The sequence below is a fragment of the Shewanella sp. MBTL60-112-B2 genome (assembly GCF_019655055.1).
Classification (GTDB): Bacteria; Pseudomonadota; Gammaproteobacteria; order Enterobacterales; family Shewanellaceae; genus Shewanella.
Genome location: NZ_BPFA01000021.1, coordinates 1 through 83,001, shown reverse-complemented (window position 1 = coordinate 83,001; position 83,001 = coordinate 1). Strand labels below are relative to the sequence as shown.

The 83,001-nt window shown below is 42.4% G+C and carries 80 protein-coding genes; 52 read left to right on the top strand and 28 right to left on the bottom strand.

The features are described from left to right. Positions 1-323 precede the first annotated feature (323 nt). Together rluC and K5Q73_RS13880 are read left to right on the top strand one after the other, a co-directional pair. Positions 324-1,283: a 23S rRNA pseudouridine(955/2504/2580) synthase RluC gene (rluC, locus tag K5Q73_RS13885; RefSeq protein WP_220761456.1), complete on the top strand. Its 960-nt coding sequence runs from the start codon at positions 324-326 to the stop codon at positions 1,281-1,283. Then, on the top strand, positions 1,280-1,927 hold the full coding sequence (locus K5Q73_RS13880; protein WP_220761454.1) for an HAD-IA family hydrolase: 648 nt from the start codon (positions 1,280-1,282) through the stop codon (positions 1,925-1,927). Before rluC ends, K5Q73_RS13880 begins: the two co-directional genes overlap by 4 nt. 158 nt (positions 1,928-2,085) lie before the next feature. On the opposite strand, the gene K5Q73_RS13875 is transcribed toward K5Q73_RS13880, so the two are convergent. Further along, complete coding sequence (locus K5Q73_RS13875) at positions 2,086-3,489, bottom strand: GGDEF domain-containing protein (RefSeq protein WP_259650753.1); 1,404 nt, start codon at positions 3,487-3,489, stop codon at positions 2,086-2,088. Between the two features lie 243 nt (positions 3,490-3,732). Next, positions 3,733-4,314 carry a nucleoside triphosphate pyrophosphatase gene (locus tag K5Q73_RS13870; protein WP_220761444.1) on the bottom strand — a complete coding sequence of 194 codons (582 nt, stop codon included), beginning with the start codon at positions 4,312-4,314 and terminating at the stop codon, positions 3,733-3,735. 253 nt (positions 4,315-4,567) lie between these two features. On the opposite strand from K5Q73_RS13870, the gene K5Q73_RS13865 reads away from it, so the two are divergent. The 12 genes from K5Q73_RS13865 to K5Q73_RS13810 all read left to right on the top strand — a co-directional run bounded on the left by K5Q73_RS13865 (position 4,568) and on the right by K5Q73_RS13810 (position 13,740). Then, the gene (locus K5Q73_RS13865; protein WP_220761443.1) at positions 4,568-4,768 is read left to right on the top strand and encodes a hypothetical protein; all 201 of its coding nucleotides are present in this window, start codon (positions 4,568-4,570) and stop codon (positions 4,766-4,768) included. Between the two features lie 411 nt (positions 4,769-5,179). Beyond that, entirely contained in the window at positions 5,180-5,704 is a 525-nt protein-coding gene (gene yceD / locus K5Q73_RS13860; protein ID WP_220761441.1) for a 23S rRNA accumulation protein YceD, read from the top strand. Positions 5,705-5,721: 17 nt separating this feature from the next. Continuing rightward, positions 5,722-5,892, top strand: coding sequence for a 50S ribosomal protein L32 (gene rpmF / locus K5Q73_RS13855; protein ID WP_020913118.1), 171 nt, complete (start codon positions 5,722-5,724; stop codon positions 5,890-5,892). A 15-nt stretch (positions 5,893-5,907) separates the two neighbouring features. Further along, a complete protein-coding gene (gene plsX / locus K5Q73_RS13850; RefSeq protein WP_220761439.1) occupies positions 5,908-6,936 on the top strand; it encodes a phosphate acyltransferase PlsX in 1,029 nt (342 codons plus the stop codon). A 10-nt stretch (positions 6,937-6,946) separates the two neighbouring features. Further along, a complete protein-coding gene (locus tag K5Q73_RS13845) occupies positions 6,947-7,906 on the top strand; it encodes a beta-ketoacyl-ACP synthase III (protein WP_012155724.1) in 960 nt (319 codons plus the stop codon). A gap of 83 nt (positions 7,907-7,989) precedes the next feature. Then, a complete protein-coding gene (gene fabD / locus K5Q73_RS13840; RefSeq protein WP_220761437.1) occupies positions 7,990-8,916 on the top strand; it encodes an ACP S-malonyltransferase in 927 nt (308 codons plus the stop codon). Positions 8,917-8,925: 9 nt separating this feature from the next. Then, positions 8,926-9,672, top strand: a complete 747-nt coding sequence (gene fabG / locus K5Q73_RS13835) for a 3-oxoacyl-ACP reductase FabG (RefSeq protein ID WP_220761435.1) — start codon at positions 8,926-8,928, stop codon at positions 9,670-9,672. A gap of 156 nt (positions 9,673-9,828) precedes the next feature. After that, positions 9,829-10,062 carry an acyl carrier protein gene (acpP, locus tag K5Q73_RS13830; RefSeq protein ID WP_011496723.1) on the top strand — a complete coding sequence of 78 codons (234 nt, stop codon included), beginning with the start codon at positions 9,829-9,831 and terminating at the stop codon, positions 10,060-10,062. Positions 10,063-10,316: 254 nt separating this feature from the next. Next, complete coding sequence (gene fabF / locus K5Q73_RS13825) at positions 10,317-11,555, top strand: beta-ketoacyl-ACP synthase II (RefSeq protein WP_220761425.1); 1,239 nt, start codon at positions 10,317-10,319, stop codon at positions 11,553-11,555. A 239-nt stretch (positions 11,556-11,794) separates the two neighbouring features. Continuing rightward, positions 11,795-12,163 carry a hypothetical protein gene (locus K5Q73_RS13820; protein ID WP_220761423.1) on the top strand — a complete coding sequence of 123 codons (369 nt, stop codon included), beginning with the start codon at positions 11,795-11,797 and terminating at the stop codon, positions 12,161-12,163. A 65-nt stretch (positions 12,164-12,228) separates the two neighbouring features. Next, positions 12,229-12,729 (top strand): acyl-CoA thioesterase, encoded by a 501-nt coding sequence (locus tag K5Q73_RS13815; protein WP_012155719.1) that lies wholly within the window; start codon positions 12,229-12,231, stop codon positions 12,727-12,729. A gap of 135 nt (positions 12,730-12,864) precedes the next feature. Next, positions 12,865-13,740: an NAD(P)-dependent oxidoreductase gene (locus K5Q73_RS13810; protein WP_220761422.1), complete on the top strand. Its 876-nt coding sequence runs from the start codon at positions 12,865-12,867 to the stop codon at positions 13,738-13,740. Positions 13,741-13,810: 70 nt separating this feature from the next. Here the strand turns inward: K5Q73_RS13810 and cdd are convergent, their stop codons facing one another. Beyond that, positions 13,811-14,701, bottom strand: a complete 891-nt coding sequence (gene cdd / locus K5Q73_RS13805) for a cytidine deaminase (RefSeq protein WP_220761420.1) — start codon at positions 14,699-14,701, stop codon at positions 13,811-13,813. A gap of 96 nt (positions 14,702-14,797) precedes the next feature. Further along, positions 14,798-16,210, bottom strand: a complete 1,413-nt coding sequence (sbcB, locus tag K5Q73_RS13800; protein ID WP_220761418.1) for an exodeoxyribonuclease I — start codon at positions 16,208-16,210, stop codon at positions 14,798-14,800. A 405-nt stretch (positions 16,211-16,615) separates the two neighbouring features. Between sbcB and rlmA the strand changes: the two genes are divergently transcribed. Together rlmA and K5Q73_RS13790 are read left to right on the top strand one after the other, a co-directional pair. Beyond that, complete coding sequence (rlmA, locus tag K5Q73_RS13795; RefSeq protein ID WP_220761416.1) at positions 16,616-17,422, top strand: 23S rRNA (guanine(745)-N(1))-methyltransferase; 807 nt, start codon at positions 16,616-16,618, stop codon at positions 17,420-17,422. A 302-nt stretch (positions 17,423-17,724) separates the two neighbouring features. Further along, positions 17,725-17,931, top strand: coding sequence for a cold-shock protein (locus K5Q73_RS13790; protein WP_012155714.1), 207 nt, complete (start codon positions 17,725-17,727; stop codon positions 17,929-17,931). Between the two features lie 694 nt (positions 17,932-18,625). Here K5Q73_RS13790 and K5Q73_RS13785 read toward each other — a convergent pair. The 4 genes from K5Q73_RS13785 to K5Q73_RS13770 form a co-directional block, all read right to left on the bottom strand. Continuing rightward, positions 18,626-19,531: an ABC transporter ATP-binding protein gene (locus K5Q73_RS13785; protein ID WP_220761414.1), complete on the bottom strand. Its 906-nt coding sequence runs from the start codon at positions 19,529-19,531 to the stop codon at positions 18,626-18,628. Next, positions 19,528-20,337 carry an ABC transporter gene (locus tag K5Q73_RS13780; RefSeq protein ID WP_220761586.1) on the bottom strand — a complete coding sequence of 270 codons (810 nt, stop codon included), beginning with the start codon at positions 20,335-20,337 and terminating at the stop codon, positions 19,528-19,530. The genes K5Q73_RS13785 and K5Q73_RS13780 overlap by 4 nt, the downstream gene beginning before the upstream one ends. Before the next feature lie 125 nt (positions 20,338-20,462). Further along, positions 20,463-21,119, bottom strand: a complete 657-nt coding sequence (locus K5Q73_RS13775; protein ID WP_220761412.1) for a YceH family protein — start codon at positions 21,117-21,119, stop codon at positions 20,463-20,465. A gap of 118 nt (positions 21,120-21,237) precedes the next feature. Beyond that, positions 21,238-22,071, bottom strand: a complete 834-nt coding sequence (locus K5Q73_RS13770; RefSeq protein ID WP_220761410.1) for a S1 RNA-binding domain-containing protein — start codon at positions 22,069-22,071, stop codon at positions 21,238-21,240. A 623-nt stretch (positions 22,072-22,694) separates the two neighbouring features. Here K5Q73_RS13770 and speA point away from each other — a divergent pair. The 7 genes from speA to K5Q73_RS13735 all read left to right on the top strand — a co-directional run bounded on the left by speA (position 22,695) and on the right by K5Q73_RS13735 (position 30,491). Continuing rightward, entirely contained in the window at positions 22,695-24,608 is a 1,914-nt protein-coding gene (speA, locus tag K5Q73_RS13765) for a biosynthetic arginine decarboxylase (protein WP_220761408.1), read from the top strand. Between the two features lie 262 nt (positions 24,609-24,870). Then, a complete protein-coding gene (locus K5Q73_RS13760; protein WP_220761406.1) occupies positions 24,871-25,791 on the top strand; it encodes an adenosylmethionine decarboxylase in 921 nt (306 codons plus the stop codon). Between the two features lie 24 nt (positions 25,792-25,815). Beyond that, positions 25,816-26,745: an agmatinase gene (gene speB / locus K5Q73_RS13755; RefSeq protein WP_220761404.1), complete on the top strand. Its 930-nt coding sequence runs from the start codon at positions 25,816-25,818 to the stop codon at positions 26,743-26,745. 141 nt (positions 26,746-26,886) lie between these two features. After that, positions 26,887-27,525, top strand: coding sequence for a pyridoxamine 5'-phosphate oxidase (gene pdxH, locus K5Q73_RS13750; protein ID WP_220761402.1), 639 nt, complete (start codon positions 26,887-26,889; stop codon positions 27,523-27,525). A 197-nt stretch (positions 27,526-27,722) separates the two neighbouring features. Continuing rightward, on the top strand, positions 27,723-28,298 hold the full coding sequence (locus tag K5Q73_RS13745; protein WP_220761400.1) for a YceI family protein: 576 nt from the start codon (positions 27,723-27,725) through the stop codon (positions 28,296-28,298). A 422-nt stretch (positions 28,299-28,720) separates the two neighbouring features. Next, the gene (locus K5Q73_RS13740; RefSeq protein WP_220761398.1) at positions 28,721-29,074 is read left to right on the top strand and encodes a DUF3802 family protein; all 354 of its coding nucleotides are present in this window, start codon (positions 28,721-28,723) and stop codon (positions 29,072-29,074) included. Between the two features lie 541 nt (positions 29,075-29,615). Beyond that, positions 29,616-30,491, top strand: a complete 876-nt coding sequence (locus K5Q73_RS13735) for a RimK/LysX family protein (RefSeq protein ID WP_220761396.1) — start codon at positions 29,616-29,618, stop codon at positions 30,489-30,491. An 83-nt stretch (positions 30,492-30,574) separates the two neighbouring features. Here the strand turns inward: K5Q73_RS13735 and K5Q73_RS13730 are convergent, their stop codons facing one another. Beyond that, positions 30,575-33,175: a PAS domain S-box protein gene (locus K5Q73_RS13730; protein WP_220761394.1), complete on the bottom strand. Its 2,601-nt coding sequence runs from the start codon at positions 33,173-33,175 to the stop codon at positions 30,575-30,577. A gap of 185 nt (positions 33,176-33,360) precedes the next feature. Continuing rightward, positions 33,361-34,857 carry a methyl-accepting chemotaxis protein gene (locus K5Q73_RS13725; RefSeq protein ID WP_220761392.1) on the bottom strand — a complete coding sequence of 499 codons (1,497 nt, stop codon included), beginning with the start codon at positions 34,855-34,857 and terminating at the stop codon, positions 33,361-33,363. Between the two features lie 445 nt (positions 34,858-35,302). On the opposite strand from K5Q73_RS13725, the gene pheS reads away from it, so the two are divergent. From pheS to lpxM, 4 genes are all read left to right on the top strand, one after another. Then, entirely contained in the window at positions 35,303-36,286 is a 984-nt protein-coding gene (pheS, locus tag K5Q73_RS13720; RefSeq protein ID WP_220761390.1) for a phenylalanine--tRNA ligase subunit alpha, read from the top strand. A gap of 16 nt (positions 36,287-36,302) precedes the next feature. Continuing rightward, positions 36,303-38,690, top strand: coding sequence for a phenylalanine--tRNA ligase subunit beta (gene pheT, locus K5Q73_RS13715; RefSeq protein WP_220761387.1), 2,388 nt, complete (start codon positions 36,303-36,305; stop codon positions 38,688-38,690). A 4-nt stretch (positions 38,691-38,694) separates the two neighbouring features. Then, positions 38,695-38,991 (top strand): integration host factor subunit alpha, encoded by a 297-nt coding sequence (ihfA, locus tag K5Q73_RS13710; RefSeq protein WP_012142935.1) that lies wholly within the window; start codon positions 38,695-38,697, stop codon positions 38,989-38,991. A gap of 78 nt (positions 38,992-39,069) precedes the next feature. Further along, positions 39,070-40,008: a lauroyl-Kdo(2)-lipid IV(A) myristoyltransferase gene (gene lpxM / locus K5Q73_RS13705; RefSeq protein ID WP_220761385.1), complete on the top strand. Its 939-nt coding sequence runs from the start codon at positions 39,070-39,072 to the stop codon at positions 40,006-40,008. A gap of 135 nt (positions 40,009-40,143) precedes the next feature. Here lpxM and K5Q73_RS13700 read toward each other — a convergent pair whose 3' ends face one another. The 9 genes from K5Q73_RS13700 to hisG form a co-directional block, all read right to left on the bottom strand. After that, complete coding sequence (locus tag K5Q73_RS13700; RefSeq protein ID WP_220761383.1) at positions 40,144-41,247, bottom strand: phosphoribosylaminoimidazolesuccinocarboxamide synthase; 1,104 nt, start codon at positions 41,245-41,247, stop codon at positions 40,144-40,146. A gap of 241 nt (positions 41,248-41,488) precedes the next feature. Continuing rightward, on the bottom strand, positions 41,489-42,130 hold the full coding sequence (gene hisIE / locus K5Q73_RS13695) for a bifunctional phosphoribosyl-AMP cyclohydrolase/phosphoribosyl-ATP diphosphatase HisIE (protein WP_220761381.1): 642 nt from the start codon (positions 42,128-42,130) through the stop codon (positions 41,489-41,491). 50 nt (positions 42,131-42,180) lie between these two features. Continuing rightward, complete coding sequence (hisF, locus tag K5Q73_RS13690; RefSeq protein WP_220761379.1) at positions 42,181-42,954, bottom strand: imidazole glycerol phosphate synthase subunit HisF; 774 nt, start codon at positions 42,952-42,954, stop codon at positions 42,181-42,183. Continuing rightward, on the bottom strand, positions 42,936-43,673 hold the full coding sequence (gene hisA / locus K5Q73_RS13685) for a 1-(5-phosphoribosyl)-5-[(5-phosphoribosylamino)methylideneamino]imidazole-4-carboxamide isomerase (RefSeq protein ID WP_220761371.1): 738 nt from the start codon (positions 43,671-43,673) through the stop codon (positions 42,936-42,938). The genes hisF and hisA overlap by 19 nt, the downstream gene beginning before the upstream one ends. Positions 43,674-43,675: 2 nt before the next feature. Next, positions 43,676-44,449 carry an imidazole glycerol phosphate synthase subunit HisH gene (gene hisH / locus K5Q73_RS13680; RefSeq protein WP_220761350.1) on the bottom strand — a complete coding sequence of 258 codons (774 nt, stop codon included), beginning with the start codon at positions 44,447-44,449 and terminating at the stop codon, positions 43,676-43,678. Then, on the bottom strand, positions 44,446-45,525 hold the full coding sequence (gene hisB, locus K5Q73_RS13675) for a bifunctional histidinol-phosphatase/imidazoleglycerol-phosphate dehydratase HisB (protein WP_220761348.1): 1,080 nt from the start codon (positions 45,523-45,525) through the stop codon (positions 44,446-44,448). The genes hisH and hisB overlap by 4 nt, the downstream gene beginning before the upstream one ends. A gap of 88 nt (positions 45,526-45,613) precedes the next feature. Next, positions 45,614-46,666: a histidinol-phosphate transaminase gene (gene hisC, locus K5Q73_RS13670; protein ID WP_220761346.1), complete on the bottom strand. Its 1,053-nt coding sequence runs from the start codon at positions 46,664-46,666 to the stop codon at positions 45,614-45,616. Beyond that, the gene (gene hisD, locus K5Q73_RS13665; RefSeq protein ID WP_220761344.1) at positions 46,666-47,994 is read right to left on the bottom strand and encodes a histidinol dehydrogenase; all 1,329 of its coding nucleotides are present in this window, start codon (positions 47,992-47,994) and stop codon (positions 46,666-46,668) included. The genes hisC and hisD overlap by 1 nt, the downstream gene beginning before the upstream one ends. A 4-nt stretch (positions 47,995-47,998) precedes the next feature. Continuing rightward, entirely contained in the window at positions 47,999-48,898 is a 900-nt protein-coding gene (hisG, locus tag K5Q73_RS13660; protein ID WP_220761342.1) for an ATP phosphoribosyltransferase, read from the bottom strand. Between the two features lie 563 nt (positions 48,899-49,461). Between hisG and K5Q73_RS13655 the strand changes: the two genes are divergently transcribed. Then, positions 49,462-51,387: an ATP-dependent DNA helicase gene (locus K5Q73_RS13655; RefSeq protein WP_220761340.1), complete on the top strand. Its 1,926-nt coding sequence runs from the start codon at positions 49,462-49,464 to the stop codon at positions 51,385-51,387. Here the strand turns inward: K5Q73_RS13655 and K5Q73_RS13650 are convergent. Beyond that, on the bottom strand, positions 51,380-51,805 hold the full coding sequence (locus tag K5Q73_RS13650) for a hypothetical protein (protein ID WP_220761338.1): 426 nt from the start codon (positions 51,803-51,805) through the stop codon (positions 51,380-51,382). The genes K5Q73_RS13655 and K5Q73_RS13650 overlap by 8 nt on opposite strands. A gap of 343 nt (positions 51,806-52,148) precedes the next feature. Here K5Q73_RS13650 and tsaB point away from each other — a divergent pair, with 343 nt between their 5' ends. The 7 genes from tsaB to rnd all read left to right on the top strand — a co-directional run bounded on the left by tsaB (position 52,149) and on the right by rnd (position 58,780). Beyond that, a complete protein-coding gene (gene tsaB / locus K5Q73_RS13645; RefSeq protein ID WP_220761336.1) occupies positions 52,149-52,865 on the top strand; it encodes a tRNA (adenosine(37)-N6)-threonylcarbamoyltransferase complex dimerization subunit type 1 TsaB in 717 nt (238 codons plus the stop codon). A 48-nt stretch (positions 52,866-52,913) separates the two neighbouring features. Beyond that, entirely contained in the window at positions 52,914-53,222 is a 309-nt protein-coding gene (locus K5Q73_RS13640) for a hypothetical protein (RefSeq protein ID WP_220761334.1), read from the top strand. Continuing rightward, positions 53,215-53,931, top strand: coding sequence for a M50 family metallopeptidase (locus K5Q73_RS13635; protein ID WP_220761332.1), 717 nt, complete (start codon positions 53,215-53,217; stop codon positions 53,929-53,931). Before K5Q73_RS13640 ends, K5Q73_RS13635 begins: the two co-directional genes overlap by 8 nt. Before the next feature lie 76 nt (positions 53,932-54,007). Further along, positions 54,008-54,838, top strand: a complete 831-nt coding sequence (locus K5Q73_RS13630) for a class I SAM-dependent methyltransferase (protein ID WP_220761330.1) — start codon at positions 54,008-54,010, stop codon at positions 54,836-54,838. 8 nt (positions 54,839-54,846) lie between these two features. Beyond that, complete coding sequence (locus K5Q73_RS13625; protein ID WP_220761328.1) at positions 54,847-55,722, top strand: alpha/beta hydrolase; 876 nt, start codon at positions 54,847-54,849, stop codon at positions 55,720-55,722. A 186-nt stretch (positions 55,723-55,908) separates the two neighbouring features. Continuing rightward, on the top strand, positions 55,909-57,576 hold the full coding sequence (gene fadD / locus K5Q73_RS13620) for a long-chain-fatty-acid--CoA ligase FadD (RefSeq protein WP_220761327.1): 1,668 nt from the start codon (positions 55,909-55,911) through the stop codon (positions 57,574-57,576). A gap of 94 nt (positions 57,577-57,670) precedes the next feature. Beyond that, positions 57,671-58,780 (top strand): ribonuclease D, encoded by a 1,110-nt coding sequence (gene rnd / locus K5Q73_RS13615; RefSeq protein WP_220761326.1) that lies wholly within the window; start codon positions 57,671-57,673, stop codon positions 58,778-58,780. Positions 58,781-58,849: 69 nt separating this feature from the next. Here rnd and minE read toward each other — a convergent pair whose 3' ends face one another. The 3 genes from minE to minC are packed head-to-tail and all read right to left on the bottom strand — an operon-like array spanning position 58,850 to position 60,619. Beyond that, positions 58,850-59,110 carry a cell division topological specificity factor MinE gene (gene minE / locus K5Q73_RS13610; protein WP_220761325.1) on the bottom strand — a complete coding sequence of 87 codons (261 nt, stop codon included), beginning with the start codon at positions 59,108-59,110 and terminating at the stop codon, positions 58,850-58,852. A 3-nt stretch (positions 59,111-59,113) separates the two neighbouring features. Then, on the bottom strand, positions 59,114-59,923 hold the full coding sequence (gene minD / locus K5Q73_RS13605; RefSeq protein ID WP_220761324.1) for a septum site-determining protein MinD: 810 nt from the start codon (positions 59,921-59,923) through the stop codon (positions 59,114-59,116). A 30-nt stretch (positions 59,924-59,953) separates the two neighbouring features. After that, positions 59,954-60,619, bottom strand: a complete 666-nt coding sequence (gene minC / locus K5Q73_RS13600) for a septum site-determining protein MinC (protein WP_220761322.1) — start codon at positions 60,617-60,619, stop codon at positions 59,954-59,956. 120 nt (positions 60,620-60,739) lie between these two features. On the opposite strand from minC, the gene K5Q73_RS13595 reads away from it, so the two are divergent. The 3 genes from K5Q73_RS13595 (at position 60,740) to K5Q73_RS13585 (ending at position 62,822) form a co-directional block, all read left to right on the top strand. Continuing rightward, entirely contained in the window at positions 60,740-61,021 is a 282-nt protein-coding gene (locus K5Q73_RS13595) for a YcgL domain-containing protein (protein ID WP_220761584.1), read from the top strand. 40 nt (positions 61,022-61,061) lie between these two features. Further along, positions 61,062-62,054, top strand: coding sequence for a lytic transglycosylase domain-containing protein (locus K5Q73_RS13590; protein ID WP_220761320.1), 993 nt, complete (start codon positions 61,062-61,064; stop codon positions 62,052-62,054). A gap of 327 nt (positions 62,055-62,381) precedes the next feature. Further along, positions 62,382-62,822: a YcgN family cysteine cluster protein gene (locus K5Q73_RS13585; protein ID WP_220761318.1), complete on the top strand. Its 441-nt coding sequence runs from the start codon at positions 62,382-62,384 to the stop codon at positions 62,820-62,822. Between the two features lie 66 nt (positions 62,823-62,888). On the opposite strand, the gene dsbB is transcribed toward K5Q73_RS13585, so the two are convergent. Both dsbB and nhaB read right to left on the bottom strand, forming a co-directional pair. Then, a complete protein-coding gene (dsbB, locus tag K5Q73_RS13580) occupies positions 62,889-63,392 on the bottom strand; it encodes a disulfide bond formation protein DsbB (RefSeq protein WP_220761316.1) in 504 nt (167 codons plus the stop codon). 93 nt (positions 63,393-63,485) lie between these two features. Further along, positions 63,486-65,072 carry a sodium/proton antiporter NhaB gene (nhaB, locus tag K5Q73_RS13575; protein WP_220761314.1) on the bottom strand — a complete coding sequence of 529 codons (1,587 nt, stop codon included), beginning with the start codon at positions 65,070-65,072 and terminating at the stop codon, positions 63,486-63,488. 305 nt (positions 65,073-65,377) lie between these two features. On the opposite strand from nhaB, the gene fadR reads away from it, so the two are divergent. Then, positions 65,378-66,097, top strand: coding sequence for a fatty acid metabolism transcriptional regulator FadR (fadR, locus tag K5Q73_RS13570; protein WP_220761312.1), 720 nt, complete (start codon positions 65,378-65,380; stop codon positions 66,095-66,097). Positions 66,098-66,619: 522 nt separating this feature from the next. On the opposite strand, the gene K5Q73_RS13565 is transcribed toward fadR, so the two are convergent. Both K5Q73_RS13565 and K5Q73_RS13560 read right to left on the bottom strand, forming a co-directional pair. Next, positions 66,620-70,669, bottom strand: a complete 4,050-nt coding sequence (locus K5Q73_RS13565) for a translocation/assembly module TamB domain-containing protein (RefSeq protein WP_220761310.1) — start codon at positions 70,667-70,669, stop codon at positions 66,620-66,622. Continuing rightward, complete coding sequence (locus K5Q73_RS13560; RefSeq protein ID WP_374706852.1) at positions 70,666-72,513, bottom strand: autotransporter assembly complex family protein; 1,848 nt, start codon at positions 72,511-72,513, stop codon at positions 70,666-70,668. The genes K5Q73_RS13565 and K5Q73_RS13560 overlap by 4 nt, the downstream gene beginning before the upstream one ends. A 147-nt stretch (positions 72,514-72,660) precedes the next feature. Here K5Q73_RS13560 and K5Q73_RS13555 point away from each other — a divergent pair, with 147 nt between their 5' ends. From K5Q73_RS13555 to gpt, 3 genes are all read left to right on the top strand, one after another. After that, complete coding sequence (locus tag K5Q73_RS13555; RefSeq protein ID WP_220761580.1) at positions 72,661-73,722, top strand: isoaspartyl peptidase/L-asparaginase family protein; 1,062 nt, start codon at positions 72,661-72,663, stop codon at positions 73,720-73,722. A gap of 228 nt (positions 73,723-73,950) precedes the next feature. Beyond that, positions 73,951-74,277: a hypothetical protein gene (locus K5Q73_RS13550; RefSeq protein WP_220761308.1), complete on the top strand. Its 327-nt coding sequence runs from the start codon at positions 73,951-73,953 to the stop codon at positions 74,275-74,277. Between the two features lie 341 nt (positions 74,278-74,618). Then, positions 74,619-75,074 (top strand): xanthine phosphoribosyltransferase, encoded by a 456-nt coding sequence (gene gpt, locus K5Q73_RS13545; RefSeq protein WP_220761306.1) that lies wholly within the window; start codon positions 74,619-74,621, stop codon positions 75,072-75,074. A 188-nt stretch (positions 75,075-75,262) separates the two neighbouring features. Here gpt and K5Q73_RS13540 read toward each other — a convergent pair whose 3' ends face one another. After that, positions 75,263-76,222 carry an integron integrase gene (locus tag K5Q73_RS13540; RefSeq protein WP_220761305.1) on the bottom strand — a complete coding sequence of 320 codons (960 nt, stop codon included), beginning with the start codon at positions 76,220-76,222 and terminating at the stop codon, positions 75,263-75,265. A gap of 349 nt (positions 76,223-76,571) precedes the next feature. Here K5Q73_RS13540 and K5Q73_RS13535 point away from each other — a divergent pair, with 349 nt between their 5' ends. The 10 genes from K5Q73_RS13535 to K5Q73_RS13490 all read left to right on the top strand — a co-directional run. Then, complete coding sequence (locus tag K5Q73_RS13535) at positions 76,572-76,904, top strand: hypothetical protein (RefSeq protein ID WP_220761303.1); 333 nt, start codon at positions 76,572-76,574, stop codon at positions 76,902-76,904. Positions 76,905-77,024: 120 nt separating this feature from the next. Further along, positions 77,025-77,645 (top strand): DUF2185 domain-containing protein, encoded by a 621-nt coding sequence (locus tag K5Q73_RS13530; RefSeq protein ID WP_220761301.1) that lies wholly within the window; start codon positions 77,025-77,027, stop codon positions 77,643-77,645. Between the two features lie 111 nt (positions 77,646-77,756). Continuing rightward, positions 77,757-78,389 (top strand): NAD(P)H-dependent oxidoreductase, encoded by a 633-nt coding sequence (locus tag K5Q73_RS13525; RefSeq protein WP_220761299.1) that lies wholly within the window; start codon positions 77,757-77,759, stop codon positions 78,387-78,389. Between the two features lie 119 nt (positions 78,390-78,508). Then, positions 78,509-78,991, top strand: coding sequence for a hypothetical protein (locus K5Q73_RS13520; protein ID WP_220761297.1), 483 nt, complete (start codon positions 78,509-78,511; stop codon positions 78,989-78,991). 111 nt (positions 78,992-79,102) lie between these two features. Continuing rightward, positions 79,103-79,678: a hypothetical protein gene (locus tag K5Q73_RS13515; protein ID WP_220761295.1), complete on the top strand. Its 576-nt coding sequence runs from the start codon at positions 79,103-79,105 to the stop codon at positions 79,676-79,678. Between the two features lie 157 nt (positions 79,679-79,835). Beyond that, a complete protein-coding gene (locus K5Q73_RS13510) occupies positions 79,836-80,816 on the top strand; it encodes a transposase (RefSeq protein WP_220761293.1) in 981 nt (326 codons plus the stop codon). A 194-nt stretch (positions 80,817-81,010) separates the two neighbouring features. Continuing rightward, entirely contained in the window at positions 81,011-81,472 is a 462-nt protein-coding gene (locus K5Q73_RS13505) for a hypothetical protein (protein ID WP_220761290.1), read from the top strand. Positions 81,473-81,588: 116 nt separating this feature from the next. Next, positions 81,589-81,924 carry a DUF6559 family protein gene (locus K5Q73_RS13500; protein ID WP_220766152.1) on the top strand — a complete coding sequence of 112 codons (336 nt, stop codon included), beginning with the start codon at positions 81,589-81,591 and terminating at the stop codon, positions 81,922-81,924. A gap of 124 nt (positions 81,925-82,048) precedes the next feature. Beyond that, positions 82,049-82,402, top strand: coding sequence for a hypothetical protein (locus K5Q73_RS13495; RefSeq protein ID WP_220765756.1), 354 nt, complete (start codon positions 82,049-82,051; stop codon positions 82,400-82,402). A gap of 118 nt (positions 82,403-82,520) precedes the next feature. Further along, a partial coding sequence (locus K5Q73_RS13490; RefSeq protein ID WP_220766151.1) for a DUF1294 domain-containing protein occupies positions 82,521-83,001 on the top strand: 481 nt, incomplete at its 3' end.

The window sequence follows — 83,001 nt, the reverse complement described above, 5'->3', positions numbered from 1 at the left end:
AAAATTATTCTTCGAAATTGGGGCGTTTCAGTCGAGAAACCAGTTGTAAGTTGGGTTTGCGTTTTGATTTAGTCGTGAAGGTGTATGTTCTTGCCTTTTTATTGATACAACGACCCGTAAATCAATGATTTACTATCAAACTTTAAACGTTTTTAGTCTCGTTCTGAACCGTCATGTAAGGCTGACTTAAGGATGTTTTATCCAGTAGTAGTCAGCAATAGCGAGGGAAATATAGCAATAATAGATAAAATCAGCAAATGGAAAGGCACAATTCTTTTCAGTTGTTGTACAATGCGTCGCAACGAAATACATAACGGCGCAGTATGAATACTCCATCTCCAAAAGCACAAGTTCAAATGGTTACTATTGACGAGGACCACGTTGGACAACGTATAGACAATTTTCTTCTGACAAAACTTAAAGGCGTGCCTAAAAGTATGATCTATCGGATTGTGCGCAAAGGCGAGGTTCGAGTAAATAAAAAGCGCATAAAGCCTGAATATAAATTGGCCGATGGTGATGTGGTACGCATTCCGCCTGTTAGAGTGTCAGAGAGCGAAGGGCGTCCGGGTCCTTCTGCTAAATTGACCAAAGTGTCTCAATTAGAAGATCGCATATTATTCGAAGATAAGTACCTTATTGTACTCAATAAACCGTCTGGTATTGCCGTGCATGGTGGTAGTGGTGTTGAATTTGGCGTTATTGAAGCGATGCGTTCACTGCGCACTCAACAGAAATTCCTAGAGTTAGTGCACCGCTTAGATAAAGAAACTTCTGGTGTATTGTTAATTGCTAAAAAGCGCAGCGCGTTAAGACATCTGCATGATCAACTTAGATATAAGAAGATGCAGAAAGACTATGTGGCGCTGGTTAGAGGTGAATGGCAAGCCCATGATAAAGTCATTAAAGCACCTTTGCTTAAATTGACACTCAAGTCTGGTGAACGGATCGTACGTGTTAATAAAGAGGGCAAAGAGTCTGAAACTCGCTTTAAGATCCTACAGCGTTACCAAGATTCTACGCTAGTGCAAGCTAGCCCTGTGACTGGTCGTACTCATCAAATTCGTGTCCATTGTCAATTTGCAGGTCACCCTATTGCGTGTGACGAGAAGTACAGCGAGCAAAAGTTTGATGACTCTATGCGTGCTCAAGGTTTAAACAGATTGTTCCTGCATGCCGCGCAATTAAAGTTCACCCATCCAGAAACAGAAGAAGTGATGCAGGTTAAAGCACCACTAGACTCTATACTCGAATCAACCTTAAAGAAGTTAAAGAAAGTATGAAGCCTTACGAATTAGTCATATTTGATTGGGATGGAACCTTAATGGATTCCATCAGTAAAATTGTTACTTGTATGCAGCAGATGGCGAATTCACTATCTATTGTATGTCCATCAGAGTTAGCGGTGCGAGATGTGATTGGGTTATCAATGGAAGAGGCACTCAAAACCTTATATCCATCTTTACCGACAATCGATTTCGAACCCATGATTAATTCGTATAAAGAGCATTATTTAACGCTTAATACCACACCAAGCCCATTGTTTGAAGGTAGTGAAATGCTACTCAATGAGCTAAGTGCAAGAGATTACCGTTTGGCGGTTGCTACTGGTAAAGGGCGTAATGGTTTGAATCGCGTGCTAAGTGAAACCGGATTAGCAAGGCATTTCGAGTCGAGCAGGTGCGCCGATGAGTCAAAGAGTAAACCAAACCCCGACATGATCCACGAATTATTAGAAGAGCTTAAAGTTAAGCCTGAACGTGCGATCATGATTGGAGACTCTCTTCATGATCTTAATATGGCAAACAATGCAGGGGTTGATTCAGTTGGCGTGAGTTATGGCGCTCATAGTGAGTCAAAGCTTTTGTTAGCTAAGCCAAAAGCTATTATTCATAGACCGATAGAGTTACTTAACGTATTAGGATAGCTTTCGCTGTTTTATCACGCGAACACTTAAGCATACTCTACTTATAGGGCTCAATAGCTGAAACATTCTTTAGCCGCTAATACTTAGGTTAAGCCTCGGTGCCAAGCGTTTATGTTGGTAGTTGTTTAGGTGGCTGTGTAGGTATTAGTTTTGAGTGTTCATTGACGATGAGGCACGCCTTGTTTGTTTTTGAACATTTCATTATCGGCTTGATTGATGAGCGATGCTAATTCTGCAGAAGTGTCATCGACTAAGTGAAGTCCGATACTCGCGCTGATTTTTATTTTATGACCATCAATGGCAACGTCAGTGCATAATGCATGCTGCAGTTGTATGCGTAAGTTGTCGAGCAGGGCTTGTTCGTTTAATGGCGCGGGCTCATGTTCAAACGTTTTGATTATAATAAATTCGTCCCCACCAATTCTAGCAACCGTATCACCTTGCAAGCTTGCGCGAGTAAGAATTTCAGCTACTTCTATAAGCACTAGATCGCCGACTTGGTGACCATAGTTGTCATTGATCGATTTAAAATGGTCAATATCTAAATAGGCTATAGCGACTTTAGGCTTAGCATTTTCTTCTGCTTTCAGTAACTGCTCAAATTGATAAAATAGTGAGCGCCTGTTGGCTAGCCCAGTTAGACTATCGTGATTTGCGATATACTCAATTCTGCTTTTAGCTTGTTCAAGTTCGGTAATATCATGGGCGGAAATAATAGTGCCTGTGATGTGGCCATTGGCATCGAAATAAGGATTGTGGTGAACATCTAAGAAAATCGGCCTTTTATGGTGAGGAGGGTGCACCCACACTTGGGTCTTTATTTGTTCTCCGTTAAAGCAACGATCTAGCAATGGTTTTATTTGATTTTCAAAAACGTTTCTTCCATGAAGCTCGAAAACACTTTTACCTATTATCTGCTCTTGAGTTAGGTTAAACAGTGACTCATAACCTTTCGATACCACGCGGTATATATAGTTGGTGTCGACGAAAGACATATATTGTTCGGATAAAGCGATCATCTTCTGTCGCTGCTCAAGCTCTTGGCTGATTATAAGACGCTGATATTCAACCCCTATTCGTTGCGCAATTAGCCTGAAAAACTCGTTTGATTTGCTATCTTCTTTTTGTGGACTCGGATCAAGAACGAAAATATGACCGACCATTTCGCCTTTTTCATTGACTATTTGCTCCGCCTGATAACTATCGGCGCCAAGGGTTTTGAGCAAATCAAAATTGGGAAAGAGTTTCTGTAGGTTGCTTTTGAAGAGTAAGTGACATTGTTCATTCTGGTAAACCTGCTCGCAAGGTGAACCTTTTAACTCAAATTCAAAGCTTGGTAAATTTTTCTCACCATCGAAAAAAGCAATTATTTCCCCGAACCCCTCCTCAGTAGAGGGGCGGCCAAATCCAGCCCAGCGGCATCCAGTTACTAAAGTTAATGCTTTGAGGGCTCGAGCAAAGAAGTGTTCATCTGTATACGGTGCAGCGAGCAGAGTGAGCGCTTGTTCTATGTTGGTCATATCCCTATTCCAGACACATATGCAGTGAGTTAATCCATTCATTCAGCACTAAGTAAATAGAAGTCTCAGCGACGCTCTTCTTAAGTAATACTTGGGTATAAACAAGATTAGGCGACTTAATTACTCGCCATCTAGTAAAGCGTTTCCCATAGAAGTTAATGTTATTACTCGCTTATTTAAGAACTTTAACGAGCAAGCACGATTTACTAGCACTAATTTTAGTTGAACAGCGCAGGGCTTGCTGTTTATTTGTTCTGGCTAACCGTGACACTTTAGTCGTTAGGGTTAGAGAACATTAATTCCTTGAGCTTCTAGCAGATCGATGAGGGAAATTAATGGTAGGCCGATCAGAGTGTTTGGGTCTTTACCTTCTAATCGTTCAAATAAGGCGATACCTAATCCTTCACTCTTAAAGCTACCTGCACAGTAAAAAGGCTGCTCGATGTCGACATAGTTACAGATCTGCTTTGACGTTAATGAGCGAAAGTGAACGGTGAAGGGTTCGACAATAGCTTCAACCGAGCCAGTATTGGCATTATGAACGGCAAGGCCTGTATAAAAGGTAATAGGCTGACCACTGGCTGCAGTTAGTTGTGCAATAGCGGTTTCACGGTTTAGCGGCTTACCAATAATTTGGTTATCTATTACTGCGACTTGATCTGAGCCAATGACAATTGCGTTAGGGTGTTGCTTAGCACCAGCCTCGGCCTTTAGTTTGGCTAAACGCAATACCAGTTCGGTAGGGGACTCATCATCAAGTGGCGTTTCGTCAACATCAGGAGAGCAGCAGCTAAACTCCAGCTCAAGCTTTTTAAGAAGTTGCTGTCTAAAAGTCGATGTTGAAGCTAAAACAATTGGTGTGGACATAGTGATGCCTTGTAAATAGTCGCGAACTCCTGAACTACTCGTTAAATTCGCAAGAAACAAATCGTGTATTGTCACTAAAGTTGCCATCAGGCCGCAAGTAATATCCACAACATTTAGTTTTTTTGCCTAAGGGGGGGTTACGCTTGCTTGGTGATTGAATCGCGCAGCGTATACATGAAGAAAGCGCATTCAGCTTGTGTACAGGCCTTAAACCGTATCCTGTGTTGTAACTTAGACGATGAGGAACAAGGTTATGCTTAAATTATGGATTGCGATTTTAATAATGTTGTCTGTAGTCGTTCACTTAAGTGGCGATGTGAGTCGTCCATTTTATCCGACTATTCTATTTGCGATGGTATTAGGGGCTCTTGCTCGTGAGGGCATTGCGCGGCTTGACGATGTCGTCGTTCACTGGGCTTCTGGTACAGAACATATCAATAAGGCCGAAAAATAGCCTATAGTCTGTGTAGTGAAATTGACTTGCTAGGCTCAAGAGTTGAACTGAGACTGATAAAGGTTAGGTGAAATCCCAGCTTATTGAGTGAATAGAAGTGAAATTTAAAATATTCAACTGCTTAAGTTACTGGGCCATCGCTGTATTTAAGTGACGCATCTGTGCAGAAAGCAGGCTCAATGGTGGGTATTTAAAGAGCCGCTTTATTAACAGCATCACAAAAATAGAATTAGCCGATGGAATTACGAACACTTAAACACATTTATAGGCGAAATATAATGTATTGGCGGCTTTGTTTCTTGTACAATGCTGTTACCTAACAACTCACTTAGCTGAATTAAACAGGGGTTATTCATCTTGAACGTACAAGAGTATTGACTTCTGCTAAAATTCACCTAAAATGCGCGCCTTATGCAAACAGTAAAGATACCGGTTTCAATTGATCCCGTTCGCGCTGCCAGTAGCCAGATTTCCTATGAAGGCTTGGTGCCTGGTAAGCAGTTAAAGCGATTAAATGAATTATGTGCCGGCGACTGTTCTGATGTGGCAGTGTCGCTTGAATGTGGCGTCGATATACAGGGGATAGTCTACCTTAACGGGAAGGCTGTGACGGAGCTCACTCTGGATTGTCAACGTTGTATGACACTATTTACCACTGAGGTTACGGTCGAGTTTAGTTTTGGACTTTGTAAGACTGAAGCTGAAATCGATGAGCTCCCGGATGCGTATGAGCCTATTGAGTGCAATGAAATTGGCGAAATTCGTCTGCATCAATTGATCGAAGATGAATTGATAGTCGCTATGCCTTTGATTGCCATGCATGAGAATGAAGATTGTCATCTTGGTAAGCAAGATATAGTCGTAGGCGAGATCGAACCCGCTCAAGAGGAGCGTCCAAATCCGTTTGCAGTGTTAGAAAAACTGAAGAGCAAGTAATCTAGGAGACAGGGCCAATGGCTGTACAACAGAATAAAAAATCTCGTTCTAAGCGCGGTATGCGCCGTTCACACGATTCTTTGAGCACAGCTCAATTATCAGTGGATGCAACGAGTGGTGAACTTCACCGTCGTCACAACGTGACTGCGGACGGTTTCTACCGTGGTCAAAAGGTTATCAACAAGTAATTTGTTGAGACCCTTATGACAAATCTGACGCTTGCGTTAGATGCGATGGGGGGCGACTTTGGTCCCCGCATCACAGTGCCTGCATCCTTGCAGGCACTTCGCTTAAACCCCCTCCTTAAAATCGTACTAGTGGGTGATAAAACCCAGATAGACGAATATATAGCATCTGCCGAACCAGCGATAAAACGTCGCATTGAGATTAAACATACGACCGAAGTGGTCGCCATGTCCGATCGGCCTGTTCATGCCTTAAGAAACCGTAAGCAAAGTTCGATGCGTCTAGCAATTGAATTAGTGCGTGACGGTAAAGCGCAAGCATGCTTAAGCGCAGGTAATACTGGCGCGCTAATGGCTATGTCTAAAGTGTTACTTAAGACTTTGCCTGGTATCGATCGTCCAGCGCTTGTTAGCTGTTTACCAGCAGTGAATAACACGCCTGTTTATTTACTCGATTTAGGTGCAAATATTTCCTGTGACTCCGAAACTTTGTTCCAATTTGCGGTGATGGGTTCGGTGCTCTGTGAAACAGTCAATAAGACCGTGGCACCTAAAGTTGCGTTACTCAATGTAGGCATCGAAGAAATTAAAGGTAATGATCAAGTCCAACAGGCTGGTCAGTTACTACAACAAATTCCTCAAATAAACTATACCGGTTTTATTGAGGGTGATGAGATTTACTCTGGTAATGTAGACGTGATTGTTTGTGATGGCTTTGTGGGTAATATCACTTTGAAAACTTCAGAGGGTATTGCGCGCTTGTTGATCCATCAGCTTAAAAAGAGTCTAAGTGACGGATTTTTCGTCAAGATCCTCGCTAAAATCATCGCTCCACGTATACGTTCTTTGTTAAATCAGATGAACCCCGACCACTATAATGGCGCAAGTCTGATAGGATTGCGCGGAATTGTAGTAAAAAGTCATGGGTGCGCAGATGAAGCTGCTTTTTTACAAGCAATTAATTTGGCAGTGACCGAAGCGCAACGTCGACTCCCGCAGATGATCGAAGATCGTCTAGAGTCGATTCTTTTAGACATTAATAGCTGATAAATTCCTTATGCATACAAAAATTCTTGGTACTGGTAGCTATCTACCGGTGCAGGTGCGTAGTAATCTCGATCTCGAAAAAATGGTCGAAACCACAGACCAATGGATCGTGGAACGCACAGGTATTTCAGAACGTAGAATCGCTGCAGCGGATGAAACCGTTGCAACCATGGGCTATCAAGCCGGGTTAAAAGCCATTGAAATGGCTGGTATCGAAGCTTCTGAAATTGACATGATCATTTGCGGTACAACTAGTGCTAGCAACGCATTTCCGGCGGCTGCATGTGAAATACAGGCCATGCTAGGTATTCACACTGTTCCTGCATTTGATATCGCTGCGGCTTGTTCTGGTTTCGTGTATGCATTATCTGTAGCTGATCAGTTTGTGAAAACAGGTGCTGCTAAAAATGTACTTGTTATTGGTGCCGATGTGCTTTCACGTTTGTGTGAGCCAGAAGATCGCTCGACGATTATTCTATTTGGTGACGGTGCGGGTGCCGCTGTCATCGGCCGTTCTGACGAGCCAGGCATAATTTCAACGCATATCTTTGCCGATGGTCGTCAAGGTGACTTGCTAAAATGTTCTATTCCACCGCGCAAAGGTGAAACCTCTGAAGCTGTGGGTTATATGACAATGAAAGGTAATGATGTATTTAAAGTTGCCGTGACTCAGTTGTCTCATGTTGTGACAGAAACACTGCGTCATAACAATGTCGACAAGTCAGAAATCGACTGGCTAGTGCCGCATCAGGCTAACTTCAGAATTATTAAAGCTACTGCTAAAAAACTCGATATGAGTTTAGATAAAGTGGTGCTTACACTTGCTAAACACGGTAACACTTCTGCGGCTTCGGTACCTATTGCACTCGATGAAGCGGTCAGAGACGGCCGTATTCAGCGTGGTCAACTATTATTGCTTGAAGCCTTCGGCGCAGGGTTTGCCTGGGGAAGTGCTTTAGTTCGTTTTTAAGATCCTTGTTACGTTAGGCAATGCCGCAACGTGTTAGCCTGATTGATAGCAGTACAAAGACGTCGATTTAAAAGGTAAAAATAATGGAAAATACAGCTTTTGTATTCCCGGGGCAGGGCTCGCAAGCATTAGGTATGCTAGCAGAGCTTGCTGATACTCATGCAGTTGTTGCAGACACGTTTGCACAAGCAAGCGCTGTTTTAGGGTACGATTTATGGGAATTAGCTCAGCAAGGACCGGTTGAAACACTTAATGAAACCGATAAGACACAGCCTGCGTTATTGGCTGCAAGTGTTGCTATTTACCGTGCTTATGTTGCGTCAGGTAAAGCATTACCTAAGGTAATGGCTGGCCACAGTCTAGGTGAATACTCGGCGCTTGTTTGCGCGGGCGTAATTGATTTTGAAGCGGCGATCAAACTTGTCGAGCTACGTGGTCAATTAATGCAACAAGCTGTTCCGGCTGGAACGGGTGCAATGTTTGCTATTATCGGCTTAGATAACGATGCAATTGCTAAAGCCTGTGAAGAAGCTTCTGAAGGTGCGGTTGTAAGTCCTGTGAACTATAACAGCCCAGGTCAAGTGGTTATTGCTGGTGAGAAGGCGGCTGTTGAGCGCGCTGCAGCACTATGCAAAGCCAACGGCGCTAAAATGGCGGTTTCACTGCCTGTAAGCGTGCCGTCGCACTGCCAATTGATGAAGCCTGCAGCTGATAAACTTGCTGTAGCGCTTGAAGCGATTGAGTTTAATGAGCCAGCGGTTACTGTCATTAACAATGTTGATGTAGCTAGCCCTAATTGCGCAGGTGACATTAAAGATGCCTTGGTTCGTCAACTTTATTGCCCGGTTCGTTGGTCTGAGACTGTTGAGCTGATGGCTATCAATGGGATCACTAATCTGTTTGAAATGGGACCTGGTAAAGTATTAACAGGTCTAACAAAACGCATTAATCGTTCGCTTTCAGCGCAAGCTGTAAACGATGTGGCTTCATTAATGGCGTTGACCGAATAAGGAAATCTGATGAGTATAAGTTTTGATCTGACTGGTAAAGTAGCCTTAGTAACAGGCGCCAGCCGTGGTATTGGACGCGCAGTTGCTGAAACATTAGTTTCAGCTGGCGCTGTCGTTATCGGTACTGCCACCAGTGAACGTGGCGCTGAAGCGATTCAAGCCTATTTAGGTGATAAGGGCCACGGTCTTGTTTTAAACGTTACTGACGCCGACTCTGTAAAAGCTTTGTTTGAAACGATTAAAGAAAGAGCGGGTGATGTTGATATTTTAGTCAACAATGCCGGGATCACGCGTGACAATTTGTTAATGCGAATGAAAGATGACGAATGGAATGATATCCTAGATACTAACCTAACATCTATCTTCCGCACGTCAAAAGCGGTGATGAGACCAATGATGAAAAAGCGTAATGGCCGTATCATCAATATTGGTTCAGTTGTAGGCACAATGGGCAATGCGGGGCAGACTAACTACTCAGCAGCTAAAGCGGGTCTGATTGGATTTACAAAATCTCTTGCAAGAGAGGTTGCATCTCGTCAAATTACGGTTAATGCTATTGCCCCTGGATTTATCCAGACTGATATGACGGATGAGCTGACGGAAGAGCAGCAACAAGCTATTATGTCTCAAGTACCAATGGAAAGACTTGGTCAGGCGCAGGAAATTGCTCACGCAGTCCTCTTTTTAGCGTCGGACTCAGCTGCTTACATTACGGGAGAGACTCTCCACGTGAATGGTGGCATGTACATGGTTTAAAGGGAACGGCAGACTGTTATCACCCTAGGGTGATCTGCATCAACTGCAGGCTTGATTGTGGTTAGACCACGAAATTTGAGCTTGCAATGTCTGCCAAATTCAATAAACTACTCGCAATCTTGCGCAAGTGCGTAATTTGAATAGGAAAGAAAACTAATGAGCAACATCGAAGAACGTGTAAAGAAAATCATCATCGAGCAACTAGGTGTTAAAGAAGAAGACGTTAAATCAGCAGCATCTTTCGTTGACGATTTAGGTGCAGATTCTCTAGACACTGTTGAGTTGGTTATGGCTCTAGAAGAAGAGTTTGACACCGAGATCCCTGATGAAGAAGCTGAAAAGATCACTACTGTTCAAGCAGCGATCGATTACGTTTCTAAGAATCAGTAATCTAGAATTCTTGAAAACAGGCGGCATTTTTGCCGCCTGTTTTTGTTTCTAGACGCCGCTGGTTGAAGTTCATTTTTTGTGTTTGAATCATTCGATTTACCCTAAATACTTATTACCTAGATAAGTATTATTCCAACCAGAACTGGCACATACCCTTTGAAACCATGTTTTCAAATACGGGGTATAGGTATTGGTAGTTCAACCTCTTTGCAGCTATCATCATTATTCATTTTTAAAGTAAAAAAGGTGACCGCGTGTCTAAACGTCGAGTAGTCATAACTGGCTTAGGCTTAGTCAGCCCTGTGGGAAATACAGTTGACTCTTCTTGGAAAGCTTTGGTTTCAGGTAAGAGTGGTATCGCGCCAATAACTAAATTTGATGCTAGCGAGTTTACGACTCGTATTAGTGGTTCTGTAAAAGACTTTGATGTCGAACAGTACATGTCTCGTAAAGACGCGCGTAAGATGGACTTGTTTATTCAGTACGGTATGGCTGCAGGCATTCAAGCTGTAGAAGACTCAGGCTTAGAGATGGATAAGCTTGATCCTGCGCGTGTAGGAACTGCAATCGGCGCCGGAATGGGCGGTATGCCGCTTATTGAACAAAATCATGCCGCTCTACTAAAAGGCGGCCCACGTAAAGTTTCACCATTTTTTGTTCCAAGCACTATTATCAACATGATTGCTGGGCACCTTTCGATTAAATACGGCATGACAGGCCCGAATTTCGCCGTAACGACAGCTTGTACTACCGGTGTACACAATATCGGTTTTGCGGCGCGTACTATTGCATATGGCGATGCTGACGTAATGGTTGCAGGCGGTGCAGAAGATGTGACTTGCCCATTAGCTGTAGCTGGCTTTGGTTCAGCAAAGGCACTTTCAACCCGTAACGACGATCCTGAAGCGGCAAGTCGCCCTTGGGATAAAGACCGTGACGGATTTGTTATTGGTGACGGCGCCGGTGTGATGGTTGTTGAAGAGTACGAGCACGCTAAAGCGCGTGGGGCGACTATCTATGCTGAGTTAGTCGGTTTCGGCATGAGCGGTGATGCGTTCCATATGACTTCACCACCAAGTGATGGAGCAGGTGCTGCCGCAGCGATGGTGAATGCCATTAACGATGCGAGAATTGCCCGTGAAGATATTGGTTATATCAATGCGCATGGCACATCTACTCCAGCTGGTGATAAAGCAGAAGCCGCGGCAGTTAAGTCAGTATTTGGCGATCATGCCTATGACTTACTGGTGAGCTCTACCAAATCAATGACCGGTCACTTATTAGGTGCAGCGGGCTCAGTTGAAGCCATTATCACGATACTGGCACTGAAAGATCAGGTTATCCCACCAACGCTTAACTTAGACAATCCTGATGAAGGCTGTGATTTAGATTTTGTTGCTCACACTGCTCGTGATTATAAGTTTGAGTACGGTTTATGTAATTCGTTCGGCTTTGGTGGCACGAACGGTTCGCTACTTTTCAAGAAAGTATAATTAACTCAGTTAGCTACACTAATATAAAGCGCCGAAAGGCGCTTTTTTATTGGCTATTGCAAAGTAAACTTATGAACAGGTTCACATAATTTACGGCAAATATTAAAACATTATAACGTTAAGATTAACCTTAGTTAATCTGTTAAGAAGGCGCTAGAAAATATGGTTCTTTAGGCAGATACTGCAGGCGTTAGCTCAAGCGATGGGCTCAATGCAGATCTTACCGAAGGGACACTAAAGTGCTTAATCCAATTGTTATTCCTATCATGCCAGTTCTAGGCATTATTACAGCTAATATTAATGAGCTTATTCGCGGCGAATCTGCAGCACGCTTGCCTCAAATGGAGTTAGGTGTAAAAACATTTAATATGGCGGTTGCAGCTTTTAGTATCGTTTGGTTTGCACTCTTGATTACCGCAATTGATGTGAGTAATGCTAATAGTGTTATCGCTGGTATTGAGGTCATGGGGCTATTTTTAGCAGGTATCGCTGCATACACCTTATTTAATGGTGGTAAATATTTTGGCGCAACAACACAACTATGGGTTTATCGCTTAGCTTTACCTGTTGTGCTAAGTGGTAGCTTTTTAGTCGGTCAGTTTGGCTAAAAGGTGCTGATGTAAAGAATTTGGCGTAAGATACTCAATAGTTAGTAAACGCATTGAGGTCCAGTATGGCCGGATTAGAAAGACAGTTAACATTAAGATTCCTTGCAGAACCTGCAGATGTTAACTTTGGCGGTAAAGTACACGGCGGCGCCGTAATGAAATGGATTGACCTCGCGGGTTATGCGTGTGCTGCAGGCTGGAGTGGTAAATATTGTATTACTGCCTATGCTGGCGGCATTCGGTTCGTTAAGCCAATTCATGTGGGCAATATCGTTGAGGTTACGGCTAAAGTGATCTACACGGGCAGAACTTCGATGCATTTAGGTGTTGACGTAAAAGCGGGCGACCCTAAGTTTCAAGATAGGCATCTAACTACACACTGTGTGTTAGTCATGGTTGCTGTTGATGATGACGGTCAACCGACTGAAGTTCCAGATTGGAAGCCTGTACTACCTGCGGATATTGAGCTAAGAGAATCTGCAATTCGTTTGATGGATATGCGTAAAAAGATTGGTGCAGAGATGCAAGCGCATGTGGATCTACAGCCGTCTTTACAAGACTCTTAATCTTAGTTGTAAAAACGAAATCAAAGCTAGCCTATCGGCTGGCTTTTTTATTGGCTATTTTTGCTGTTTTATTTATCAGCCAGCCATTAGAATGGCTGAAAACATAAAAAATCTCACTCTACAATAGGAAGTAAAATGGCTAAAGTCGCATTTATTGGTTTGGGCGTGATGGGTTATCCAATGGCCGGGCACCTTGTTAAACATGGGCATCAAGTCACGGTATATAACCGTACAGAGGCTAAGGCACAAGCTTGGGCCAAAGAACATGGCGGCAATTACCAAGTGACTCCAAGAGCGGCAGCCGAAGGCCAAGAGTTTGTATTTGTTTGTGTTGGTAATGATGACGATTTACGCCTGGTTACTCTGGGTGATAACGGAGCGCTGGCTGGGATGAGCGCTGGCAGTATTTTAGTCGATCATACGACAGCTTCTGCTGATGTCGCTCGTGAAATTGCCGCAGTAGCGCAATCTTTAAGTATTGGTTTTATGGACGCTCCGGTATCTGGCGGCCAAGCAGGCGCCGAAAATGGTGTATTGACCGTGATGGTTGGCGGCGAGCAATCAATATTCGATAGCGCAAAACCAATCATCGACGCTTATGCTCGCTGTGTGGAGTTGCTAGGCGAAGTAGGTGCTGGACAACTAACTAAAATGGTCAATCAAATCTGTATCGCTGGTGTGGTACAAGGTTTGGCTGAAGGGCTTCATTTCGCCCGCAGTGCAGGGTTAGATGGCGAAAAAGTGGTAGAGGTGATCAGCAAAGGCGCGGCGCAGTCCTGGCAGATGGAAAACCGTTATCAGACCATGTGGCAGGGCGAGTATAACCTAGGTTTTGCGGTTGATTGGATGCGTAAAGACTTAGGGATTGCGCTCACTGAGGCGCGTCGCAATGGTTCACACTTACCGCTAACGGCTTTGGTGGATCAGTTTTACTCAGAAGTGCAAGCAATTGGCGGAGCGCGCTGGGATACATCGAGCTTATTAGCAAAACTTGAAAAGAATCGTGGCTAGTTTGTTAAGTTTCTCTCATTAAAAAGGACCTCTAAAGGTCCTTTTGTTTGATGTAACCAGTAAATAGCGGTTATTCTGGCTCAACCACAATATGTTCCAGTTCAACAGCTGCAACGCTGTGAAGGGCGTCCATGGCAGCTCCTACTAACGATATCACCCCTTTAGAAGACTCTATCAATACAGCGCGGTTTATCTCGCTAAAGTCACGGTTATGACGCGCCATAGTCGATAAGGCCATCTGCATGGGTTGCATTGACGGATTAAATGCTGCGTTCTCGGCATAGCGTCCGCAGTAAGTCGCACCGTCTTTAGTTTCTAACACTACAGCTGCGAAGTTTTTAGTGTATGGCGCGTAACTCAGTCCGGCATGATCTAATCCTTCGATGATCATGGGATCGTTAGAATCTAATGAAAGCGTTTGCTGCTGCTTAGAAAGCAAAGGCTCAGTGACATCAAGATCGCTTGGACCAAAGGCATAAGGCAAGTAATGAGACAGCGGTGCAGTGGCTTGGTCTGGTAAGTGGATTTTGACCTTACTTCCCTCGACGAGTTCGTTAATAAATTGACGACAATGACCACATGGTGAAGCATTAACAATGATGTCTTCAATAGCCATTTCACCGCTTAACCAAGCGTGGCTAATGGCGCTTTGTTCTGCGTGTACAGAGTGAAATAGCGCTTCACCGGGGAGCTCAATGTTGGCCCCCATATAGATATCACCGCTTTTTCCTTTAGCTATGGCGCCTACATAAAACTGGCTAATTGGCGGCCTTGCTAAAGCAGCAGCGATAGGAAGAAGCGCCAAAAGCAGTTCATTAAGTTCCATTTTGCTTTGAGTTTGTAGTTCAGCTAATTGCTGGGCATCAATATGACCGGCAAAGTCTTTATCGAGTAACGGCACGATTGCCGTGGCTAGTGACTCAGGTAACTTAGCTATGCTTTTTAAGAAACGGTCTTGCATTCGCTATTTCCTTTTTATTAACGCTAATGAAATATCATTCTAGTAATCTTGTTACAACTAGAATGCGATAGAGGTCTCATTTATTGCCTCTAGAGTTTATAAGCTTCTAAGATAATGACACAAAGCCTGTAATAATTTTTGTTTAGATTCATCTTGCTCGGTTTCTTCGAGTAAGTTTTCTAAACGTATAATATACTCAGGATCGTTAAGTCTGCTTTGACAGAACTCGCGCCAACGATATTGCTCTGAGTCACTTAAGGTTTCTGGGTAATTACGTGCGCGGTATCGGTAGAGCATCTCAGCAAGGCGCTCATCGTCAAAATCAAGCTCTAGTGCTGCTAAGTTACTTGGTTGTGTATTACGAATGATTTCAATCTTGGCTTTGTCAGCAGAGCTGAAAAAACCACCGCTATATAAAGCTTGGTCGGCATCGACGGCTCGGCCTTCATGCTCAACATCAAATACAGCAACTAATTTTTCTCTAAGCTCTGGATGTTGCTTTAGTTTCTTATACTGTGCTCTGGCAAATGCTTTATCAAAATCCAGTCTGGCTGCATTTTCATCGGTTAAAGTATTTGCAGGGGCAATAAAAGGACTCTTGTTAATATGGATTTGCTTTAAGCCAATAGGTAACTCGTCTAGGGCTAAGTCACTACGGCGGGTATACATGCGCTCGCGGATCTCTTCCACACTCAATTCTAAAAGCGGCGAGATATCCATTGCTAGGTTCACACAAATGACAGCATTTTTATTGGTCGAGTGATATGCAACAGGGGCGATAATGGTTGTACATCCATTTAGCGCGCTGATCTTAGAGCTAACATGCACTAATGGTTTCATGTCTAGTACGTCAATTAACTTAGATACCGCTTGTTTCTGTCTGAGGCTAAAGTAATACTCAAATAGCTTAGGTTGCACAGACTTAATCAGTTTCGCCATATCGATGGTGGCATAAACATCCGACATAGCATCATGGGCTTTTTCATGGCTTAAGCCATTGGCAACGGTAAGTTGCTCTAGCTTAAAACTTGGCGAACCATCTTCTTTTTCTGGCCAATTAATGCCTTCAGGTCTAAAAGCGTAGCAGGCACGTACTAGATCGATAATATCCCAACGAGTGTTACCGTTTTGCCATTCACGGGCGTAAGGGTCGATAAAGTTACGATAAAAGCCATAGCGCGAAACTTCATCATCAAATCGCAGCGAGTTGTAACCAACCACACAAGTCTTAGGCTGACTAAAGAGCCCATTAATCTTGTTCATAAACTCAGCTTCGGGTATGCCTTTTAAGTTAGCAAGCTGCGGAGTTATTCCGGTAATTAGAATGGCTTCTGGAGACGGTAGATAGTCATTGGCTACTTTGCAATAAAAGGTTTCAGGCTCACCGATGATATTAAGATCCATATCTGTGCGAACGCCAGCAAACTGAGAAGGCCTGTCTTTAGCAGGGTTAGCCCCGAAAGTTTCATAATCGTGCCAGAAGAGGGTGGGTTGGTTATTCATGGACATAAATTTAGTGGCTATCACAAACAATAATTGTGTTTATCATAGCACTGCCTATGAGCTCATGTCCTAGTTTCCTTAATACAACTCAGGTACTTTGCTGGAGTTTGCAGCAGTTTTATCCGCTGGATCCAAATAGGTTGACGCAGTAGAATAGCCGGCCTTTTTAATGCCGATTTACGATATTCGTAATTCTGCGTTAATGAGTTATTTAGGGGGCTTTTGGCGGTTGATGGTTCGAGCCTTATACTCTTTAAAGTAACCTGCTAGCTATATAGGTTTAAATAAAACCTTATAACTTTACCTGCAAGCCATGGTCTTGGCTTAATTGTACGACAATTTATTATCCGGCTATTTTTAAGAAAGATGCTAATACAAACATATTAGATGTAGCCTTTTGGAGATGTATACATGATTTACCGTTGCCCTTTATGTCAGCAAGCATTATCTAAAGAAGATAAAACTTGGTGTTGCCCTGCCAATCATAGGTTTGATTGCGCCAAAGAGGGCTACGTTAATCTGTTACCAGTACAAAAAAAGAAGTCTAACGATCCTGGTGACAACAAAGAGATGATGCTGGCAAGACGGGAATTTCTTAATAAAGGTTACTACCAGGTATTAAGTGATAAAGTAAATCTGTTAGCGAATGAATATTCTGCTGATGCTAAATGTGGTTTAGATATTGGTTGCGGGGAAGGTTACTATTCAAACCGTTTAGTTGAAAGCTTGCCTCCTGAGTTTGCACTTTATGGTGTCGATATCAGTAAATCGGCTCTTAAATATGCAGCAAAGCGTTATCCTAAGATTGCTTTTAGTGTCGCTAGTGCCTTTGATATGCCGTTCCCTGATAATAGCTTCGACTTTATGCTGCGGATCTATGCGCCGTCTTTAGATGTAGAACTTAAGCGGGTGATAAAACAGGGCGGGATTTTAATTACAGTTTGCGCAGGGCCAAGACATCACTTTGCGCTTAAAGAGCTGATTTATGATAATCCTAAAGAGCATACTCAAGAAGCTTCGCAGATAGAGGGCTTTGAACTAATCCATCAGGAACGGATTGAGCAGTTGTTAACACTTAGCGATTCTGATGACATTGGTCACTTCTTAAAGATGACACCTTATAACTGGAAATTAACAGAAGAACAAAAATTAGCATTGGCTAATTCAGGTTTGAGCTGTGAGTTAGATTTTAAAGTGGAAGTCTTTAGAGCCTTATAAATCAAAGGTTGTAGCTTGGTGGTTGTTTTTTAAGCGGTTGTTGTGGTTTAAGTTTGAACGGATAGAAATTATTTTTTGTTCTATTTAGCAAGCTGCAGAAATATAAGTAAAAAGACTCAAAATAACGATACGAATGAGTGTTGACTTATGATGAGAATGGTTTATAGTGGTTGCAGCTTGAAGGTTAGGCTTATTTTTATGTGTTCAATACGACATGTTCGTCCTGTTAACATTAAGTAAACCGGCATTTTCCAGCTCTACTGCCGTTAAGGCTTTAATTTATATTTACAGGATTCAATATTATGTCTCAAGTTACTGGCGTTGTTAAGTGGTTCAACTCTGATAAAGGTTTCGGATTTATCGAGCAAGAGTCTGGTCCAGACGTATTCGTACACTTCCGCGCTATCAACTCTGACGGTTTCAAAACTCTTGACGAAGGTCAAAAAGTTCAGTTTACTGTTACTCAAGGTCAAAAAGGCCCACAAGCTGAGAACGTAACTGTAGTTTAAGTTACCAGCTTGATTAGCACTAGCTAATCACACAGAATTTTGAAGAGCCGTGGTTTACCACGGCTCTTTTTTCGTTTCTAATCTTGGAAAACTAATCCTAGATACTTTCAATCCCTTAGACTTTCGATTAAGTCTTACCATTTCAAGCTATTACTTCTAATAGACTTCCGCATTTCTTAGTTAGTTTTATCATTCAGTATAAAGGTTTGCTTGTTTAGCGAGAGTTTGTTTAGCGAGAGTTTAGCGATTCAGAGGCAAGGTCATTTATAGCTCTTTGTTAATTGCTCTTTGGTAACTGCTCCTGGTTTACCCAAGATAATCGTTCCTGCATTATTCTATCTTCTCCTCCGTGAACTCGTAACTTCTATATTCATATAGTCGTGCATTAATGACATTCACCGCATCTGATCTTCAAGGTATTAAGCGTTCCATATGCTTTGAACGCATTTCCCATATTCCTATGGGTCAGTAGAGAAAATGTCTTATGTATGCCAGGAACATACAAAACCACGTGGCTTACTACGTGTGAAGAGTATAGTTGAATTAGGGAGGAGCTCGTTAACACAAGATCAGAGCCGCTAAAATACGTGATTTTTGAGTTTTTTTGGTAGCCTACTTCTACGTTGAATAGCCTTTATAAGAGGATAAAAAAGGCGCTAAACGGCGCCTTTTGAGGATTAGGCAGACAATTAAATTAAGGCTGAGAGAAGAGTTGCTCTTCTAAGGTTCGACCTTTCAATATGGCCTTATATTGCCAATTATGCTGTTTAAATAAGTTGAGTAAAGCCATCTCGATAGCATAGGTTTCTTCGCTATTATGCTTAATCAAAAATTGGTTGGCTTGACGTTCATCGATTGAGCTAATATCGGCAAGCTCCATAACCGCTGAGATCAGTGCGTTTGCATCACATTGCTGCATGGTGACTGTCAAGTAATCTTCATGCTGCGACTCTTTCATTGATACAGACTGGCTTAATTGACCTTGCTCAAGGTAGAGCACTTGGTCACATAACTTTTCTAGTTCGTCCAAATTATGTGAGCTGATGATAAAGGTCGTTTTGTCAGAAAGTGTCTTAACTAAGTCTCGGATCTTCTTGGCATTAGCGGGGTCTAAGCCAGCAGTTGGCTCATCGAGTAATACTAACTCTGGCGAGCCGATAAGAGCCTGAGCGATGGAAACTCGCTTAGACATACCATGGCTTAATGATTTCGGCTTTTGCTGTGCACTGTCGGCTAAGTCGACCAGAGCAAGCACTCTTAGTCCCTCAGCTTTCGCAGCTTTAGCTGAAAACCCTTGTAAGCTGGCAAACAGCGTTAGCTGAGTGATGATATCAAGATTAGGATCTAGCGCAGCATCTTGGGGGAGAGAGGCGACTCGACCTAGCAATGCCGGGCTGCCTGGTTTTTCTCCCAGTAAAGATACTTCCCCTGATGATGGGGCAATAAATCCACACAGCAAACTAAATAGCGTGGTTTTACCTGCTCCATTTGGCCCAACTAATGCGATTGGACTACCGGCTTCAAGAGTAATGCTCACCTGTTTTAAGGCGTGTTTACTGCCGTAGGACTTAGATAAGCCTTTGCAACTCACTAAGCTCATAATGCGCTCCTATTGATATAAATTTTGCCTAATAACAGCAATGCAATGGCTTGTAATAACGGTACTGGAGCGTAGATAAAGCTGCCTAAACCTTGGGTATTTATCATCAAGGAGATTTGAGAGCCTGGTAAGATCCACTTCAATTCGCTGATAATAGGTAAATAGTTGTTGATGATAGCGATGCTTATCGACATTAATGCCCAAACTAAGATTGCGTAAATAGTGGCTTGACGAGCCGAATTGGCATAAAGCGACAATAACGCCATCAAAGCGGTATAAGGCAGTAACACTATGACGAGGTTCACCGTAACGACAAGACCTGAAAATAGGGCAGGTATTAATAGCGTTGCATCTCGACTTACGGCAAGCACAATCGTGGCGATGACGGTTAATAGGAGTAGCAGACTTTGGAGCGCCATATGCCCTAGGTAGCGACCGAAAAACAGGCTGTCTCGCCCAGTTCTCAGAGTGTAGAAGCGGAAGGTACCCCGAGACTTATCGGTTGCAAATTGATCGGCGGACACAAAGATACTAAATAGCGGGAAAATATAAAGCGCAGCAATCCAATAGACTGCCATTTCGGCCACAGGCCATTTAAACAGTTCGTTTACCGCTTGTGGGCCGAAGATCCCTTCGATTAACCCTCTAAAATCCGGGTTGAGTAAGAAGCTTGATGCACCACTAATAGGGTAGAGCAAAATGAGTAGCCAGACGAGCGAAAATGCGATGAGTGCAATTAGCCCTCTTGGGTTAAAGAGCATTTTTTTTAGCTCAAACTGTGCGAGTAATAGCGTATTTTTAAGCATGCTATTTTTTGGGGAGCTGTTTTGCAAACTAATCCCTTAATCGTTGGAAGTTGATAGAAATACCAGATTAACACCTATTGCGCCTAGGCGTTAATCTTAAGCTTGTAAATGGATGTGAATGCGCCTTAGCGACCAATCAACTCTTCAAGCTGTGCCTTTAACTCAGCCATTTCTTGCTCAAGAGTTGTGACTCTGGCTTCGAGGGCTGTGGTGTCCTGCGCCGTTAAGCTATCAGTGCCATAACTAGAGGGGGCCTGCAAAGATGGCTGTTGACTGGCATCGACTTCAGTGAATAGTTGGCGATAGCGCGCTTCACGTTTACCTGGCTCTTTAGCTAATAGCATGACAAGTGGTGCTTCTCGTCTTTGTAGCTCGTTTAGAGTAGCCTCGACTTCACTTACATCGTGAAAATCATGTAATCGATTACTGCGAGTCCTGAGCTCTCCAGGCGTTTGTGGTCCGCGAAGCAGTAAAAGGCAGATAACAGCCAGTTCGGAAGATTTAAGTTGTAGGTCGCTAAATTCAGTATTGCAGAAACGATGTTTGTATTTTACCACTCGGCTACCAAAGCCTGATTGTTCTGAGATCAATCGCTTTTTAGTGAGTGCGTCTAAAGTATTTTGTACCTCTGATTCACTGAGGCTTAGGACGGGTTCTCGGCTGGTTTTTTGATTACAGCCTGAGGTTAAACTGTTTAAAGAAAGCGGATATTGCTCTGGGGTTGTGATCTCTTTTTCGAGTAAAACACCAATGACGCGAGCTTCGTGTAAAGTCAGTTCCATATTAACCTCTTAATAAAAAAGCATGACTTTGTTATAACAGAGCCATGCTTTAATGCAAGAGAGTATCTAAGCTTTAGCTAGGTAATTGCTTGTTTTACAAGCATTACAGCTAAATAACTTAATCTTCGAGACGGATCCCATCTGGTGAGATAGTGATCTGCTTATTCTTATATAGGCCACCAATACTCTTTTTAAACGCTTTCTTACTCATAGATAGTTGTGAGTAGATTACTTCTGCATCGGTTTTGTCATTTAGCGGTAAGAAACCACCGGCTTGCTTAAGCTTGATCATAATCGTCACAGAGTGCTTATCAAGCTCTTCTTTTGCACCTTTTTGTAAGATAAGATCAATCTTACCATCACTTCTCATGCGCTTGATAAAGCCTTTAAGCTTTTGGCCGAAGCTTAAACGAGTATAAACTTCATTTTTGTACAATACACCCCAATGGGTATTGTTGATGATGGCTTTGTAGCCAAGATCGGTTGAGCCACCAATAATGAGATTAACTTCTTCATCATTGCGGAATTTTGGCTCTGTTAAGTCAAGAAATTTATCGACTTTAGCAGACGCGACGATACGGTCATCGACATGGCTGGTATAGATGTAAACCAAGTAGGATTTACCCACCTCGATTTCTCTGTGTTGCTCACCAAAAGGTAATAACAGGTCTTTTTCTAAGCCCCAATCTAAAAAGGCGCCATATGGGCCGTTTTCTTTTGCTTCTAAATAAGCAAATTGACCGACTTGCGCATAAGGACGCTTAGTCGTTGCAATGATCATGTCTTCTGAGTCTAAATAGAGAAACACATTGACCATATCTCCAACATGGCAATCCTTTGGTACAGCTTTGCGAGGAAGAAGTACCTGGCCCATCTCTTTAGCGTCTAAATAGACACCAAAATCAACTTGTTTGACGACTTCTAACTTACAGGTTTTGCCTATCTGGATCATGATGTTCTCTACTTTAAAAACAGTAACGATTAAATTCAGCTGGGATTATAGTGGAAAACATTCCAATATGCTTTAGCCTCTTGAAACTAATACCCTAAAGAGCGGAGATACTGTAATTAAAGTAGGGCATTTATCACGAATAGAGGCATAAATGGTACGTTATGTTATCGCGCTATTATAAGGTGATAATAAATTAGCACTAAATGCGCATATGAGTCTTGCATTATCACCTGTCTCAAGGTTTAATTGCGCCGCAAAAATTCTGTGAGAAAAGTGCGTTGTTCGTGCTCACACTTTTTGAATGAAAAATACCGAACTGCGGTTAGGTAATATTGAAAGTCACAAATAGTTTTTTACGGATTAGATTTTACATCTTTGCTCTAAGGGCATACATTCATTAGTAACCGTAAAAGTAGTGAATCGACCTAATTTTAACAGGCGATTTTACTGGGTATAGTTAATACTTATTGTGGGTAGCGCTTACGATGTTACTGAGTGTTAATCCAAACAATTTGTACTTTGTAGATGAATCGGGATGTTACTGATTTAAATAATCGCAAGTTGATTGAAATGACAAAGGTTCGATCAGCTTATTTAAGTTAAATAGACAGGTTAGGACAAATATGAGCAATTGGTCTATTGATGATGCACGCGCAAGTTATAACGTAAATCACTGGAGCCAAGGACTATACGGCATTAGCGATGATGGAGAGGTGACTGTTTCACCAGATCCAAGCCGCCCAGATTGTAAAATTGGTTTGAATGAAATGGCAAAAGATATGGTTAAGTCAGGTGTGGCTTTACCGGTTTTGGTGCGTTTCCCACAAATTTTACATCATAGAGTAAACAGTGTTTGTCAGGCATTTAATCAGGCAATTAAAAAGTATCAATATGAAAATGATTACTTGCTTGTTTACCCGATTAAAGTAAACCAACAGCAAACAGTTGTTGAAGAGATCCTTGCCAGCCAAGTAGCAAAAGAAGTACCGCAGCTAGGGTTAGAGGCGGGCAGTAAGCCTGAGCTAATGGCTGTGCTCGCGATGGCACAAAAAGCCAGCTCGGTGATCATTTGTAACGGTTATAAAGATAAAGAATATATCCGACTTGCCTTAATCGGCGAGAAGCTAGGCCACAAGGTGTATATCGTCCTTGAGAAGATGTCTGAGCTTAAAGTCGTGCTTGAGCAAGCTAAAGAGCTAGGCGTTACACCGCGTCTTGGCTTACGTGTTCGTTTGGCATTCCAAGGTAAAGGCAAGTGGCAGGCTAGTGGTGGCGAGAAGTCAAAGTTTGGTTTGAGTGCTGCTCAGGTGTTGCAAGTGATCAACTCACTTAAGCAGGAAAACATGCTTGAGTCATTAGAGTTGTTGCACTTCCACTTAGGTTCGCAAATCGCCAACATTCGTGATATTCGACAGGGTGTAAGCGAAGCTGGCCGTTTCTACTGTGAGTTGATGAAGCTTGGCGCTAGCGTTAAGTGTTTCGACGTAGGTGGCGGTTTAGCGGTTGATTACGATGGCACACGCAGCCAAAGTAGCCATTCAATGAATTACGGCTTAACTGAGTATGCTAACAACATCGTGAGTGTGCTAACCGATATGTGTAAAGAGTATGAGCAGCCGATGCCGAGAATTATCTCTGAATCGGGCCGTTACTTGACAGCACATCATGCGGTATTGCTAACAGATGTGATCGGTACTGAAGCTTATAAGCCTGAAGATATTCAGCCCCCAGCAGAAGACGCACCTCAATTACTGCACAACATGTGGCAGTCTTGGATTGAAGTTAGTGGTAAAGCCGATCAGCGTGCCTTGATTGAGATTTACCATGATTGTCAGAGTGACTTAACAGAAGTGCACTCACTGTTTGCCGTTGGTCAGTTAGGGTTAGCTGAACGTGCATGGGCTGAGCAGGTTAACTTACGCGTTTGCTACGAATTACAAGGTAGCATGAGTGCTAAGTACCGTTTCCACAGACCCGTTATCGATGAGTTAAACGAGAAGTTAGCGGATAAGTTCTTTGTTAACTTCTCATTATTCCAGTCGCTACCTGATGCATGGGGTATCGATCAGGTGTTCCCTGTGATGCCATTATCTGGACTAGATAAAGCGCCAGAGAGCAGAGCGGTTATGCTGGACATTACCTGTGACTCTGACGGTACTGTGGATCAGTATGTAGAAGGTCAAGGTATTGAAACTACGTTGCCAGTACCAGCTTGGACACAAGAGAGCCCGTATTTAATCGGTTTCTTCTTAGTCGGTGCATATCAAGAGATTTTAGGTGATATGCATAACCTGTTTGGTGACACTAACTCAGCAGTTGTGCGTTTGGATGAAGATGCGCGCACTAATGTTGAGTCTGTATTAGCCGGTGATACGGTTGCCGACGTGCTTAGATACGTTAACTTGGATGCGGTTTCATTTATGAGAACCTATGAAGAGTTAGTCAACAAGCATATCGCAGAAGACGAGCGTGCTAACATTCTTGAAGAGTTACAGTTGGGTCTTAAAGGTTACACTTACCTAGAAGATTTCTCATAATCGGATGCCTAGTCGCGTGAGGTTAGTAGCTTAAGTATTTTTACAAAGGCCAATAACTGCTCTCGAGCTACATAACCAGCTTTAAGTTCGCTTGAAGCTGGTTTTGTTTTAAGCCTGACATAGACCAACAACAGCATCCAATGCATTTGACTTAGATCCCATCTAAGCTTGTAAAGGAACTTTAATGCGAGTTTTGCGTTCAAACTACTTACGTTAGATGAGAGCTTTATTGCTGACAGATATTTGAAGGAATTACGATAAGATGTTTTTTGAAGGGTCGGAGAAGAAAATAGAGCTACACATGAGTCGTAGTACTGTTTCATTACGATCTTTACCGAACGACTTTTGGCAGCAAGCACTTGCAGAGGCCGGAGCGGAGATCTTATCGGTACTTTCAAATCAACATTGCGATGCATATGTGCTGAGCGAATCGAGTTTATTTGTTTGGGAACATAAACTTCTATTAATCACATGTGGCAATACGCGCTTAGTCGATGCGGTGATTTACCTGATTGAACAGCTTGGTACAAGGTGTATCTCAAGTTTAAGTTATCAACGTAAGAGTGAGTTTTTATCCCATCTCCAAGCAAGCCGTTTTGAGGATGATATAGAGCAACTTAAAGCTCATATTCCTGGCATTGCATATCGAGTAGGGCATTTAGATAACCACCACCATTATCTATTTTGTAGTCAAGCAAACCAAGATAGTAACAGTGGTGCGAGTTTGTTGATGTATCACATCAAAGGTGAAGCGGCTGAGTATTTGCGTAGCGATAAACAATCGAGTGCACAGATCCGCAGTTTATTGCAACTAGAGTGGTTATTACCTCAGTTTCAGTTTGATGATCACCTATTTAAACCATGCGGTTATTCAGTCAATGGCCTGTTTGAAGATAGGTTTATAACCATACATATCACACCTCAAGAGCGAAGCTCTTATGTGAGTATTGAAACAAACTTGAATTTTTCGCAATATCCGTTCAATATTTTCTCTGAACTGTTGAAAATATTGAACCCCAGCAGTTGGGACATCATTGGGATGAATATGCAGATCCACAACCAAGACTTTCCTTCGCATCGAAGGCTAGCGAGTTGTGTTCTACAGTTAAATCAGCTTAATGAATTTAATTACAATCACTATATACAAGCTGACAGTGAAATCCTGTGCGCTGAAGTATTGTGACTCTAGACATTTTATGGAGTATTTATGACCACTATTGCAGATAAGCCTGATTATTCGCTTTATTCAAATGCATTTGGTTACTTAAGACAGCCGTTAGACTTCAAACCATTAGAAGGCGATGCGGATGTTGTAGTGTTAGGCTTACCTTTTGATATGGCTACAACGGGTCGTTCTGGCGGACGTATGGGGCCTGGTGCAATTCGAAATGCTTCAGTTAACTTGGCTTGGGAAGAAACTCGCTGGCCTTACCAGTTTAAACTTAGTGAGCACGTTAAAATCGTTGATGCGGGTGACCTAGTTTATAACTGTGGTGATTCAGCTGACTTTACTCAGCGAGTTGAGGACTTCGCGACAAAAATCTTAGAATCTGATAAAGCTATGCTAAGTTTTGGTGGCGATCACTTTGTGACTTTGCCTCTGTTACGTGCTCATTATAAGAAGCACGGTAAGATGGCGTTATTGCACTTTGATGCACATACCGACACTTATAGCCAAGGTAGCAAGTATGATCATGGCACTATGTTCTATCATGCGCCAATTGAGGGGATTATCGCTGCAGAGAACTCAATTCAAGTCGGTATTCGTACCGAGTATGATACTGCTAATCATCTTTTCGAAGTTATCGATGCTGCAGCAGCTAATGAAATGACTGCAGATGAGATTGTTGTACAAATTCGTGAGCGTGTTGGCGACATGCCACTATACGTGACTTTCGATATTGACTGTTTAGACCCAGCTTTTGCACCAGGCACTGGTACCCCAGTTTGTGGCGGCCTGACTAGTGACAAGGCGATGAAAATTATTCGTGGTCTAAAAGGCATGAAGATTGTGGGCATGGACGTGGTTGAAGTGGCTCCTGCTTACGACAGCGCTGAGATCACTGCTTTAGCTGGTGCGACTTTAGGCCTAGAGATGTTGCATGTTTGGGCTGAGTCTAACGGTAAGATCAAATAAATTATCCTAGCTAACATGTTAGATGAAAATATCTAGTTAGGGAGTTTATTAAAAGGCTCCCGCCAAACGGCTAAGATTGTTATGATTAAAGAAGCGCTCAATGAGCGCTTCTTTTTTTATGTGTTTTGAAAGGATTTTAACATGTCAGAGATCAGTGGTATCAGACGCGAATACACATTAGGTGAATTACACAATGAAGAGGTGCCTAGTGAACCTATGGACCTGTTTAATGCGTGGTTGGAAGTCATACGTGATTCTGACATCAAAGATCCAACGGCAATGTCGGTAGCGACAGTTGATGAGAATGGGCAACCTTTTCAAAGAATTGTATTACTCAAGCGTTTTGATAACGATGGGTTTGTATTTTTTACTAATCTAGAGAGTCGTAAGGCTCAGCATATAGCGAATAATGCACAGGTTAGCATTCTATTCCCTTGGCACAGTTTAGATAAGCAGGTTGCCGTTACTGGTGTTGCGGAGCCGCTGTCTAAAACTGAGGTGCTTAAGTACTTTATGAGCCGCCCTAAAGAGAGCCAAATTGCCGCTTGGGTGTCTAAACAATCGAGCCCTATTAGTGCAAGAAAAGCGCTTGAGAGTAAATTTGTCGAGATGAAAGCTAAGTTCTCTAAAGGTGACGTGCCTTTACCTAAATTTTGGGGGGGGTATCTGGTTAGGCCAAAAAGTATTGAGTTCTGGCAAGGAGGGGAGCATCGTTTACATGACAGGTTTATTTATACCAAGACCGAAGATAGCTGGGAGCACAGTCGTTTAGCCCCATAACCATAGTGATTCGAAAAGCCGCATTGTTTGCGGCTTTTGTGCTTCTGGCAATCCATTCTAATATAAAGAGTGAATATAGGTATAAATAATCGTTATATAAATACGGTTTAAAAATAAGCGCTTGAGAATGGAAAATGATTGAATTAGGTTAAGCTTAACTTTCAAGGTGAATCACTAAATTTCAAGAGGATGTGAAAATGAAAAGTATAATCATAGGCATATTATTACTGCCTTTGTCGCTGGTGGCTTCAGCAGGCACCTGGACTGTTGAAAACGACAGCTCAAATGTAAACTTTATATCCATTAAAAAGGGAGATATTGCTGAGGTTCATCATTTTAAATCTGTTGCAGGAACCTTGAATGATAAAGGGCAGTTTGATTTTTTGATTGCTTTGGCAAGCGTGGCAACAAATATCGACATTCGTGATGAACGTATGGATTCTCTACTGTTTGAAGTGGATAAATATCCGCAACTGACTTTAAAAGCCCAAGTTGACCCTAAGTTGCTTGCAAGTTTAGCCATAGGTTCGGTAACGGTAGCTACAATTGATGCTGAGGTAGCGCTACATGGTAACAAGCAGAAGATGGCTTTTACTGTGAGTATCGCTAAGCTCTCAGATTCTCATATACTGGTTGCTAGTGTGGCACCTGTCATAGTGAATGCTAGCAGTTTTGGCCTGACAGCAGGAGTTGAAAAACTGCGCGAAGTTGCTGGATTATCTGCAATAAGTAAAGCTGTGCCAGTCTCTTTTATGCTGAATCTAAAACAATAGTGACAAAACGCGTTTAGCGTGATTGCAAAAAGGCTGTACCGTCTGTAAACCGACGATACGGCCTTTTTGTTAGTGGTTACCATGGTTTGCGTTTAACTTTTATTACATAGGCTTAGTAGCGAGTACTTGCTATCAGCACTCGATATTAGAGGAGGGGGGAATAATATTTACCTAATCCTAAGCGGGCACAGGCTTTGATTTTTTGATGCTTTAATGAAGCAGGTTTCGCGACTAGGGGCTGAACAACGTGTTGAGCATTGCGCGAGCCATAGTAAAAGTGACGCGGTTCAAATTGGGAGGATTTCATTTAGAAAGAAACTCAGATAGTATCCTGCTTAGAACATAAATAATAAAATGGTTACGCATCTTACACTATAGAGAAAACCCTCAGAGTGTTTAGATTTGTGTATTTTGAGTTGAGTATGGTTACCGATAAAGACGGATATGTGCACCTGATCCAGTATTTAACTGAGCACTTAGGAATATTTGAAAACTCACAGCAACATAACGCCTGTGATGAAACTGTGATGGAGCTGTTTGAAGAACAACTTGCTGCTCAAATCATCATGGTTTGTGGCCAAAACCCTTCACTGACTTTCTCCCAGAGAAACCTAGTGATCCGAGAGGTCGATGCAATTGTTTACGATCTTGAGGAGATCTTGGCGCGAGTCGCTAGCCATAAGGCTAACGCGGAACAAACTCGGTTTATTTGCGAGTTTTCCTGTTTGATTAAGAACTTGTTCGACCAAGAAATTGCTAGATTAACCGCTGAATGATTTTAAGCATTTTATATTTAGTTACAGTTCTCTTTCGCTATCTGCTTGTTGCTCTTGGGCTAAAGGCCTAATGTTGCAGTATCTATGTGGGAGAGCTGTATGCTGAGTAATATAAGAAAATCCATGAATAGACAGCATATGTTTGTATATGCCTGTTTACTCGTGTTTTGGTTTTTTCTGAGACTGTTCAGTGAAAATGCGTTTGATCTTGGCTGGGGCTTTTTTCCCCTAGTGGTGTCTTTGCCATTTGTTCCCTTTGTCTTAGTCTGGTTGGCTGTGCAGTTTTATCGGCATTTAAGATTGTTTAACACCAGTTTTAATCGAAAATGGCATGCCTGCCATTGCACCTGTACATCGGCCTTGTTTAGCTTGTTTATATTTCAGTTTATTTATTAATATTAATCAATAAACCTAGTATTTTTTGCTAAAGTGCCAGTATTCATACAGCTTTGCTGTGTAATAGTGCCTACCTCTTCAATCAGCTTTATTTCTTGCTATCATAAAGCCAAGTAAGTCTATATTAACCATTTAAGGAATCACGATGCTTAAAAAAGTAGGATTGTGTTTATTACTACTGACGTCGTCTTTGTCTGTGACAGCAAATGAGAAAGCTGTCATCGGCTCTACCGCCAAAATGTCTGTGGCCCATGCTGGTCTTTCTTATGTTGCGCGCATCGACACCGGAGCAGTTAATACTTCGCTGCATGCCTATGACATAGAAGTTGAAGGTGGTAGCGCAAAGAAGATGAAAGATAACATTGGCAAGATGGTTTCTTTTACAACCGAGAATAATATTGGTGAGAAAAAGCGATTAAAAGCTAAGATAGTTAAGACTTCAACAGTCAGTAATTCTCAAGGGACTGAGACTCGCTACATGGTCGACCTCGATGTTGGTTTTAAGGGCAAAGAGCGTAAAGTAAGAGTTAACCTTAGAGACCGTAGCCATATGGACTACAAGTTGTTAATCGGCCGAAACTGGCTTAAAGATCGTTATGTAGTCGATGTGTCTGAGAAGAAGCGAATTGGTCCGACGGCACCGATTAGTATCGTAGAATCAGGGTTAGTGTTTAAAACCCGTATCGATACTGGTGCGGTAGAAAACTCATTGCATGCTTTTGATCTTAAAATTGAAAATGAAGATCCTGACATGGAGAAAAATGTTGGTAAGGTGATTCACTTTACCACTGAAAATGAAAAGGGCGAGTCCCATGTGGTTAAGTCTCGCATCGTGGAGACTTCTTTGATTCGAAACGCACAAGGAAGTGAGATCCGCTATATGGTTGAGCTCAAAATTGGTCAGCTTGGTCAAGAATATAAAGTGAAGGTTAACCTAAGAGACAGAAGTAAAATGTCTTATAAATTATTAATTGGCCGTAACTGGCTACAGGGACACTATATTGTCGATGTGTCGCTTTAGGTGCGTCGCTTACGTCAATAAATAGCTCGCTAGAAAAGACACCTGCACACTGAGTGCTGTGCTTAAGGTGTCTTTTCGTGTCATTAAGTAGATAAGCTGTAGCTTACCAAAGTATTAAATCCCGACTCTGTTGGTAAAGGTGTCACGTTAATTTTGCCGTTAAACTCACTCTTTAACCAAACCGATAGTGCCGATAGTGTCCCTTTGACTTCTGCGTGATCAAGCGCCTTCTGCAGCTCTGCTAGTTGCGCCTCCTCAAAGCCTTTTCCATTGTCATATATCGTCATCATTATCTGCTGATTATCTTTGCTTAGCACGATCTTCATATTCTGAGTCGTACCTTGCTGATAAAACGCATCGGTAATGGTGTTGCTGATAGCTCGATAGAAAATGAGTAGAAAATGCCAATGGACGCCCTCGACAATTAGCCTGTTTTCGCTATCGATTTCTAGAGCAATATTCTTTTCAACTAATTTGGGTTGTAACAACGCGACAATATGTTCAAGCAGCGAGACTAAGTCTATAGGCTTAGCGATATAATCTTGAGCAGAAAAAAGATATTCAAGATGTCTTAATCGTGCAGTTTGTTCGTCAAGTTTGTTGTTAAAATCTGCCACATTAATTTCGTTATTTGCCAACCTGTAGGCACTGGCCGCTAATTCGTCTTGTTTTCTGAATATGGGTTTTACAATACTTGAGACAAGAGAAGGGTATAGGGTTTGATTTTCAAGTTTTACTCTCTCGAAGTTATGTTGACGATTATTCTCAAACTTAGCTTGCTGACTCTCACTCTGTAAGCGTTTATTAGTTAGCTCAAGTTTTTCAATGAAGCGAATGTTATCCGATTTTTCCTGCCTAAGGATCTCAAATTGGGCCCGTTTCTTTAGTTCAATCTCCTTGCTGGCACTGATATCAAATGCAATTGTACCTACTGAAGTTAGCTGTTTTTTCTCATTGAAAATAGGGAACTTAGTGACGAGGTAGATATGTTGTTTACCGTCAAGTGGGAAACTTTGCTCGTAACTCAGTTCAAGCTGTTCATTGAACACGATCAGATCTTTTTGCTGATTAACCTTGGCTATTTCTTTAGGCATTATCAGGTGATCCTTTACTCCTAAAATCTTGCCACGCTCAAGCGACAGCACATTGCAGAACTGGTCGTTGACTAAGGTAAATTCACCTTTGGTATTCTTAATGAAAATTAAGTTATGCGCAGAGTTGAGTACTGAGTTTAGCTGCTCTTTTTTCTCTTCTAACTCACTTTTAGATTGTTGTTGCACATCTAATTGCTGCTCTAATGCAAGGTTAGTGGCATCTAAGCTAGCAAGTGCAATTTCTAACTGTCGAGTCCGAGAACTAAAAGCCTTGGCGAGCATACCAATTTCATCATTTCGTGTTGTCGCTTCAAGCTCAATTTTTGCGGGGTTTGAGTCATTTAAAGCGCGAACCATACGGCTAATCGGTGTGATAAATAATTTATTTTGCACGATGAAAAGCAGGATAAGTGCAAATATTTGTATACTGACTAAGTAGATCCCAACAGAGCTGGCTAATGACTCAGCGTTATAGGCGATGCTAGAAATAGGGGTTACTAAGACAATCTTCCAGTAAGTTCCCGGCATTAAGAACACGGTGACAATGACGGGCTCCTTGAGCCGTGGGTCGCTATCAAGTTGAAGGCTTGCCACAAGTTCTACCTGCTGGAGTTTGTTATTAGCATTTTGATTTATCAATGCCACAAGCTTAGCACGTTGGTTTTTTGGGACATTTTGAACGACATTGGCTAGCTGTGTTTCTTCATAAGCCTTATTTAGATTCGCTCGCTGAATAAACTCGGTATCAATCTGCTTGATAGTCTTATGAAGAGGTAAAAAAGAGGGATGCTTTTGGGTAAATGTACTGAATGCTTGAAACAGTGCCTGCTCATCGATGCTGTCGTTATTGTCAAGATCCGGATAGGATAATAAACGGTTTTGTTGGTCAAGCGCGAACACATAGCCGCCTTGACTCGGAGTCGCGGTGTTAAAAAAATTATCTAGACTCGATAGCGCAACATCTACCGTGGAGACGCCGATAAACTCATGTTGTTGCCACATAGGAACGGATGCTGTCAGCATTGCCTTTTGGGTAAAAGGGTCAATATAAGACTTAGACCAATAGGTCGTATCTCTAGGGTAAAACTTTGCTGGAACATACCAATTTTCAAGGTAGTAGGGCTGTATACTTGCTGCGTTATAGTCGTTGACTGCTATTAGCTCGTTGGCAAAGTTGCGTGCCCAAAAGTAACTGTCTTTTTCATTGTTAGGGTTAAATAAAAACGGTTCTGGCCAAATACCACCGCCTAGTATGACTTCTTGTTGTCCAGGTTGCTCTAATAGCGCGGGTATTGCGGTTTTTAACTGCTCAGGGTTGTGTTGATACAGCTCGCCTAAGGCACCCATTGATACTGCGAGGTTTTCAATTTTGTTGGTTTTTTGCTGCAGCTTAGCGACGATGGTTTTCCCCTGATTGATACTCAAAAACTCTTGATTATCAATCAAACGCTCAGTTTCAATCGTTTTAAGAAACCATACGCTGGTAATAATGATAATAGCGGCGACGATCAGTTGAACCAACATAAACTGCATCGGTAAATTTGAGCGCCAGTCGGTTAATTTTGCATACTGTGTATTGAGTTTAGCCATGTATAATTATCTACTCAAATAATGAATTCCCCCTCCATTGGCATCCGTACTAAATAAGAAATGGGGCTTGTTGAGCTAATTATATAAGTCTTGTTGTTTTTTTGTAAAACAAACACGGGCTTTAGTGAGTGAAATTTCTTTAGAATCAAAAAAGCAGCCAAATAGCTGCTTTTTTGATATTGGTATTAGACCTTTAAACCAATAAGCAATTTATCCAACTGTTCGGCAGTTGCATGAAGTTCATCACAGCCCGTTACCGATTGATTTGCAGATTGCTCCACATCATGGGATTGATTACGGATGTCCATAAGGTTAGTGGCTATCTCGTTCGCGACAGAGGACTGTTCTTCGGCTGATGTTGCTATTAGCTCGCTCATCTCGAAGACTTTCGCACTATGATGAGCAATGCCTTCTAAGTCTTTACCCGTATCTAGCACATGCTTCTTACCTTCTTCAGCTTTCTCTACGGTGCGATGCATAACTTGTTTAAGATTACGCGCCCCTGATTGTAGTGCTTCAATCATGGTTTTGATCTCAACTGTAGCAGCTTGAGTTCGTCCGGCAAGGGTTCTAACCTCATCAGCAACTACGGCAAATCCTCGACCTTGTTCACCCGCTCGTGCTGCCTCAATCGCTGCATTCAATGCTAATAGGTTAGTCTGTTCAGAAATCGCATTAATCGTGGTGACGACTTCATCAATTTTTGCAGCATTTTCATTGAGCCTGTTCACCGCTTCAGAGGCGTCACCAATTTCTATCGATAAGCCGCCAATTGCTTCAACTGTAATGGCGATATCGCGAGAGCCTGCATCAACTTGAGCATTAGCTTCCTGAGTTTCAGCGGAAGACAACTCTGCATTGCGCGCCACTTCAGAAACCGCAGCTGTCATTTGTTCCATCGCAGTGGCTAATGAATCGATATGCTGACGCTGATCCATAGCTAAAGATTGGCCTTCTTCTGCCGTATTTCTAAAGGACTGAACCACATTGCGAATTTGTAGACTAGCACTGGTTATTTCACTAACAAGTTTATGTTGGCGCTCAACTAGGGTATCTATACTAATGGCAAGAATACTGAATTCATCTTTTACTTCAAAAAAGTTAAGTCGACCAGTTAAGTCCCCCTCTGCGGCTCTCTTTAGTGCCATGACATTGGTGTAAAGTGCGCCGCCAACAAAACTCGAAATATAGTAACTGACGATTAAGATAATCAAGATCAATAGTCCGATAGCAAGAAAAGCTGCATATTCGTTATGACTGCCAGCGTCTTGCTCTGTGGTAAACACGGTAATGATGCCTTGCGAGCCAATAGAGCTGACGCTTTCTATCATATCCCCCTTGATAGTCGTTTCGCCGCCATTAGCTGCCATAGCCGTTATTTGCTGGCTAGCATTTTGCTGCTCATAGACAGACAGATCGCCTTTTATTGCCGTTAGAAATGCCTTCTTGTTTTCTGGCGAAATATGTTGATAAGCAACATCAAGTGCTTGGTTGAGTGTTTGGTTGAACTTTTTGGTTTGAGTGACTTGGCTATCGAGTAGATTTTGCTTGTACTGGTTGTTTAGCAGAGCCGATAAACCTAAGAGGGTGAAGATGGGGATTATCGCTAATAATGCAAACTTTGTTTTAAGTGTCATATGGATAAGGTATTTATCAACCCAGCGGAATTTAACTTCTTTCATCATATTCTCTTTTATTATAATCACTACTTACTGATTTATCGGAAGGATTTACAGTTTCCTTAGTAATTTTTTTGAAAGCGCTTAAGAGCAAGAAAGGTTTCTAACTAAAGCGAGAGATAAGTTATTGAAAAACGAGATATCTGATGGGTAACTATTGTTTGTGAAAATATTTTTAACAAAATGGCTTATTAAAACCGCGGCCTTAATATGGGGTGTATCCTTTAGAATAGATTCAAAATCGTTAACCGAGATGCTGAGCAAGCTTTATTTAGCTAACCCTTGTATAAGGACTAAGCAAAATAGGCAGTTAGCAGGTAAAAAAGTGAATTATCCCTAGTCAAACGTCCCTGTCTAACGTAAAATTTTAGTCTTTTTCTATTTTCACAAAGAAAATACGTTAGCCCAAAAGTCGTAGGTCTAGGACTTACTTGCACTGGAAGAGATGATGTCACAGTTAACAGAGATCGTAGAACAGGCTTTAGCCGCCATCGAAGGAGCTACAGATTTAAAAGCTCTCGATGACCTCCGTGTCGATTACCTTGGTAAAAAAGGTCAAATCACCGACATGATGAAAATGATGGGAAAACTTCCTCCTGAAGAGAAGCCAGCTTTTGGTCAAGCAGTAAACCAAGCAAAGCAGGCGGTTCAGCAGCAGCTTTCTATTCGTATTGATGGCCTTAAAGCTGCAGAGCTTGAAGCACAGCTTAAAGCTGAAAGCATTGATGTGAGCCTTCCTGGTCGTCGTATCGAGAACGGTGGTTTACACCCAGTTACGCGCACCATTGAACGTATTGAAGCATTCTTTGGTGAGTTAGGCTTTGTTGTTAAAGATGGCCCAGAAATCGAAGATGACTTTCATAACTTCGACGCGTTGAACATCTCTGAGCATCATCCTGCTCGTGCCGATCATGATACTTTCTACTTTAACCCGAAAGTGATGTTACGTACGCAAACCTCAGGTGTGCAGATCCGTACCATGGAGCACGAGAAGCCACCATTACGTATTATCTCTCCGGGCCGTGTATATCGTAATGATTACGACCAAACACATACACCAATGTTCCATCAGGTGGAAGGTCTACTAGTTGCTGAAAACGTTAACTTTGCTGAACTTAAAGGCATTTTGCACGATTTCTTACGTAATTTCTTTGAAGAAGATTTAGAAGTGCGTTTCCGTCCATCTTACTTCCCGTTCACTGAGCCTTCTGCTGAAGTTGACGTAATGGGTAAGAATGGTAAGTGGTTAGAAGTATTAGGTTGCGGCATGGTACATCCAAACGTACTGCGTAGCGTTGGTATCGATCCTGAGAAATACTCGGGCTTTGCATTCGGTATGGGCGTTGAACGTCTTTCAATGTTGCGTTATGGCGTTAATGACTTACGTTCATTCTTTGAAAACGACCTACGCTTCCTGAAGCAATTTAAATAAACGGAGCTGTAATAGCATGAAATTTAGCGAATCTTGGCTTCGTGAGTGGGTTAACCCAAGTGTTAACCGCGAAGAATTATCACACCAAATTACCATGGCCGGTCTTGAAGTGGACGGCATTGAGCCTGTAGCGGCAGATTTTAGCGGCGTTGTTGTTGGTGAAGTGGTTGAGTGCGGTCAGCACCCAGATGCTGACAAACTACGTGTAACTAAAATCAATGTTGGTGGCGAAGAGCTAATCGACATCGTGTGCGGTGCATCAAACTGCCGTTTAGGTCTTAAAGTTGCAGTTGCTATGGTTGGCGCTGTGCTACCTGGCGATTTCAAAATCAAAAAAGCTAAGCTACGTGGGCAACCATCATTTGGTATGTTGTGCTCGTTTGGCGAGCTTGGCGTTGATATCGAAAGCGATGGCATCATTGAATTGCCACTAGATGCACCTGTTGGCCAAGACGTACGTGAATACTTAGATCTAAACGATGCTGTCATTGATGTAGACTTAACGGCTAACCGCGCAGACTGTTTAGGTATGGCTGGTCTTGCTCGTGAAGTTGGCGTTTTAAATCGTCAATCGGTTACAGAACCGACTTGGGATGCGGTTGAAGCGACAGTTGCTGATGCAGTTACTGTTGACATTCAAGAGCCTCAAGAATGTGGTCGTTACTTGGGCCGTGTTATCAAAAACGTTAACGTTAAAGCTGACACACCACTATGGATGCAAGAAAAATTGCGTCGTAGCGGTATCCGCTCTATCGACCCAATCGTTGATATCACAAACTTCGTGTTGATTGAGTTTGGTCAACCAATGCACGCGTTTGACTTAGCTAAGTTAGACGGCGGTATTGTGGTTCGTAAGCCTAACGGCGAAGAGAAACTGACTCTGCTTGATGGTAACGAAATCACTATCCCTGCAGGCATGCTGATTATTGCTGACCAAGTTAAGCCATTAGCACTTGCGGGTGTATTTGGTGGTGAGCATAGTGGCGTAACGACTGAAACCACAGATATCGTACTTGAGTGTGCTTATTTTGCACCTTTAGCTATCCTAGGTAAGGCGCGCAAGATTGGTCTGCATACTGATGCATCGCACCGTTTTGAACGTGGCGTAGACCCAGAGCTTCAACAAAAAGTCATGGACCGCGCAAGTCGTTTGGTTCTAGATATTTGTGGTGGTGAAGCGGGCCCAGTTGTTGAAACTAAGTCTGAAGAGAATCTACCTAAGCCAGTACAGATTGTATTGCGCCGTAGCAAGCTAGATAAGACTTTGGGTCATCATATTGACGATGCTGAAGTTAAAGAGATTCTAGAGCGCTTAGGCTTTATCGTTGAAGTGAGTGAAGGCTTGTGGAATGTAACCACGGCAACTTACCGTTTCGATATGGCGATAGAAGAAGACTTAATTGAAGAAGTTGCCCGTATTTACGGTTACAACAATATTCCAAATATCGCGCCTGTTGCTCAGCTAAGCATGTCAGACCATAAAGAGTCTAACATTAACATTAAGCGTGTTCGCAGTATGTTAGTGGCTCGTGGCTTCCAAGAAGCGGTGACTTATAGCTTTGTTGATCCTAAGCAACAAGAGCTAGTGCATCCAGGTGCAGAGGCGATGATTCTTCCGAACCCAATTTCGGTTGAAATGTCTGCTATGCGTCTGTCTATGTTTACCGGTCTTTTAACTGCAGTTGGTTATAACCAGAGTCGTCAGCAGAACCGCGTAAGATTGTTTGAGACTGGTTTGCGCTTTGTGCCAAATGAGTCAGCAGAATCTGGCGTGTCACAGCAACCAATGCTTGCTGCTGTTATTGCTGGTAACCAAAATGACGAACATTGGACAATGGAGTCAAAAACCGTTGACTTCTTCGACCTAAAAGGTGATTTAGAAGCTGTCATTGGTTTGACTGTTGCTGATGCTGAATTTAGCTTCAGAGCGGCAAGTCATCCAGCGCTTCATCCGGGGCAATGTGCTGAAATCTTAAGAGATGATCGCGTAATTGGTATCATAGGTACGGTTCATCCGAGCCTAGAGAAGCCATTTGGCCTAAACGGAAAAACAATTATTTTCGAGCTAGAATTAGATGCTTTATTGCACGCTAATTTGCCGCTAGCCCAGACTGTATCTAAGTTTCCAGCTAACCGCCGTGATATCGCCATCGTAGTTGATGACGCTGTTGCAGCGAATGATGTTGTAAAATTGATAAGAAAAGTTGGCGAAAATCAGTTGGTTGGCATAAACTTGTTCGATGTATACCGAGGTAAAGGTGTAGAGGAAGGCAAAAAGAGCCTTGCAATAGCACTCTTATTACAAGACAACGCTCGTACATTGGAAGAGAAAGAAATCGCAGAGATGGTAGACGTCGTGGTTTCTGCTCTGAAAGACGAGTTCAACGCATCGTTGAGGGACTAAAAGTATGGCACTTACCAAAGCCGAAATGGCAGAACATCTTTTTGAAACGCTAGGTATCAACAAGAGAGTAGCGAAAGAGATGGTAGAGACGTTTTTCGAAGAAATTCGTCAAGCTCTTGAAAGTGGTGAGCAGGTCAAGCTGTCTGGCTTTGGCAACTTTGACCTGAGGGACAAGAATCAAAGACCGGGAAGGAACCCAAAAACGGGAGAAGATATCCCAATTTCGGCACGCCGCGTAGTAACTTTCCGTCCAGGACAGAAACTTAAAAGTCGCGTCGAAGAGGCTAACGCAAAGAAATAATTGCTTTAGCACTGTAATGAAGAGGCCACTCAATTGAGTGGCTTTTTCTGTTTCCATTTGCTGTAGAGGTTTTTATCCTTGTCTAGAAAGCCGAAGTATTTTGACCGACGTTTTAAGCTTAGTTTGTTGCACCCAAGATATTGGTTAACCTGGGGCGCCATTCTAGTGCTGGTGGTATTTGGTCTTATGCCTGCTTGGTTAAGGGATCCAATCGCTCGTACCTTAGCTAAATTAGTGATGAAAATTGCTAAGAAGCCGATTAAGGTTGCTAGGGCTAATTTGACGACTTGTTTCCCTGAAAAAACAGCTGATGAGATTGAAGCGTTAGTGAAAGATAACGTCGAAAACTTTGTAATGATCTTGCTGGCACAATCAGAATTGATGCTGAAGTCGCGTGCTCATATGAGACGTCGAGTGAAGCTGCATGGTTTTGAGCATGTTGAGCAAGTAAGAGCTGCGGGTCAGCCTGTCATTTTCATTATGCCGCATGTATGGGGAATTGAATACGCAGGCTTAAGGCTTAACCTAGATTTGCCGATGGTCTCGATGGCAAAAGCTCATAAGAATGATCTGTTTAACTGGTTTAATAACCGTATGCGCAGCTCCCAAGGCGGCAATATCTATATGCGAGAAGCCGGTATTCGTGCACTGCTTAGTGAGTTAAAACAAGATAACAGTTTCTTTTATCTACCCGATGAAGATTTAGGGCGAGATAAGAGTGTATTTGCGCCGTTCCTTGGTACTACTAAAGCCACATTACCAGTTGTTGGTCGTTTAGCTCAGGCCGGCAATGCTCAAGTTATGCCAGTCAAGATTGGCTATGATAAAGTTAAGCGTCATTTTGACTTAACTGTCATGCCTGCTATCTCGCCTGAAACCATGCAGGGTAAAGAAAATGAAGCCATTGCCTTGAATAAGGCGGTAGAGCAGGTGATCTTAGCTTATCCTGAACAGTATATGTGGTTCTTAAAGGTGCTGAAAACTCGTCCTGAAGGTGAAGCTTCCATTTATAACTAGCCTTTTAAATATAGTATTACAGCCGAAAAGAACTTATCTGTAGTTATGTGTTATCTGTCTCAGTACGCATATATTGATTCACAAAAAAGCCGCAACTCAAATTGCGGCTTTTTTATTACGCTATTTTGTCATCGACTAAACGATAAGTTGGTACTCGTCGCGTAAGATATCGATGATTTCCTGCTTAGGGTTATCACTTATCTGCAGCTTTTGTCCGATGATCTTTTCAGCAATACCCACATATGTATTCGAGATATCCATCATCACAGATTCTGGTAGCTTGTTATCCGTTGCTAGTGCGAAACGCTCTTGCATGCGGTTCTTGTTTAACAAGATATCTGGATCTGGGAAATGGTTAAGCAGCCATTGTCTAAAGCCTTCTTTAGATTGCTCGATGATCTTGCCATCACGGTGCGATGAACCATCCCAAATGCGAGAGCTATCAGGTGTACCCACTTCATCCATATAGATGAGCTTTTCGTTGCCTGCAGCATCATTGACGTAGCCAAATTCAAATTTAGTATCGACAAAGATTTGATCGTGCTCAGCCAATGCGTCGCTAATCACGTCAAAGCCTTCTTTAAGCAATTTCTCGTAAAGATCGATATCTGACTCATTACTGAAGTTAAAGCCTTTAACGTGGCGCTCAATGTCGCTACGTGAAACATTAACGTCATCAGCTTCTGGCACGCCTTCAAGACCCGTTAGCACACCTTTAGTAGAAGGAGTGATAAGTAGCTCAGGTAGCTTTTGATCTTTTTCTAGGCTTTCAGGGATAGTGATACCACAGAATTCACGCTCACCTTTGGTGTATGAACGCCACATAGAACCAGTAATATATTGACGAGCAATCGCTTCAATCATCACAGGACGGGCTTTTTGTACGATCCATACGAGTGGGTGCGGGATATCAAGGATATGACTATCGGCAAGCCCCTTGTCTTTGAAAAGTTTAAACCAGTGATTTGAGATGGCATTAAGCGCCGTACCTTTACCAGGAACGCCATTTAAACCATTTTCACCTTGCCATACGCAATCAAAAGCTGAAATACGGTCACTGATCACCATAATGGCAAGCGGTGCATCGGCTGGTACATCGTAACCTTTATCTTTAATTAGCCGAGCGCTATCTTCTTCGGTTAACCAGTAAACACTGCGGACCTTACCTGAGTGAACAGGTTTGTCGGTACGAATTGGGAGGTTGTCATTTACGACTAAAACTTTATCTGCAAGATTCATAGGGCACACTTTTATTATTGAGAAGCTTAATTTTAGTGGCGCAGATTGTATCAGAAGATGACGATTGCAACACTAGGGTAACGAGGGTTTTACTCTTTGTAAAAACAGTGTTTTCTATAGTGTAAAATAGCAGGCTCAAGTTGAGGGCAATTGAAATATTATGCTGTTAAGCCTAGCTGAAACGGAATTTATTCTTGCTAAAGAAAAAGGACGTAAATTTAGCTTACGCCCTTAATATTTGCTACTTAGCCTTATTGTGTCTTTTCATCAGGTTTAAGTTGATATCTTGCATACTTAAATCCTGATCTTCTAATAGCACTAACAGGTGATAGATAAGATCCGAGGCTTCATCTATCAGCTCTGGCTTGTCATTAGTTGCCGCGGCCAAGGCTGTTTCTAAGCCTTCTTCGCCGACTTTTTGGGCGATACGTTTGGTGCCTCTTTCAAACAGATGAGCTGTGTAGCTCGACTGTGGATCTTGGCCCTTACGTGATGCGATGAGTGTTGTCAGGTTATCGATAAAACTGTGGGCTGTACCATCTTTCCAACAGCTTTCGGTACCTTTATGGCAAGTGGGTCCATTGGGGATCACTTGGACTAAAAGGCTGTCGTTGTCGCAGTCCATATCGATAGCAACTAGATCAAGTGTATTGCCAGAGGTTTCTCCTTTGGTCCATAAGCGTTGCTTGCTACGACTAAAGAAAGTCACTTGTTTAGTCGATAAACTCTTGTCTAATGCAGCTTTATCCATGTAGCCGAGCATCAGTACTTTGCCCGTAAGAAAATTTTGCACTACGGCAGGGATTAACCCGTCTGTTTTTTCCCAGTCCAATAAACTAATAAGCTCGTTGTCTACTGCCTGTGATTGATCAATCTTAGTCATATTACGTTCCTAATTTGATTAATTCGTTTAATTAAACCTATTTGATTTACTTAAACGCGTACTGCAACCTGGTTATTTTTAAGATATTGCTTTAACTCTTGGATATCGATAATCCCTTTATGAAACACGCTTGCTGCAAGGGCTGCGTCGACATTAGCCTGGTTAAATACATCCTTAAAGTGTGCCATGGTGCCCGCTCCGCCTGACGCGATTAAGGGCACATCACAGATGCTACGTATCATCGACAGTTGCTTAATATCATAGCCTTGGCGTACACCGTCTTGGTTCATCACATTAAGCACAATTTCGCCACAGCCTTGTTTCTGTACCTCTTCAACCCAATCCTGTGTGAACCATTGAGTATCTTTGGTTGCAGCTTCGTCACCGGTAAATTGTTTAACCATATAGCTATCACTAGTCGCGTCATAATAGGAGTCGATACCGATGACAATACACTGGCGGCCAAATTCATCCTGTAAGCGTGCGATCAGACTAGGATCGGTAATCGCGGGTGAATTGATGGATATCTTATCTGCGCCAAAGGCGAGCTTTTCACGAGCCTGCTCGATGGTTCTAATGCCGCCGGCCACGCAAAAAGGGATATCGATACGCTCAGCAACCCGGCTTACCCAAGACTTATCAATCACTCTATCATGAGCACTGGCAGTGATATCATAAAATACTAGCTCATCGGCCCCTTCTTCAGCGTAGCGCTGGGCGAGGGGAACAATATCACCGACTATTTCGTGGTTTCGAAATTGTACCCCTTTAACCACTTTACCTTCTTTGACATCGAGGCAGGGAACTATGCGTTTGGCCAACATGCGATAGCCTCCTCAACGGTAAACTGATTAATTAATAATGCCTTTCCTATGATGATGCCAGTAGCACCACTTTGTTTTACCGCATTAACATCATCTAAGGTCGCAATGCCGCCCGATGCTTGCCATTGTACTTCTGGATACAGGCTAGCTATTTCGCAATAGAGTTCAGTATTGGCGCCCTTGAGTGTGCCATCACGACTAATATCTGTTACTAGCGCGTGTTTTAGACCAACGGATTTAAATTCTTCCACAAGCGACTCTAAGCTCTTACCACCGCCAGACTGCCAGCCAGATACCGCGACAATTTTTTCGCCTTGTTCATTAATATTAACGTCTAATGCTAGGCAAATAGCGTCACTGCCATATTTGATAAACCAGCTCTTTACAAGCTCAGGCTCTTTCACGGCCAATGAACCGATAACCACTCGGTTGACACCAATTTCTAGTAAATCGCTTAATTGAGCTTCGGTGCGAATACCGCCGCCGACTTGGATCGGAGTATCTAGGTTATTGACTAACTCCGAAATGAGCGCGGTCTGACGCCTTTCAGGTTCTTTCGCCCCGGTGAGATCGACGATATGCAGAAGGCTAGCACCTTGTTTCTGATAAGACTTAAGCTGATCTAAAGGGCTAAGGTTAAAAGTCGTTTGTTGCTGATAGTCCCCTTGGTAGAGGCGAACAACTTGACCGTCGATAAGATCGATTGCTGGAATAATCATGACTACGCCTCTTGCTGGCCATTCGCCAGTTGGTTATTTGTTGGACTCAATGTTGCTTTACCCATCATCAGGAAGTTTTTAAGCATTCTTGCACCGACTTCAGCACTTTTCTCAGGGTGGAACTGCAGGCCAATGAAGTTATCTTTAGCGATTGCAGCGCTAAAGGTTTCACCGTGCTGCGCTGTCGCAATCGTGTAATCACTGATTGGCGCTCGGTAGCTGTGAACAAAATACACATAACTGCCAGCTGTGATCCCATCAAAGATAGGATGTGAGCCTGGCACTAGCTGATTCCAGCCCATATGCGGCAGGGGTAATCCTTGGGTGTCGAGCAGGTTAATATCTGTCGGTATAATATCAAGGCACGGGCAATCATCACTCTGATTGCCGCGCTCTTTAGAGACACGAGTTAGCATCTGCATACCTAAACACACACCAAGTACGGGTTGAGTTAATGTTGGAATAAGTTGAACTAAGCCTTTGCTCTGTAAAGCACTCATTGCCGCAGCGGCGGTGCCGACACCGGGTAAAATTACCCGCTCAGCGTTTTTTATCATCTCGATGTCATCGGTGACATATAGGCTCTCACGTTCAATATCAGTCATTAAGCGTTCAAAGGCGTATCGTACAGAGCTTAAGTTGGCGCAACCTGTGTCAATAATGACGGTATTACCGATTATCGCATCCTCATTACTCAAGCCAGAACTAACACTCAAGTCTGAATCTCCGCTCAGGGCTGAATCTCTGCTCAGGGCTGTTTTATCTTGTTGGGTCATAACACACCTTTACTTGAGGGTAGCGCGTCACCTTCTATCGCAACGGCTTGGCGAAGAGTACGACCAAGGACTTTAAACAAGCTCTCGACCTTGTGGTGATCATTATCACCTTGAGTACTGATGTGTAGGGTACAGCGCAGGCCATCGGCAAATGAACGGAAGAAGTGCGGTACCATTTCAGTGGCCATCTGACCAACAAGCTCTCGGTCAAACTCGCCGTCGAACTTGATAAAAGGGCGACCAGATATATCTAATAGGCAGCTAGCACTGGCTTCATCCATAGGGATTGCCTGCTGAAATGTATTACCAAAGCGTGCAATGCCGCGCTTATCACCTAGGGCTTGACGCAGCGCATCACCGATTGCAAGCGCCGTGTCTTCTACACTGTGGTGATCGTCAATCTCCAAGTCGCCATCGACTTGAACCTCGAGTTTGAAATTGCCGTGGGTAGAGATCTGTTCAAGCATATGGTCAAAGAAGCCTATGCCTGTGTTGATCGCACCTTTATCGCTTGCGTCTAAATCAACCGTGACACGGATGTCAGTTTCTTTGGTGGTGCGAGTCACTGTCGCGCTGCGATTTTTGTTTAGTAATTTAGCGGCAATCGCATTCCAATTAAGTGTTTCTGGGTGGTATTGCAGCCCCAATATGCCCATAGAGTCAGCAAGGCCAAGGTCAGTTTCGCGATCGCCAATCACGGCTGACTGAGTAAAGTCTATCTTGCCAGAAGTCAGGTAATCTTTGACTAGGCCAAGCTTAGGTTTACGGCAGCTACAGTTCTCATCGTTAAAGTGAGGGCAGATCAAAACGTCATCAAATAACACACCTTGGCTATTTAAGATCTGCATCATCATATCTTGCGGCGCATCAAAATCATCTTTAGGGAACGAAGGCGTGCCAAGACCATCTTGGTTACTAACCATTACCAGTCTGTAACCCGCATTCTGCAGTTTTAATAGTGCGGGGATAACATTTGGCTCAAACACGAGCTTAGCTAAGCTATCGACTTGCTTATCTGTAACCGGTTCTTCGATAAGAGTGCCATCACGGTCGATAAATAAAATTTTCTGCTTCATAGCGGGTATACCTTTCAGATTTGAGCTTAACTAAATCAAAATCAGTCAAGCTATCGTTATTTATAATTATTAGCTTTTATGAAATCTATTACTGTTGAAACAGTTGAATGAGATAGTCTGTTTGCGCCTGATTTGTAAAGCTAAATCGAATGGCTTGGCTAAGGCGTGGATCACTGTAAGATCTGGCGATAACACCTGCCTCCGACAGCTTTTGTTGAACCCGCTCTTTATCTGCAAACTCAGCAAGTACGTAATTACCGTGCGCTGTTACGACCTTGGCACCATAGCTCTGTAATGCATCCGCTAACCTTAAGCCCTGTTGTTTCATGTCATTGACTTGTCGGCTCATAGTTTCAAGCCCTGAACTGCTCAGTGCCTTTTCAGCAACGAGACTGACAGGAAGCGGCACAGGGTAGGGCGCGATAACTCGCATGCAAATATCAATAATATTTGGGTTCGCGAGCAAGAAGCCGCAGCGTGCTCCTGCCAATGCAAATGCTTTTGACAGAGTACGCAACACCACAAGGTTGGCAGAAGTTGCGACTAAATCGGCGACGCTAAATTCTGGGCTAAATTCGATATAAGCTTCATCCACAACCACGATAGCATCTTGGCAGCTGTTGATTACCTCAATCACCTTCTCTCGGGGGATCACGCTGCCTGTTGGGTTATTGGGATTGCATATAAAGACCAACTTAGCGCCGTTTACTTGTGAAAGGTAATCACTGGGTAGCTGAAAATCTTCAGTCAGTGATAACGCTTTTACACCCACATTAAAGGTTTTGGCACTTATGGCATACATGCCATAAGTTGGTCCGAAAGTTGCGATACAGTCTTGAGCCGGTATGCAAAAAGCACGGATCAGTAACTCAATCGCCTCATCGGCGCCGCGACTGGTAATAATGCTGTCAGCTGCGACTTTGCTGTATTGGCTATAAGCTTTTATCAGCTCTGGAGGTTGGCATTCAGGGTAGCGGTTCAGGCCTTCAAGTTCACTATTATTAAATGGTGACTCGTTGGCATTGATCCAGATATCCCCCTGACCGCCAATTCGGCGAGCAGATTGATAGATCTGTAGACTGAGCAGCTCTGGTCTGGCCAAGCGTTGAGCTAAATTCAAGCCGTTAATTACTGTGCTCATTATTGCTCCTCATTGCCGCTATTCGTGCCATCAGTTACGCCGTTAAGGCTCGCGACTCGAATAGCTATCGCATTCTTGTGGGCATCGAGTTGTTCTGCCGCCGCAAGTGCCATCACGCTATCAGCAATAGTTCGTAGGCCTTGAGCATTGAGCTCTTGTACCGTAAATCTTCGGCTAAAGTCTGCCAAAGATAGACTCGAAACCGTTTTACTATAGCCGTAGGTCGGTAGGACGTGATTTGTACCACTGGCATAGTCGCCGACAGATTCAGGAGTATAAGCGCCTAAAAACACAGAGCCTGCGGCGCGAATATTACTTAATACATCTCTTGGCTGCTCAGTTTGAATAATGAGGTGTTCAGGTCCGTATTGGTTTGAAACCTCAGCTGCCATCTGCATATTAGCAACAATTAGCGTACGGCTACTCTTAAGAGCTGTAGTTGCTATCTCAGCACGAGACAATTGCTTAAGCTGATCAGTCAGAGCTGTGTTGACCGCTTCTGCGAGCTCGGTTGATTCGGTGACTAGCATGACTTGAGAGTCTGCGCCGTGTTCTGCTTGAGATAAAAGATCCGCAGCCACAAACTCTGCGTTCGCTTGGCCATCTGCAATAATTAATACTTCTGATGGGCCAGCAGGCATATCGATACTGATGGTGCAGCGATTATCTTGGCTAACAGCACGCTTGGCTTCGGTGACAAATCGATTGCCCGGTCCAAAGATTTTATCTACCTGCGGAACAGATTCGGTGCCAAATGCTAATGCGGCAATAGCTTGCGCACCACCCACTTGATAAATCTCTTCGATACCACACTCATTTGCCGCATAAATGATAGCGTCATTAATTGGCGGTGGACTCACCAAAACTCGTTTGTTACAACCAGCAATTTTGGCTGGCATTGCTAGCATTAGCACGGTGGATATAAGCGGCGCTGTGCCACCTGGAATATAGAGTCCAACACGCTCAATCGCCTCAGAGCGAAGCTCACAGCGGATCCCCGCCTGAGTTTCGATATCAACTATTGGTTGTAACTGCGCCTGATGAAATCGCTCAATGTTGGCCTTAGCCTGAGCGATAGCCTGTTTCAGGGGATCAGGTACCAGTTTGCAGCTCTGCTCAATTTGGGTAGCCGTTAGTTTAAGCGTTTCTACGTTTACCCCATCAAACTTGCGACTAAAGTCTTTTAGCGCCTGATCGCCGTTAGTCACAACGGCTTCAATGATCCTCGCCACATTTTGCTCGAGGCTGTTGTCACCAATTAATGGCGAGCGCTGCAATGCATCTAATTGCGCTGCTGGTGTGAGTGATTGCCAGTTGAGGATCTGCATGAGCTTACCCCATCATTTTTTCGATAGGCATGACCAAAATAGAGCTGGCACCTAACTGAGTTAATTGCTCCATTGTGTCCCAGAACAGATCTTCAGTACTAACAGCGTGGATAGCAACACGGTTAGTATCATCATTAAGTGGCAGTACCGTTGGGTTTTCAGCACCAGGAAGCAGGGCTACAATCTGTTCTAGCGTTTCTGTTGGAGCGTGTAGCAAGATGTATTTGCTCTCTTTTGCTCTTACAACACCATTGATGCGTGACAGAATTTTATTGATAAGTGCTTGCTTGTCATCGGGCTGAGATTGAGTCGATTGAATGATGCAAGCCATTGAGCGATAAATCACTTCGGTTTCGTAAAGGCCGTTTGCCTCAAGGGTTGCCCCTGTTGAAACAAGGTCACAAATACCGTCAGATAAGCCTGCACGAGGTGCAACTTCTACTGAGCCCTTAAGCATACAATCACGGTAATTGATACCTTTCTGCTCCATGTAACGGCGTAGCAGGTTAGGGTAAGAAGTGGCTATTCTCAGTCCTTCTAGTGAACTGGCATCTTGGTACTCAAACTCATTGGGTACAGCTAATGATAAACGGCAAGCACCAAAGTCTAATTCGCGAAGCTTCACGCACTCGGCGGGTTTACCAAGGCTTTGACGCTCGATTTGTTCCTCTTCAAGCACATTCTCGCCAATGATCCCAAGGTCGACAACGCCATCCATAACTAGGCCTGGAATATCGTCATCACGGACACGTAATAGATCGATTGGCATATTGTCAGAGTGGGCGATAAGACGTTGTTCGTTGACGTTAAATTTAACACCACAGCTTTTTAAAAGCTTCTGTGATTCTTTTGATAAACGACCTGATTTTTGGATAGCGATACGTAATCTATTTGACTCTGACATGGGGTACTTCCTATTAGTTAATTTAAAAATTCTTATAAAACAATCCGTTAAGATAAAACCAAAAAACCCTTGGAATTCCTTCCAAGGGTTTTGATATTTTTAAATCAACCGCCGGAAGGAAATAGTCCTTCGGCAGTGAGCTTCCGAAGGCTACCGCATATGGTGATGATGATGCATAGTGTTCAAAAGCTGTGTCATATTCGTGTCTCTCAATTTTGAGCCTGATGGCCAGTAAATGCGTTAAGGCATTTTGCTTAGCTACTTTTTGCTATGCTACTTGCTGTGCCTTGGTATTTAAATTAATCAGTTTTAAAAATGATTGCAACCTCTTATTTCTTCAGATGAGTAAACTTCATCTAAATGTCATTTTAGGCCTAATGTCGTCAACGCTTGGCAGACTTTTTAGTGCTTTGTTTTGAAAACGAGACAACCGTTAGTGATTTTATTGCGCTAAATAGCAGGGCGAGTAGAAAACTAAAACTAATCTTGTAAGGCTATTTAAGATAAACTGCCTCACACTCTGTAAAGCAAGCCATGCAGGCTAATTAAAGGTTGCCTACCTCTTGAGCGTTAGATTAACACAACAAGTCGCTGCTGCATTTTCAAGCCAAGGTGTATTAGCGCAATCGATTAAAGGTTTTAGTCGTCGAGATGTGCAAGCTGAAATGGCGCACGCCGTAGCGGGATCTATTCAAAATCGTAAAAACTTAGTGGTTGAGGCGGGCACCGGTGTAGGTAAAACCTTTGCTTATCTTATTCCAGCGCTATTGAGTGGCAAACAAGTCATTATTAGTACCGGCAGTAAAAATCTGCAAGAACAATTATTTTACAAAGACTTACCAGCTTTATTGGCTATGCTGAACCTAACGCCTAAAGTCGCTTTATTAAAAGGGCGTAATAATTATCTTTGTCAGCACTTGATGGAGAAAGAGTTATCGGGCGCGAGCTCCATGGAGACTCAGGTATTAGATGATCTACTCAGGATTAATCAGTGGGCCGGACAAACGACTGACGGCGATATTGGTGGCCTGACTGCCGTTACAGAAAACTCTCCCGCTTTGCCGTTAATTGTCAGTAGTAAAGAGAACTGCATTGGTCAACGTTGTGACTATTATGATGAGTGCTTTACGCGTAAGGCCCGTAATCGAGCCATGGATGCTCGGGTTATCGTGGTCAATCATCATCTGTTTCTTGCCGATCGGATTATAAAAGAAACGGGTTTTGCCGAGTTACTCCCTGACTCTGATGTGGTTATTTTTGATGAGGCGCATCTGCTGCCTGATATTGCAGTGACTTACTTTGGTCAGCAATGCTCAACAAGACAACTATCAGATCTGTTTGATAAATTAATTGATATCTACCGAAAAGAACTTAGAGATGCTAAACAGATAGAAGCACTCAGTTGTCGCTGCGCTGCCATATTAAATGACTGGCATCAGATGTTGTTTGAATTAGGAGATAGCGATTGGCGTCGCCTATTAGGTAATAAAGCTTTGTCTGTGCTGTCGTGGGCTTTGATCAAAGAGGTTAAAGTGCTACAGAGTTTATTGTTAGGTCATGTTGGCCGCAGTGAGAACCTAGATGACACAATTGAAAAACTAGACGTCATCACCAATAAGCTAGAGCTATTTTTCTTATGTGAGAACAATCAGGCCGCTTACAGTATTGATTATGGCCATCGTTATTTGGTGCTGCGTATTGCACCCATTGATGTCGCGAAAGAATGTCGAAAACTGTTTGAGTCTAATATTTCGTGGATTTTTACTTCAGCAACCCTACAAATCAACCGTGACTTGAGTTTGTTTACTAGGCAACTGGGCTTAACTCACTGCCAAGAGATGCTGCTAGAAAGTCCATTTGATTACGCTAATAATGCGCTGTTTTGCGTGCCTCGGCATTTAGCGAGTGTAAATAACCATCATGCTGCGCTAACACAATTTGTCGATGTCTGTGTTAAGGCTGTTAATGCAGCTAAAGGTCGAACCTTTATCTTATTTACCAGTCACAGAATGCTTAATTTAGTTGCGCCAGCACTGCAGAGACGGGTCTCCTATCCACTTTTAGTGCAGGGACAAGCGGGTAAGCAGAGCCTGTTGAAGAAATACCGTCAGCTTGGTAATGCAGTGTTGCTAGGTACAGGCGCCTTTTGGGAAGGGGTCGATGTGCGTGGTCGCCTGCTTAGCTGTGTGATTATCGATAAGCTTCCTTTTATTTCACCCGATGATAATTTGTTTCGTGCGCGCAGCGAAAGTATCGAACGAGAGGGCAAAGATCCCTTCAGTGAAATATCATTACCACAAGCAGTGATTACCCTGAATCAGGGGGTAGGGCGTTTGATCCGAGATGAGAAAGATAAAGGCGTACTCATTTTGTGCGATAACCGTATTGTTAATAAACCTTATGGACAGGCATTTTTAAATTCACTACCGCCCATGTCCCGTACTCGTGATTTAGACAAGGCGACAGACTTTTTAGCTAAGATTAAGTGATCAGTAAAATGGTAAAGTAGATGGCGGTCAGTAAGATGAGCGCTAGTAAACAGCGTCGACGGTAGAGTAAGCCTTTATCATTAAGTAGGCTTGGAAAAAGCAATAAATTTAATGGGTTAAACAGTGTTTTGTAACTAATGATAGCCACCCCTGGGTTTCGACCGCGGTAGAGCATTTTGGAGAAGTAAAAGAGGAAGCGCAACAATAGCACCGGAAAGCTAATGTATATGAGCAGTGTTAGCGTTAACTCAAGGGTCATTTCAAATTCAGAAAAGGTTAACATCAGGCCTTTCTGCCAGGCCTCTTCAAGACTATTAGAAAACCAGATCAGTATAAAGACGGTCATCAACATAGAAAAGATGATGAACAACAGGGAATATCGAAATAAGCGCAACCAATCTATATTGACCTGTCGCATTACCCCTCCACTAAGCCATACTGAATTCTCTAACCTAAGAGCCACTATTTAAATTTAGAATAGTTCTGTGTTTTTAGCCCTGATTTTTGATAAATAGCCCAATAGTGCATTGCAGATGTTGAATGAAGCTGTATATACCTGAGTTAATTGCAACATAAGTAATTTGGGTTTAGGGCTTAATGCTTTGAGTTTACTTGAGGTATAATTGCCAAATATAGATAGTCACTTGGTCGAAAGCTGGTAAATGAAGCGACTTGGCCCTTTAATCATCGTCTTAAGTCGTATCGGTTTATTGCACGTTACGATGGTAAATTTGATAAAAAATAGGTTTGGTAAGTAATTAATGACAAAAATTTCTAACGATACGACCCAGTTGAGTATTCTTGCGCTCGATACCTGCACTGAGTCGTGTTCTGCTGCTGTGACGCATCAAGGTGTAACCTTCAGCGAGCAAGCGGATGCCCCTCGTGAACATAGCCAGCGCTTGTTGCCAATGGTTAAGTCGGTATTAGAGCAAGCTCAGTTAAAATTGCAAGATGTCGATGTAGTTGCTTATGGTAGAGGCCCTGGTAGTTTTACCGGTATTCGTATTTGTACTAGTATTACCCAAGGTTTAGCCCTTGGCCAAGAATTGCCCGTCATTGGTATTTCAACCTTAGCGGCAATGGCGCAATCGGCTATCGAAAACGGTGCAACACAAGTGCTTGCAGCCATTGATGCACGTATGGGCGAAGTCTACTGGGGCCAATATATTGCAGTTGATGGCTTAGCCACTTTAGTGAATGAAGAAGTGGTTAGTGCGCCCGCCGATATCGTGTTAACTCTTGACTTAACTCAGCCGATTGCTGCTTGTGGTACCGGTTTTGATGCTTACCCTGAAATACTCGATCACAGCGAGACGATGTCTTTATGTGAGGCGGCTAAATTCCCTGAAGCGAAATACATGCTAGCATTGGCGCAAGATGGCTTAGAAAAAGGCCAAAGTACCTCTGTTGATGATTTAGCACCAGTTTATCTGCGTGATACCGTCACATGGCAGAAATTACCAGGAAGAGAGTAGTCTTTGCGTTTAAGGAAAGCATTTTCCGAGTAAATTAAGGACGATAGAATGCAGATCAACACCAGTCAACTTACAGCTAATAAAGTTGAAATCAACAAGTCTGTCGCTTCTAATCAGGCGAAAGCTGTCGATACCGCGAGTGTTGAGGCTGCATCGGCCATAAAAGCGCAGCAAGCATTAGTGGTTAATGATTATATCGAAGATGCTGCAGGGCTTCAGTCACGGCTTGGTGCTCATGTTGAATATGAAAACCAAACCCGTGGCCAACAGGGCGCAGTGGCACAATATCTCATTAATCAACATGCCGCTAAGCGAGAAGAGATCCAACAGATGGTAGGTATAGACACTTATGCCTGAACATCATCACAGCGAAGCTGCAGCTCCACATACCTCAGGTGCCCCCGGGCGTACCCGTTTCTTGTTCGAACTTTTTATTGCCTTCTTAGTCACTCGTCTACCTTTTATCAGCGTGCCCTTTAAGTGGCTAGAAAGTTATTTTCATGAGATCTCCCATGGCTTAGCGACAGTTATGAGTGGTGGCGTAGTCAGTCATATTCAGCTATTTCCTAATGGTGCAGGGCTCTGTTTCAGTCAGGGGGGCTGGCCGTTATTCATTGGTTTTGCTGGATACTTTGGCGCGGCATTATGGGGCTATCTCATATTTATGTTTGCGACTTGGCCTAAGGGGATCCGCCTCAGCTTTGCCTTGTTAGGTGGAGCCGTTGTTTTGACTATATTGTTATGGGCACGTGACCTATTGACTATTGTAATTTTAGCCAGTCTTGCAGGCTTATTTTTATTGCCACTCAAACTGCAACTAAATCGATATTTGGCTACTAGCCTTAGAGTTATTGCGCTGATGATCATTCTAAATGCGCTAGCCAGCCCTATGGTCCTTTTAGGACTCGAAGGGCAAGGCGATGCCAATATGCTCGCCAGTGAAAGTTGGCTACCAGCATGGTTTTGGGTTGGGATCTGGTTAGCTACCAGTGCCTCTATGCTTTATTTATGTTGGCGAAGGGTCGATGGCGCCGCAAGTAGACGCAGTCAAAAAATTAAAATGTAACGCTCTGTTTATAACGGTTGTTTTTTTGTTAACTGACCTGCTAGGTTGATGCCTGTCATCAAATAGGGGAATTACAATGAAAAAGACAATGTTAGCCGCAAGCGTTTTGCTTGCAAGCACGTGTAGCCTATCGTTAAGTACTGTAGTTAATGCACATAATCATGAGAATACAGGCCTAGAAACAGCGGTATCTAGCGATTTTAGACAAGCTAAAAATAGCGCGCGTGATCAATACCGCCATCCAGAACAAACCCTCAGCTTCTTTGATATTAAGCCTAGCGATACCGTTATCGAACTCTGGCCTGGTGGCGGCTGGTATGCTGAAATATTAGCGCCATATTTAGCTAAAGATGGCCAATATATAGCGGGTAATTTTGATACTAATCCTAAAGATGAAAAGGCTAAAACGGGTTATCGACCAAAGGTTGGTAAGAAGTTTGAAACTTGGTTAAAAGATAATAAGGCTAAAGTTGGCGCAGCTAGCACTGTGACATTCGATCCACCTAGTTATTATTCTATGGGAGACGATAATAGTGTCGATGCGGTGTTAACTTTTAGAAACTTACATAACTGGGCAATGAAAGGCTATTTAGAGCCTGTATTTGACTCTGCTTATAAAGTGCTTAAGCCCGGTGGCACATTGGGGATTGTTGAGCATAGAGGTGGGCCTGACATGGACGCCAAAACAGGGTATATGGATCAGGCATCTGTGATTAAAATGGCTGAGAAAGCCGGTTTTAGTTTTGTCGCCAGCTCAGAGGTCAATGCCAACCCTAAGGATACTAAAGACTATCCAAAAGGCGTTTGGACACTACCACCACGGTTAGCGCTTGAAGGGCAAGACAAAGAAAAGTATCTCGCTATTGGCGAAAGCGATAGAATGACGCTGAAATTTGTTAAAAAGTAAGACTATAGATGAACTTAGTACGCGAGTTTGGAGATGAAGTTAGTATCCAGTTACCCCATATTAAATTAGCCGGACGGCTATGGGGGAGTGCGGATAAACCACTGATATTAGCGCTGCATGGCTGGTTAGATAACGCCAATAGCTTTCAGCCCTTGAGTGAATATTTAACCGATTTTCAAATTCTCGCTATTGATTGGCCTGGGCACGGTGGTTCAGAGCATCGCCCAGGCGCTTATCCTTTGCATTGGATTGATTATTTGTACGATCTCGATGCATTACTCGAAAGATTACCCAAGCATCAAGCGCCAGTGGCAATATTAGGCCACTCACTCGGTGGAATTATTGCGTCGGCTTATGCGGCAGCATTTGCTGATAGGGTTGAGCATTTGATCTTAATTGAGGCGCTGTCTCCGCTTTATGAAGATGAAACTAAGAGCAAAAAAAGGTTAGCCAATAGCTTTAGTGGCCACCGCCGATTTCTCGCCTCATTAGATAAGCCCGCTAGTATTTACCGAGATATGGCCGTCGCAGTGCACGCACGGCACAAATTAACCGCACTAGAGCTGCAATGGTGCGAATTATTGACCCAGCGCAATATGCAAATCTGCGATTCTGGGGTATGCTGGCGCAGTGATCCGCGCTTAAAATTAGACTCCCCTTTAAGACTGACATTTTCTCAAGTCGATGCCTTAATGCAAGCCCATAAAGTCAACACACTATTAATTTCAGGTAGCCGAGGTTTTCCTCAGTTACGTGAGGCGATCCCTATGGCGAATCGCTGGTTTGAACGCTTGCAGAGTGTAGCGATTGAGGGAGATCATCACCTTCATATGGGGAGCGCTGAGCAGGTGTCAAAAGCCATTAGGGCTTTCTTAAATGGCTAAGAAAAAAAGAGGCTAGGATTTTTGTCTCATTTATGTGATGATAATCAAAATTTAAACGCCCGTATGATTTATCGGCGTTTCCAATAAATATAAAGAATAGACAGTATGTTAGCCTGCTCATTGGCAAGCTGCTAACGACCATTGTGGTGTTATTTATACCGCAGCTGGAGATATTAGGAGATTTTTGTGGACCAACTTTGGATTAATAATTTACCAGATGATGTGCCTTCTGAAATTGATGTAGAACAGTATGCATCGCTTGTCGATTTGTTCGAAACATCGGTTAATAAATATGCGGATCAACCTGCGTTCGTGAATATGGGCGCAACCTTAACTTACCGCAAACTTGAAGAGCGTAGCCGAGCTTTTGCGGCTTATCTGCAAAATGATTTGAAGTTGAATAAAGGTGATCGTGTCGCCATTATGATGCCGAATCTACTTCAATATCCAATTGCTCTATTTGGTATTTTACGAGCGGGTATGGTGGTTGTTAACGTCAATCCATTGTATACCCCGCGTGAACTTAAGCATCAATTGACCGATTCAGGCGCGAAAGCGATTGTTGTCGTTTCTAATTTTGCTCACACCTTAGAGAAAGTGGTTGCCGAAACTCCGGTCGAAAGTGTTATTTTGACTGGACTTGGCGATTTACTTAGTGCTCCAAAACGCACCCTAGTTAACTTTGTCGTTAAGTACATCAAGAAAATGGTACCTAAGTATCATTTGCCACAGGCTATCTCAATGCGTAAGGCGCTATTTAAAGGTCGCCGTTTGCAGTATGTTAAGCCGACCGTTAAAAAAGATGACTTGGCCTTCTTACAATACACTGGTGGAACAACGGGTGTATCGAAAGGCGCTATGCTTAGCCACGGCAATGTTGTCAGTAACCTTTTACAAGCAGATGCAGCCTACGGCCCTATGCTAGATGACGGTAAAGAGTTCGTAGTAACGGCATTACCCCTGTATCATATTTTTGCATTAACAGTTAACTGCTTGCTATTTATCCATAAAGGCGCAAATAACTTACTTATCACTAATCCGCGTGATCTGCCTGCCTTCATCGGAGAGTTATCTAAGCATCCGTTTACCGTGTTAACGGGCGTGAATACCCTGTTCAATGCCTTGGTGAACAATGAAGACTTCGCTAAGCTTAATTTCACAGAGCTTAAGCTATCCATTGGTGGCGGCATGGCGGTACAACGCGCAGTTGCCGACAAATGGCAGGGGTTAACTAAAACCCGTCTGCTTGAAGGTTATGGCTTAACAGAAGCTGCGCCACTGGTTACCTGTTGTCCATATAACCTTGATGGCTACAATGGCTCTATTGGTTTCCCTGTTGCCAATACTGATATTCAAGTTCGTGACGATGACGGTAAAGTGTTAGCGCAAGGTGAGATTGGTGAGCTTTTTGCTAAAGGTCCACAGGTGATGGTGGGATATTGGCAGCGTCCAGAAGAAACCAGTAATGTCATCGACCTACAAGGTTACTTGGCTACTGGTGATATCGGTTATATGGATGAAAAAGGCTACTTCTTCATTGTTGACCGTAAGAAGGACATGATCTTAGTTTCTGGATTTAATGTATTCCCGAATGAAGTTGAAGAAGTGGTAGCACTGCACTCTAAGGTGCTAGAAGTTGCTGCAGTGGGCGTGCCACATGAGGTTTCAGGGGAATTGGTTAAGGTGTTTGTGGTCGCAAACGATAAATCTTTAACCAAAGAGGATGTAATCAAGCATTGTCGCGTGCATTTGACGGGCTATAAGATCCCTAAGCTGGTAGAATTTAGAGATGAACTGCCTAAAACCAACGTAGGTAAGATCCTGCGTAGGGAATTGAGAGATGAGGTTAAGTAAGACTAACCTCGTCAGTCATTAAGTGGTGATTGCCACTTTTGATACACTAAAGCCGGCAATAGCCGGCTTTTGCATATTTATGGAGTAGACAACTTTGTTAGCGTTTCAATATATTGAAGATGATGCCAGTTTAGCGGCCCTTGTAGAGCAATACCAAGATGCTGATTTATTGGTGCTAGACACAGAATTTGTTCGTACTCGTACCTATTATGCAAGATTGGGCCTTATTCAAGCCTATGACGGTAAGACGCTAGCATTAATTGATCCATTAGCGGTGAGTAACCTAGATTTATTTTGGCAATTATTAAAGAAAGAAAACAGTGTTAAGTTACTGCATTCATGTAGTGAAGACTTAGAAGTGTTTGCACGCTATGGTCAATGTCAGCCTGCTAATCTATTCGACAGCCAAATAGCGGCCGGCCTTGCGGGAATGGGGCATGGTCTAGGTTATGCCAAACTTGTAGAGCAAACTCTGGAAGTCAGTTTAGATAAAGGTGAGTCTCGTACCGACTGGCTTAAAAGACCTTTGACAGAGGCACAGCTCAATTACGCTGCAAATGATGTTTATTATCTTTATAAACTTTACCCGCAATTGGTTAAGTTATTAGAAGAGCAGGGCAGACTCGATTGGGTCTATGAAGAAGGCGTTCGTATGACTCAAGGACGTTTAGATACTCCAGATCCAGAGACTGCGTATCTAAAAGTGAAAAATGCCTTTCAGCTATCTTCCAATCAATTGGCAGTATTAAGGGATTTATCTCAGTGGCGTCTTAAACGTGCATTACAAAAAGATCTCGCTTTGGGCTTTGTTGTTAAAGATCACGCCCTGATAGCGTTAGCTAAGAAGCAACCTAAGTCGACGAATGACCTGTTTAAAATGTCAGAACTCACTGAGCAGGAAAAGCGCATTCATGGCAAAGAGATCGTTAAAATCATAACGAGTGTCAGCTATGATAACCCGCCTAAGCCGTTAGATGTTATCGCACTTAAAACGGGTTATAAAAATGCATTTAAGAGCATTAAAAACTGCATTACAGAGCAAGCAGAGGCTAAGAGTATTCCGTTAGAGTTATTAGGCTCTAAAAAGTATATACATGAATACTTACAGTGGATTTGGGATGCGAAGAAAGGGGATAAACCACTTATTCTAACTGGCTGGCGAGAAGCGATTGTTGCTGAGTCTTTATCTGCATTGAAGCTATAATACCAGTTCGTATTACGAAAAAGCCCGCAAATAGCGGGCTTTTTATTGTTCTTCTTTAAATGCTTAGATCTAAGCTTTTTCAGGCAGTGTCACGTTAAGCTCAAGCACTGAAAAGTGATCGTCGGTCTGCTCAAGTTGAACCGAGACTTGGTCTGGGCCAACTTGGACATACTTACGGATCACCTCGATGATCTCTTGCTTCATTTGCGGGAAGTAATCTGGTGCTTCGCGTTCTCCTCGCTGATGAGCCACGATAATTTGCAGTCGTTCTTTCGCTGTGACCGCAGTGCTTGGTTCCTTTTTCGTTTTAAAATAATCAAGAAGAGACATAAGTTAGCTACCAAAAATTCGTTTTAAGAAACCTTTCTTCTCTTCCGTAAGAAATCGGAAAGGCAGTTCTTCACCTAATAACCTTTCTACAGCATCGCTGTAGGCCATACCTGCATCGCTTTCTTGATCGATAATGACAGGTACACCAGAGTTAGAGGCTTTTAATACGGCTTGTGATTCCGGGATCACTCCCAGTAATGGAATCGCTAAGATCTCTTCAACATCTTGAACACTTAGCATTTCGCCTGTTGTTACGCGAGCAGGAGAGTAACGAGTCAATAGCAAATACTCTTTGACTGGCTCTAATCCTTCTTCTGCACGCTTAGATTTACTCTGTAACATACCAAGAATTCGGTCTGAGTCGCGAACAGAGCTGACTTCTGGGTTGGTCGTTACAATCGCTGTATCAGCAAAGTACAGCGCCATCATAGCACCGGTTTCGATACCCGCTGGTGAGTCACAAATAATGTACTCAAAATCTTTGGCTAAATCTTCAAGAACCTTACCCACGCCTTCTTTAGTTAAGGCATCTTTATCACGAGTCTGGGAAGCAGGTAAGACGAAAAGTTTGGCGCAACGCTTATCTTTAATCAAAGCTTGATTAAGATTCGCTTCGCCATTAATGACGTTAACAAAGTCATAGACTACACGGCGTTCACAGCCCATGATTAAATCTAGGTTACGTAGACCAATATCAAAATCGATAACAACTGTTTTATGGCCTTTCATTGCAAGACCTGTGGCAATTGCAGCACTTGAAGTGGTTTTACCCACGCCACCTTTACCCGATGTGACAACAATAATTTGTGCCATTTGTAATAATCCTTTCTATTTTCACTCTATTTAAAGAGGCAATGATTCAACCGTAAGCGACTCGCCTTCTAGACGAATACAACCGCTAGATGCGGCTCCGTTTTGCTGAAGGTTCTCAGTTAACCAGTATTGACCTGCAATCGATACTAGTTCTGCTTCAAGTTTCTTTACCATGATAACTGCGTGCCTGTCGCCAGAGGCGCCAGCCATGGCCTTACCACGTAATGTACCGTATATATGGATACTGCCATCAGCGATGACTTCTGCTCCATTACCGACCGCACCGATAACAATCAGATCGGCATTTTTTGCATAGATCTGTTGCCCAGAACGTACGTTCTGTTTGACGATTTTGGTTGTTTTAGGCAACTGGGGCTGTGAGCTGGATTCTTTCCCTGACTTAACCGTAGCGAGACCGATAGACTTCGCTTGCTTAGTCAGTTCGGCAGATGCGCTTGTGATCCCAACGACAATCAATTGGCGGCTGGTTAATATCTCTTTTAAGCCGAGTATGTCAAAATGACGCGTTTGAATAGCACTTAGGTTAAGCACCAAAGGTGCACCAATAAAAAACTGTGGCGCAATAGCGAGTTTTGCATCCAACTCTGCCGCAATAACTGCCATATCATCACTGTTGATATGCAGTACAGAAAGAGTAAAAGAAGAGCCTTTTAATTCGAGGCTAGGTGTTTGCATTCCTGTATTGCTCTCTAGAAAAGTTCAGCGCTGGGCCGATATCCATTATATTCCTAACGGACCATGGTATAGTGTGCTCCCTTAGCTGGCAAGTTGAATAGTTTGGAAATTGAGTCGTATATGATCTGTGCAGTATATAAAAGCCTAAGAAAGGCTGAAAGTTACCTTTTCGTCGAAAAACGCAACGATTTTGAACGCGTCCCAGAAGCATTAATGGCCATGTTTGGTGAGCCACAATTAGTGATGATGTTGCCGATTGAAAAGCGAGACCATTTGGGTTTTGCCGATATTAAAAAGGTGAGATCTGAGCTAAAAGAAAAAGGATTTTATTTACAGCTACCGCCTCCTGTTGTTAATTTACTTGAACAACATAAAAAAGAGATCGGTTTTAATCCAGATTAAGTCTGCGATTAAAACCACAAAGTTCTAAAAAAGGGGATTTATGGTTTTAGGGAAACAGATTCTGGCTTTAGCGTGCTCGTTGAGTTTTTTATCGTCGGCGATGGCGGATACTGAGAATCAAGCAACATTCAGTGACTATGTTGCAGAGCTTAAGCAAGATGCGATAGATAAAGGTTTCAGTCAGCAAACGATTGATGATGTTTTCCCTAAAATAAAGATGTTTAAAAAGGCGCTAGTTGCCAATAAAGAGACGACTGAAGCTCCGGTCACCCTTGAGACATATCTTCCACAAGTTGTACCTCAAACAAAGGTTGATTTAGCAAGAGCATTTTACAAGCAACACTACACCGAGCTTGAAAAAATTGGCGAACGTTATGGCGTTCAGCCACGATTTATCGTGGCGCTTTTGGGCATAGAGTCCAATCTTGGCCAAGATGCGAGTGGCTACCCAGTATTATCTGTCACTGCCTCGCTTGCTTATGAGGGCGGGCGTGAAGCACATTTCCGCAAAGAATTCTTTGCAGCTCTAAAGATAATAGAGCAAGGGGATCTCGCTTTTTCAGAGCTTAAAGCCACTTCAACAGGCTTAATGGGGCTGCCTCAGTTTTTACCTAGTGTCTATGTCGCTTACGCTCAAGACGGTGATGGTGATGGTCTCAAAGACATTTGGAGCAATAACAGTGATGTTTTTGCATCTGCGGCTTATTACCTGCAGCAGGCTGGCTGGAAAGCATCGGAAACCTGGGGCAGGCAAGTTAAGGTGCCACTAGAGTTTGAATCTTCCCTTGCGGATTTAAGTATTAAGAAAAGCTTCAACGAGTGGCAAGCTCTAGGCGTTAGGCGTTTTGATGGCAGCGACTTACCTAAACGAGAAGATATGCAGATATCTATGGTGATGCCTGACGGTATAACAGGGCGAAGCTATCTTATTTATGATAATTACCGCGGCCTGTTGCAATGGAGTGATTCTGACTACTTTGCTATCTCCGTAGCTTACCTTTCCGAAAGAATTAAATACCCGCCAATTATCTAAGGCTAATAGCAAGTGCAAATCTTAACGAGTTAACTCGATAAATAGCGGCCTAGAGTCGCTATTTTTTCCCCCGCTGTAGCTAAATTCTTATACTGATTGGTATTAGTCGTTTAAATCTTAGCGTTTATGCCTCGTAAGTGATATGGAAGCTGCTAAATATCACTCTTATCACGGTGAGTTCACTTTAACTTTTATGTTGCTATTTTGAACGCTAATGTCACAGATTAAGATTAGATACAGCTTTAAGGTGTCAAGCTTAGTGCGTATAGGGGCTGCCACGTTGTATAATACTGGGCTAATCGGTTTATATGAGTGAATGAGTTAAGCATGGCATTTTGGGATGAAAAAACCTTAGCACAGATGAGCACTGAAGAGTGGGAATCATTATGTGATGGTTGTGGTAAGTGTTGTTTAAATAAGCTTATCGACGATGAAACCGAAGAACTCTATTACACGAATGCAGCGTGTCAATTACTCGATAACAAAGCTGGCCATTGCAAGAGCTATGAGCAGCGCTTTAATTTCGTTCCAAGTTGCACTAAGGTGACCGTAGATAACGTTGAGTCACTTAACTGGCTGCCTGATAGCTGTGCCTACCGCCGTCTGTTTCAAGGGCGAGAGTTACCAAGTTGGCACCCTCTAAGAACGGGGTCAAAAGAGGCTATGATATTGGCGGGAATGTCAGTCGCAGGTAAAGTTACCTGCGAAACAAAAGTAAGAGATATTGAAGACCATATCGTACTTTGGCCAATGAAAGATGTTGAATAACTAGTTTAGAAACAAATAAAAACGCCCTAGCAAATAGGGCGTTTTTGTATGTGTCATTTTTATCTATTATTTCTTCAAAGCCGGAATGAAGAATATAAGTAAGGCAAGTAAGTAGCCACTAAACACAACAATCATCCATTGCCCCATGGTGACGCCCATAAACTCCCAAGGAATATCAGTACACATGCCTGTGGGCATGAAAATTGATGGAAGCCATTCATGCAGCTGCAGCCAACTTGGAAACTCAGGAAGGTAAGAGCAGGTTGCAAATGGAGACGGATTCATCTGCATATCGACAAGTTCAATTGCCAGCTTCAGCCCCCAAGCAGCACTCACGCCCCACACTAGCACTCCAATGGCTCTTGTTATACGAGAACGATATCCAATAACGCCTATTAGGCCTGCAAAGACTAAGCCGAATACTGCAACGCGTTGGTAGATACACATAACACAGGGATCTAACTTCATGATGTGTTGGAAAAACAGTGCCGCTAGTTCAAGTACGACCGCAGATAACATCAGGGTTAGCCAAGCGGCTCTAGAGTGAGAAAAACGAATTAGTGCATTCAACGACAGTGTCTCCATTGCAAATAAAAAAAACGCCCTATTGAATAGGGCGTTTTATATGACTAACTATTTGTTAAATAGTTCACATAATGCTGATCAATGTGATGATACTACACCATCTACAGCTGCTTGAGCAGAGTGATGGATTAACATTTGGCTGTCATAGAAGTATTGAGTCATCTGCTCTAGCGCACCTAACTGAATCGCAAGTACACCTACGATAGACAGTACGATAGTGTACGGCAGTGCCATCCACACCATTCTTCCGTAAGAAAGACGAATAAGCGGAGCGATAGCTGACGTTAGTAGGAATAGGAACGCAGCCTGACCATTTGGCGTTGCAACTGAAGGTAGGTTAGTACCAGTGTTGATTGCTACAGCAAGAAGGTCGAACTGATCGCGAGTGATTTGGCCATTAAGCAGCGCAGATTTCACTTCGTTAATGTAAACCGTACCTACGAATACGTTATCACTGACCATTGAAAGCAGACCGTTAGCAATGTAGAAAATAACTAACTGAGTGTTACCTTCGTAGCTTAGTGCCCACTGAATCACAGGTGCAAATAATTGCTGATCGATAATTACCGCAACGATAGCGAAGAATACTGCTAATAATGCAGTAAACGGTAGGGCTTCTTCAAAAGCTTTACCAAGAGCGTGCTCGTTAGTGATACCGTTAAATGCAGTAGCAAGAATGATTACAGAAAGACCGATTAAGCCTACCGAAGCTAAATGCAGAGCTAAACCTGCGATTAACCAGACACCGATAATTGCTTGGATTAGAAGCTTAACTTTATCGTGTTTAGTACGGTTTGCATCTTCATGAGCATCGTAGTCAGAAAGGATTTTATGAACCGCTTCTGGTAGTTGCTGGCCGTAACCAAATACTTTGAATTTCTCAACTAAGAAACAGGTTGTAATACCAGCAAAGAATACTGGAACCGTTACTGGTGACATACGGATAGCGAATTCAGCGAATTGCCAGTTAGCCTGTGCAGCAATAATCAGGTTTTGTGGTTCACCAACCATGGTGCACACACCACCTAACGCAGTACCCACACCAGCGTGCATTAGTAGGTTACGTAGGAAACCACGGAACGATTCTAATTCTTCTTCACATAGCTGATTTTGACCATCAGAAGTGTGGTCATGGCTGTCGCCAAAGCTCTTGCCTGATGCCACTTTGTGATAGATAGAGTAGAAACCAACTGCAACTGTGATGATAACTGCGATAACTGTTAGTGCATCTAAGAATGCAGAAAGGAATGCAGAAGAAATACAGAACAATAAAGATACCGCTACTTTAGAGCGAACCTTAGTGATCATCTTAGTAAATACAAATAGCAACAACTGCTTCATGAAGTAAATGCCGGCAACCATGAAGACTAGTAATAGTACTACTTCAAGGTTTGCTTCGATTTCATGCAGCACTTGGCTAGGCGATGTCATACCAATGGCGACAGCTTCAATCGCTAATAAACCACCTGGTTGAAGTGGGTAACATTTTAGGGCCATTGCTAAGGTGAAGATAAACTCAACAACTAACAACCAACCAGCTACAAATGGATTAAAGTAAAACACGATTGGGTTGATCACTAAGAACGATATGATCGCGATTTTGAACCACTTCGGTGAGTTACCTAAGAAGTTGTCAAGAAACGCCCGACTCATTGTCACAGGCATGGAATCCTCTCTTTATTTATTTCTATATTGTTGCCAGTAACAAATTTAATGGGATTTGCTACCAGCTATAATTAAGCCGATGCTAAAGATAAAACCTTTTCGAAAACTTAAAAAGCCCCTAATGACGAAACAGATATCTATATCAAAAAAATATCACTTAAATTGTACTGTTAGAACAAAAAGTGAGCGCTTCGATGGTTTTATTCATCTAGTGATCGTCTAATCGGCGGGTTTTGGTTTTCATTTTTCATGGCTCTGGTATGATCTGTCCTAGAACAACACTAATAATTGGATAGAGTAGGTTAATGATCATCAATGCCAAAGGTCCTGCAAGTTTTGCAGAGAAGTATATTGTACGATCCATCTGGGAAAATAAGTTTCCGCCAGGCTCTATTCTGCCCGCAGAACGCGAGCTTTCAGAACTTATTGGTGTAACCCGTACAACATTGCGAGAAGTGCTCCAGCGTTTGGCCCGTGATGGCTGGTTGACTATTCAACATGGTAAGCCAACAAGAGTGAATAACTTTTGGGAAACTTCGGGTTTGAATATCTTGGAAACGATTGCCGAACTGAATCCTGATGGTTTTCCTGAACTGGTTGACCAATTGCTATCAGCGAGAAGTAGCGTCAGTGCTATCTATTTTAGAGGGGCTATCCGTAATAATCCTGAAGAAGCAGTCGCAGCCTTAGCTCATCTTTCTGAGCTGGAAGATACCGCTCAAGCTTATGCTGAGTTTGACTATCAGCTACAGCACACTTTAGCATTTTCATCGGGAAATCCGCTTTACGTATTAATCTTGAATGGCTTTAAAGGTTTATATAGTCGAGTAGGACGTTACTATTTCTCAAGTGCAGAAGCCCGCGCATTGGCTATGGATTTTTATAAGCAATTGCAGCAACTTGCCACTGACAAAAACTATACAGACGTAGCAGCATTAATGCGGACTTACGGTATTAACAGTGGTGTGATGTGGCAGAGCCTACGTGATGATATGCCCGTTGAGTTAGGTACTTCAGACAACTAATTCAAATCAGTTAAATAATCAAAGCCATCGTAAAGATGGCTTTGTTGTTTTTAGCCCTAAACCACCTACTTTAGCAGGTGGTTATCATCAATCAGGCTCTGCCAGAAGCTGGTTCAATGGCATTGCGACGTAAGGCAATGCTTAACGACTTATAAGCACGCCGACTTTTGTTAAAACAGAAAAGGTCCATGGAGATTCGCTTATCGCATCCATGCGATACACGGCTTAAAAGTTCATTTAAACCTAGCTCATAACCTCAAGTGATACGTGAGCTTTGTTAATAGTGCGGTACATAAATCAGGGCCATAAATGTTTCCTACATTTGTTGGTATTTCCACCAATCCATGGCAGTTAGTGATTTAGCCCATGCTTTAAAGAAAGACCTATAGGGATATATTTACGGCGTCTTGTTAGCACGGTAGAAAAGCTCCTTTTTAGGGAGTCTTATTTGCAACAGATAGCAAAGCCACCTTCTTCAGAAGGTGAATTCTTTACTTTTAATGTTCAGGGCTACTAATTGGACTAGAGATCGAAGCGGTAGTACAGATCGAGAGATTGCTCTATGGTGCCCGATACTGTTTCGAGATAAAGTTGTGACAGTAGGTAATACCTCACCGTCATCTCATAACCCGGGTTAAACACCCCAATTCCATATTTAACCATCAACTTATCGCCGATAAAGCCACTAATGGCAAAGCGACCATCGTCATTCGCGTCGAGTTGCACATTTGAAAAGCCAATCTTTTCAATGATACCTGTGGCGGTATTACCGATATTGCCTATGGCACCGCCACCAATTTGGCTACTTAGCGACAGAGCTGCGCCCATCATTAAGCCACTATTTTGATCGACACTGGTATTATTTAGGCCTGTGCCACGGACAATATAGTTTAAGATCTCAGCCTGTTCTTTAGCTGGCGATGAAAAGAGGTTAACGATAGGTTTCATCGGCGTACCTGTTATTCTCACCCCTGCAATCACATCTTCATCTTTTATCTCACGAACGGCTTCGATATTAAGATTCGGGACGTCAACCGGGCCAATAAACTGCATTTCACCGGCTCTAATATCGAGTGTTTGTCCCATAAACTTATAGTTACCATCGATAACTTTGATCTCACCAAAAAGTAGGGGTGGCCTAAATGGATCCTGTTTTAACTCCAACTTACCTTGCAGCTTTCCTGTAAGACCCATTCCATCAACTCGGAGGTTGTTACCAACATTTAAATTTACTTGAGCAGATACAGCTAATGGCGAAACTTGTTGCTCTGTGGTGGCTAAACTGTCCTCAAAGACCACATCTTTTGAAACAGCAACGCCACCTTCAGGGAGTTGTACTATGGTGATCCGGCCTGAAGGCACATTGATGTCACCGCTAATATCGAAAGACTCATCGGTAAACTTAACTTGTAGATCTGTGCCTACGTTCAAAATGGCTAATGGCGGCTGGATTACGGCTAAATTATCGCCTTTTATGCCAAACGCTCCTTTGAGGGTTTGTTCGGCCCAATCAAGCTCTCCATCTATATAGGCTTGTCCTTTTCCCATTTTTAGCTCGCCATCGATTTTTGCCTTCTTACCCGCAAAGATGAAGTCGAGATCAACATCCTCTAGCAGCGTCGGGTTAGCCGTCGCCATAATTGAGCCGTTATTGAGAGAGATCTCGCCAGACACTTCAGGCTCACTCAAACTGCCACTAATTTTTAGCTCGCTTGAGATCTTGCCTTCTAGCACTTCAAGCTCAGGCAGTAACTCAGCTAAGGCTTGAAGGTTTATCTGATGCAGTGACAGGTTTCCCTGCAAGTTTCTATCTGGAGTGACATTAATGCCAAGGTTGGCATCTAAACTCGCAATATCATAGGACTCAAGGGATAACGAAGTCATCAGTTGCTTTTCATCTAAGCGACTGCGCAGTAGTACAGATTTGTAACCAACAGCCACATCACTATTATTCGTGGCTTGAAAGTCAATATTACCAGCTTGTAACTGAAGCTCTACATTGCCTATAGGCTTGGCATTTTCAAACCATTGAAAAGTTGAGGTGAGTTTTGCCGGTCCTGTCCATTGCAAACTTTCAGGTAACCAGGGCTTAGCAAGAATCCCAAGATCGCCAACAAACTCCAGTGCGGCACTGCCATCTAATCCTAGTTGAGTCGGTTCTTTTGAACACAACTTTCCACCAGTGTGAGATAAACAAAACGGTGCAATGCTACCAGTTTGCTTAGCTAAGCTGTATTGGGCAGTGAAAGGGGAGTCGAGGCTAACATCACCGAGTCGTGAGCCTAATGATAGCTGGTTGACTTGAGCGTTCAGTTGCTGCTTATCTTCTTGATACTCAGTGTTTACATCAGTATTTAAGACTAAGTCTCCTTGGGATGTTAGTAACAGAGCTTGTTTATTTAAGTCACCTTGGGCGTCAAGGGCGATACTTGTGAGTGTTAAGTCCTGATACTTAAAGTCTTGCAGGTTAACCGATGCAATAAATGATTGATTATCTAAAGGCTTGTAGTTTCCAGTTAATGTCAGCTTAGTTAACTCAAGTTCAACACCCTGTAATTCTTCAGCCGTTAATGATACGCCAATGTTAGGATGCTCACTTTCGCCAGACACATGAATATCAGCATTTATTGCCCCCTGAGCATCTGGCTGCCACAAGCTTAAGTCTGGGACAGACAGCTTGCCGTTAAGTGACCAAACTTTATCGACCTCACCTTGAATGAACAAACGGCTTTGTAAAGCACTCACATTCAACCCTTGAGAGCTTAAATGCCACCTGCTGTTTACGGATAAGCCCCCATCTACATTTAAGGGGTAATGCATAACATGACCATTAAGGTGCGCATCTTCGATATCGATAGACCAAGTGTTATCAGCTAAGTTAAATCTTCCATCGGTATTTAAGGGCCCGCTGATCTCACTGATTGGCAGAGGTTGTGATAAATCGAGTTTCAATTGGCTAATGTCGACTTGCTGAGTGGCAGCTTTAGCATGCCAAACTAAGGATTCTCCGTATTCGAACGAACCTTGTAAGGCAATATCACCCAATGCTTGGTTATTGGCGTGAAGTTTTTCGAAAACTAAACGCTTATCGGCATGACTGAACACAGTGTCAACATCAAGTGTTGGCTGATAGGGTGAAGAAAAAAGCGTTTGCAGTGTCACGTGTTGAGCGTTGAGATCACCTTGGCTAGCAAACTTGATATCATTTGCACTAAATTCGGCAGTTTGTAGCGGCCACTGCAATTGTTTGGCATTTAATGTTAGCTGATATGGGATCGTAGGCTTTGCCAGTTCAATTGTAGAGTCAAGAGTGAAATCAAACTGGCCGCTAGCAACAATATTGCTCTTAAGCGCTGTAAAGCCTTGTTTGATTGTAATAGCTAAATTCTGGTTTTTTAGCCCAGGTAATTCCGCTACGTGAGCCAGGCTTATTGCAGACTCAAAGTCCATAGGGTAATCATGGCTAAGTGACATCTGGCCAGTGAGACTGATATCACCGTAATCATGGTTGGCGTGAAAGTTATCGATATTGATTAAGAACTGTTGGTAACTTCCTGCTAAATGCAGTTTAGAAAAATGATCCTTTCTGCTGCCTAAGATTAAGTCTCCGTTCTCGATATCTAAAGTCTCGACAAAAACAGGGATAGGCATAAATACTTCGGGTAGGTTTGCCATAACCCACTCACTCTTTTCTAGCTCATGGCTTGCTGTATGCCCTTGCGCTGGTACTGTATCGCTTGGCTTAGTTTCAGTTTCTGTTTCAGACTTAGTGTCTGTTTTAGCTATATCCGGATGCTTGCTGTGTTCATCATCTTCTTGGCTGGTACCTGCACTGGATAAAGGAATAGAAACTAACAAGCCTTCAGAATAGATTGAACTGGCACGGATCCCTGTAGACAACCAATCAGCAGTTAAATTAAGTTGATTAGCATTAAAGTCCATGTCGTTAACACGCACGGTGAGATTGCTAAGCGCGCCACTGACTAAAGTTATCCCGAAAGGAAGAGTAATTTCTAAGTGCTCCTCCTCAGTAGCATCTAACTTACCATTAGCTGGCTCATCAATTGGCAGCGGTTCATGGGTTAGTGATTGGTCTGATATTGAATTTGAGTCTGTCTCTGCAGAGGCATTATCAGATGAGTCGACGTCAGCACCAATGAGCGCGGTATCAATCTCAACGTTGACTTTTGAGCTATTTAATTGCTCTACACACAGCTGTTTTTGCATTAAACACATAGGGTTCCATGCAAGTTCTAAATCGGTGATTTCGACTTTGACGCCGCTCATCTGCCAGGCGGCATAATTTAACGCTAGATGGCGGTTTAGCTGGCCAGATTGATAGTCTAGCTCTAAATCTGGGACAAAAAGATCAGCAAGCTTAATAGCGATATGACTACCAAACTGGGTGCCAATTAGCATTGCAAAGCAAACGAGTAGCAAGAGTGGTGTGTAGATGGCAAAACGGCTTATGAGTTTAAACCAGCCCCAAAGTCGGCCATACCAAGTTTTTGCTTTAGCAACTTTGTTTGTTGGTTTTGATTCATTGCTCGGTTGTATATTGGAAGCTGTCATAGTTCGGCTCCCATGGTAATATGAATACGCCAAGGGCGACTTATCGTATCAGTCTCATTCAGGCCGATACCAACATCGAGTTTGACTGGGCCAATAGGTGAGATCCAATGGATACCAGCACCCACAGAGGTTACTAGCTCTATTTGGTTAACATCAAAAGCATTACCTGCGTCAACGAACGTAGCGACTCGCCAAGTAGGGGTAACATAGTATTGGTATTCGAGACTACCCACCATCAAATAGCGCCCACCAACAACTTCTCGAATTATTTCACCCTCGTCATTGACGGAGTCTATGGAGGGGCCTAGTTCGTTATAGCTATAACCACGAATACTTTGATCACCACCGGCAAAATAACGTAAAGAGGGAGGAATATTCTCTAGTGAGCCTTCGCTAGTGAGGTTTGCAGCCATATCGAGTCTCGACACTATTCTATGTTTGTCAAAAAAGGTATTAATCCACTTAAATTTGGTCTGTAATCGGGCGAGTCTGACCTCAGAACCAAGACTGGGATCGGCATACTCGAGGCTATAGAACTGAAAAAAGCCAGATTTTGGATCCAAAGAGTTATCGCCACGAGTAGTCTTAGACAAGCTGGTACCAAATAATACAAATCTCGGATCATAATCGATACCAGACTGGGTATAGTTCTCTCGCATTATTTCAGCCGAATAATTGAATAACCATTTACTCTGAAGTCGTTGCTGCCTAATGACAGCAAACAACATCTTAGAAGATTCAAGCTGTCCGGTATTATTAAAGTCACGGTCTTCACTGTCATAGACCTGAGTTACACCGTATTTATCTCTTAGCATCCCTGTTCGGATTTTCAATTGGTCATCGAGTGGATGGGTCAGCGGAATGGTATAAGTGGTTAAAAATTTGGGTTTATCTGGAGCCCACTCCGCAGTGGTCTCTTGTGAGTGGCCATACTTGTTGATTTGTGGTGTGCGCCAAGTTACTCGCACGCGAGGTTCAAGACTGTTATCAACTGTATTACCTATGTCGGCACCTAAACCTAGCTCGATAGAGTGGTTAGGTCTAGGGCTAAGCTCTACTCGTACAGGCACTTGTAGATCTTCAACCTGATCGACTAAAGGTAGAACCTTAATATTTGAAAAATAACCAGTGTCTAATAGTTGCCTGTTTAACTGGCCTAGATTACCCGTGCTGTAGGGCGCATCAAATTTAAATGGAACCAACTCGTTTAAAATTTGAGGCTCTAAGGTCGAGCCTGTAAAGCTGACCTCACCTATGTGGTAGCGTTTACCTGAGTCATAATAGAGTGAGATTTTAGCGGTGTTAAAGTCGCGATCGACCAAAATTTCTGCTTGATCAAACTTACCATCAAAATAACCCCGTGCGAGCGCTAGAGTCAGCAGTTGTGCCTTTACATCTTCATAAACACCATGATTGAGTTTATCGCCGGGCCTAACTTTTAATTGGCTAAGCCATTTTTCAAAGAGAGGGTCATTACGCATCTCACCTTTGACTTGAATATCAATCCAACTGATCAAAGTAGGCTTTCCTGGCTCTATCTCTAAATCTAAAACCCAAGCACGTTTATTATTGTTGATAATATTTTGAGAAATTCGACTGTGATAATAGCCCATAGAGTGCATAGCAGCCGCTATGTTGTCTTCGGCATTAAAGATAAAAGCACGCCGTTGCACACTCGATTCGGGGAGGGCACCAAGGTGAGCCTTTACGTTATGTTCGAGTTTACCCTCGACGCCTTTAATTTTAAGTGTTAACCAGTCATTGGCTTGAGCGGAAAATGTTACGCAGGTAACACTGACAAGCAGAAAATTTATGGTCAGCACACGAAGCAAACTTATCAACAAAAATTAGACTCTTATCATTAGTTTAATTGAGACAAGCTATTGTCACTAGAATCGTTAACTCAAGCAAGTTGCTGATTGTAATTATGGTCGAAAATGGTTACAAAGAGAGCAAATAAATACAATAGGATACAGTTTGTGAAGTATACGATGCTTAGTAGCACAGTCTTGCTTGTTTTATCGACAGTTATATCAACAAGCGCTTTAGCCAATGATAAGCCGTTTTCAATTGCGATTCATGGTGGGGCAGGCACCATTTCTAAGGCTAATTTAACCCCTGAAGAGCAAAAAGCTTACCGCGAGAAACTACAACAAGCCGTTGATGCAGGATACGATATTCTCGCAAAAGGGGGCGACAGCTTATCAGCCGTTCGTGCATCGATTAATATCCTAGAAAATAGTCCATTATTTAATGCAGGTCTTGGGGCTGTGTACACCTATGATGGCAGCCACGAGATGGACGCGTCGATTATGGATGGAAATACCATGAATGCCGGTGCCGTCGCCGGAGTTAAACATATTAAAAATCCAATCGACTTAGCATTAACTGTGATGGAGAAATCTCCTCACGTGATGTTATCTGGTCAAGGGGCTGAGGAATTTGCCTTAACTCAGGGCTTTAGGTTAGTTCCGGCTAATCACTTTGATACCGATAGCCGCTATCAACAACTTAAAAGCGCTAAAGAGAAAATTAACAAGGCTGAGTCCAACCCTGATTATCAAGCCAGTACAGGCACGAATAAGCACCATAATTATCAGCAAAGTGCCCTTGATTATAGCGAGTTTGACTATAAATTCGGTACCGTAGGCGCGGTAGCGCTAGATCAAAATGGTAACTTAGCGGCAGGTACCTCTACGGGAGGCATGACCGCAAAAAGATTTGGTCGTATTGGAGACTCACCGGTTATAGGAGCGGGCACCTACGCTGAGAACGGTGTTTGCGCCGTGTCGGCAACAGGCCACGGTGAGTACTTTATTCGTTATCATGTGGCGGGGGATATCTGCGCTAAGGTGAAGTATCAGAAAAAATCCATTATTCAAGCGGCTGATGAGGTGATTAATCAGCGCCTCATTACTGCTGGTGGCACTGGCGGTGTGATAGCCATAGATCAACGTGGCAATATTGCCACGCCGTTTAATACCGAAGGCATGTACCGCGCAACACGTAAAAATAATGAGCCAGCTCAAGTGATGATCTGGTCAGATTTATAGGGGCTATCCTCTTCGCATCGTTCACCTAGTTTCTTGTTCGTTGCTAAGCCTTAACATCCTTATGTTAAGGCTTTTTTGTTGCCGCTCTCATTCATTGCAAAACAAATGTATTGTAAAAACAAGTTAAATTATTATTCACTAATTAAATACCCTCTAAGGTTATATAATGCGTTAACGATCTTGCTATAGCCTCTAACGAGACTGCACCTGAATAGGCCATAAAAGTCGATGAAACAGCAACAAGTAGCGAAAAAGCCCGATAGAGCGACCGCAATGATGCAAATTATTGAACAGGTCAAACAAGAGTTTCCTTTATATGAGTCCGAGACCTTTGTCTGTGGACCAGACGGAAACTGTTTAGGCTGCCCGAAAAAGTTACTTGAGTTAGTCGATACAGAATTAAGTTATTGGGAAAGTGCGATAGCCAATGGTAATGTTCCGCAATTTGATGACATCCGCCGCTTTGGTAAGCTGTGTACCAACGTAAAGCGTGGCTTAGATCGTAATGGCGTGTTAGAAAAGTACCAGCAAATTAAAGCAGAAAACCTAAGCTAGCATTAGCCTGTGTAGCCAAAGCAAAAGCAGCTTTGCATATAGCGTTAAGCTAACATCTTCGATAAAACGGCTTAAGTGAGTAGACTACGGACCTGTTAGGGTAAATTATCACTGTGACTGCTAGCATAGCGACAACATATTAGTTAATAGTTATCTATAAAACTTAGCTGATAGTGTAACGCTTTGGGCGTTGACTGCCGTCATGGCTGTATCTAATCCAGCCTAAGTCGAAATCTGTGAAATAGCTCACTAATATTTATTTGTATGGCTATGAATAAAAAGCCAAAATGCCGCGCAATCTCTTCCCCTCAAAAAAGCGTACACGCATAAAAAGGTTGCACATGAGCAAAAAATTTCTGATCACTTGGGATCAAATGCAAGGTTACACCCGTGAATTGGCAGAACGTTTATTACCTGTTGAACAATGGCAAGGTATTATTGCAGTTAGCCGCGGCGGATTAGTACCAGCGGCCATTTTAGCGCGTGAATTAGGTATTCGACACGTAGATACCATCTGTATTTCAAGCTACGACCATGATCACCAACGTGAAACTAAAATCATCAAGCAAGCCCCTGGCGACGGTGAAGGCTTTATCGTAATCGATGACTTAGTAGATAGTGGCTCAACCGCTAAAATTGTACGTGAAATCTATCCTAAAGCAAAATTCGTTACTGTATGTGCCAAGCCTGCTGGCAAGCCATTAGTTGACGACTACATTGTTGATATCCCACAAGACACATGGATTGAACAGCCATGGGATACAGGTGTGAGCTTTAGAGAGCCACTTTGTAAGTAATAGGCCAAGTTAAAACTTAAGTAAAAAGTTAAGCTCGATATCAAAACCGAATAGTACTGCTATTCGGTTTTTTGTGGCTAATTGTGTAGGTAGGAGTTGAGAGGGAAAGCTGTAGATAAAAGTTTGCGGCCCAATGTTTTGCCTCAATAATACCTCTGAAGTTGTCTAAATTGTCGAGTTAGATGTAATTAGAGCCTGTCCATCGGGCTAATTGTTCCTGCATAGTGTTGCCCTAACACATGTGTGTATATTTGAGTTGTATTCAAGTCATTATGGCCAAGTAATTGCTGAACAGTTCTGATGTCTGTTCCTGCTTGCAAAAGATGCGTTGCAAACGAATGTCTGAACGTATGACAATTCACTTTTTTGATTATCTGTGCTTTTCTAACAGCTTGTTGTAACGCTTTCCTAATGCTACTGGCATGTCGATGGTGCCTACAAGGCAAATTAGTGATCGGATGTTGGCACATATTAAGAGATGGAAATAGAAACATCCAAGTCGCTTGGCGATAAGCATTAGGGTATTTTTTAGCTAATGAGTGTGGCAATGATGGACCGACTCCATGTTGATTATCTTGCTGCTGAATTTTTATCGCGCGTTGAATATATCCATCAAGCTGATTAGTGCATGATTGGCTTAATAATGTTTGTCTGTCTTTATTGCCTTTTGCATTTCGAATGGTGAGTGAGAGATTTTCGACATTAATATCTTGTAATCTCAATTGCAGACACTCGTTGACTCGTAATCCACTCCCGTAAAGCATTTCAATCACAAATTTTGCTAGTCCACTCATGTGTGACAATATTAGAGCAATCTCTTTATAAGATAAGACCGTAGGCAATGTGCGCTGCTTTGTTGCTAACGTGAAACCAAGATCTCCTAATTCAATTTTTAAGTGTTGCTGATATAAAAAAGCTAGCGCATTAAGAGCGACTTTTTGAGTATTAACGGCTACGTTCTGTTTGTTAGCTAGCCAACTTAAAAAAGTTTTTACGTCAACTGAAGACAGTGTCATTGGATGAGCTTTATGATGAAATAAAATGTATCGCTTAATCCAATATAGATACGCTTTTTCAGTTCTTAAGCTATAGCCTCGTAAGCGAATCTCTTGTCTAATCGATTCTAAAAAAGGACTCGAATGTGTCATTTTCATCTCGCATGATTAACTGTGTTTTTATACAGTATTATCTGTATTTGTAAGAATGCAAGCGCACATTGCCTGGAATGATAGATACTTAACTGTTGAAAAAATGTTAAAAGCCTTGTAAATTCAAAAGCATAATATGAGTGCGCTTTTTTTTGGTGGGATGTAAAGCGAGTAAAGTAAGCTTGCGCGCTTTTGCAAAAGGGGTATTGAATACAATTTTGCTCTAGAACACTTAACGCATTATTATTGTTTGTATTTCAGACGTATTTTTGAGCGCGTTTTACCGGTAACCATCGACAAAGTGCGCGAGCGTCATATTAAAATGTTATGTTTCTAAGGATGGAACAGTTTGAGTGAATTTATTACCGCAATTTGGCCATTACTCTGTCTTTCGATGCTTCCTTTATCAGTCTGGTATTTGGTGGAAGCAAAAAGTGTTTTGAATCTCATTAAGTCCAATCACCCACAGGTTTGGCTTGAACTGGGAAAGCTTCAACTTATCAAAAACAACACCATCAGCAATTCTTTTAAGTTTATGGTATTTATACTAAAAGCAGACTATAGGTCGCTTAATGATGATGCCTTATCAAAGAAGGGGAACTTATTAAGAGTTTTGTTAATTGGTGGACATTTGGTAGTTTTGTTTGCATTTATAGCCCCTATCGTTATCGGTCGACTGTAAACATAACAAGCTGCTAAATTCAGATTCAACAAGGCTGTCATGCCATTTGCTGAGCAAATCGCCCGCCAGCACTTGGTTCACTTATTAGCAGGGCGTTAAATTTTTCGGATGGATTAATTCATGACTCAGACATGGAATTTAGAGAATGTTTCTCAAATTGCAAAAGAGAGCCCATATACTTTCTACCTGCCTTCTAATGAGGTTATTAAACAGCTGGAGATCGGTGATGTAGTTAAGCTCATGTTTAACTGTGATGTAGAAAATGATCAAGGCTGGTCTGCTGAAAGAATGTGGGTTGAAATAACGTCCCGAGAAGGTGACCAATTTCAAGGATTTCTTGATAATGATCCATATTACATTCCAGACATAAAAGCTGGGGATGAGTTAAGCTTCAATTCACACCATATAATGCAAACGAGCTTGGAAGATCCAATTCCAAATGAAGTCGATAAGTTCCTACCAAGATGCTTCGTAACCAACTCAGTCCTGATTGACAAGAACCCTGTAATCCAACTGTTTCGAGAAGAACCAGACGAAGAATACAAAGAGAAAAATTATAGTGGTTGGAATCTGTTTTCAGGAAAGGAAGATGATGATTACTTGAACAATGGAGATAACTGGAATTTCGTATCACTGGGTGCAATTCTAAATATCGACGATAAATTCAAATATCTTCTGGATTCAGAGTTTGGTTCAGAGTTTGTATGGTCTGAGGCAGAGAACGAGTATGTCAAAATTTAACAAGGCGCTGCAACCGACTGCCAAAAGCGTCACTTGTTTTGCAAAAAGCCGCAAAACAAGCGCCACTTTTGTCAGCGGCTGAGCGCGGCGTTATAAGTATTGGAGATGCATTTGAATATTCTGCTCGTAAGTAGTAGCCAAAGAGATAATTCTAAAAGTTTAGATGTCTCAAAATTTTTACAAACTAATATATTAAATGACATGGAAGGCGTTAAGTCATCGATATTAGATTTATCTAGATCCCCTTTTTTATTAGACCATTATGGTACTGGGAGAGATGATTTAATTTCATTAGCTAATAATAAAGATGAAGTGTTAGGGCAATTGTATTCCTGTGATGCCGTAGTGTTTATTGTTCCTGAATGGGGAGGAATGATCCCACCAGCACTTGTCAATTTATTACTTTTGTCTGCTAACGGCTCCGCTAATGGTTTGCCTTTAGGTCACAAACCAGCATTTGCTATTGGTGTTTCAGCCTCCAGCGGTGGCAGTAACCCTATTTCATTATTAAAAGGGTATGCTGGAAAAAACAGTCACCTCACTTGGTTACCGTTACATGCAATCATTCAAAACGTAGATGATTTTCTAAAACAAACGTGGACACCGACACTTGAAAATAGATATTCGCAGGTGCAATCACGTTTATTGGTTGGCTTAAGGAGTTTAGCTATCTATTCCAACCAATTAGCTTCTGTCAGAGATGAATTAGTAGTGTTATCAAAAGAGCATCCTTACGGTCAATAAAATACTTATAACAAGCACTTCAAACGGACAAAAACAGTTGGTTAGGTTCCGCTTCGCTTCACATTTTAACCAACTATTTTTGTCCGCTTAAGTGGGCGTTAGGCTTTAAGGATATATACATGTCACGGATCACAATATTCTGCTCTTTTCTATCCATATTTTTCTCTAGCTATTTATTTGGTTCAACATCCTCAAAGTTAGTTGGGAACTGGGACTGCGAACCATATGTTATGAATAACGAGGCTTATGATGTAATAGTGCATGATTCACCAGCTTATAAAGCCAATGGTCAGTTTTTAGAAGTTTCTAAAGCAACTGTAGAGTACCCAAATGGGTTTTCTTTTACATTCGAAGTTGAGTTGATTGGAACTTGGACTTTTAAAAGCAATATTATTGATATCAAGTTTGAACAGTCGACCTTTCTTTCTTCTAATAGTCCGGAAATTAACAAACAGAAAGGACAAAAAATTGCGGATGATCAACTTGTAAAAAAGAATTGGGCTAAAAATGAAGTTATATCCCTTGGGGAAAAGCTACAATTTAAAGCTGTTGATCCAATGCATAAAGAAGCCAATGTACTCATTACTTGCAAAAAAGCCTAACAAGCTAATAAATAAGGACAAAAAACAGTTGGCTGTTTTCGTTCCTCAACATTTTAGCCAACAATTATTTGCCCATTAACGAGGGCGTTAGGGTTACAAGGAGAGTTCCGCATGAAAATCAGATTACTCATTTTATTTACATTAATTATGTCTGGATGCACATCACAAGTGTGGCAAGCCCCAAGTTATGAAGAGAGAGTTACTGGCTTTTATGCCACGCAAGAAAATGCTCTGTTGCTTGTAACAGGTCAAAATTATAGCTATGTATTTGAGGCAAGTGACTTATTAATTAAATTACTTGAAATAAGTCGTACTATTGAATTTTATCCTAGATATGAAAGCTTCAAACTAGATAAAGAAAATAATGTCAGTGGTAAACTGGAATTAATCACACACAATACGTCGGATAAGCAAACGCTTCGAGAGTTGGGTTTCCCACAAGATGAATATGGAAATATCGATTTAACTTTTAACTTAAGAGGTAAAAGATATAAAGTTGAAGGGAACTATCCTTTTCAAAAGCTTGAAGATGAGCACTACGTTTTGGTTGAAACACCTGAATCAGGACTATCTAAAGCTGGTAAAATTGTAGTTACACCAGGAGCTGTAGCAATCGATACCGTTGCTATCGTTCCTGTTGCTGCTTTTTTTGGAGTGTTGGGTGTTATGAATGAACTTGATCTGTAAGTAACCCTAACAAGGCAATAAAGTCAGATTCGTAACAGTTGGCTCGGTTGCGCTTCGCTACACATTTTAGCCTACAATAGAATATTAGAGACACCCAAAATTGTGCTTACAGGTTTCCTTTACTAGGCTTTAGTTATGGCTGATAGAGGAGTTTGCTATGCCTACCCCAAGAAAGGCGATAGTCAGTTTAGAGGATACGCCGTTTTATCATTGTATATCTCGTTGTGTTAGAAAGGCATTTTTGTGCGGGGTTGATAAGCACACTGGTCAATCCTATGAGCATAGGCGCGACTGGGTTGAACAACGATTGTTGCAGCTTGCAGAGGTGTTCGCCATTGATATCTGTGCGTTTGCTGTAATGAGCAATCATCTGCACCTTGTCTTGCGGGTAGATGCTGAATTAGTGAAGGGATGGTCAGATATCGAGGTTGTTGCGCAATGGAAAAAGCTGTTTAAAGGCGACAGCCTGAATCAGATTTTTGTTAAAGGTCATCCACTTGAATCTTACCAGCAAGCCATCATCAATAAGCGGGTTAAAGAGTACCGACTGCGATTGATGGATATTTCCTGGTTCATGCGAGCGTTGAACGAACCCATAGCACGAAAGGCTAATGCAGAGGATAAGTGTAAAGGTCGCTTCTGGGAAGGAAGGTTTAAGTCTCAAGCATTGCTTGATGAGGCTGCAGTATTGGCTTGCATGGCCTATGTCGACTTGAACCCTATTCGAGCAAAGATGGCTGATTCACCAGAAACCTCAGACTTCACCAGCATTCAATTACGTATAAAAGCGGCGTTGGACGGTAAGCAACCTGATTCGTTACTGCCTTTTGTGGGTAATGAGAATCAAAATATGCCCAAATGTCTGATGTTTAATGCTAAAGATTACCTTCAACTGATTGATGATACCGGGCGTATTCAGCGCCATGATAAAAGAGGCGCTATCAGTCACACCTCTGAGCAATTGTTGTATCGTTTGAATATTCCCACTGAGAATTGGCTTAAAATGACTGCTGAGTTCACGAAAATCTTTAAAGGTCCAGTGGGCAATACACAAGAGTTAACGACTTATTGTGAACACCTTGAACGTAAACGACGACAAGGTGCTGCCAATTGTCATCGATGGCTAGATTGTAGTTAGTCTACTTTAAAGCTCCCCTCATTTTTCTCACTACCAAACAGATGTTTGGTGTTTCTGTTGCATGAATTTCACTATAGTTACCGATAGTTTACTCGTAAATCCAGCTCAGCTCGTGATAGCGTATTTATGTTATAGCGATAGGCATTTTAGATGAGTTAGAAAGTACGGGGTTCAATGTCACGTTCGAGCTAGCAGTGCAGCAAATAATTTTGGGTGTCGCAGTTATTACAATTTTGGGTGTCGCAGTTATTTTATTCACAAGGAAGGAGTCAATTATGACCAGTGTGCACAAAAATGTTATTTTATTTCTACTAGGTAGTTCATTCGCTTATATCTTTGTTTGGTTAACAGGTGTTGTTGCAGCTATGCCGGTACCAGAGTATCTGCGATCATATAATGAGTTCGTAATTTCGTACTATCCTAATATCTTGACCGCACTTTTTGCGTCAATTTTATCTTTAATTATTGTATTCGTAATACGTAAAGTATTTACTTATTTCACTAAACAAAACTTATTTTACTTTGCTCTACCAATAGTTTTATTCTTAACTTATTTGTTGGTATTTTTTAGTTTTGCAGTAGCACCTTTAATGTATGCAGCAATTCCAACCTTGTTAGTCGCTCTATTGTTAAGCAATGGCGCACAAAAAACATAACAAGCAGTTCAAGCGGGACTTTTTACAGTTTGCTCGGTTCCGCTTCGCTACACAATTTTAGCAAACTAATAAAAAGCCCCTTAAATGGGCGTTATATGTACATGGAGGGAACCACCATGCTAGTCAGGATGATGAAAAATAGGGCTATCAAAGCCTTTGCCAAAAAACTTCCAAAATTCTTAGTAGTTTCATGGGGAAGCTCAGATGAATACAGCCCCGGCCAAGTAAACAAAGCTATAGCAGAAACAGGCTGCAATGCTGCATATGTTCATTACGCCTACGCAATGTTTTGTTCTGAAGACCGGTTTAATGAAGTTTGTAATGCAGATTACGCTGAATTGAAAGGAGAGATCGGGGACTTATGTTTTGGTGGAAATTCAAGTTTCAGCTCAAGTGATTTTTCTGTATCGACGGATAGTCACTCCTTTGGTGACAGTGGTTATACCGACTAGTACATATAACAAGCTGCTAAATCCAGATTCACCAAGGCTGTCATGCCATTTGCTGAGCAAATCGCCCGCCAGCACTTGGTTCACTTATTAGCAGGGCGTTAACTTACTTAATCATGGAGGATTAATGGATATCAAAAAGTGGGCTTGGAAAATAGCGACAATCTTAGTCATGGGGGGGCTATTGCTTAACCCTGAGTTAATGTCTTTAGTTTTGTTTATTGACGCAATTGGAATTGATTTATTTCTCTTACTTGTCGAAGTACAGATAGTAGCCATAAGTGGATATTACTTTCATACATGGATTAAGCCGATACTTATGCCCCTATATAAGGCTTTGCTTAGAGCTGACCCTTACTTTTTCATCCCGACTAGGGACTCTGTAGCAAAACACCCATTGATCTTATGTCATGCAGTTCCTTTTTTGATGCTGTTTATTATTGGTGGCATCGTGGTTAAGCCGGTGATTGAGTCAGTGTGACGTCAGTTAACAAGCAGCTAAATTCAGATTCACCAAGGCTGTCATGCCATTTGCTGCGCAAATCGCCCGCCAGCTATGGTTCACTTATTAGCAGGGCGTTAGCTTTCAGAGATTAACTATGAATTTTCATTATTTACCAATTTATGTTTTAACAATAGCTTTATGTGGTTCATTTTATTTAGGTTACTTACCGCCAATTTTCATTTTAATCTTCATTATTGCTAGTACCTTTACTTTCTTGATTTACGCAAAAGATAAAAGGGCTGCTCAACATGATGAATGGCGTACTTCTGAAAGTACACTCCATTTGTATTCATTACTTTTTGGTTGGCCTGGAGCTATAATTGCCCAGCAAAAGCTACGTCATAAAAGTAAAAAACAAAGTTTTCGAACAGCCTTTCTTTTTACTGTATTAATTAATGTAGCATTGGTTGTTGGAATGCATACTAACCATGGTTTAAACTTGCTGAAAAATTATACTGATGAGATCAAGAGTTATTCATCAAAAAATATTGATAACCAATATATTCGTAAAACGGTTTCATTTCTTTTAAGTTCTCGTAATGAAAATTATCTTTATTATGAAAGTCCTACGTTTT

Excerpts from the sequence above, each read along its gene's own strand:
- rluC (WP_220761456.1), top strand. The coding sequence starts at position 324 with ATGAATACTCCATCTCCAAAAGCACAAGTTCAAATGGTTACTATTGAC.
- K5Q73_RS13880 (WP_220761454.1), top strand. The coding sequence starts at position 1,280 with ATGAAGCCTTACGAATTAGTCATATTTGATTGGGATGGAACCTTAATG.
- K5Q73_RS13875 (WP_259650753.1), bottom strand. The coding sequence starts at position 3,489 with ATGAATGGATTAACTCACTGCATATGTGTCTGGAATAGGGATATGACC.
- K5Q73_RS13870 (WP_220761444.1), bottom strand. The coding sequence starts at position 4,314 with ATGTCCACACCAATTGTTTTAGCTTCAACATCGACTTTTAGACAGCAA.
- K5Q73_RS13865 (WP_220761443.1), top strand. The coding sequence starts at position 4,568 with ATGCTTAAATTATGGATTGCGATTTTAATAATGTTGTCTGTAGTCGTT.
- yceD (WP_220761441.1), top strand. The coding sequence starts at position 5,180 with ATGCAAACAGTAAAGATACCGGTTTCAATTGATCCCGTTCGCGCTGCC.
- rpmF (WP_020913118.1), top strand. The coding sequence starts at position 5,722 with ATGGCTGTACAACAGAATAAAAAATCTCGTTCTAAGCGCGGTATGCGC.
- plsX (WP_220761439.1), top strand. The coding sequence starts at position 5,908 with ATGACAAATCTGACGCTTGCGTTAGATGCGATGGGGGGCGACTTTGGT.
- K5Q73_RS13845 (WP_012155724.1), top strand. The coding sequence starts at position 6,947 with ATGCATACAAAAATTCTTGGTACTGGTAGCTATCTACCGGTGCAGGTG.
- fabD (WP_220761437.1), top strand. The coding sequence starts at position 7,990 with ATGGAAAATACAGCTTTTGTATTCCCGGGGCAGGGCTCGCAAGCATTA.
- fabG (WP_220761435.1), top strand. The coding sequence starts at position 8,926 with ATGAGTATAAGTTTTGATCTGACTGGTAAAGTAGCCTTAGTAACAGGC.
- acpP (WP_011496723.1), top strand. The coding sequence starts at position 9,829 with ATGAGCAACATCGAAGAACGTGTAAAGAAAATCATCATCGAGCAACTA.
- K5Q73_RS13815 (WP_012155719.1), top strand. The coding sequence starts at position 12,229 with ATGGCCGGATTAGAAAGACAGTTAACATTAAGATTCCTTGCAGAACCT.
- K5Q73_RS13810 (WP_220761422.1), top strand. The coding sequence starts at position 12,865 with ATGGCTAAAGTCGCATTTATTGGTTTGGGCGTGATGGGTTATCCAATG.
- cdd (WP_220761420.1), bottom strand. The coding sequence starts at position 14,701 with ATGCAAGACCGTTTCTTAAAAAGCATAGCTAAGTTACCTGAGTCACTA.
- sbcB (WP_220761418.1), bottom strand. The coding sequence starts at position 16,210 with ATGTCCATGAATAACCAACCCACCCTCTTCTGGCACGATTATGAAACT.
- rlmA (WP_220761416.1), top strand. The coding sequence starts at position 16,616 with ATGATTTACCGTTGCCCTTTATGTCAGCAAGCATTATCTAAAGAAGAT.
- K5Q73_RS13790 (WP_012155714.1), top strand. The coding sequence starts at position 17,725 with ATGTCTCAAGTTACTGGCGTTGTTAAGTGGTTCAACTCTGATAAAGGT.
- K5Q73_RS13785 (WP_220761414.1), bottom strand. The coding sequence starts at position 19,531 with ATGAGCTTAGTGAGTTGCAAAGGCTTATCTAAGTCCTACGGCAGTAAA.
- K5Q73_RS13780 (WP_220761586.1), bottom strand. The coding sequence starts at position 20,337 with ATGCTTAAAAATACGCTATTACTCGCACAGTTTGAGCTAAAAAAAATG.
- K5Q73_RS13775 (WP_220761412.1), bottom strand. The coding sequence starts at position 21,119 with ATGGAACTGACTTTACACGAAGCTCGCGTCATTGGTGTTTTACTCGAA.
- K5Q73_RS13770 (WP_220761410.1), bottom strand. The coding sequence starts at position 22,071 with ATGATCCAGATAGGCAAAACCTGTAAGTTAGAAGTCGTCAAACAAGTT.
- speA (WP_220761408.1), top strand. The coding sequence starts at position 22,695 with ATGAGCAATTGGTCTATTGATGATGCACGCGCAAGTTATAACGTAAAT.
- K5Q73_RS13760 (WP_220761406.1), top strand. The coding sequence starts at position 24,871 with ATGTTTTTTGAAGGGTCGGAGAAGAAAATAGAGCTACACATGAGTCGT.
- speB (WP_220761404.1), top strand. The coding sequence starts at position 25,816 with ATGACCACTATTGCAGATAAGCCTGATTATTCGCTTTATTCAAATGCA.
- pdxH (WP_220761402.1), top strand. The coding sequence starts at position 26,887 with ATGTCAGAGATCAGTGGTATCAGACGCGAATACACATTAGGTGAATTA.
- K5Q73_RS13745 (WP_220761400.1), top strand. The coding sequence starts at position 27,723 with ATGAAAAGTATAATCATAGGCATATTATTACTGCCTTTGTCGCTGGTG.
- K5Q73_RS13740 (WP_220761398.1), top strand. The coding sequence starts at position 28,721 with ATGGTTACCGATAAAGACGGATATGTGCACCTGATCCAGTATTTAACT.
- K5Q73_RS13735 (WP_220761396.1), top strand. The coding sequence starts at position 29,616 with ATGCTTAAAAAAGTAGGATTGTGTTTATTACTACTGACGTCGTCTTTG.
- K5Q73_RS13730 (WP_220761394.1), bottom strand. The coding sequence starts at position 33,175 with ATGGCTAAACTCAATACACAGTATGCAAAATTAACCGACTGGCGCTCA.
- K5Q73_RS13725 (WP_220761392.1), bottom strand. The coding sequence starts at position 34,857 with ATGAAAGAAGTTAAATTCCGCTGGGTTGATAAATACCTTATCCATATG.
- pheS (WP_220761390.1), top strand. The coding sequence starts at position 35,303 with ATGTCACAGTTAACAGAGATCGTAGAACAGGCTTTAGCCGCCATCGAA.
- pheT (WP_220761387.1), top strand. The coding sequence starts at position 36,303 with ATGAAATTTAGCGAATCTTGGCTTCGTGAGTGGGTTAACCCAAGTGTT.
- ihfA (WP_012142935.1), top strand. The coding sequence starts at position 38,695 with ATGGCACTTACCAAAGCCGAAATGGCAGAACATCTTTTTGAAACGCTA.
- K5Q73_RS13700 (WP_220761383.1), bottom strand. The coding sequence starts at position 41,247 with ATGAATCTTGCAGATAAAGTTTTAGTCGTAAATGACAACCTCCCAATT.
- hisIE (WP_220761381.1), bottom strand. The coding sequence starts at position 42,130 with ATGACTAAGATTGATCAATCACAGGCAGTAGACAACGAGCTTATTAGT.
- hisF (WP_220761379.1), bottom strand. The coding sequence starts at position 42,954 with ATGTTGGCCAAACGCATAGTTCCCTGCCTCGATGTCAAAGAAGGTAAA.
- hisA (WP_220761371.1), bottom strand. The coding sequence starts at position 43,673 with ATGATTATTCCAGCAATCGATCTTATCGACGGTCAAGTTGTTCGCCTC.
- hisH (WP_220761350.1), bottom strand. The coding sequence starts at position 44,449 with ATGACCCAACAAGATAAAACAGCCCTGAGCAGAGATTCAGCCCTGAGC.
- hisB (WP_220761348.1), bottom strand. The coding sequence starts at position 45,525 with ATGAAGCAGAAAATTTTATTTATCGACCGTGATGGCACTCTTATCGAA.
- hisC (WP_220761346.1), bottom strand. The coding sequence starts at position 46,666 with ATGAGCACAGTAATTAACGGCTTGAATTTAGCTCAACGCTTGGCCAGA.
- hisD (WP_220761344.1), bottom strand. The coding sequence starts at position 47,994 with ATGCAGATCCTCAACTGGCAATCACTCACACCAGCAGCGCAATTAGAT.
- hisG (WP_220761342.1), bottom strand. The coding sequence starts at position 48,898 with ATGTCAGAGTCAAATAGATTACGTATCGCTATCCAAAAATCAGGTCGT.
- K5Q73_RS13650 (WP_220761338.1), bottom strand. The coding sequence starts at position 51,805 with ATGCGACAGGTCAATATAGATTGGTTGCGCTTATTTCGATATTCCCTG.
- tsaB (WP_220761336.1), top strand. The coding sequence starts at position 52,149 with ATGACAAAAATTTCTAACGATACGACCCAGTTGAGTATTCTTGCGCTC.
- K5Q73_RS13640 (WP_220761334.1), top strand. The coding sequence starts at position 52,914 with ATGCAGATCAACACCAGTCAACTTACAGCTAATAAAGTTGAAATCAAC.
- K5Q73_RS13635 (WP_220761332.1), top strand. The coding sequence starts at position 53,215 with ATGCCTGAACATCATCACAGCGAAGCTGCAGCTCCACATACCTCAGGT.
- K5Q73_RS13630 (WP_220761330.1), top strand. The coding sequence starts at position 54,008 with ATGAAAAAGACAATGTTAGCCGCAAGCGTTTTGCTTGCAAGCACGTGT.
- K5Q73_RS13625 (WP_220761328.1), top strand. The coding sequence starts at position 54,847 with ATGAACTTAGTACGCGAGTTTGGAGATGAAGTTAGTATCCAGTTACCC.
- minE (WP_220761325.1), bottom strand. The coding sequence starts at position 59,110 with ATGTCTCTTCTTGATTATTTTAAAACGAAAAAGGAACCAAGCACTGCG.
- minD (WP_220761324.1), bottom strand. The coding sequence starts at position 59,923 with ATGGCACAAATTATTGTTGTCACATCGGGTAAAGGTGGCGTGGGTAAA.
- minC (WP_220761322.1), bottom strand. The coding sequence starts at position 60,619 with ATGCAAACACCTAGCCTCGAATTAAAAGGCTCTTCTTTTACTCTTTCT.
- K5Q73_RS13595 (WP_220761584.1), top strand. The coding sequence starts at position 60,740 with ATGATCTGTGCAGTATATAAAAGCCTAAGAAAGGCTGAAAGTTACCTT.
- K5Q73_RS13590 (WP_220761320.1), top strand. The coding sequence starts at position 61,062 with ATGGTTTTAGGGAAACAGATTCTGGCTTTAGCGTGCTCGTTGAGTTTT.
- K5Q73_RS13585 (WP_220761318.1), top strand. The coding sequence starts at position 62,382 with ATGGCATTTTGGGATGAAAAAACCTTAGCACAGATGAGCACTGAAGAG.
- nhaB (WP_220761314.1), bottom strand. The coding sequence starts at position 65,072 with ATGCCTGTGACAATGAGTCGGGCGTTTCTTGACAACTTCTTAGGTAAC.
- fadR (WP_220761312.1), top strand. The coding sequence starts at position 65,378 with ATGATCATCAATGCCAAAGGTCCTGCAAGTTTTGCAGAGAAGTATATT.
- K5Q73_RS13565 (WP_220761310.1), bottom strand. The coding sequence starts at position 70,669 with ATGACAGCTTCCAATATACAACCGAGCAATGAATCAAAACCAACAAAC.
- K5Q73_RS13555 (WP_220761580.1), top strand. The coding sequence starts at position 72,661 with ATGCTTAGTAGCACAGTCTTGCTTGTTTTATCGACAGTTATATCAACA.
- K5Q73_RS13550 (WP_220761308.1), top strand. The coding sequence starts at position 73,951 with ATGAAACAGCAACAAGTAGCGAAAAAGCCCGATAGAGCGACCGCAATG.
- gpt (WP_220761306.1), top strand. The coding sequence starts at position 74,619 with ATGAGCAAAAAATTTCTGATCACTTGGGATCAAATGCAAGGTTACACC.
- K5Q73_RS13540 (WP_220761305.1), bottom strand. The coding sequence starts at position 76,222 with ATGACACATTCGAGTCCTTTTTTAGAATCGATTAGACAAGAGATTCGC.
- K5Q73_RS13530 (WP_220761301.1), top strand. The coding sequence starts at position 77,025 with ATGACTCAGACATGGAATTTAGAGAATGTTTCTCAAATTGCAAAAGAG.
- K5Q73_RS13520 (WP_220761297.1), top strand. The coding sequence starts at position 78,509 with ATGTCACGGATCACAATATTCTGCTCTTTTCTATCCATATTTTTCTCT.
- K5Q73_RS13515 (WP_220761295.1), top strand. The coding sequence starts at position 79,103 with ATGAAAATCAGATTACTCATTTTATTTACATTAATTATGTCTGGATGC.
- K5Q73_RS13510 (WP_220761293.1), top strand. The coding sequence starts at position 79,836 with ATGCCTACCCCAAGAAAGGCGATAGTCAGTTTAGAGGATACGCCGTTT.
- K5Q73_RS13500 (WP_220766152.1), top strand. The coding sequence starts at position 81,589 with ATGCTAGTCAGGATGATGAAAAATAGGGCTATCAAAGCCTTTGCCAAA.
- K5Q73_RS13495 (WP_220765756.1), top strand. The coding sequence starts at position 82,049 with ATGGATATCAAAAAGTGGGCTTGGAAAATAGCGACAATCTTAGTCATG.